Here is a 113,495-nt window from a genome sequence, read left to right as displayed (position 1 = left end):
CATGGACGATCTTGACGACCATCTGGCCGGGCTTGATCGACTTCAGGATTTCCGCACCGACGGCCTTTTCGCGGACGCGATCGGTGAAGGAGCGCACGACATCGAGCGCCACGTCTGCTTCAAGCAACGCACGGCGCACCTCGCGCAGCGCTGCGGAAACATCGCTTTCCGAAAGCGCGCCACGGCCTGTCAGTCCATTCAGAATGGATCCAAGACGGTCCTGGAGGTTTTCAAACATCGGCTCTTCCTTGTGATTTCCGGGATGGCGGAAACCTTGTGCTTTTCCTTGACGAAAACAAGACGCAAAGCCAAAAAGCACCCGAGGGCGCATCGCGCTGTCGGGTGTGGACCTCCGGGATCTTTTTATACCTTTGCGGGTCCCGGTCGGTGGCTCGAGTCTTGAAGCTCGTCGCAGATTGAGCGGCGGTAAACAGGAAAACGGGCCGGGAGTCAAGGGAAAGCCGAGAAAAGACGGCGTTTCAACCTTTCAAAAGCACACGCCCGATCCCAGATCTGTTTTTCCTTCAAACGGAATAGTTCTGTATGCCCACTGCCAAGCGACGCAATCCTTACTATGAAGGGCCTGTCTCCGACCATTTTGATGGCACGCATTTTTTCAATCCGGATGGTATCGAGCCTCTCGGTTTTCGAGATTTAATGCGATGGCAGTTTGGCGGCGGCCGCGATCGTTGGCCGAAGTCGGTTCCGAGCCCCTTCGTACCGGCCAAGCCGGATGCGCGCGTTGATGGCGACGATCTGCGGGTGACCATGGTCGGCCACGCGACGATGCTGGTGCAGGTTGCGGGGCTCAATATCCTGACCGATCCTGTATGGTCCGACCGCGCCAGCCCGTTCGCCTTCGCCGGACCCAAGCGCGTCGTGGCGCCCGGGATCGCGTTCGACGACCTGCCGCCGGTCGATCTCGTTCTCGTTTCGCATAACCATTACGATCACCTCGATATCGCGACACTTAAGCGGTTGCAGGCGAGACATCGGCCGCATGTCGTAACGCCGCTTGGCAACGATACGATCATTCGTCGCGCGGTTCCCACCATGCAGGTGACGGCGATGGATTGGGGCGAGTGTATCCCGTTTGCCGGCATCAGGATCGACGCCGAGCCGGCGCATCATTGGTCGGCGCGTGGCACCGGCGATCGTCGCATGGCGCTATGGGCGGCCTTCGTCCTGTCGACACCGGCAGGGAAGATCTACCATGTCGGCGACACGGGCTTTCATGGCGGCGTCAACTACAGGGCTGCCCAGCAGAAGCATGGTGCCTTTCGCCTCGCTGTCCTGCCGTTCGGAGCCTATGAACCGCGCTGGTTCATGAAGGGACAGCATCAGAACCCTAAGGAAGCGGTGACAGGCATGCAGTTGGCCAACGCGGCCTATGTGGCAGGGCATCACTTTGCCACCTTCCAACTCACCGACGAGGCGATTGATGCGCCGATCAAGGCGCTGGATGCAGCCATGACCGACCATGGGGTACCGCCAGAGCGGTTCCGGCCGCTTAGGGCAGGCGAGGTCTTTGACGTGCCGGTCGCATGAGAATCAGTGCGACTGAGCCCCTGAACCATGCGTATTGATGATGGTGTCGGCCTCCTTGCCGTAAAGCTCCTCGAAATGATCGAAGGTCTTGGAGAAATGGCCGATGCCTTGGGTCGCGGATTTCAGTGATCGTGCCAGCTCTTCCAGGACACCACCCGGTACTAATGCCCGGAATATGTCCCAGCCCTTCGCGTTCTCGTCTCGGTCGAAGCCGAGCACCTGTCCTTTGAGTGAGGAAACGAGCGTCACCATGCCGCCGGAATAGACCGAGGGGATATGGATATCGACCCGCACGACAGGCTGCATGAGCACGGCGGATGCCTGTGACAGCGCCTGCTTGACGCCCATCTTCCCGGCCGCACGGAAGGCGAAATCGGAGCTGTCGACCGAGTGATACTGGCCGTCGGTCAATGTCACATCGACGTCGATGACCTGGAAGCCGAGCGGCCCCTTTTCCATGGCTTCGCGTGCACCGGCCTCGACTGCCGGTATGTAGTTTCGCGGTACGGTACCACCCTTGACATTTTCGCCGAAGGTAAAGCCCTGGCCGCGCTCGTTCGGCCGCACGCTGAGCTGCACATCGGCGAACTGGCCGGCGCCCCCCGTTTGCTTGCGGTGCCGGTAGCGCACGTCCGAGGGCTTGGAGATTGTTTCCCGGTAGATCGGGTTCGGTGCGCGGTCCGAAACTTCGACCCGAAAAACCTCCGACAGCGTCTTGCGTAGATCGCGCAGATGGACCGGTCCCTGAGCGCAGATCAATGCTGCGCCCGTGCCTTCTTCCTGCATCACCTTCAGGCCGCGATCGGTTTCCACCAGTTTCGCCAGTGTTGCAGAGAGCTTGGTTTCGTCACGCTCACTGCCGGGAACGAGAATTCGTTCCAGCATCGGTGTCGGCGGTGTCGTCCAGTCGGGCGGTTCGACGCTGGCCGTCTGCGTTAGCAGGGCGGGCGCGGGCAGATGCTCCGACTTCAGGGCGGCAAAAACACTGCCTGCCTGCACTGTGCCGCTGATTGGCTTTCCGCTACCGGCTTCCTGCAAGGGACCCAGAGTAGCGCCACCCAAAGAGGCGCCCTGCTTCAAGCCGTCTGCCAGCGCCCGTACGAGGACCGTCTTGCCGACATTGGCCTTGTGATAGGCGTGGAAACTAATGGCGGAAAGTTCCGCCTCTTGCGCGCCGGAACTTCCAGAGAGCCTCGTTCGCAACGCTGCTGCCGGCGGCGCTTCGTGGCGAAGAGCCTTCATCAGGCGCATGATGCCGTTGCTGTGCGAGGCGGCGCCGAACAGCACGGGGATGACTCGATTCTCCTTAAGGATGCGCGAGGAGATCGCAAAAATTGTATCACTTGCCGGTTCCCGGTCCTCGATCAGCTCCTCGAGCAGCCAGTCGTCGAACTCCGAAAGCTGCTCGAGCATCTCTGCCCGCGCCTCGTGCTCGCGCTCGACAGCATCCTGCGGCAGTTCGATGAGTGCGGAGGGCTGCCCCTCCCGGTAGCGCCAGGCGCGCTCGGAAATGAGGTCGCAGCTGCCGACAATCGTATCACCCTCGCGGATCGGGACCTGCCGCAGGACGAGGGGGTGGTTGGAATAAGTCTGAAGCGAGGCAATGACATCGCGCAGTCGACCGCGCGGCTCGTCCATCCGGTTGATGAAGACGAGGCAGGGGGTGCCGGAGGCCTCGATGGCGCGCAGATAAGGTGCGGCAAGAACGGCGTCATCCGGCGTCGGCGATATGCAGAGAATGCAGGCGTCGCTGACGAGCAGCGCATCCTGCGCCAGGGCAAGCGCCTCATTTGCCCCGGGGGTGTCGATCGCACACCACGCTTCGTCCTTGAAATCGAACTCTGTAAGGCTTGATCCGTATGGAGAGGCTGACTTTCTGGGCATTCCCTCGAGCGAGGCCAGCTTTGCGACGAGTGTCGTTTTTCCCGTCTGCGAGGGCCCAAGTACCGTGAAGCAGCGCATCGGCGATCCTCCCTGCCAAAAGCACGCATCCGAGACCAAGAATGCCTCGAAGCGGTGAAAAGCGCTAGATATTTGCAGTCATTCTTAAATATGAGGTCTCGATATGGCTCTCCCATGAATGTGTCGCGGTGCTCGGGTCCGTCAAGCCACTGGTAATTCCTCGGCATTTCCGCCATATACAGCCCAAACAGAGACGGACATGACAGCTATGAGCGCAACGGTCGAATTCGCGAAGATGAACGGGCTTGGCAACAAGATCCTGGTCGTTGACATGCGCGGCCGCGCCGACAAGGTGACGCCCTCCGCAGCAATCGCGCTGAACGCAGCATCGGACACGCAGTTCGACCAGATCATGGCGATCCACGACCCGAAAGCAGCGGGCACGGATGCCTGGATCGATATCCTGAACTCCGACGGCACGAAGGCGCAGGCCTGCGGTAATGGCACGCGCTGCGTTGTGCAGGCGCTTGCTTCGGAAACCGGCAAGAGGGTGTTCACCTTCCAGACGGTGGCAGGCATTCTCAATGCTGTTGAGCACGAGGATGGGACGATCTCCGTCGATATGGGCAAGCCGGTCTTCGACTGGGACAAGATCCCGCTCGCGGAAGAATTTCACGATACCAGCCGCATCGAACTGCAGATCGGGCCGATCGACAATCCCGTGCTGCATTCGCCCTCCGTCGCTTCGATGGGCAATCCGCATGCGATCTTCTGGGTCGACCGCGATCCGATGTCGTTCGATCTCGGCCGTTTTGGACCGCTGCTTGAAAACCATCCGATGTTCCCCGAGCGCGCCAACATCACGCTGGCGCAAGTAACTTCTCCCAGCTCGATCACGACGCGCACCTGGGAGCGGGGCGCGGGACTGACGCTGGCCTGCGGTTCTGCCGCTTGTGCGACCGCCGTTTCCGCCGCTCGCACCGGACGGACCGGGCGCGAAGTCGCGGTGAAGGTTGCAAGCAGCCCCAATCAGGGCGTGCTGACGATCGAATGGCGCGAACGCGACGGTCACGTCATCATGACGGGTCCGGCCGAATGGGAATGGTCGGGCACGCTCGATCCGTCGACGGGTGCGTGGTCGCGCGATGCGGCGCCGGGAGCGGAAGCGCGGTGAGCGGCGTCGAGGTCATCACCTTCGGCTGTCGTCTCAACACCTACGAATCCGAAGTGATGCGGGCGGAGGCCGAGAAGGCCGGGCTCAACAATGCCATCCTCGTCAATACTTGTGCGGTTACCGGCGAAGCTGTGCGCCAGGCTCGCCAGGCGATCCGACGCGCCCGGCGCGACAATCCGCATGCCCGCATCATCGTGACCGGCTGCGCGGCCCAGACGGAAAAAGAGACCTTCGCCGACATGGCCGAGGTCGATGCCGTCCTCGGCAACGAGGAGAAACTGAAGAGCGCTTCCTATCGCGCCCTGCCGGATTTTGGCGTTTCGGCGGAAGAGAAGCTGCGCGTCAACGACATCATGAGCGTGCGCCGGACGGCGCCGCAGATGGTCAAGCACATCGATGGTCATGTGCGGGCCTTCATCCAAGTCCAGAACGGCTGCGACCACCGCTGCACTTTCTGCATCATCCCCTATGGTCGTGGCAATTCGCGTTCCGTGCCGATGGGGGCGGTTGTCGATCAGGCGCGCAAGCTCGTCGAAAGCGGTTACCGGGAGATCGTGCTGACCGGGGTCGACGCGACCAGCTATGGCGCCGACCTGCCCGGCGAGCCGACGCTCGGGCTGCTTGCGAAAACGCTTCTGAAACAGGTGCCCGATATTCGCCGCCTGAGGCTTTCATCGATCGATAGCATCGAGGCGGACAAACATCTGCTCGATCTGATCGCCGATGAGGCGCGGTTCATGCCGCATCTTCATCTTTCGCTTCAGCATGGCGACGACATGATCCTGAAGCGGATGAAGCGCCGCCATTCGAGCGCGGACGCCTTGGCTTTCGTCAACGACGTGCGCCACCTGCGCCCGGACATGAGCTTCGGTGCTGATATGATTGCCGGCTTTCCGACCGAGAGCGAAGAGATGTTCGCCAATGCCGTGCGGCTGGCGGAAGAGGCCAATATCGCGCATCTCCACGTCTTTCCCTATAGCCCACGGCCGGGGACGCCCGCCGCGCGAATGCCGCAGCTTGATCGCGCTCTGGTCAAGGAGCGGGCAGCGCGGCTTCGCGCTACTGGACATCGCCTGCATCAGTCCCATCTCGACGAGATGGTCGGAACGCAGCAATGGCTGCTGGTGGAAAACAACGGTTTGGCGCATACGGAGAACTTCACGCTTGTCGCAGCGGCGGGACTTGCGGCTCGCAGCTTCGTGCAGGCTGTCATCACCGGGCACAACGGCAAACACCTCGACATGCAATTGACGGCCGCCGACGCGGCCTGAGTTTACGGAATCCTCATGGCGTTCAGTTTCATTAAAAAGGTCTTCACCTTCGGCCCGAAGCCGGAGGAAGAGCAGGCGCCGGAGCCGGTCGAGACGAAGGCGCTCGAATCCGAACTGGAGCCGCATTCGCGCGAAGAGAACCTTCCTGTTGCCGCCGATCCTGTTCTGGCGGAGGAGATGGATACGGCCGGCGGTCCCGCCGATGATGCCCCGATCGAGGAGCTTGCCGAGCGGGCCGAAGCGCTCGCGGATGAGGACGACGTTTCCGAGGCCCTGCCGTCTGAGGTGCAGGCGAGCGATATAGGCGTTGTGCCGCTCTCGCTGCTTGAAGCCGAAGCCGAGGTCGATACTCCTGCTGAGAGCACGCTGGAACCGACGGTTCCTGTTGCGTCTTCCCTGCGGCCGGAAATCGGCGACCGGGCAGAGGAAGAAGTCGCGGAAGCAGCATCCGCTGGCGAAACCGAAGAGACGTCGGCTGCAGAGCTCGCAGCGGAAGCCGATGCGGCACAGCAGCCCGTGACCGATCGGGCCTCTCCTGCCGAGCAAGAAATATCTACGCCGGCGGAGTACGACGACGCTTCCAGCGATTCCCCCGCCGCTCCCGTCCTTCCGAAGGGATTCGCCACCGGTCCCGCGGCTTCCGAAGCCACACCTCTGGTGCCTGCGCCAAAACTTTCCTGGTTTCAGCGCCTGCGCGCTGGCCTCGCCCGCACCTCGTCTCAGCTCACCGGCCAGATCGCCGCCCTCTTCACCAAGCGCAAGCTCGATGACGATACGCTGCAGGATCTCGAGGATCTGCTGATCCAGGCCGATCTCGGTGTCGAGACGGCGATGCGCGTCACCGATACGCTCGCCTCCGAGCGCTACGGCAAGGACGTGACCGGCGAGGACGTCAGCCGCATCATGGCAAGCGAAATTGCCAAGGTGCTGAAGCCTGTCGCCAAGCCGCTGCAGCTCGATCTCAGCCACAAACCACACGTCATCCTCGTTGTCGGTGTCAACGGTACGGGCAAGACGACGACGATCGGCAAGCTGGCGGCAAAACTCTCGAGCGCCGGCCTCAAGGTAATGGTGGCTGCCGGCGACACGTTCCGCGCCGCTGCCATCGAGCAGCTGAAGATCTGGGCCGACCGCACCAAGTCGGAGTTCATCGGGACCAAGCTCGGCGCCGATGCGGCGGGTCTCGCCTATGATGCCTTCGAGCAGGCCAAGGCGAAGAAATGCGATGTGTTGATCATCGATACCGCCGGTCGCCTGCAGAACAAGGCGGAGCTGATGGCCGAGCTTGAGAAGATCGTTCGTGTTCTCGGCAAACTCGATCCGGATGCGCCGCATACGGTGCTGCAGACACTTGATGCAACGACAGGGCAAAACGCGCTTTCGCAGGTCGAAATCTTCCGCAACGTGGCTGGCGTCAACGGGCTGATTATGACGAAGCTCGATGGCACGGCCCGCGGCGGCATTCTCGTGGCGATCTCCGCCAAGCACAAGCTGCCGGTCTATTTCATCGGCGTTGGGGAAGGCGTCGACGATCTCGAACCTTTCGAGGCTGAGGATTTCGCGCACGCCATTGCCGGGCTCGGCCAATAATGCCACAGATATGCCGACAAACACGGGCAAGCGTCTCGTGTGGCACAAACGGATTTGAGATAGAATGACGACAGAGAGCGATATTACCCCAAGCGCGGCCGACCGGCATCACCCGATGCTGAAGCTGGCGCTGGAACTTGGCCCGCTGCTGATCTTCTTCTTCGCCAACCTGCGCGGCGCGTGGCTTGTCGAGCGGTTTCCGGCTCTCTCGGAGCTCGGCGGACCGCTGTTCGTGGCAACGGCCCTCTTCATGGGGGCGACGGTGATCTCGCTGATCGTATCGAAGGTCTTGCTCGGGCATCTGCCGATCATGCCGTTCGTGTCGGGCATCGTCGTCGTCATCTTCGGATCGTTGTCGATCTACCTGCAGAACGAGACCTTCATCAAGATGAAGCCGACCATCGTGAACGCGCTCTTCGGCGTTGCGCTGCTTGGCGGCCTGGCTTTCGGCAAGTCGTTGCTCGGCTACGTCTTCAATGCGGCCTTCCAGCTCGATGCCGAGGGATGGCGCAAGCTGACGATCCGCTGGGGCATCTTCTTCCTGTTCCTCGCGGTGCTGAACGAGGTCATTTGGCGCAATTTCTCCGATGATTTCTGGGTTGCCTTCAAGGTCTGGGGTACGATGCCAATCACCATCATCTTCACGATGGCGCAGATGCCGCTCATCATGAAGCACACGGTGACGCCGGCCGGAGAGGCTGAGAAGTGACAGTCGCAGAGGCGCAGACAAGGGTTCGCCATCAGACGTTCTGGTTTGCAGCCTGTCTGCTGGTTCTGCTGACGCAGGTGGTCGTTGAGTATCTGATGGGCCGTACGCCGATCTGCACCTGCGGCTATGTCAAACTGTGGGAAGGCGTCGTCAAATCAAGCGGCAATTCCCAGCACCTGTCGGACTGGTACACGCCGTCGCATATCATCCACGGGTTCATCTTCTACGGCGTTGCCCATCTCGTCCTGCGCGGAAAGCCGTTTGCGGCACGCCTGCTGTTGGCGTTGGTTATTGAGTCGGGCTGGGAGCTGCTGGAGAATTCGCCCATCATCATCGATCGCTACCGCTCGGCGACGATCTCGCTGGACTACTACGGCGACAGCATCATCAATTCGCTGATGGACACGGTGTTCATGATGGTCGGCTTCGTCTTCGCCTCGCGGGCTCCGGTGGCGTTGACGGTGGCGATAGCGATCCTCTTCGAGCTTTTGACCGGCTACCTTATTCGCGATAACCTGACGCTTAACGTGCTGATGCTGATCTGGCCTGTCGAGGCGATCAAGACCTGGCAAAGCGCGATCTGATCAGGAAACAGGCTTGCCCAGCGCCTTTTCCATGGCAGGGAAAAGGCCTTCCTTCAAACTGATATCGTCGAACGGGCCGACTCGCTTGTAGAGGATCGTGCCATCAGGGGCGACGAGATAGCTTTCGGGGATGCCGTAGACACCCCAATCGATGGCGGCCTGCCCCTTGGGATCGACCCCGATGGCCGCAAACGGATTGCCGAGTTCGCCGAGGAAGCGGAGCGCGTTGTCGTTCTTGTCCTTGTAGTTGATTGCAACCACGTTAAGGCGGCTGTCCTTTGCCAGTTCCATCAGGATCGGATGCTCTTCACGACAGGGGATACACCAGGAGGCGAAGACGTTGACGAGCGTCAGCTTGCCCTTGATGGCCCTGTCTGTCAGGGCCGGCCGGTTGGCGCCTTCGAGCGGCGGCAGGTTCAGCGCCGGCGCCTTCGTGCCGATCAGGGCCGAGGGTATTTCCGAGATATCCTTGCCATGGACGCCCTGATCGTAAAGCATCTTTGCCGCTGTGGCGGCGATCCCGGCAAAAACAACCAAGGGGATCAAGGCGACGGCATAGCGTCCAAATCCGCGCTTGGCGGGGCTCGTTTCAGGCGCGGGGCTCATTCGCCATCCTTTGCTCGTGCCGAACGGCGGCGGATCCCGGAAGCCTCAAGGGCTGCAAGTTCCTTGCGGCGAGCGCGGCCGTCGGCCCAGGTCCAAAGGATCACCGCTGTTGTAACAAGCGCAGCAAAACCGTAGGAGCCGTAGACATAGAAAGCGTGTGCCATGGCTATCCCTCGCGGCTCGCCAGGCGGGCAGCCATGCGGCGTTGCGCCGCAACGCGGCGACGCCAGATTTCGTTGCGCATGGCCATGATGTGCAGGGTGAAGAAGAGCGCGGTGAATGCGACGGCCATCACCAGCAGCGGCCGCAGGAATTCCGGATCGATGGCCGGGCCGTCGAGGCGCAGGACGCTTGCGGATTGATGTAGCGTGTTCCACCAGTCAACCGAGAACTTGATGATCGGGATGTTGACGAAGCCAACAAGGATCAGGACGGCGCTGACGCGGGCGGCCTTGGACGGGTCGTCGATGGCGCGATTGAGGGCGATAAGCCCGAGATACATCAGGAACAGGATGAAGACGGATGTGAGTCTGGCATCCCAGACCCACCAGGTGCCCCACATCGGCTTGCCCCAGAGGGAGCCGGTAACGAGGGCAATCAGCGTGAAGGCGGCGCCGAGCGGGGCTGCTGCCTTTGCCGATACATCCGCCAGCGGATGGCGCCAGACGAGTGTGCCGATCGCCGAGAGGCTCATGATCGTATAGCCCATCATGGACAGCCAGGCGGCCGGCACGTGGATATACATGATGCGAACTGTTTCGCCCTGCTGGTAGTCGCCTTCGGTCGTGAAGCTGAGATACAGCCCCACGATAAAACAGAGAGTCGTGAACCCGGCCATCCAGGGCAGGATGCGCGCGGCCAGCGCCAGAAACCGCGTCGGGTTGGCGAGATCGCTGAATTTCGTGATGGCAAGGCTCGTTTCGCTCATGCCGTTTCCTTACCTCGATATGCCTTATGCCGCAATCGAGCGCTCCATCAATCCGACGTGTTGCGGAGCGCCAGTGCCGCCGCCGCCGGGCCGATGACGGCGAAGAACAGCGTGAGCGCGATGAGGATCAGGAAGGGCGGCAGGAAGGGAGAGGGTCCTTCCACCGCCGCATAGGTGGCGCTGACGCCGAAGATCAGCACGGGGATGGTCAGCGGCAGCACTAGGATCGAGACCAGCAGTCCGCCGCGCGGCAGGGCGACGGCAACGGCTGCGCCGACAGCGCCAATGAAGGTAATCGCAGGCGAACCGACGAGCAGTGTCAGCATCGTCGCGCCGATCGCCGTCTCGCTCATGTTCATGAAGAGGCCAAGCAGCGGTGAGGCGATGACCAGCGGCAGGCTGGTGGCGACCCAGTGTGCCAGGCACTTGACCAGCACCGTCAGGACCAGTGGGGTTTCGTGCATCAGCATGAGGTCGAGCGAGCCATCGTCACGTTCGGCCTGAAACAGGCGGTCAAGGCCGAGGAGCGCTGCAAGCAGTGCGCCGATCCAAACGATGGCCGGGCCGATGCGGGACAGCAGTGCGAGATCGGGCCCAACGCCGAAGGGGATGACCGCGACGACGGTCAGGAAGAAGAGGACGCCGATCAGCGCGCCGCCGCCGGCGCGGATGGAGAGTCTGAGGTCGCGCAGCAGAAGTGCGGTCATGCCCATACTCCCCGTCCGGAATGGGCAAATCCCGCCATCCGCAATTCCTGCGCGCCTTCCAGGCCGAGTGGCTGGTGGGTTGCCGCAAGCACGATCCCGCCCTTGTGGCGATGGGTCTCGATCAGTTCGGCAAAGAGGCGGTCGCCGCTTGTGTCCAGCGCTGCGGTCGGTTCGTCAAGAATCCATACCGGCCGGTAGGCGATAAGCAGCTTGGCAAAGGCGAAGCGGCGTTGCTGCCCAGCGGAGAGGTAGCCGAACGGAAGGTGCGTGATCCCCTCAAGCCCTACCGCCTCGGCAGCCTCATCGATGGAAACGGTCGAAGCGTCGTGCGCTTCTCCAAGAAAACGGCGCCAGAAGTCAAGGTTTTCGGCGACTGTCAGCTCGCTTTTCATTGCATTGCGGTGGCCGAGGTAGTGGCTGATTTCGCCGACGCGTCCGTGAGTGTTGCCATGCGAATCGGTGAAGCTCACCGAGCCTCTTTCCTGACGCAGCAGACCGGCGACGACACGGAGCAAAGTTGACTTTCCGGATCCATTTTTGCCTGTCAAAACCAGCGCTTCGCCCGATTCCAGACGAAAGGACACGCCTTCGAAAATCAGGTCTTCCCCCCGGCGCGCGGCCAGATTGGCGATCTCGAGATGCATGACTTTTCCGTGGTTTAATTTTTCAGTCATCGCAATGCAAAAAAATCCGAAATGGGTCACGCACTCTCTGGCACCTTTCTTAGAAATTATCTATAAGACCCGCAACCACGCCAGCGGTCGGCGTGAATTTCATCCTTGCGCCGAACATGGGGCTTCGCTCCACGTGCGGACAGCGGAAATGGCCGTACCCGCATCCTGATGTGCATAAAGTGCATAGGCGTCCGCACGATTGTGTTCGCTATCAGAAACGGGGTCTCTCGTGTCTAAATCTCTTGACAGCTTCAATTGTCGTTCCACGCTCACCGTGAACGGTAAGGACTACGTCTATTACAGCCTTCCCAAGGCTGAGGCGAATGGCCTTCCGGGCGTTTCGAGGCTTCCCTATTCGATGAAGGTTCTGCTCGAGAACCTGCTGCGCTTCGAAGACGGCCAGTCGGTGACCAAGGAGCACATTCTGGCCGTTGCTGAATGGCTCAACAACAAGGGTGCTGTCGAAAACGAAATCGCTTACCGCCCGGCGCGCGTCCTGATGCAGGACTTCACCGGCGTTCCCGCCGTCGTCGACCTCGCCGCGATGCGCGATGCGATGGTTTCGCTCGGTGGCGACCCCGAGAAGATCAACCCGCTGGTTCCCGTCGATCTCGTCATCGACCACTCTGTTATCGTCGATGAATTCGGCACGCCGCAGGCCTTCGCCAAGAACGTTGAGTTGGAATATCAGCGCAACGGCGAGCGCTACCGCTTCCTGAAGTGGGGCCAGCAGGCATTCAAGAACTTCCGCGTCGTTCCTCCGGGCACCGGCATCTGTCACCAGGTCAACCTCGAATATCTCGGCCAGACCGTCTGGACGAAGGAAGAGGATGGCGAGACCATCGCTTATCCGGATACATGCGTTGGCACCGATTCGCACACCACGATGATCAACGGTCTCGGCGTTCTCGGCTGGGGTGTCGGCGGTATCGAAGCCGAAGCGGCCATGCTTGGTCAGCCGGTCTCGATGCTCCTGCCTGAAGTCATCGGCTTCAAGCTCACCGGCAAGCTCAAGGAAGGCGTCACGGCGACCGACCTCGTGCTGATGGTCGTGCAGATGTTGCGCAAGAAGGGCGTTGTTTCCAAGTTCGTCGAATTCTTCGGCCCCGGTCTGGACAACATGCCGCTCGCAGACCGTGCGACGATCGGCAACATGGGTCCGGAATATGGCGCGACCTGCGGCTTCTTCCCGGTTGACGGCGAAACCATCAACTACCTCAACATGTCGGGCCGCACCAAGGACCGCATTGCGCTAGTTGAAGCCTACTCCAAGGCGCAGGGCATGTGGCGCGAAGGCGACGGCTCCGATCTGGTCTTCACCGACACGCTGGAACTTGACCTCGGCGACGTCGTGCCCGCCATGGCCGGTCCGAAGCGTCCCGAAGGCCGCATCCCGCTGGAAAACATCGCCTCCGGTTTCGCCGGCTCGATGGATACCGACTACAGGAAGCCCGGCCAGCTCGCCAACCGTTACGAGGTCGAAGGCACCGACTTCGACCTCGGTCACGGCGACGTGGCGATTGCCGCGATCACGTCCTGCACCAACACCTCCAATCCGTCGGTGCTGATCGCCGCCGGCCTTCTCGCTCGCAACGCCGTCGCCAAGGGCCTGAAGTCCAAGCCGTGGGTCAAGACCTCGCTGGCGCCCGGATCGCAGGTCGTCGGCGAATACCTCACAAAGTCCGGCCTCCAGGCGGACCTCGACAAGCTCGGCTTCAACCTCGTCGGCTTCGGCTGCACCACCTGCATCGGCAACTCCGGCCCGCTGCCGGCGCCGATCTCGAAGACGATCAACGACAAGGGTCTCATCGTTTCAGGCGTTCTGTCCGGTAACCGTAACTTCGAAGGCCGCATCTCGCCTGATGTCCAGGCGAACTACCTGGCATCCCCGCCGCTCGTCGTCGCTTACGCGCTCGCAGGCTCTGTCCAGAAGGATCTGACCAAGGAACCGATCGGCGAAGACCAGAACGGCAACCCGGTCTACCTTAAGGACATCTGGCCGACCTCGCATGAGGTTCAGGACTTCATCCAGAAGTATGTCACTCGCGAGCTCTATGAGACCAAGTATGCCGACGTCTTCAAGGGCGACGAAAACTGGCAGGCCGTCAACGTGCCGGCCGGGCAGACCTACGCCTGGGACGACAAGTCGACCTACGTGCAGAACCCACCCTATTTCGTGGGCATGGGCAAGAAGGGCACGGGCATTTCCGACATCAAGGGCGCGCGCGTTCTCGGCCTCTTCGGCGACAAGATCACTACCGACCACATTTCCCCGGCCGGTTCGATCAAGGCTGCGTCTCCGGCCGGTTCTTACCTGCTCGAGAACAATGTCGGCGTCGCTGACTTCAACCAGTACGGCACGCGTCGCGGCAACCATGAAGTGATGATGCGCGGCACCTTTGCCAACATCCGCATCCGCAATCACATGCTCGGCCCGAACGGCAAGGAAGGTGGCTACACCATCCACTATCCGTCGAAGGAAGAGGAATCGATCTACGACGCGGCCATGCAGTACAAGGCCGAGGGCGTCCCGCTCGTCATCTTCGCTGGTGTCGAATACGGCAACGGTTCGTCCCGCGACTGGGCTGCGAAGGGCACCAATCTGCTCGGCGTGAAGGCGGTCATCGCACAGTCCTTCGAGCGTATTCACCGCTCGAACTTGGTCGGCATGGGCGTCATCCCCTTCGTCTTCGAAGAGGGCACAACCTGGGCAAGCCTCGGCCTGAAGGGCGACGAACTTGTCACCATTGAAGGTCTCGAAAACATCAAGCCGCGTGAAAAGAAGATCGCCAAGATCACCTACGGTGACGGCACGGTGAAGGAAGTTCCGCTGCTGTCGCGGGTCGATACGCTCGACGAAGTGATCTACCTCAACAACGGCGGCATCCTGCAGACGGTTCTGCGCGATCTCGCTGCCTGATTGTTAACAGACTTCCATGACAATGGCCGCCGGAAAGAGATTTCCGGCGGTTTTTGTTTGAACGCGAGGTATCGAATGCCTGCTCACGACGATGTGTTTCGGCTTGGCTTCCACGAAGCTTGGTCTCACCCCTTCGTGACTTTCCGTTTCGATTTAGAACCATTATCTCTACGTTCAGACATCGGAACCTGCGGCGAAGCGAGGCAGTAGGTGCTGAAGAAAAGGTGCATGAATGTCTCCGCGGTTTCTGATTTCTCTGGTTGCAAGTGTGGCGCTTGCCAGCCCACTTTTTGCCCAGGACGCGCCGAAAGGTGTGGTTGAACTCTTCACCTCACAGGGATGTTCTTCTTGTCCTCCAGCCGATGCAGCTTTCCGTAAGCTCGTCGAGGCGGGGGGCGTTATCGCTCTCGCCTATCACGTTGATTACTGGAACTACATGGGATGGGCCGACACGCTGAGTTCCAAGGAAAATACCGAGCGGCAGTATGGTTATGCGCAGTCGATGGGCCGTGCCAACGTCTATACGCCTCAGGTCATCATCAATGGCCGCGACCACGTTGCAGGCGCCGATCTCGGTGCGATCAATAAGAAGATCGATGGCTATGCAGCCGAAGGCATGGGCCTGACAGTGCCGGTGAAGGCTGAGGTGCGCGGCGACCAGCTCGAGATAAAGATCGGGGCAGGACAAGGCAAAGCCAATGTCGTCATGGTCTATTTCAACCGCGAGAAAACCATCGACGTGGAGAAGGGCGAAAACAGCGGCCAGAAGATTGCCTATCTCAACAGCGTTGCCGATGTGGAGACCGTCGGCATGTGGGAGGGCAAGGAAACGAGCTTGACGCTGCCGGCAAGCGTAATGCAGAAGCCGGATCTCGAGGGCTGTGCGATTCTACTTCAATCCTCCACCGCTGATGGTAATCCGTCAGCGATTCTCGGAGCGACGGTTGTCATGGCCGGGAAGAACATCTGACGTTTCATCCGCGTTAGCGGATGGAAAACGGGGCGGCCCGGCTGATCGTATTCGGGGCTGGGGTTAAGGTCGATACGGTCAGCCGGGCCCTTTGGCGCGCTGGCGCCAAACTCGCACACGACCCCTTTGGCAGACCGAATCTGGCAAAAAGATCATGCGTAATTCGTGTGCAACGCGGATCCGAACGGCCCCGCGGCGCAGTCGTGAGGGAATTTCCCTTGCAAATGAGGCGCTGTTTTGACTGAATTGAGGCACGCGGGAGATTGCACAGACTATGATTAATGTGACTGATCGCCTGCTTGCAATTTATATACGCTAAGGCAAACTGTCATTCACCTGTCACAAGCGGAGGCACAGGGAGACTGATGACAGATCAGCAGGATTTGCGGCACGGCGAGAGCCGGTTAGCCGACAGCAGTTCCTCAGTCGTCGTAGATCTCAAGGAATATAAGCAGAGTAGGGACCCAGCGCCGGTCACGTTCCACCGACGCGAGCTCGACGCGATTTTGTGGATTTATGGCCGGATGGTCGGCGAGGGTGACTGGCGTGACTATGCGATCGATCACCTGAAAGACCGTGCCGTCTTCTCGATTTTCAAACGATCGGGCGAACTGCCGCTCTTTCGTATCGAGAAGAATCCGAAGCTCGCCGCCAAGCAGGGTGCCTACTCCGTTATCAATACGCACGGCGTCATCCTGAAGCGCGGGCACGAGTTGCAGCAGGTCTTGAAGGTCTTCAACAAGGTTTTGAAGCTGGTCGAGAAGTAGCTCGGCTCAGGCCTTGAACAGGGTGCCTGGATAGGTCGAGGTGTCGGGGTCCGTCGCAGACCCATCACCCAAGGCGCGCTGCATGATCATCGTATCGAGCCAGCGGCCGTGCTTGTAGCCCGTTCCTTTCAGGCGGCCGGTTTCCTCGAAGCCGAGTGCCTGATGCAAGGCGATCGACGCCGGATGTGCGCCACCGATCACGGCCACCATCTGGCGAAAGCCAAGATCCGTGCAACGTCGGATCAGTTCGGCGAGCAGCAGCCTTCCAATTCCCCTGCCACGTGCTTCTGGCCCCAGGTAGATCGAATCCTCGACCATCCAACGATAGGCCGGCCTCGTGCGGAAGGCCGAGGCATAGGCGTAGCCAAGCAGGCTACCATCCTCATCGATCGCGGCGATATACGGATAGCCCTGGCCGGTGATTGCGGAAAATCGTGCCGCCATCTCGCCCTGTTCAGGCGGGACGATCTCATAGCTTGCGACACCATTCTGAACGGATTCTCGATAGATTGCGGTGATGGTGGGGAGGTCGAATGAAGAAGCGTCGCGGAGGGAGATGGGCATTCAGGCAGCCGGTCGGAAATGACAATGGACTCCTCCAGAAATCACTCTCCGCGTAACCAGGCAACAAAAAAGGCGGCCGAAGCCGCCTTTTTCGATGGCGTTCCTGTTCCTTACTTGCGGTCGCCCATGAACTGCAGGAGGAACATGAAGAGGTTGATGAAGTCGAGATACAGTGTCAGTGCACCCATGATAGCCTTGCGGCCGGCAACATCCGCACCATCGGCTTCGTAGTACAGTTCCTTGATGCGCTGCGTATCGTAGGCGGTAAGGCCCGCGAAGATCAGAACGCCGATCACCGAAACCGCGAACTGAAGCGCGGACGATGCCAGGAAGATGTTCACGATCGACGCGATGATCAGGCCGAAAAGACCCATGATCAGGAACGAGCCCATCGCAGAGAGATCGCGCTTGGTCGTGTAGCCGTACAGCGAGAGCGCGCCAAAGGAGGCCGCGGTCACGAAGAACGTCTGCGTGATGCTCGACTGCGTGTAGACCAGGAAGATGGACGCGAGCGATAGTCCCACCAGCGCGGCGTAGACCCAGAAGGTCGTTTGCGCGGCGGCAACGCTCATCCGGTTAATCCTGAAGCTCAGGAAGAACACGGCGGCCAGCGGTGCAAGAATCACCACCCAACGGAGCGGCGACTGGAAAAGCAATACGCCAAACTGCGTCAGTTGGCCGTCCTGAACGGCGAAATTGAAGCCCAGATAGGCGGCTACACCCGTGATCGCCAGACCCAGCGCCATCAGGTTGTAGACCTTGAGCATATAGCTGCGTAGGCCCTGGTCGATCATCTCGCCAGTCTGTACGCGGCCTTGGTAATTACGAAGGTCAGCCATAGTTTCCTCTTACAAGCTCCGGTGTGGACACGGTGTCGGGCGCAAAAACCCGGGCGCCGCTGCGGAGCCCAGCATGCCTGCAGACAATATGAGCCTTTCGGCTTTCGCAAACAAGGCCCTTGCAACCCGAGATCGGGTTAAATCGCCGTAAGGTGAAGGGAATTTCTCCGTTCGGTCCATCAGAGTTCGCGCAAAACGGGTGCCGCCTTCTGCCCCAGGATGCGCCAAGTGCCGATGAGTCCAATACCGACGGTCAGCACCAGGGCCGTCACGAGCGTCAGGCCGGCGACATCGGGCAGGAAGTGCGAGGAGATGCGCATGATCCGGGTGGTGATGAACCAGGCCGCGACGCCACCGGCAAAGAGCGCAAAGACCGCGGTCGCAGCGCCGAGGATGAGGTACTCGTAGCAGAAGGCACGGATCAGCATTCGCCGCGTCGCGCCCAGTGTCTTGAGGACGACCGCATCGTGGGTACGAGCGCGGTTGCCGGCCGCCAGAGCGCCAGCAAGGACGAGGACCGATGCGATGAGTGCGACCGAGGCGGCGGCGCGGATCGCCGTTGCCAACTGCGCCACCAGGGTATTGACGATGTCGATCGCATCCTTGACCCGCACGCTGGTGATCGTCGGATAGGTGTTTGTCACGGACTTGAGGATCGCGGCCTCCTGGCTGGAGGTCGCCGTCGGGTCGGTGAGCGTCGCCAACCAGGCATGGGGGGCGCCGCGGAACGTATTCGGCGAGAACACCATCACGAAGTTGATGGAAAGCGATTCCCACTCGACCTTGCGCAGGTTTGCGATCCTGGCGGTGATGTTCCGCCCTAGCACGTTGACGGTGACGGTATCGCCGATCTTCAGGCCGAGTTCCTTTGCCTCCTCGGCAGAGAAGGAGACGAGTGGTTCACCGCTGTAATCCTTCGGCCACCACGAACCATCGGTCAAAGATGCATTTTCTGGGATTGCTTCCGAATAGGTGATGCCTCGGTCGCCTCGCAGCACCCATTGGCCGGCCGGCGGCACCTTCCGCTTCGCTACATCCTCGCCGTTAAGCGCGAGGATTCGGCCGCGCAGCATCGGCACCTCGACCAGCTTGCCATCCGGCGAACTGGCTTTGACGACGCTGCGGAATTTCTCGAGTTCCGATCCCTGAATGTCGACGAAGAAGAAGTTCGGCGCCCCAGCAGACATGCGTCCAGTCAATTGTTGCCGCATATTGCCGTCGATCAAGGTAAGGGTCACGAGAAGGGCCAGGCCAAGGCCGAGAGACAGGACGACGGAGGGCGTCAGAGCGCCCGGCCTGTGGATGTTGCCGATTGCGAGCCGCAGGGCTGGCGAATTCACCCGTGGGCTGCGGCGCGCGAGCCAAGCAATGCCGGCTGCGACGAGCCGCAGGATCACGAAGGCAAAGACGATTGCCCCGACAAAGACGATTGCAATGAAGCGATCATAGGCAGTTGCGATCGCGAGCCCGGCGAGGGCAAGCAGAAAGACTGCGGCAAGAAGGATATACGGCCAGGAGGGTAGCCCCCGCGCTTCGAAACCCTGCTCGCGGAAGAGCGCTGTCGCCGGAACCTCGCGGGAGTGTCCGAGCGGCATGATGGCAAAGGCCAGCGTTGTCAAAATGCCAAACAGGACTGCGAGGGCCAAGGCCCCGGGGTAGAATGTCAGGGCGGTGGAAACAGGCAGAAATTGCGCCAGGAATTGTGATGCCACGATTGGTGCCAGCGCGCCGATGACCAAGCCTGCGACCATGCCGCCGAGAGCAATGATTGCGATCTGAAAGAGATAGATCAGCACGACGGTTGCTGCCGGTGCGCCGAGACATTTGAACGTCGCTATCGTTGTGCGCTTGGAATCGAGGAAGGCTCGCACGGCATTGGCGACGCCGACTCCACCGACGATCAGCGCTGTCAGTCCGACCAGAGTCAGGAACTGCGAAAACCGCTCAATGTTCTCGGTTAGCGACGGGGCTGCCCGGTCGCTGGTGCGGATTGACCAGCCGGCCGACGGAAATTCCTTCGCGGCCCGATCGCCGATCATAGATCTCTCGGCGGGGTCGTCCATGCGGATCTTGTAGGCGTGTTCGACCAGACTGCCGGTCTGGATGAGGCCGGACGCCTTCAGCGCCTCCCTGCTCACAAGAAGGCGCGGCGCGAAACCGAAGCCTTCCGAAACCGCGTCCGGTTCGGTCTTGATCGTTCCGGTGACGTTCAGAATGACGTTGCCGAGGAGGATTTCGTCACCAATGGAGAGGCCGAGCCGCTCCAAAAGAAGCGGCGCTGCAACTGCACCGTAGGTGCCGCTCTGCCCGGAAAGGAGCGTGTGCAAAGGATAGTTCGGTTGGGCTTGGAAGGTGCCGTATAGCGGATAGGCGCCATCGACCGCCTTGACTTCGACGAGAGCCTGGTCCGAGCCGTCCGGTTTGCGCGCCATCGAGCGCAGGCCTGTTGATACGGACACCTTTCCTAAGCCACGCAGGAAGTCCATCTCCGCTTCGGTGGCCTCGCGGTTGTTGAGCTCGAAGCGTGCATCGCCGGCCAGAATCTCCTGACCTTGCGTCGCGATCGTGTCGGTGATGGACTGCGAAACCGAATTGACTGCCGCAATGGCACCGGTCCCGAGAGCGATGCAGGCCAGAAAAATGTAGAAGCCGCCTAGCCCGCCGCGCAACTCGCGAAGCGCGAGACGGAAGGCGAGGGAGACGCGCGGGCTCAGCAATGTCATGCAATCGCCGCCTCAGGCTGCACTGGCGCGCTATCGCCCTCGATCTGGCCGGAACGAACTCTGATCTGCCTGGAGCAACGCTTAGCGAGTGCAGTGTCATGGGTAACGAGCAGCAGCGTCATGTCGCGCTCGGCCTGTTTGGAAAAAAGGAGATCGGCAATCTGACGGCCGGTGTCGGTGTCGAGATTGCCGGTCGGTTCGTCGGCAATCAGCAACGCCGGCGAGGGCGCAAGGGCGCGCGCAATTGCTACACGCTGCTGTTCGCCGCCGGACAACTGGCCGGGATAGTGGTTCAATCGATCGCCAAGGCCGACAGATTTTAGCTCGCGGCGCGCAATCTCAAAGGGATTGGGAAGGTTGGCGAGTTCCAACGGCACAGCGACGTTTTCCAGCGCCGTCATGTTGGCAATCAAGTGGAAGGATTGGAAAACGATGCCGATGTTGCGGCCACGGAAGTCGGCCACCTCGTCTTCGCTCAGGGCATGCAATGGGGTGCCGCTGACGTTGATTTCGCCACTATCGAGTTTTTCCAACCCGGCGAGCACCATAAGCAGGGTGGATTTTCCGGAGCCCGACGGTCCCACGATGCCGACCGACTCCCCGGCGGCAATCGTCAGGTCAATGCCTTTCAGCACATGGACGGACGCAGCGGCGTTGCCAAGCGTCAAATCGGCGCGCTTCAACTCGATGATGGTTTTTGCCAACAGTATTCGCCCTATATAGATGCCGATCGTCCTGCCAATCTAGGGAAAGCGGAATGAGTTTTAAAGTTGCCGGCCTTCACATCGCCGTCATTGTTGCTTCGCTGACCTTTGCGGTCGCGGCCAGTGCAAGGACAATCAGCCTGGTCGGTTTTGGAGACAGCCTGATGGCGGGCTATCAGCTTCCTCCCGGTGACGGCTTTCCGGAAAAACTGCAAGCAGCCCTGAAAGCCAAAGGGGTGGATATATCAATCGCCAATGCTGGCGTGTCGGGCGACACGACGACAGGCGGTCTTGCGCGAATCGACTGGTCGGTTCCAGACGGCACTGACGGCGTAATCCTCGAACTCGGCGCCAATGATGCGCTGCGTGGCATTCCTCCTGAAGAAAGCGAGAAGAATCTCGAGCAGATGATTGCCCGGCTAAAGGAACGCGGGATAGCCGTTCTCCTTGTCGGTATGCTGGCACCGCCCAACATGGGCGATGACTATGCCGCACGCTTCAACTCGATATACCAGAAACTCGCACAAAAACATGGTGTTGCGCTCTATCCATTCTTTCTGGACGGCGTCGCTCTTGAGGCTGGTTTAAAGCTCGAGGACGGGATGCATCCCAACAGCAAGGGTGTCGATGTGATGGTCGAAAAGATGGAGCCGGCTATCACGCAATTCTTGGGAACGATTTCTACTGTGAAGAATTAGGGGCTTGCACAGGTGCCCAATGCGTGATTCCGTGTGAGCACCTGCAAAAGATTCGGGGAGTGCTCGTTATGCCGAGACTGTTTACCGCCCTCGAAATTCCGCGCAATGCCGCGATGAGCCTTTCATTGCTGCGCGGTGGTCTCCCTGGTGCAAGATGGATCGATGTGGAGAATTACCACATCACTTTGCGGTTCATCGGCGATGTCGATGGACGGACGGCAGACGAAATTGTCGATCGGCTAGACCGCATCGACCGCCCGGAATTCCAGATTCGTCTTGATGGTATCGGCGCATTCGGATCCAAGAAGCCGCATTCGGTTTGGGCTGGTGTCTCGCCTTCACCCGAGATGTACGCCCTCCAGGCGGAAATTGAGCGGATCTGCCAGCGTATCGGATTGCCGCCGGATCCCCGCAAGTTCACGCCTCATGTCACGCTGGCGCGGTTGAAATCGTCGCGAGTCGACGATGTCGTGCACTATCTCGCCGGACGTGGAAATTTCCAGACTTCGGCCTTCACGGTTCCGCGCTTCGTTCTGCTGTCGTCGAGGGAATCGGTCGGCGGTGGGCCTTATCTGACGGAAGAGATCTTCCCGCTCCACGAGGCATTGTCGGTGCCCAGCGTCTCGAGCAGCTTCCTGCAGCCAGCAAAGAGCCTGGCGTAGACGAGTTCGAAGCCGTCGCTGCTGCCGAAATAGGGGTCGGGTATATCCTCGCCGCTTGCCAATGCGAAATCGCCGAACAGGCGGATGTTTGCGGCTCCGGGGCTCATCCGATGCAACTCGGCGATATTCGCGCGATCCATCGCGAGTATCAGGTCGAAGTCGCTGAAATCCTTCGTCCTGATCTGGCGGGCGCGTTGCTGAGAAATATCGATCCCGTGGCCTTTGGCTGTTGCGATCGAACGCCGATCCGGATGATCGCCCTCGTGCCAACCGCCCGTGCCGGCCGAGTCGATCTCGAAACGATCGGCAAAGCCGGACTCATCGACGAGATGCGAGAAGATCCCCTCGGCAAGAGGAGAACGGCAGATATTGCCCATGCAAACAAACAGGATGCTAATGCGTTTCATCTGTGGTCCATGACGGAAGAGAAGGGACAATCGCATGAAACGGGAAAAACTGGAACGGCAAGCCATCGCTACCGAACTCGCCAAGCTTGACGGCTGGTCGCTCGACGACACTGGCACGTCGATATCGCGAAGCTTCAAGTTTCGCAATTTCGTCGAGGCTTTCGGCTTCATGACGGAAGCGGCGCTCGCAGCAGAACGGCTCAATCATCATCCGGAATGGTTCAATGTCTATTCGCGCGTCGACGTGAAGCTCAATACCCATGATGCGGGCGGGCTTACCGAGCTTGACTTCAGACTGGCTGCGGCAATGGAGAAGGCGGCAGCGCCCCGGCTTGATTGAATCCGTTGCCACCATCACCATATGTGCGCATGAATGAGAGGACCGATCGGAATGGACGACGTCAAATTCGGTGAGATCCTGCTGCCGGGCGATGATGATACACAGAGCCGGCGCGAAGAGACCGTGCGCAAGAAATTCTGGCCGACCTTCAAGAAGGCGGTCCGCCAGATCCCGTTCTCACGCGACGTCGTCGCCGCTTTCTATTGCGCCATGGATCCGCAGACGCCGACAAGGGTCCGTGGCGTGCTCCTGGCCGCACTTGCCTATTTCGTCATGCCGGTCGACATGATTCCCGATGTTTTTGCCGTGATCGGGTTTTCGGACGACGTGGCAGTCCTTTCCGCCGCTTTTGCCATGGTCAGCCGGCACCTGCAGCCGAAGCACTATGAAGCTGCCGACCGCGCGCTCGCCGACAAGCCTGAAGGCATGAAGACAATCTAGCCCGGTCTCGGTCAGGCGCTTTCGGCCTCAAGAACCTTCCGGAGCTTTCCGAAGGCAAGCCGGATCCGCGACTTTACGGTGCCGAGCGGCAAGCCCGTTGCCTCGGCGATCTGCGAATGGGATTGGCCGAGAAAAAATGCGGCGCGGAGCATTTCCTGCTGCTCTTCCGGAAGTTGGCTGACAGCGGCGCGTACATGTGCGTCGCGATCGTCATTTGTGAGGATCTCGTCTGCGCCGTTTTCCGCGACCGGCTGCAATGCCGGGTCTGCCTCATCCAGGGTGCGCGTTCTGGCCCGGCGCTGAAGATCGATCCGGCGGTTGCGGGCTATGCGAAAAAGCCAGGTGGAAAGAGACGATCTCGCCGCATCGTAAAATTCAGCCTTGTGCCAGAGCACGATCAGTACTTCCTGGACCAGTTCCTCGGCTTCGCCACTCGACATTCTTTGGCGCAGAAGCCAGGATTTGAGGCGCGGCGCGAAGTAGTCGAACAGCACGGCGAATGCCTCTTGGTCGCGGCGTTCCGCAACGGCCTTGGCGAGGTCGGCGAAGCGCTGTTTCTCCTCGGCATTCATATCCCGTCCAAAGTCCCCTAGCTCGGCGAATTCTCCAACGGATTTCCAACGCTTATTGACGTACAACGGTTTCTAAAAACGTCAAACTCTTGCCTGAATCTTTATGTCTTAGATTCATCCGTGACGATGGTCTGTGTGCGCACGCAGTATCACGTCATCACGGGCGAGGCGCCAGCGCCCGACGTTGACACTTGGGCGAAAATGGCACAGGCAGGGACTTCTCGCAGTCCCTGTTGACGCTTTGGTAACCTGAATTAAGTCAAAATAAAGCAGATCGTGATTATGCGCCGCCCGTTCGCTTCGGGCTCGAATCGCAAGAACCGGCAGGATATCCATGTTTCTTAGAAGTACCGCAATCGCCCTTTCCCTCGTTCTCGCCGGCGCCGGCATTGCATCCGCTCAGTCCAAGAAGTCGCAGCCTGCAGCGCCCGCAGCGCAGCAGCAGGCCACCCCGGCTTCGACAGCGCCGACACGCATCCAGCAGTTCCAGGCCTGGGGCGCCTATTCCTACAAGTCCGGCGCGAACACCGTCTGCTACGTTCTGTCGGTGCCGACGGAGAAGAAGCCCGCCGGCATTGATCATGGTGATAACTTCTTCATCGTTTCGCAGCGCCCCGGTCAGAACATTTCCTACGAGCCGCAGGCAATGATGGGCTACACCGTCAAGGAGAACTCGAAGATCGACGTCGTCATCGACAACAAGACCTTCGTGATGTTCACCAAGGACAAGGCCGGCTGGGTCGAGAATGCAGCTCAGGAGCCGGCGCTCGTCGCGGCCATGAAGACCGGCCACTCGATGACCGTCAACGCGACATCGCGCAAGGGCACATCGACGTCGTACAGCTACTCGCTGTCTGGCATTTCCGCTGCACTGAAGCAGGTTGAAGGCTGCAAGTAAGCTTCCTGCTGCGGTGACGAAATTTCAGAAGGCCGGCCTTGTGCCGGCCTTCGCCGTTTCCATCCATAGTGACGCGGGGCTAAAATGATGCTAAAGGCCCGCGCAACAGCGGATAGATCGCGGTCCTTGCCGTATGCTCCGCATTCAATTTCTGCCACATGCCCTTCGTACCGCAAGTCATCCGGCTTTCCGGGGCGGTAGCATGTTGAATTCGGGATTAGAGCCTATGTCCGTCATGGATGAGATGACTGTTACCAAGCCCTTGGGCGCAGCGACCAGCGGTGTTGACGCTGGATTGAAGCCTTCGCTGATCGGCCTCAGCCGCGAAGAGATGGGCGCTGCGCTGCGTGAAAAAGGCGTGCCGGACAAGCAGATCAAGATGCGTGTCGCGCAGCTCTGGAACTGGATCTACGTGCGCGGCGTCTCCGATTTCGATCACATGACGAATGTCGCCAAGGACATGCGCGAGATGCTGAAGCAGCATTTCACGATTGCGCGCCCTGAAATCGTCGAGGAGCAGGTTTCCAACGATGGCACCCGCAAGTGGCTGCTGCGCTTTCCGGCGCGCGGTGCGGGCCGGCCAGTCGAGATCGAAGCAGTCTACATCCCGGAGGAGGGGCGCGGCACACTCTGCATCTCGAGCCAGGTCGGCTGCACGCTGACCTGTTCTTTCTGTCACACCGGCACGCAACGGCTGGTCCGCAACCTAACTGCGGAAGAAATCCTCTCGCAGCTTCTGCTCGCCCGCGATCGGCTGGGCGATTTCCCAGACCGTGAAGCGCCGCAGGGCACCATCATGCCGGCGGAAGGCCGCAAGGTCAGCAACATCGTCATGATGGGCATGGGCGAGCCGCTCTACAATTTCGATGCCGTGAAACAGGCGTTGCTGATCGCCACCGATGGCGACGGCCTGTCGCTCTCCAAGCGCCGCGTAACACTCTCCACCTCGGGCGTCGTGCCTGAAATCTTCCGCACTGGCGATGAAATCGGCGTGATGCTGGCAATCTCGCTGCACGCCGTGCGCGACGACCTGCGCGACATCCTCGTGCCGATCAACAAGAAGTACCCGCTGAAGGAACTGATCGACGCCTGCCGGAAGTATCCCGGTCTATCGAACGCCCGTCGCATCACCTTTGAATACGTGATGCTGAAGGACGTCAACGACAGCCTTGAGGACGCCAAGGGTCTCGTTCAGCTGCTGAAAGGCGTGCCGGCGAAGATCAACCTCATTCCGTTCAACCCGTGGCCGGGCACAAACTACCAGTGTTCCGACTGGGCACAGATCGAGAAGTTCGCCGATTTCATCAATTCGGCCGGCTATGCCTCGCCGATCCGAACGCCGCGCGGCCGCGACATCCTGGCTGCCTGCGGTCAGCTGAAGTCGGAATCGGAGCGGATGCGCAAGACTGAGCGGCTGGCCTTCGAGGCGATGATGATCGCCAACCATGGCGCCGACGACTGATCAGCAAGTTTGATCCGTTCAGTGTTTTCTAATGATTGATTTCATGGCCTGCTTTTCCTAGAAGCAGGCCAAAATCATGTCTGGAGGATACCCCAATGCGTTCAATTCTGCTTGCTGTCGCGGCCACGCTGGCCCTGACCCTGCCTGCAAAGGCCGAAGACGTAACCGTCGCGGTCACGGCGATCGTCGAGCATCCGGCGCTTGACGCCGCACGCAAGGGCGTCCTCGATGTGCTGACAGCCGCAGGCTATAAGGAAGGCGAGAACCTGAAGTTCATGTTCGAGTCTGCGCAAGGCAACCCGGCAACGGCTGCGCAGATCGCCCGACAGTTCGCAGGCGATGGCCCGAACGTTATCGTGCCGATCTCCACGCCATCAGCGCAAGCCGTCGTTTCCGCAACGCGCGACATTCCAGTCGTCTTCACGGCCGTTTCCGATCCGCTCGGCGCCCAGCTCGTGAAGAACATGGACAAGCCAGGCGGCAACGTCACCGGTCTGTCCGACATGTCACCGGTTGCCGAGCACGTTGCGCTCATCAAGGAAATCCTGCCGAACGCCAAGTCGATCGGCTACCTCTACAATTCCGGCGAAGCCAATTCGGTGTCTTTGCTCGCCGTCCTGAAGACGGAAGCCGAGAAGGCTGGCCTGAAGGTCGTTGAATCGGCGGCCACCAAGTCTGCGGAAGTGCAGGGTGCGGCCCGCGCGCTCGTCGGCCGTGCCGATGCCATTTACATCCCGACCGACAACACGATCATTTCCGCACTGGAAGGTGCGGTTGCCGTCGCCGAGGAAAGCAAGCTGCCGCTCTTCACGGCCGACACGGACTCTGTTTCGCGCGGTGCGCTTGCAGCGCTCGGCTTCAACTACTACGACGTCGGCAAGCAGACCGGCGAAATTGTCGTCCGTATCCTTAAGGGTGAAAACCCCGGCGATATTCCGGTGAAGGTTGCTGCCGGTAGCGATCTCGTCGTCAATAAGGGTGCGGCCACACGCATGGGCGTCACGCTACCCGAAAGCGTCTTGAAGCGCGCGACGAAGACCATCGACTGATCGAAGTAGATTTCAGAACCACCCGTTCAGCCGCTCCCGTTTTACGCGGGGGCGGCTGATGGTATTAGAAGCTTGGGTCCGCTAGAGGCGGGACAAGTCAGAAGAAAGGGCAGGAGCCTTGAGTCAGATCGCATTTTGGGGAGCTGTGGAACTGGGGCTGGTTTATGCCTTCGTTGCCATCGGCGTGTACCTCGCATTTCGTGTGCTGGATTTTCCGGATCTGACGGTTGACGGCTCCTTTCCGCTGGGTGCTGCGGTAACGGCGGTTCTCATCATCGCCGGGGTCAATGCCTGGCTTGCGGCGCTCGTCGCCATGGTTGCGGGTGCTGCGGCCGGCATCGTTACGGCGATGCTCAATGTACGGTTCAAGATCCTCAACCTGCTTGCCTCGATCCTGACGATGATCGCGCTCTTTTCGGTGAACCTGCGCGTCATGGGCAAGCCGAACGTCGCACTGATCAATGCGGATACGATGATCAGCCCGTTCTTTGGTCATGGCCTGCGCGACTTCTACGTTCGGCCACTCTTCGTCGGCGTCCTCGTCGGCGTCGCAGTCATCCTCGTCTGGCGCTTCCTCGAGAGCGACTCGGGTCTGGCAATGCGCGCGACGGGTGCGAATGCCCGCATGGCCCGCGCACAGGGCGTCGACACCAGCCGCCAGATTTATCTCGGCATGGCGATCTCCAACGCCTTGGTTGCCTTCGGTGGCGCGCTGTTTGCGCAGACGAACGGCTTTGCTGATGTCACCTCTGGCGTCGGTACGATCGTTGTCGGCCTCGCGGCCGTCATTATCGGTGAAACGCTGCTCGGTCGGCGCGGGCTGCTGATCGCGCTGATCGGCTGTGTGCTCGGCTCGATCCTCTATCGCATCGCCATCCAGCTCGCTCTCTCGACTGATGTCATCGGGCTGCAGGCGTCGGACCTCAATTTCGTGACGGCGGTGCTGGTGACGATCGCGCTCATCCTTCCCCGCCTTCGCCGCGGAGGCGCTGCATCGTGATTACGCTCAAGGATATCAAGGTCGTTTTCGGCAAGGGTACGCCGCTACAGAAGCAGGCGCTGAACGGCGTCAGCCTGACAATCGAGGAAGGTTCGTTCGTCACCGTCATCGGCTCGAACGGCGCCGGCAAGTCGACACTGCTCGGCGTTCTTGCCGGCGATGTGCTCGCCGGCGAAGGCCAGGTTCTGATCGGCCATACCGACGTCACACGCAAATCGACGGCCGCTCGCGCCGGACTGGTCGCCCGCGTCTTCCAGGATCCTCTGACGGGAAGCTGCGGCTCGCTGTCGATCGAGGAAAACCTTGCACTTGCGGCGCGTCGCGGTGAAATGCGGGGGCTGGTCTCGGCGCTTGGCCCGAAGCGGCGCGAGCATTTCCGCGAGCGGATCGCCGAGCTCAATCTCGGCCTTGAGAACCGCATGCGGGACCGTATGGACCTGCTTTCCGGCGGTCAGCGTCAGGCGGTTTCGCTTGTGATGGCGACGCTTGCCGGCTCCGAAGTGCTACTGCTCGACGAGCACACGGCGGCGCTCGATCCTGGGATGGCCGAGTTCGTCATGGGGCTCACGCAGAAGATCGTTTCGGAACGCAAGCTGACAACGCTGATGGTCACGCACTCCATGCGGCAGGCGCTCGATTATGGCCACCGTACGATCATGCTACACAGTGGCGAGATCGTTCTCGACGTCAGCGGCGACAGCCGCAAGACGCTGCAGGTCGAAGACCTGATCGCGATGTTCCGCAAGATGCGCGGCCAGACGCTGGACGATGACGCACTGCTGATCGGCTGAGGCTAGGCATTCCGGGAAGCCAGCTTCCCGGAGGTCGCTTAACGCGCCTGCGTCAGCAGGATCTTTGCCGCGAAGACGGAGAAGACGCCGGCAAAGGTAAAGTCCATGCCGCGCAAAACCTTTTTGTTGTTCTGCAGCCAGCCGGCCAGCCAGTCGGCCGCAAAGACCACAGCAGCGTTCACAGGCATGCCGATCAGGATGAAGCAGAAGCCGAGAAACAGCAGCTTCTGCGTCACCGTCGGGTCGCCAGCACTGACGAACTGCGGCAGGAAGGTCATGAAGAAGATGATGACCTTCGGGTTCAGTAGGTTGACCCAGAAGCCCGAGGAGACGTTGGCAAGCGGCGTGCCTGTTGCCGCTTCCACCTTGTTGACCGAAAACTTCGAGCCGTAGCGGATCGCCTGGACGGCAAGCCAAAGGAGATAGGCGGCACCGCCGGTCTTCAGGATCAGGAAGGCGGTCGGTGATGCGGTGATCAGCGCTGAGACACCGAAAGCAACCAGCATGGTATGAACGACAATCCCGAGACTGGTGCCGAGGACGACGAAGAGTGCAGCCTTCTTGCCTTGTGCCAGCGCACGGCTGATGGAAAGCGTCATGTCTGGGCCAGGCGTTGCCGCAAGCAGAAGAGTCGCAGCAGCAAAGGCAAGAAGCGTGGCAATGCTGGGCAGAAAATCCATGTTACACTCTGAAAGCCGGAAGAACGTTGGTTGCTTTTATCCGGCTCTCAGAAAATGTCTAATCAAACCTTCTAATACGACCTATTCCTTCTGTTCGAGATAGGCCTTGAACTTGTCGGCATAATCCTTGTGCCAGCGCGACAACGGCGGGCGGTTCTCGATGATGTCCCCCATTGCCCAGGCCAGGCGGCGTTCGTCCACCGGACGGGCGACGTCGTTGTCGGGGCAGAGGATGTAGAAGTCGCCGCGTTCCAGGCTTTCGATCATGAAATCGACGGTCTGTTCCGCAGTCCATGCGGCAGCCGGCTTCTCGGTGCGGTCGCCCTTCGTGAGGCCGGTGAAGACGAAGCCGGGGATCAGCAGGTGGGCGGAAATCTTCGAGCCCTCGGTGTTGCGCAGTTCGTGCTCGAGCGCTTCGGTAAACACCTTCACGCCGGCTTTCGAGACATTGTAGGCCGGATTGCCAGGGGGCGTAGTGATGCCCTGCTTGGAGCCGGTGTTGATGATCAGGCCCGGTTCGCCATGCGAGAGCATGTGCTGGCCGAAGGTCCGGGTGCCGTTGATGACGCCGAGCAAGTTGACGCCGAGGATGCTGTCCCAATTGGCCTGGGCGCTGAAGATCGACGTCTCGGGGCCGATGCCGGCGTTGTTCATGAGAATATGCACGCGACCGAAGCGTTGAATCACGGTCCGTTCAAGCGCTTCCAGGGACTCCTTCTGCCCAACGTCGGTTTCGACGGCGAGCACATACTCCTCTCCCGAGATCGCCTTCAGTTCGTCTGCAGAGGCTGCCAGCCGGTCGCCGCCGAGATCGGCGATAGCAACGCTCATGCCCGCACGAGCGAAATGTTTTGCCGCGGCAAGCCCGATGCCGGAAGCACCGCCGGTGATGACGGCGACATTGGATTTCTTGATGATGTCTTGAATTTTCGTCACGGCCAGCCTCTCCTCAGCATTGTCAGGACGCTGGCAGATATGGGTTGCGCTTTCGGCCTGTCAAACATTATCCGAGCCGCCTATGGTCGCCGTTGCCCTTGCGTCCTGCGCCGATCTCGCTAAAAGTGCCCAGCCATACCGGGCTTGGCGGGTTTGCCGCCGCCCTTTTGCAACGGACCTCATCATCATGGCATCGCACAAAGACGTAAAGAAAGTCGTCCTCGCCTATTCCGGCGGTCTCGACACCTCGATCATCCTGAAGTGGCTGCAGACCGAGCTCGGCGCAGAAGTCGTAACCTTCACGGCCGACCTCGGCCAGGGCGAAGAGCTGGAGCCGGCGCGCAAGAAGGCCGAAATGCTCGGCATCAAGGAGATCTACATCGAGGACGTCCGCGAAGAGTTCGTCAAGGACTTCGTTTTCCCGATGTTCCGCGCCAACGCCGTCTATGAGGGTGTCTATCTGCTGGGCACCTCGATCGCCCGTCCGCTGATCTCCAAGCACCTGATCGATATCGCCCGCAAGACCGGCGCCGATGCGATCGCGCATGGCGCCACCGGCAAGGGCAACGACCAGGTTCGTTTCGAGCTCTCCGCCTATGCCCTGAACCCCGATATCAAGATCATCGCGCCGTGGCGCGACTGGTCGTTCAAGAGCCGTACCGATCTGCTCGCGTTTGCCGAAGCCCACCAGATCCCGGTCGCCAAGGACAAGAAGGGCGAAGCGCCGTTCTCCGTCGACGCCAACCTGCTGCACTCCTCGTCCGAGGGCAAGGTTCTCGAAGATCCGGCACAGGAAGCACCTGAGTACGTGCATATGCGCACGATTTCTCCGGAAGCAGCTCCCGACAAGGCAACCATCATCAAGGTTGGCTTCGAGAAGGGTGATGCCGTTTCGATTAATGGCGTACGCATGAGCCCGGCAACGCTGCTCGCAGCCCTCAACAACTACGGTCGCGACAACGGCATCGGTCGCCTCGACCTCGTCGAAAACCGCTTCGTCGGCATGAAGTCGCGCGGCGTCTACGAGACGCCCGGCGGCACGATCCTGCTTGCCGCGCACCGCGCCATCGAATCCATCACCCTCGACCGCGGTGCCGCGCACCTCAAGGACGAGCTGATGCCGCGTTACGCCGAGTTGATCTACTACGGCTTCTGGTTCTCGCCGGAACGCGAAATGCTGCAGGCTCTGATCGACAAGAGCCAGGAGCATGTCGAAGGCGAAGTGACGCTGAAGCTCTACAAGGGCAACGTCATGGTCACCGGCCGCGAGAGCCCGAAGTCGCTCTATTCCGACAAGCTGGTTACCTTCGAAGACGACCAGGGCGCCTACGACCAGAAGGACGCCGCCGGCTTCATCAAGCTCAACGCGCTGCGTCTGCGCACACTCGCCAAGCGCAACCTCTCGAAGTAACCGAGAGCAGTCGCAAGAGATCGAAGGCCCGCCTCGTGCGGGCCTTTTTCATTCGCCCGCCGTGGCGTGGGAGAGTTCCGCTGCGCGTTGCGCGGCGCGCACGAACCAGACGTAGCTGGTGATCGAAATCAGCGCCATGATCGGGATCACCGTACCGAAGGCGAGCAGCGGCATACCGATCAGCGAACCCGCAACGCCGCCGGCAAAGCCGCCACCCATCTGAATAAAGCCCATCATCGCGGACGCCGAGCCGGCGATATGCGGGAAGGGGTAGAGGCCCGATGTCGTCATATGCGGCGTCAGGAACGCCAATCCGAAGGCCAGGAACGCGATCGGCCCCATGATCGAGAGATACGAGGGCGTGACGAAGTGGACTGACAGCGCGATCATGATGCCAGCGAGCCCGAGGAGGCCAAGCCCGACACGCACCGAGCCGTCACCGCCCAGGCGCGGCGCCGCATAGCGAAGGCAGACGGAGCCGAGGAAGTAGGACCCTGATTGCATCAGCATGCCCAAGCCGAAAGCGGTCGGTGAAAGGCCGACGACCTTGATGAGGATGAAGGGTAGCAGCGTCGCCTGCGCGTAAAGCGCGCCGATCGAACCGCCGAGGACGAGCGAGGCAGAGACGAAGCGGCTTTCCCGGGCAAGCTCCAGATAGGCGCGAAGCAGCGGAACCGGGAGCGCGCGGCGCGGATCCGGCACGCTTGTTTCGCGCATGAAGACGATCACCCCGAGACAGATCAGCAGCCCGAAGCCGATCAGCAGAAAGAAGACCGACTGCCAGCCGAAGGCCGCCAGCGCAAGTCCGCCGATCGTTGGTGCAGCGGCCGGTCCGATGGCGATCATGATGCCGATCAGGTTGATGATGCGGGAGGCTTCCGTCCCGGTGAACTGGTCACGCACGATGGCGCGCGCCACCGTAATCCCGACGGAGGCGCCGATGCCCTGGATCAGGCGGCCGGCGAGCAGCCACTCGATGCCGGGCGCAAAGGCGGCAAGCAGGCTGCCGACGACATAGATGCCGATGAAGAGGAGCGTCGCCGCGCGGCGGCCGAAGGCGTCCGAGAGCGGGCCGGCAAGCAATTGCGCAACCGAGAAGCCGGCGAAATAGACGGAAAGCGTCATCTTGATCGCGGAGTCGGAGGTCCGGAACGCGTGGACGAGTTCCGGCATTGCCGGCGTGTAGATCGACATCGAGATCGGGCCGATGGTTGCGAGAAGCGCTCCGAGCATGCTCGTTCGCCGTTGGCTCATCCGGAATGGGGGCATAGGGTACTCGGTCTTTGGTGACATGCGCGATCCGCGCGAGGGCGGCCGCTCCCCTTCTGTCGGAAGCCGCGTGATACGGCAATTCAAAAATCTGATGGATCGCCATGACAGCTTGACGCCTTTCGATTGGCGCATAAGCTGCGGCTGTCCTTTCCGGAGTTTGTCGATGACGCAATCCTTGCTCGCGGGCGCCTTTCTGGCAGCTCTTCTTTACGTGCTCATTCCAGGGCCTGCTTTCCTTGCGTTGCTTGGCATCGGCGCAGGGCAGGGCCGCCGTGCCGGCGCAATGTTCGTCAGCGGTCATCTGGTCGGCGATCTTCTGTGGGCATCGTTGGCGCTGATCGCGATCATCGGGGCGAAGACGATCGGGACCTTCGTGTTCGACGCGCTTGGTCTTCTCTGTGGCTTCTATCTTGCCTGGATCGGCTGGAATGCCGTGCGGGCAAAGCCGAAGGGTGAGGGGCAGGCGTTGATGGTGGTGGAGCGGCCGTTCCGTCGCGGTCTGATCTTCGGCGTCACCAATCCGAAGGGATATCCAGTCGCGCTTGCGACGTTCACCGCGCTTGTTGCGGGTTCGGCGAGCGCGTTGCAGTTTCACACGCTGCCGGTCCTGCTGGCGGTTTCGTTTTTGGGCTTTATCGTGGCGGACATGATCCTGATCACGATCATTGGCGCGGGAACGGTCCGACGTTTCTATCGTTCGCACGAACGGCTGATCGTGCGCTGCTCCGGTGTTCTCTTCATGGGCTTTGCAGCACAGGCGCTCTGGCATGCGACGCCCGGCCTGCTTGGATGGCGGAAAGCCTGAGATCAGACGTTAAGGAAGCTGACGACGGAATCGAGCCGTGCCACCGTTTGCGGGTCGCCGATCGATGTCGCGATCTGGAGCTGGCCCTTGTAGTAATCCCGGAAATTGAAGCTCGTCGCGTCGGCAATATCGGACAGATCGAGGATGTTGCCTGACGGATCGACCGTCCGCATCGGCAGCGGCTCGGAGATCGCGGCAAACGTATCCTGATCGATCGCGCCAGCATCGAAGCTCTGCCTCGCATATTGGCGCAGTTCGCTGGCGCTGATGGCGGAAAAATCAGGCGTATCCCCGTTCGTTTCATCGATGTGAAATGCCGTCGAGGCCTTCGTCGCCGTGCCGAATTGTGCTTCTAATTCGTTGTAATTGCTAGAATTATCGGAGTTTCTTCTGAAAAGAAAATTCGGCGAAGACCGCACAGAAAGGATTTCCATGACGCCTATCCCCTTGCAAAAGGATGATGCGTGAAGCTACCGCGCATGGCGAACGTACGTCAATCGTTAACGATTAGTTAATTCTTATGCATCATTTCTTGCCATGAACTTTTCGCGGTCCGGCCGGGAGATGAGCGTTTGATCGGCGATACCAATTGCGGATGCGCATCCCTATATTGCCTGTTCAGTTGCCTGCCACAAAGGATCCCCGCATGCCTTCCACACCAGAATTCAACCCGGCACTTATCGAATGGAATGGTCTCCACGGTCTGCCGCGTTTCGATGCCCTCAATGATGGCGACTTCGCTCCGGCCTTTGATGCAGCGCTCGCAGCGCACGAGAAAGAGATCGACGCGATCGCGGATAATCCCGAGGCGCCGACATTCGAAAATACCGTGGTTGCTCTCGAGATCGCGGGCGATGAGCTGTCGCGCGTTTCGGCATTGTTCTGGAACCGGGCGGGCGCGCATACCAATGATATGATCCAGGCGCTGGAGCGGGATATCTCGCCGAAGATGTCGCGCCACTATTCCAAGATCGGCATGAATGCGGCGCTGTTTGCGCGCATCGACGCCTTGTGGGAAGCGCGCGAAAGCCTCGGTTTGACGCTGGAGCAGACGCGGGTGCTGGAGCGGCACTGGAAGGGCTTCGTCAAATCGGGCGCGAAGCTGCCGAAGCCCGAGCAGGAGAAGCTTGCGGGGATCAACGAGAAGCTTGCTGGCCTTGGTACCCAGTTCGGTCAGAACGTGCTTGCCGACGAGAAGAGCTGGGCGATGATCCTTTCCGACGGTCCGGATCTCGACGGCATTCCGGAATTTCTGAAGGATGCGATGGCGGCGGCTGCGCGCGAGCGTGGCGAAGAGGGCAAGTTTGCCGTGACCCTGTCACGCTCGATCATCGAACCGTTCCTAACCTTCTCGGAGCGGCGGGACCTGCGGGAACAGGCCTTTAAGGCCTGGGTTGCGCGCGGCGAGAACGATGGCGCCACTGACAATCGCGGCATTATCAGGGATACGCTTGCGCTCCGCGACGAGGTGGCAAAGCTCCTCGGTTACGGCAACTTCGCTGAATTGAAGCTCGACAATACAATGGCAAAGACGCCTGAAGCCGTGAACCACCTGCTTCGGGAGGTATGGGCGAAGGCGGTCAAGCGTGCCGGCGAGGAAGAGGCGGATATCGCCAATTTGATCGCCGACGAAGGCAAGAACCACGACGTCATGCCCTGGGATTGGCGGCATTATGCCGAGAAGATCCGGGCGCAGCGGTTCAATTTCTCCGAGGCGGAGCTGAAGCCTTATCTGCAGCTTGAGAAGATCATCGATGCCTGCTTCGATGTCGCTGGCCGGCTATTCGGCATTCGCGCCGTCGAGAAGAAGGGCGTTCCAGCCTACCATCCCGATGTCCGCGTCTTCGAGATCCGCGATCGCGAAGACAGGCTGGTCGCGCTCTTCCTCGGCGATTATTTCGCCCGCAGCTCGAAGCGCTCGGGCGCCTGGATGAGCTCTTTCCAGTCGCAGCACAAGCTGCCGTTGAAGAACGGCCGCAATGGCGAATTGCCGATCATCTACAATGTCTGCAACTTCGCGAAGCCCGCCGAGGGCAAGCCGGCGCTACTGTCGCTCGATGACGCGCGCACGCTGTTCCACGAGTTCGGCCATGCGCTGCACGGGATGCTGTCAAACGTCACCTACCCCTCGGTTTCGGGCACGGGTGTCTCACGCGATTTCGTTGAGCTGCCGTCGCAGCTTTACGAGCACTGGCTGACGGTGCCTGCGATCCTGACGCAATATGCCGTGCACTTTGAAACCGGCGAGCCAATGCCGCAGGCCCTGCTCGACAAGGTTCTGGCGGCGCGGACGTTCAATTCCGGCTTCAATACGGTCGAGTTTACCTCGTCCGCGGTCGTCGACATGGCGTTCCACACTCGCGACAAGGTCGAGGATCCGATGGCGGTACAGGCCGAGGTGTTGTCGGAGCTCGGCATGCCGAAGTCGATCGTCATGCGTCATGCCTCGCCGCACTTCCAGCACATCTTCTCCGGCGGTTATTCAGCCGGCTACTATTCCTACATGTGGTCCGAGGTTCTCGATGCCGATGCCTTTGCCGCCTTTGAGGAAACTGGTGACGCGTTCCATCGCGAGATGGCCGGCAAGCTCAAGGATAACATCTATTCCGTCGGCGGCGCGGTCGATCCCGAGGACGCCTACAAGGCTTTCCGAGGCAAGCTGCCGAGCCCGGATGCCATGCTGGTGAAGAAGGGTCTAGCGACCTTCGAAGAACTGTCCGGCAGTGATGCTTGAGGCGATCGCAACAAAACTGTCGTCGAAGTTTCGAAAAACCGTCATGCCATCTTCAAGATGATGACATGACGGCCGCGGTAGGGTCGGTGCGGGAGAATCTCTTCCATTCCCGCAAGCCGGATACGCCATGGCATGAAATTGACCGAGACGACGACCCGCCGATGCTTTCTCTCATCAATGGGCGCGGTCGGCGGATTTGCGGTGGCAGGGCTGGCGATGCCCTATTATGCGCGGGGCTCTTCCGGCCGACCGCTCTTCACGTATGGTGTGCAATCCGGCGACGTCGATGCGAGTTCCGGCGTGATTTGGACGCAGGTGGACCGGCCGGCGCGACTCGCTGTCGAGTATTCAACGAGCGACAGGTTCGCCAATGCGGTGCGCATAGCGCCGATAGACGTCACGCCGCAAACCGGTCTTGCCGGAAAGCTGCTGCTTCGGGATCTCCCGCCCGATCAGGAGATATTTTACCGCTTCTGTGCGGCCAACCTGCAGGACATCAATGATTTGTCCGAGCCAATCCAAGGGCAGTTTCGCACGGCATCGGTGGGCAAGCGTAGCATCCGGTTCGCGTGGTCGGGCGATACGGCCGGGCAGGGATGGGGCATCGACGATGACGGCATGCGCACCTATGCGACGATCGCCTACCATCGCCCGGACTTCATGATCCATTCCGGTGACACGATCTATGCCGACAATCCCATGCCCGACGAGATCAGGTTGCGAGACGGGGGAGTTTGGAAGAACAGGATCGTCACCGACGCAAAGCGCGAGATCGCCCAGACGCTGGAGCAGTTTCGCGGGCAATGGTCCTATAACCTGCTCGATGAGCATGTGAAGGCGCTCAATGCCGTCTGTCCGGTCTTTTATCAATGGGATGACCACGAGGTCTTGAACAACTGGTCGCCCTCGACGGACCTGCGCGACGACGACCGCTACACCGAAAAGTCCGTTTCGGCGCTCGCTGGTCACGCCAGCCGGGCGTTTCACGAGATGACTCCCATCCGCTATGTCGCCGATGAGCCGGGCCGGATCTACCGCAAGGTTTCATACGGGCCGCTGCTCGACCTCTTCTTCGTCGACCTGCGCTCTTATCGCGGACCCAACGGCCATGGCGGTGATGCCACCGTCTCCGATGCCTCCCGTCTGTTGGGCGAGCGTCAAGTGGCGTGGCTGAAGCGCGAGCTGGTGCGCTCGACGGCGACCTGGAAGGTGATTGCCTGCGATTTGCCGATCGGGCTGGTGATCTGGGATGATTACGGCCACCGGACCGGCAGCGAGTCGATCTCCAACGGCGACAATGGCGCCCCGCTTGGCCGCGAATTGGAATTTGCCGATCTGCTACGCTTCATCCGCGATGCCGGCATCTTCAACATGATCTGGCTGACAGCTGATGTGCACTATACGGCCGCGCACTACTACGACCCCGAAAAGGCCAAATTCCACGAATTCCTGCCGTTCTGGGAATTCGTTGCCGGTCCCCTTCATTCCGGTACCTACGGTCCGCAGCAACTCGACATGACCTTCGGGCCACAGGTGAAGTTCATGGAAGCAGCGCCCGGTGGCGCGGAGCAGAACTTGCCGCCGTCGGCCGGCATGCAGTTCTTTGGGCTCGTCGACATCGATGGGCAGACCGAGCAACTGACCGTGAGGCTGATGGACCGGAACGATACTGAACTGTGGCGGATGACGCTTGACCCGCAGATATCGAGTTGACGTCATGCATGGCAGGCAATCCGGCTTTCCCCCTTTCGCAAACGCGAAAAACACTGTATGAGCCGCCCAAATGAAATTGGCGCCTTCTCCCAGCGCGGCGCCCCAGCCTCAGAGATACAGACATATGGCACTTCGCAATATCGCGATTATCGCGCACGTTGACCATGGCAAGACGACACTGGTTGACGAGCTCCTGAAACAGTCCGGCTCGTTCCGCGAGAACCAGCGCGTCGCAGAACGCGTCATGGACTCCAACGATCTGGAAAAGGAACGCGGCATCACGATTCTTGCCAAGGCGACCTCGGTCGAGTGGAAGGGTGTCCGCATCAACATCGTCGACACCCCTGGCCACGCCGATTTCGGTGGCGAAGTCGAGCGTATTCTCTCGATGGTGGACGGTGCGATCGTTCTGGTCGACTCGTCGGAAGGCCCGATGCCGCAGACGAAGTTCGTCGTGTCGAAGGCGCTGAAGGTCGGCCTCCGCCCGATCGTCGCGATCAACAAGATCGACCGTCCGGATGGTCGCCACGAAGAGGTCATTAACGAGGTCTTCGACCTCTTCGCGAACCTCGACGCAACAGACGAACAGCTCGATTTCCCGATCCTCTACGGTTCGGGCCGCGATGGTTGGATGAACGTCAATCCGGAGGGCCCGAAGGATCAGGGTCTTACGCCGCTTCTCGACCTCGTGCTCAAGCATGTTCCCGAGCCGACCGTCCACGAGGGCCCGTTCACGATGATCGGCACGATCCTCGAAGCCAACCCATTCCTCGGCCGCATTATCACCGGCCGCATTAATTCCGGCTCGATCAAGCCGAACCAGGCCGTTAAGGTTCTTGGCCAGGATGGCAAGTTGATCGAAAACGGCCGCATCTCGAAGATCCTCGCGTTCCGCGGCATCGAACGCACCTCGATCGACGAAGCGCATGCAGGTGATATCGTCGCGATCGCCGGCCTCTCCAAGGGCACGGTTGCCGACACCTTCTGTGATCCGGCCGTGACAGAGGCACTGACCGCGCAGCCGATCGACCCGCCGACCGTCACCATGTCCTTCATCGTCAACGACAGCCCGCTGGCCGGTACCGAAGGCGACAAGGTCACCTCGCGCGTCATCCGCGACCGTCTCTACAAGGAAGCCGAAGGCAACGTCGCTCTCAAGATCGAAGAAGCCGAAGGCAAGGATTCGTTCTACGTCTCCGGCCGCGGCGAATTGCAGCTTGCGGTTCTGATCGAAACCATGCGCCGCGAAGGCTTCGAACTGGCCGTGTCGCGTCCGCGCGTCGTCATGCACCGAGACGAGAACGACCAGCTGATGGAGCCGATCGAAGAAGTCGTCATCGACGTTGATGAAGAGCATTCCGGCGTCGTCGTGCAGAAGATGTCCGAGCGCAAGGCTGAGATGACCGAGCTGCGTCCTTCGGGCGGCAACCGCGTTCGCCTGGTGTTCAACGCACCGACCCGCGGCCTGATCGGCTACCAGTCGGAACTGCTGACCGATACGCGCGGCACCGCCGTGATGAACCGTCTGTTCAAGGACTACCAGCCCTACAAGGGTGAAATCGGCGGCCGTACGAACGGCGTTCTCTTGGCAAACGCTGCTGGCGAAGCCGTGGCCTATGCCATGTTCAACCTGGAAGATCGCGGCCCGATGATGATCGAGCCCGGCGAAAAGGTCTACATGGGCATGATCATCGGCATCCACTCCCGCGACAACGACCTCGAGGTCAACGTCTTGAAGGGCAAGCAGCTGACCAACATCCGCGCCGCCGGCAAGGACGAAGCCGTCAAGCTGACGCCGCCGATCCGCATGACGCTCGACCGCGCGCTCTCCTGGATCCAGGACGACGAGTTGATGGAAGTGACGCCGAAGTCGATCCGTCTGCGCAAGATGTATCTTGACGCGAATGACCGCAAGCGCTTCGCCAAGGCGAAAATGGCCTGAGCATCCAAGCGTCTTGAAGTCCCTTAACCCCGGCCATCGTGCCGGGGTTTTTTATTGTGTGCCGCGTCGAATCCGGCTTGTCGCAATAGTTAAATAAGCGTTAAATTTCAGCTGTCGTCCACATGTTAAGTCTGTGGGCAAAAGGCCTGAATGCGCCGTGCGTGTATGGTTAATTGCCGACAATGGGACCAGAGTAAGCGCTATGAAGACGTTGTCGATCGATGTTCGGCGGGCCGAACCGCACGATTCCCGAGCCATATCGGAAGTGCATCGGCTTGCGTGGCAGCACACCTATGCGGGGATCATTCCGCATCGTGCATTGCGGCAGATGATCGAGCGTCGCGGCGAGAATTGGTGGCGCAAGGCTACCCGCGGGCCCGCTACGCTGCTCGTTCTCGACGTCGCTGGTACGGTCGCAGGCTATGCAACGCTCGGCCTCAATCGCGCCCGTGCCCTGCCGCAGGAAGGCGAGATCTACGAGCTCTATCTTCGGCCGGAATACCAAGGGATTGGCCTCGGACACATGCTTTTTGGTGAGGCCAGACGGCTTTTGAAGTCGCTCGGCTGCAACGGACTGGTTGTCTGGTGCCTCGAGGAAAACGAGACTGGCGCGCAGTTCTATCGCAGCCACGGCGGCGTCGACTATTGCGAGGGCATGGAAACTTTCGACCAAAAGCAGCTGAAGAAAATCGGTTTCATCTGGGGTTGAAGCGCCGAGCTTTGAGCTAGGTTTTTTCACCGGAATTGGCTTGCCTGACAGCGTTTTGTCTGTCGCGAAAACTTGCAAATCATATTCAACTTATATAAGTCGCGCCTCATGCTTTTGATCCGCGTGGGGGAACAAGTATGTTGGACGGCTTTTGGACGCGTATCGACCGCATGGGCGATAGGCCGGCCCTGTTGCTGCCGTTTCGACCTGCAATCACGTACAGTGAACTCGCCGATCGTGTTGCGTCGCTAAGCGGTGCGTTGGGCACGAGCAAGAAACTCGTCGCGATCGAGGCCGCACAATCCGAGCATTCGATCATTGCCTATCTCGCAGCCTTTGCTGGCGGGCACGCCGTCGCGTTGCTGCCGCCCGAGGATGGCATGGCGTGGTCGTCCTTCATGGAGCGATTTGCGCCTGAGATCGTCTACCGCCGCGAAGGCAGGCGCTGGCGGTTGATGGAAGCAAACCACAGTTCCAGTGACGCGGCCGTGCATCCTGACCTCGCCCTGATGCTGGTAACATCAGGCAGCACGGGCAGCGGCAAGGCCGTGAGACTGTCGAAGACGGCCGTCGCCGCCAATGCAGAGCAGATCGCCGGCTATCTTGGCCTGCACGCGGGCGATATCGGCGCGCTGGTCCTGCCGCTTCATTACTCCTACGGATTGTCGGTGCTCAATTCCCACCTAGCGGTCGGTGCCGCCGTCTGGATGCCCGGGACATCGGTCCTCGAGCCGACATTCCTGGATGATTTCCGGGCGGCGCGATGCACGAATTTCGCAGGTGTTCCGCATTCCTACGAGCTTCTGGAGCAACGTGGATTTCGCGAACAGAGCTATCCTGATCTTCGCTTCATGACAGTTGCCGGAGGACGCATGGAGCCGGAGACCGTCCGACGCTATCATGGCTGGCTGCAGGGCGAAGGACAGCGCTTCTTTGCGATGTACGGGCAGACAGAGGCCACGGCGCGAATTGCCTATGTCCCCCCTGAGCACCTGCCAGGGAGTGCTGATCGGATCGGGGTTGCGGTGCCGGGCGGTGAACTGTGGTTGGTTGACGACGAGGGCATGAGGATCACGGGCTCGGATATTGCCGGTGAACTCGTCTATCGCGGACCAAACGTGATGCTCGGTTACGCCGAGACGCGCCAAGATCTGGCGGGGGGCGCTGATATCGAGGAGCTTCGGACCGGCGATCTGGCCACGCACGATAAGAACGGGCTGTTTCGAATCACGGGCCGCCTGCGACGGATGTCTAAGATTGGCGGTGTCCGTCTCGGTCACGATGCGTTGGAAACGGCGCTGGCTGTGAAGGGTATTACAGCCGCTGTCGTTGGCAATGACCAGCAACTGCTTGTGGCCTTTGCGGGTCCGCAAGCTGAGGAAGACGTTCGTGAGGCGCTGGCGGTGCTTGCGGGTATCGGCTTGCCGCAGGTGCGCGCAATCGCCACTAAGGAACTGCCACGGCTGACCAACGGCAAGATCGACTACGAACAACTCCGCTTGCGCATGGAAGAGGAGCCGGCGCGCGCGAAAGCAACGGTCATCAGCCTGTTTCGCGAGGTGTTTTTCCCCCAGCAAGTGTCGCCCCAGGACAGCTTTGCAGAGCTTGGCGGAGATTCGCTGCGTTATCTCGAGCTTACGGTCGGTCTCGAGCGGCTGCTCGGCACGGTACCGGATGGTTGGGAAAAGATGAGTGTCGGTGCTCTTTCGGCTCGATCGCATTCGACGAGCGCCCAGCGAACGATCGCCAGCGATATTCTCTTGAAATCGATCGCCATTCTATTGGTCGTGCTGCACCATGCGACGCCGTGGCCCATTCCGGGTGGTGCCGGAACAATGCTCGTGCTGTGCGGATACGGGCTCGCACGCTTTCAATCCCGTGCGCTTTTCGCCGGTGACCTCAGGCGCTTTTTGCGACCGCTTGGTCTCGTTCTCTGGCCCTACTACCTGGTCATTTTCGGTTTCAGTATTGCCTGGGGCGCAATGCCGTGGGCCTCCGTGTTTCTTGTTGGAAACCTCGGCTTCGCGCAGCCAGAGCGGCACGAGATGCTGCCTTATCTTTACTGGTTCGTGGAAGCCTTTGCGCAGTTGTTGCTGCTTTGGGGCGCTCTGTTTGTCGTGCCGCCCGTTCGGCGTTTCGCCGGGAAGGATCCGTTCCGCTTCGGCATGCTGCTGCTGGCTCTTGCAGTGCTCGCACACTTTGTTATCCCAGCGCTTTGGCCAGTTGGCCAAAGGCAGATATTCACTCTTGCCTGGGTGCTGCACCTTGCGGTTTTCGGATGGTGCACGGCTTTTGCGAATTCCGCGGGAAGACGGCTTGCCGTAATCGCCGCTGGATGCGTGGTCATGCCGCTCATGGCCTATACAGGCGGAAACTGGGCGGGTTCATGGATCCTTTACAGCATGCAGGTGCCGGTGCTTGCGGTACTTCTCTATCTGCCTCGGGTGAGGCTGCCGGCGCCGCTGGCTGCCGTCCTCGTTTCGATCGCAACCGCGAGCTATCACATCTACCTGCTGCATCGCATCCTGCCTGAAGCCTTGTTTGATACCGGTAATCCCGAGACCTTCACGGCGCCGCTGCCGGTCGCGATCTCGGTAGCATCCGGCTTGGTGACCGGCATACTTACCTACCGGCTGCAGCGTCGAATGATGCTTGGCCACCACTTGTGGAAAGGGCTGAGGCAACTCGGTCGTCACCTCCGCCACATTCCCTTGAGCCAACAAGTGACGCTGCTCGGGTCCGGCACGACCCTTGCTCACGACCAACACGGAAGTCGTGTGTCGTCTTGAGGGGTGGCTTGTCGACGCCCGCAGGCGGACCTGAAATCCGCACTGGCGTGTTGCGTTGCGGGATGATTCCCAGTATCTGGCAACCATCGACTTAACCTTAGAGGGAAGCTCTATGCGCATTGACGCGATTTCCATCGGCAAGAACCCGCCGGAAGATGTCAACGTAATCGTTGAGGTGCCCGTTGGCGGCCACCCGATCAAGTACGAGATGGACAAGGAAGCCGGTACGCTCGTTGTCGATCGTTTCCTCTATACGCCGATGACCTATCCGGGCAATTACGGCTTCGTGCCGCACACGCTTTCCGAAGACGGCGATCCGATCGACGTCCTGATCGCCAGCACGCGTCCGCTGGTTCCGGGCTGCGTTATCAACGTGCGCCCGATCGGCGTTCTCAAGATGGAAGACAATTCCGGCAAGGACGAGAAGATCATCGCCGTGCCGTCGCCAAAGCTGACGCTGCGCTATGAGAAGGTGAAGGACCACACCGATCTTCCGGAGATCACGCTGAAGCAGATCGAGCACTTCTTCGAACACTATAAGGATCTCGAGCCCGGCAAGTGGGTGAAGATCTACGGTTGGGGTGACTCAAAGGAAGCCGGACAGCTGATCCTTGAGGCGATCGAACGCTACAAGAAGGACAAGGCCTGATCAGTTCTCGATAAGGGCTTTCAGTTTCCTGATCAAATCCTCCGGGTCGCCATCGATCCGGAGGATTTTTTTACGCGAGGTTTCGCCTGAGGCGAGGCTGACCGACGACTTTGCGACGCCAAGCGACTTGGCCAGCAGTGTTACCAACGCCTTGTTCGCCTTGCCCTTCTCAGGAACGGCAGTCACTCTGACTTTGAGGTGGGGCTTGCCCTCGGCGTCCGTCTCCACGCTGTCGATTGCATCGCGTCCGCCATTTGGCGTCAAACGAACCGTCAGAGCTATATGGTCGGTGAATGCGGCCCAGGGCCAGTTCATGCCACCAGCGGGAAGATCGAATTCCACATCAGCGAGCGCACGAAGAAGATGATCAGCAGCAGGATGATTGGCGAGATATCGATGCCGCCGAGGTTCGGCAGCACGCGGCGGATCGGTCGCAGCAGCGGTTCGGTCACGTTGTAGAGGAACATGCCGACCGAATTGACGAACTGATTGCTGGAGTTGATTACGTTGAACGCGTACAGCCAAGAAAAGATGGCGCTGGCGATCAGCACCCAAGTGTAGAGATTCAACGCCAAATCAATGGTTTGAAAAAGCGCAAGCATTGCCGTCTCCAGTTCGTTGTTGACAGACATGTAGACATTGGCGACTAAACGGGCAAGTGCTCTCTCGAAACGCATTGTAAATCATGTTTAACAGCGGCGTCGTGCGTTGGCGTCTGGCTTGTTGTCCTGGAAAACTTCCATGTCCTTTTCGCCAACCGGAGATCGTTTTGCCGCGTTCCGGCATCCGTCTTACACCCGGTTCTTTTTCGCGCGATTTCTCCTATCCTTTTCGCAGCAGATCGTCAGTGTCGCGGTTGGCTGGCAGATGTACGACCAGACTGGCAGCGCGATCTATCTCGGCCTGATTGGCCTCGTGCAATTTCTGCCGTCGCTGGTCCTGATTCTTGTTACGGGGTCCGTTGCCGACCGGCATAACCGACGTGTGATCGCCGCCATCTGCTCGCTCGTCAGCGCCTTGTGTACGCTGGCCCTGCTGTTGATGACGATAACGGGCACGTTCTCGCCGTTACCTGTATTTGCCGTTCTGCTGGTTTTCGGCATCGAGCGCGCCTTCATGTCGCCCGCAGTGCAATCGCTGGCGCCGAACCTGGTGCCGCCGCAGGATTTGTCGAATGCCATCGCCTGGAATTCGTCTTCGTGGCAGCTCGCGGCGATCACAGGGCCCGTTCTTGGTGGTCTCCTCTATGGCGTCAGCCCGCATGCGGCTTACACCGTCGCTGTCGTCTTCGCCGCCCTTGGCGCCGCACTGCTCTATATGATCCCCAAGCCGCCGCAGAAGACGACCGGCGAAGCCAAGAGCTGGGATATGATCCTCGGTGGCTTCCGCTTCATCCGTGTCGAAAAAGTCGTGCTCGGCGCCATCTCGCTCGATCTCTTCGCGGTGCTGCTTGGTGGGGCGACGGCACTGATGCCGATCTTCGCGCGCGATATCCTGACGCTCGGCCCCTGGGGGCTCGGCCTACTACGCTCGGCGCCGGGCGTCGGCGCGATCGCCATGGCGATTTTTCTCGCTGCCTATCCCCTCAAGCATAGTGCGGGCATTGCGATGTTCATCGGCGTCGCCCTGTTCGGCATCGGCACGATCGTATTCGGGTTCTCGACCAGCACGGAACTGTCAATCGCAGCTCTGGCCATCATGGGTGCGGCCGATATGATATCCGTCTATGTGCGGGAGAGCCTGATCGCCCTTTGGACGCCGGACGAATTGCGTGGCCGGGTCAATGCCGTCAACATGGTCTTCGTGGGTGCTTCCAACGAACTCGGCGAATTTCGAGCGGGCACGATGGCTTCCATTTTCGGTGCCGTGCCTGCTGTTGTCATCGGCGGCATCGGAACACTTGCCGTGGCGGCGATCTGGGCAACGAGCTTCCCGAAGCTGCGCAGAATCGACACGCTTGCTGCGCCGGAGCGCCGAGAGCCGGTGTAACGGCCTTCAGGTAGAGACGATGAGCTCCGCTTCGATTTCGACTGGAAAGTTCAGCGGCAGACCGGCAACGCCGATCGCGGATCGGGAGTGACTGCCAACCTCCGGTCCGAACACCTCAATGATCAGTTCGGTGAAACCGTTGATTACGGCTGGCGGATTGGCAAAGCGCGGCGCGCAATTCACCATACCGAACACGCGGCACCAACCGGTAATGCGATCGAGACTGCCCAACTCCCGCTTCAGGCTGCCCAACATGGAAAGAGCTACTTTCCGAGCAGATGCCTTGGCCTCCTCAATGGAGATGTTCTCGCCGACGGCTCCAAACGGGCCGGCGGGCGTGCCATCGGTATTTTGCGGACCATGGCCGGACACGAATGCGCGATTGCCGCGCACATTCACCCAGGGAAATGGAAGGACCATGTTGGAAGGCAGTTTCAGGGGTTGCGGTAGAACCAATCCCATCGCGGCAAGTCTCTGCTCGTAGTTAGCCATGGAACTCCTCCGGAAATAGCTTTGGTCGTCACTGTTCGGGCACGGCAATTCCAAGATCTCATCTCGGATCGGAACGCATTCTTGCTGGTGAGTATCGCCAGAGTGGCAGTGCATGCGATTCTAGCACGACGCGGTGCAGGGCGCACGTTGCTAAGCGGGAAGGGCGGCTTTGGATGTTGCGAAGGATTTGGACGTCTTGCCCTCGAAAACAATATCGAGGAACTCGTTCAACCATGCTTTCAGCGGCGCGTCGAATAGCATGCGCCCTTCCAGATGTTCGCGACCCTGCTGCGCGTTCGGAAGGATGAAGCGATGCGCGCCATGAACCACCCAGCGGTGCATCATCGCGCGTGTCAGCTCGGCATGGAACTGCAGACCCCAGGCATGGCCGTCATAGCGAAAGGCCTGATTGGGATAGGTGTCGCCTTCCGCCAGCAACTCCGCGCCATGCGGCAGGTCAAAGCCTTCGCGGTGAAAATGATAAACCATCCTCGGCCAGTGCATCAGCAGACGGCCTTTCTCGGTCGGGCGTAGCGGATACCAACCGATCTCGGTGGAACCATCGGCATTCGCCTGAACCTTGCCGCCGAGTTGCCTGACCAGCATCTGTGCGCCAAGGCAGATGCCGAGCAGCGGGCGTTTTTCCCTTAGCGGCACATCGAGCCAATTGATCTCCGTCTTGACGAAATCATCCGTATCATTGGCGCTCATTGGTCCGCCGAAGACGACGGCGCCCGCATGTTCGGCAAGCGTCGAGGGAAGCTTATCGCCAAGAACCGGGCGCCGGATATCGAGCCGATACCCCTTCTCGACCAGCAGTTGACCGACCCGGCCAGGGCTCGAGTGCTCCTGATGCAGAACAATCAGGACCGGAGGTTGGCCGGGCTCTGGCAAGCGGTCAGTCGGCATCGTCCTGTACCACCTCGACGTCTGTGACTCGGCGGGCTGCTTCCTGCCGCTTCTGGATCCGCTCGCGCGCGGAAACACCGAGAAGTTCGGCGATGCGCCAGATCGCGTCATCCTCCATCTCGCTGCGCTCGCCATCGGCATACACGATGTCCCAGAGGATCCCGATCAGTTCGAGCCTCTGTTCCGTGTTGAGGTGGCGCTTGAGATCCGAGGTGAAGCGGTAGTAGTCGACAGCATCGCTTTCCGCCTCCTGGCCAGCGGCCATCAGTGCATCGAGTTGCTTGCGGTCGAGCCCGTACTGGTCTTTCAGCAGCTTGCGAAGCCGCTTTGTCTCGCTGTCCTTGACCTGCCCGTCCGCCTCCATGACCTGCATGCAGAGCGCGGCCACCGCGATGCGTGGATCGTCGGGCGCGAAACCTTTCTTTGCATTGTCGGAAGTCAGATTCTGAAAGAATTCCTGGAAGCGTTCGAACATTTAGATCCTGTTTGTCTAGAAAAGGCGAAGCCGTGTCTTGGGTTCTGGCTCTGCCGCTGGATTGCGAACACCGGGATCGTCCGGCAGGCCGCCAAAGAAGGGGCGCGGTTCGGGTGAAGTTGCTGCGTCCGCCGCTTGCTTGCTGGGCGCCGGCGGTTTCGAAGATGGACGCACTGCCTCGGCTATCGTGGCAGCTCGCTCCAGTTCGATGATGCGGTGATCGCTGGCCATGCGTTCGGTGCGACCATCGCGGACGGGCGGCAGTGTTTTCAATGCGCTGTCGATGGAGATCGTTGTGCTCTCATCGACCGTCTTATCGACATGGTCGAACGGTGCCTTCCAGACAAAGGCATCCAATCGACCGGTGACCGGCGAGAGCGGTAACCATTTGTCGGAAACGAAGCCATCCGCCACCCATGCCGGATCGCGCGGCGCCTTGAGCGCCTGCGCTAGCCAATGGCGAATGCGGCCCTGATCGCCGGTTTCGGCCTCCTCGATATCGGCCAGCAGCAGGAAGGCGGCTTCGCGTGGCTCGATACGGGCAGCGGCTTCCGCCTTGGCGCGGGCCTTGGCAAAATCCTGAGTGTCGAGAGCGGCCTGCGCCACGAGAAGCAGGGATTCGACGTTGTTTGGCCGCATTCCCTCCAGACGCTCGGCGCGCTTGAGGCGGTCGGCAGCAGAATCGCCGCTGCGGGCGCGAACATAGGTGCGGCCGATGTCCGGGTGCGGCGCGGACTTCCACGCCTGTTCAAGGACGGATGCCGCCTTGCGCAGCTTGTCTTCGCGGAACAGCGCCTTGGCGGCGATGATTGCGGCGGGTTCGAAGTCGGCGGCGAGCTTGAGGGCATACGTGGCATCATCGCGCGCGCCTGCCGGATCGCTCTCGAGTTTCTCGGTGGCGCGAGCCGTCAGCAAAACGGCACGAAGCCTGTCAGCCTCGGCCTTTTCGATGACACGACCCGCCTTTTGCTGCTCCAGCAGGCGGATCGCATCATCCCAGCGACCGGCCTGACTGCGATACTCGAGCGTTGCCTGGGCGGCCCACTGCAAATAGGGTGCGTTGTCCGCGGCCTTTTCCGCATATTGGCGCGCGGCCTCATTGGCGCCCAGCCGCTTGGCTTCGAGATACAGGCCGCGCAAACCCAGTTCACGAGTTTCCGGATCGTTGGTCATCTCTTCGAACTTGGCGCGGGCTTCGTCGTGACGGCCCTCGATCAACGCGGCCTGTGCCTCGAGGAGCGCGATCAGTGGCTCCTGGTCGGCGCGAATCAAGCCGCGCGAGCGGGCGGCCATCTTGCGGGCCAACAGTGCATTGCCGGCGCCTGCTGCAATCAGGCCGGTCGACAGCGCCTGATAGCCGCGATCGCGCTTGCGGGCACGAAAATAGCGGCTAACCGAATAGGGCGAATTCCAGATTGTCCGCAGCAGCCACCACAGGATCATCACGACCGCAATGAGTGCGATCAGGGCGCTTGCGGCCACGATCAGACGGGTTTGGTAGAGTTGCCCTTCCCAGATCAATGAAAGATCGCCCGGGCGATCGGCCAGCCAAGAAAATCCATAGCCAAGTACGAGGACGAGGACGGCGAATATGACGAGCCTGATCATGCCTCAGCCCTCCTTGCCGGCATTGGAAACGGCCTTGGATAGGGCACTGCCCACGAGATCCTCGACGCGGATGCGGGCTTCCAGCGATTGCTTGAAGGCGGCGGATGCCTGTTTCGCCTGAGCCGGCAGATCGGCCCATTCGGCTGCGGCGCCCGGCAAGTCGCCATTCTTCACCTTGTCTTCCATGCGTGCGGCGATCGCCTCGACGCTCTCACCCTCAATGTTACCAACGGGGCGGACCGTCACCAGCGACTTGGCGCTCGCCATCAACCGGTCGGACCAACTCTGGTTGGCATCGGTCTGATTGATGGAATCGACGATAGCCGTTGCGACGTCCGGCACCTGTCGGACAAGCTCGGCGCGCGAGGGAACGCCGGTCTCCGCGAAATTGCGCAGATCCGCGGTGGCAGGATCATCGGGCGAGACCCCCGCAAAGGTGTCGAGCTCGGCAACGAACGGCCCGCCGCGATCGATCGCCGCCTTCAACGCGGCGGCGGCGATGGCCTTGGCGACGGCGACGTCCTGCCGCGGTTCGTTGAGCTTCTTTTCCGCTTCAGCCAGACGTTGCTCGATATCCGCGTTATTGGAGGTTTTTTGCTCCGAGGCTTGCGTGACGGCGCCACGCAACTGATCGATCTGGGCGGTCAGGTCGGCAATCTTCTGATTGAGAGCGTCGACCGAGGTTGTGTCGGCGGGCACAGCGGGCGAGGTCTTTGCCGTCGCCTCCAACGCTGCAATGCGCTGTTCCAGCGCACCGTTATCGGACGTAGCGGGGGTAGCGGCGAGATTGGCGACCGATTGCTTGAGGCCGTCGATCTCGGCGGAGAAATTGGCGATCTCGGCGGATGGTGTCTCGGGCGTGGACGAACCCGGCAGGTAGCCCGCATATTGAATGGCGCCTGCACCGACAAGCGCGATCAAGCCGCCGACAATACCGGCGGCGATCAGGCCCGATGTGTTGCTGCGCTGCGGGGCGGGCGACGCTGGCAAAACCGACTCATTCGTCGCGAGCTCGGGTTCGGCAGCAGCCTTTGGCGTTTCGTTAGGCAACGGCTCGCTGGTCAATTCGGGTTGCGCCGGAGGCTCATCCGCAGGGCTCACATCCGATGCGCCAGTCGGCTCCTCGGCTTTCGTTTCGGTATCCTTGGCAGAAGCAAATTCCTGCGTATCCAGATCGATTGTGACCGGCTCTTCGGTGTTCTTCGAGTGGCGAGGCGGATTTCCTGGTGCCATGAGATCCTCTTACTTATGCATTGCAACGAAACTAGTCAGTGATGCCAGTCAAGAAAAGAGGTTAGATAAAATTTGGGCGCACAAGGCGTTCAAAGGAGCGACAAAAGGCTGCTCTCCTCCGGCATCACAGCGATGCTGACGGTGCCCCGCAGCGATGCCGGGACCCCTTCGGCAACCGATTTGCTGAGGCAGAGAAGACGTATTCCATCTGTCCGGCCTGACCGCATCCGCACTTCGGCCGCGCGGAAGAAATTTTCGGCTGTTTGGCGTGAATAAAAGAGGATTGCATCCGGCGGTTGCTGCTCAAAGATCGTGTCCAGCGTTTGTGGGGCGATCGGTGTCGGCTCCATCCGGTAGCATTCCGAGACGGTGATCTTCAGGCCGATTTCGTGCGCGCGCTTCTCGAAGGTCTCCGCTCTCGGCGAGCCGGCGAGATAGAGAACCGGGCCGCCTGCCTTTTTCGCGATCGTCTCGGCAAGCTCGGTGCCGCTGCCGCCCGATGCCGTGACGGAGATAAAACCGATCGCTCGCGCTTCTTCGGCCGTCGCATCCCCGACCGCAAAGACCGGGCGTTTGAGATGGGTAGCTAGCTCGACGTCAGGCTTTGCGAGTGCCCTGATCGCTTCGGCGCTGGTGATCGCGATAGTGCCCTTGGTCATACGCAAACCGCGCAACGCCGCATTTGCATCGTGAACCGGTCGTGACAGGGGCAGCAATATCGGTTCGTGTCCCAGGTCGCGAAGACGCCTGGCGGTGCGCTCGCCCGAATGTCGAGGACGGGTCACGAGCACGCGCATCGAGACATCAACTCCAGTCGTCGAAGAAGCTGCTGCCGGCGCGCGCGCGGATCTCCTGCCCGGCACGGGTTCCCAATGCCGCCGCATCGCGCCTGTGGCCATCGACGGTAACGGCATGCTGGTTACGGCCGTCCGGCGTGATGATCAAACCAGAGAAGCGCACCTGGTCACCTTCGCAGACGGCGTAACCGGCGATCGGCGTGCGGCAGGAGCCGTCCAAGGCGGCGAGGAAGGCCCGCTCGCAGGAAACGGCATCGAAGGTTGCGGTATCATTGATGGGAGCAAGGAGCGCGTCGATGCGGGCATCACCAATACGGCTTTCTATGCAGATCGCACCTTGAGCGGGTGCGGGCGGAAAGGTTTCCGCGGCGAGGATATCGGTTATCACCTCGACCTTGCCGAGCCGTTTCAATCCGGCGAGCGCAAGCAGCGTCGCATCGACCTGGCCTTCCTGCAGCTTTCTAAGCCGCGTATCGACGAGGCCACGGAAGGTAATGACGTTGATATCAGGACGCATCCGGCGGATCAGCGCCTGGCGGCGAAGCGACGAGGAGCCGACAGTCGCGCCATGAGGCAGGTCGATCAGCTTTGGCGCTGTGCGCCCGATCACCGCGTCGCGGACATCCTCGCGCGGCAGGTAGGCGGACAGACAGAGCCCCTCGGGAAGCTGTGTCGGCATGTCCTTGGCGGAATGCACGGCAATGTCGAGGTCGCCGCTCGCAAGCTGCTGCTCCAACTCTTCCGTGAAAAGTCCCTTGCCGCCGATCTCGGCCAGTGAGCGGTCGGTGATACGATCGCCCTTGGTGCTCAGCACGACGACTTCGAACATCTCTTCCGGCAGCCCATGCGCCGCCATCAGCCTGTCACGTGCTTCGTGAGCCTGAGCGAGCGCCAGCGGGCTGCCTCGAGTGCCGATCCGGAAAGGTTTTGTTTGCATCCGCATTGATCCGTTGTTACCGGAGTTCCTCGTAAACAGGTTTAAGACCCATCGCAATCAACGATCAGGTTTCATGGCGCCCTTTCTACGCATCCTCGGCATCGAAACAAGCTGCGACGAAACCGCAGCGGCAGTGGTCGAGCGAGCTGTCGACGGGCAGCCGACGGTGCGTTCGGACGTCGTCTTGAGCCAGCTCGAGGAGCACAGCGCTTATGGCGGTGTTGTACCCGAGATCGCCGCCCGCGCCCATGTCGAGGCTCTCGACACGCTGATCGATGAAGCCTTGAAACGCGCCAATGTGTCGCTCTCCGATATCGATGCCATCGCGGCAACCTCGGGGCCGGGCCTTATCGGTGGCCTGCTCGTCGGCCTGATGACCGGTAAGGCGATCGCCAAGGCGTCCGGAAAACCGCTCTATGCCGTCAACCACCTCGAAGGGCACGCGTTGACGGCGCGGCTGACGGATGGGCTTGCATTTCCCTACCTGATGCTACTCGTGTCCGGCGGCCACACCCAGCTTATTCTCGTGCGCGGCGTCGGGCAATACGAGCGTTGGGGTACGACGATCGACGATGCGCTCGGCGAAGCCTTCGACAAGACGGCGAAATTGCTGAGCTTGCCTTATCCTGGCGGGCCGGCGGTTGAGCGCGCGGCCAAGAGCGGTAACCCGGACCGCTTCAATTTTCCGCGACCTCTGGTCGGGGAGGCGAAGCTCAATTTCTCGTTTTCCGGTCTGAAGACAGCCGTGCGTCAGGCGGCAACCGAGATCGCGCCATTGACCGAGCAGGATGTCGCGGACATCTGCGCCTCCTTCCAGAAGGCGATCTCACGAACGCTGAAGGATCGCATCGGTCGCGGGCTCGCGCGCTTCAAGGCGGAGTTCCGAAATGTCGAAGGCGGACCGGCCCTGGTGGTTGCCGGTGGGGTCGCGGCCAATCTGGAGGTTCGCAGTACCTTGCAGTCGCTGTGCGACAAGCATGGCTTTCGTTTCGTAGCGCCGCCGCTGCATTTGTGCACGGATAACGCTGTGATGATTGCCTGGGCAGGTCTGGAGCGAATGGCAACCGACGTCGAGCCGGATGACCTCGATGTGCAGCCGCGCTCGCGCTGGCCACTGGATTCCAATGCCGAGACGTTGCTTGGCTTCGGCAAGCGTGGAGCGAAAGCATGAGCGAAAAGATTGCCGTCGTCGGAGCTGGAGCTTTCGGAACGGCGCTTGCCGCAGTGATTGCCCTGACGGAGAGCAATGCGGTAACGCTTATCGGCCGAGACCCGGAGCTGATCGCCGACCTGAAGGCCGAGCATCGGCATGGCGCCGCCTTGCCGGGCATTGCGTTGCCGGAGTCGCTAGACTTTTCCGCCGAACCGGACGCGATCGGTGATGCCGACATCGTGCTCTTCGCGATGCCCTCGCAGGCGCAAGCGGACGCAGCGAGGCAGTACCAGCCTTATCTCGCAAGCAATGCCATTGTTGTCACCTGTGCCAAGGGCATCGAGCGGGCAACCGGCAACCTGCTGACCGACATGCTGGAGCGCGAAATACCCGGCCACGCGATCGCTGTGTTGTCCGGACCCGGCTTTGCTGCCGATATCGCGAAGGGATTGCCGACGGCGATGGCAATCGCCGCGGCGGATATGGATGTCGCCGAAAGGCTGGCCCATGCGATTTCCGGGCGGACGTTCCGGCTCTATGCCTCGTCTGACCGGATCGGCGTCCAGCTCGGCGGAGCGCTGAAGAACGTTTTGGCGATTGCCTGCGGCATCGTCGAGGGGGCCGGTATCGGCGACTCTGCACGAGCGGCGCTGATTGCGCGCGGACTTGCCGAAATGTCGCGCTTTGTCGTCGCCAAAGGCGGGCAGGCGGATACGGTGCGAGGGCTCTCTGGCCTCGGCGACCTAGTGTTGACGGCGACCAGCCATCAGTCGCGCAACCTGCGCTTCGGCATTGCGCTCGGTCGCGGCGAGACCGTCAATCCCGCCCATGGCGACCTCGTCGAGGGCGCTTTTGCGGCAGCAGTGGCGTCACGTCTGGCGCAGTCGCTCAACGTCAGCATGCCGATTACCGATGCAGTTTCGGCTATCATCGAAGGTAAGCTCGGTATTGCCGAAGCCATCGATCAGCTCATGACGCGTCCGATTACGACTGAATAGGAGTTCCGATATGCTTTTTGCTCTCCTCTGCAAGGATAAGCCCGATCACCTCAATGTCCGCATGGAGGCACGGCCCGCCCACGTGGAACATCTCAACAAGCTCAATGCCGAGGGTGTGCTGAAGATGGCCGGACCGTTTCTCGATGGCGAGGGCAAGCCGTGCGGCAGCCTCGTCATCATTCATGCCGATACGATCGAAGCAGCCAAAGCGCTGGCGGACAACGATCCCTACACCAAGGCCGGGCTTTTCGAGAGCGTCGACATCAAGCCCTTCAATTGGGTCTTCAACAATCCGGAGGCATGAGCGTGGCGCATTGGCTCTACAAATCTGAACCGTCTGCCTGGTCCTGGGAGCAGCAAAAGGCGGCCGGCGAGAAGGGCACGGAATGGACCGGTGTCCGGAACTATCTTGCCCGCAACAACATGCGGGCGATGCAGCTGGGCGACAAGGGGTTTTTCTACCACTCCAATGAGGGTCTCGAGATCGTCGGTATCGTCGAGGTCTGCGCTCTGTCGCATCCGGACTCGACCGCCAAGGGCGACGACCGCTGGGACTGTGTCGATATACGTGCCGTCTGCGACGTGCCCAAGCCGGTTTCATTGAAGGACATCAAGGCCAACGAAAAGTTCGCCAAGATGTCGCTCGTCACCTCCATGCGCCTGTCGGTGCAGCCGGTAACGGATGAGGAGTATCTGGAGATCTGCCGCTTGGGCGGCCTCGACAATCCACCCCGCTGAGCAGTCGTTGAAAACCGATCCCGAAATCTTCATCCGCGCTAATACCAGCGTGATGACGCCGCCGCATGTGCCGGAAATTCGATTGCACTTGGCGGACGAAGCCCATGACCTGTGGCTGAAAACGGAAGAGGAGCTGGCGGAAATCGGCCTGCCGCCGCCCTTCTGGGCGTTCGCCTGGGCGGGCGGTCAGGGTTTGGCGCGGTACATACTCGACAATCCTGATATCGTTGCCGGCAAGCGCGTTCTTGATTTCGCCACAGGTTCCGGCCTCGTGGCGATTGCGGCAAAGATGGCGGGAGCGGCCAAAGTCGTTGCTGCCGATATCGATCCGTGGACCGAGACCGCTGTGCGGCTGAATGCTGGCCTGAACAAGGTCGAGGTGGACTTCACCGGTGCCGATTTGATCGGCGGCAAGGTCGAGACCGATATTCTGCTCGCCGGCGATGTCTTCTACGACAGCGATTTTGCCTCTTCCATCATTCCATGGTTCGAGACGCTCAGCCGCCAGGGCCTCGCCGTCCTGATCGGCGACCCGGGACGCAGTTACCTTCCCAAGGAGAACCTGGAATTCTGCGCGGTCTATCAGGTTCCGGTCACCCGGGCGCTTGAAGACAGCGAGGTGAAGAAAACGACCGTTTGGCGTTTCACGGCCTGATCACACAGACGCCGGCCTCGTAAGAGCAACTGCTGCTCTTTGTCGTGACGTCGATCACCTTGGCCATTGGCGCAAGCGCTACGCTTGGTCTGGAACCAGGGAAACTATAGCCACTAGCGGTCACATACGTCCCACCATTGGTATCGTAGGCGTACGACGAGCCCGCATAGGTGCCGCTGACGCCTCCGCCCTGCGGTGGTTGAACGAGGACGATGACATTGCGTCCGCCATAGCCATATCCATAGCCATTGCTGCCGCGATACGGAAATGAAGCGCGCTTGATCAGAGGCGTGTAACCGGGGCGATGGCCGGGCCCACCGTATCCATCCGAGAAACGGATGCGTCCATCGTTCCATCCACGAAAGGGACGCCCGACGATTGTAGGCGCATGGTGCCTCATGAATCCCTTGCCACCGTGGCGAAAGAACGAATTCCTGCCGAAATCGTCCGCCGAGGTCGGCAGCGCGATCAAAGCGGCAGCTGCGAGGGACACGAGCGTGGAGATGATTTTCAGCATCGCGCGAATCTCCGAAAATGAGATGGTTAACAAAGCGTTAACAGCAAAATGCGCCAAAAGTCGTCCGTTGTCCAGAAGACGTCGCAGCGTGCCGCCTGCATCGAGCACCAGCCGGGGCGTCAAGCACAGTTCGCGCCACCCAGAGACGCAAATCGATTAAATTAAATTGGGGGTGCAATTATACTTGTCGTTAGGGGCTTACGTGATTAAACGTCGCCATTGATGCGACGCACACAAACAAATTTGTCATTCGTGTGGTCGCCTTGAATGCTCCCGCATGTAGGAGCGCAGAGAAGACGCCGCGAGGTTCTGATGGCGAATGTGACAAATAATCGGCCCCTGTCGCCGCATTTGCAAATTTACAAACCAATCCCCACCATGATCATGTCGATCGTTCACCGTATCACCGGTGGCGCACTCTACGTGGGCACGCTGCTGGTCGCCTGGTGGCTGATCGCGGCTGCGACTGGCCAGGCCTACTATGATTGGGTCAATTGGATCCTCGGCAGTATCGTCGGCAAGCTCGTACTGCTCGGTTATACCTGGGCATTGCTGCACCATATGGTTGGTGGCTTCCGTCACTTCGTCTGGGATCTCGGCTACGGCTTCGACAAAGAAGTCTCGACCAAGATGGCCCAGGCTTCCATCGTCATATCGCTCTGTCTGACCGTGCTGGTCTGGGTGATCGGCTTCCTTATTCGTTTCTGAAGGTTGTTCTCATGGATATGCGCACCCCTCTGGGTAAGGTTCGCGGCCTTGGCTCGGCCAAGGAAGGAACCGATCATTTCTGGCGCCAGCGCGTCACGGCGGTTGCCAATGTGCCGCTTTTTCTCTTCTTCATCATCTTCATGATCGTTCACGCAGGCGAGCCATACGCCGACGTGGTTCACGCGCTGTCGAACCCGCTCGTTGCGGTTATCATGGGCTTGATGGTCGTTTCCGGCGTCATCCACATGCGGCTCGGCATGCAGGTCATCATCGAGGACTACGTTCACGGCGAATTCGCCAAGATCGGCCTGTTGATGCTGAACACCTTCTTTTCGATCCTGATGGCGGGGCTCTGTCTCTTCGCCATTCTGAAAATTGCATTCGTAGGATAACCGTATCATGGCACCGACTTCACCCGCTCAGAATGGGAAGGCCTACAAGTACGTTGATCACTCGTATGATGTGATCGTCGTTGGCGCTGGCGGCGCTGGCCTTCGCGCCACGCTTGGGATGGCCGAACAGGGTTTCCGCACCGCCTGCATCACCAAGGTATTCCCGACCCGCTCGCACACGGTCGCGGCCCAGGGAGGCATCGCCGCCTCGCTGCAGAACATGACGCCGGACAGCTGGCAGTGGCACCTCTACGACACCGTCAAGGGTTCCGACTGGCTCGGCGACGTCGACGCCATGCAGTATCTCACCATGGAAGCGCCGAAGGCGGTCTATGAGCTTGAGCACTACGGCGTTCCCTTCTCGCGTAACGAGGAAGGCAAGATCTACCAGCGCCCGTTCGGCGGCCACATGCAGAACTTCGGCGAAGGCCCGCCGGTCCAGCGCACCTGCGCCGTTGCCGACCGTACCGGCCACGCCATCCTGCACACGCTCTATGGCCAGTCGCTGCGCAACAACGCCGAGTTCTTCATCGAGTATTTCGCGCTCGACCTGATCATGTCGGATGACGGTAGCCGCTGCACCGGCGTCGTCGCCTGGTGCCTCGATGACGGCACGATCCATCGCTTCGCCGCCAAGATGGTAGTGCTGGCGACCGGTGGCTATGGCCGCGCCTACTTCTCGGCGACGTCGGCGCACACCTGCACCGGCGATGGTGGCGGCATGGTGGCACGTGCCGGGCTGCCCCTGCAGGACATGGAATTCGTGCAGTTCCACCCGACCGGCATCTACGGCTCCGGCTGTCTGATCACCGAAGGCGCGCGTGGCGAAGGTGGTTACCTCGTGAATTCCGAGGGCGAGCGCTTCATGGAACGCTACGCCCCTTCGGCCAAGGATCTTGCCTCGCGCGACGTCGTTTCGCGCTGCATGACGCTTGAGATCCGCGAAGGCCGCGGCGTTGGCAAGAACAAGGACCACATCTTCCTGCATCTCGACCATCTCGATCCGGCCGTTCTGCACGAGCGCCTGCCGGGGATTTCCGAGAGCGCGAAGATCTTCGCCGGCGTCGACGTGACGCGAGAGCCGATCCCGGTGCTGCCGACCGTTCACTACAACATGGGTGGCATTCCCACGAACTATTGGGGCGAAGTGCTGAACGCCGACAGCTCCAATCCGGAACGCATCATCCCCGGCCTGATGGCGGTCGGTGAAGCTGGTTGCGCCTCGGTGCACGGCGCCAACCGCCTCGGCTCCAACTCGCTGATCGACCTCGTGGTCTTCGGTCGGGCGGCCGCGATCCGCGCCGGCGAGGTCATCGACCGCGCGGCACCGGTGCCGCATCTGAACGTCGCTGCCTGCGACAAGATCATGGATCGCTTCGACAGCCTGCGTAACGCCAGCGGCGGCACGCCGACAGCCGTGCTACGCGAGAAAATGCAGCGCGCCATGCAGGAAGACGCCGCCGTGTTCCGTACGCAGGAATCGCTGGAATCGGGCTGCAAGCGCATTTCGGCCATCTGGCAGGAGATGCGTGACATCAAGGTCACCGACCGCTCGATGATCTGGAATTCCGACCTCGTCGAGACACTGGAACTGCAGAACCTGATGGCCAACGCCATCACCACGATCTACGGCGCCGAAGCCCGCAAGGAGAGCCGCGGTTCTCACGCCCGCGAAGACTACACGGAAGGCGCATTCGCTGGCCGCGACGACGTCAACTGGCGCAAGCACACGCTCGCCTGGGTCAACGAGTCAGGCGACGTCAAGCTCGACTACCGCCCGGTGCACACCGAGCTCATCGCAGAGGGTATCGATCCCAAGAAGATCGCGCCCAAGGCTCGCGTGTACTAAGAGGAACTGGACATGGTTGAACTCGCACTTCCCAAGAACTCCCAGATGCGCGAAGGCAAGGTGTGGCCGAAGCCGGCTGGCGCCAAGAATACCCGCGAATTCCGCGTTTACCGCTGGAGCCCGGATGACGGCCAGAACCCGTCGATCGACACCTTCTACATCGATGTCGACGATTGCGGCCCGATGGTGCTCGACGGCCTGCTCTACATCAAGAACAAGATCGACCCGACGCTGACGCTGCGCCGTTCCTGTCGTGAAGGCATTTGCGGTTCCTGCGCGATGAACATCGACGGCACGAACACGCTCGCCTGTACCAAGGGCATGGACGAGATCAAGGGCTCGGTGAAGATCTACCCGCTGCCGCATATGCCCGTGGTCAAGGATCTGGTTCCCGACCTCACCAACTTCTACGCCCAGCATCGCTCGATCGAGCCGTGGCTGAAGACGGTTTCGCCGACGCCGGCCAAGGAATGGAAGCAGAGCCACGAGGATCGCCAGAAGCTCGACGGCCTTTATGAGTGCATCCTGTGCGCCTGCTGCTCGACCTCCTGTCCGAGCTACTGGTGGAACGGCGACCGATATCTCGGTCCGGCCGTTCTCCTGCAGGCCTATCGTTGGCTGATCGACAGCCGCGACGAAGCAACCGGCGAGCGTCTCGACAATCTCGAGGATCCGTTCCGCCTCTATCGCTGCCACACGATCATGAACTGCGCGCAGACCTGCCCGAAGGGTCTGAACCCGGCCAAGGCGATCGCCGAAATCAAGAAGATGATGGTCGAGCGCCGCGTCTGATCGATCCAGCAAGAGGGCCGCAAATGCGGCCCTTTTCTTTATCCGATCACGAAGCCTTGATTTACCCGGGATTGCGCCAAATTTGTCTCGCGGCTACGGCGTTGCTCCCACATAGACACAATTTCTCCTCGCGCTGGCTTGATTCAATACAGCCTTTCAAGATAATTCCGCCGTGATTGCGCGGCAACTTCAGGACAATACTGGAAAAATCAGGAGTATCATGATGCAGTTCAGACATATGGCGACAGGTCTCGTGGTTATTCTGTCGTTAGCTGGCTGCCAGCGCACCGCATATAATGATGCAAGCTATTCTGCTCCGGCGCCGCTCACCGCCCAGCCGGTTCCCTCGGTTCAGGGTGGGCAGCTTCCGCCGCCTTCCGGCTCTTCGCAGTTTCCTGCCGCTCCGACGGCCTCGGCACCTGTCGCTGGCGGTCAGCCCGGCGCGATGGCGGCGAATGCGATGGACGTCACCAAGGAATCGATGGTCGGCAGCTGGCGCGTCAACGGCTCCTGCGACATGTTCCTGACGCTTACCAATCTCGGCAGCGGCTCGCGTGGCGGTACGCGCGGCTGCGTTGGCGAGCTGACGGCGATGGGCTCCTGGGAAGTTTCCGGCAAGCAGGTTCTCCTGAAGGACCGCAGCGGCAACCAGATCGGCAGTGTCTATAAGACAGCCGACAATGCCTTCAGCGGCCAGACCAATACCGGTCAACCGATCAGCCTCAGCCGTTAAAAAAGATTGGGCGGCGAAGGCCGCCGATCCTGCATAGGCGGACCTCCTTTATGCAACCCATGCCAGACTACTCCCTGAGCGTCAGCGAACAGTTGAAGTCGCTGACGGTTTCGGGCGCGCTTCAAATCGATTCGGCCCAGATGCATGTGGCGAAGTGCCTGGATCGGGTGCTGTCGGGATTGAAGCAGCGACGGCCGGCGGCAAAGGCGAGCGCTCTCGGCTGGCTTTTCGCCAACAAGAAGAAGCCATCGGAAACGGTTAAAGGGCTTTACATTCACGGCAGCGTCGGTCGCGGCAAGACGATGCTGATGGATATGTTCTTCGGGATGGCGCCCTGCGCGAAGAAACGGCGCGCGCATTTCCACGAATTCATGACCGACGTGCACAATCGCATTGCGGCGCATCGCCTGAAGCTCAAGCAGGGTGAAACCAAACAGGCCGATCCCATTCCGGTGGTCGCCGCTGCGCTCTATGATGAAGCCGAACTGCTTTGCTTCGATGAATTCACCGTGACTGATATCGCCGACGCGATGATCCTCTCGCGGCTTTTCTCCGAACTTTTCCGCCGTGGATGCCTGTTGGTCGCGACCTCGAATGTCGAGCCGGACAATCTCTACAGGGACGGCCTCAATCGAAGCCTGTTTCTCCCCTTTGTCGATCTTCTGAAGCAGTACGTGGAGATCGTCACTCTCGACTCGCCGACCGACTACCGGATGGAGAAGCTCGACAGTCAGCCGGTCTATCTGACGCCGCTTGATGCCCGGACCGAGATGGCCATGGATGCCTCCTGGATGCAGGCGCTGCATGGCCGCAGGGCGCACTCGCTGGAAATTCCGATGAAAGGGCGGACGATCCACGTGCCGCTGGCCGTCGACCGCCTGGCGCGGTTTTCCTTTGCTGATCTCTGCGAGAAACCCCTTGGTGCAGCTGATTTTCTCGCCATTGCCGAACGCTTTGATGCCATCTTCGTCGATCACGTACCGTTCCTTGGTCCCGAAAAGCGCAACCAGACGAAGCGCTTCATTATCCTGATCGATACGCTTTACGATCATGCAGTGCGGCTCTATCTGTCCGCTGCAGCGATGCCTGAAAATTTGCTGACACAAGCGCGTGGTACCGAGGGCTTCGAATTTGACCGCACTGTCTCGCGCCTTTTTGAAATGCGCAGCGATGAGTATCTGGCCTTGCATCAGGGATGTCGTGCCGCGGAGTAACGTTTCGGTGACAATTTATCTTACGTTTACGTAAGAATTTTATGATCTAAACGATTGAATTTCCTTGCTCAAAAATAATCGTTTGCCATTTTTTGGCTTTGGAGCTATGCGATTGCGGCATTGGGCGAGGCCCCTCCGCGCGTCGCCTGACGAATTTTGATCGCAAAGGAAACAGCGAAATGGCGCGTAACAAGATCGCACTCATTGGTTCTGGCATGATTGGTGGCACGCTGGCGCATCTCGCCGGCCTGAAGGAGCTGGGTGACATCGTTCTCTTCGATATCGCCGACGGCATTCCTCAGGGTAAGGGCCTCGACATTGCCCAGTCCTCTCCGGTCGAGGGCTTCGATGCCAATCTGACGGGCGCCAGTGACTATTCCGCGATCGAAGGGGCGGACGTCTGCATCGTCACCGCAGGCGTTGCTCGCAAGCCGGGCATGAGCCGCGACGATTTGCTCGGCATCAACCTCAAGGTCATGGAGCAGGTCGGCGCCGGCATCAAGAAGTATGCCCCGAACGCTTTCGTGATCTGCATCACCAACCCGCTCGATGCGATGGTCTGGGCTCTGCAGAAGTTCTCCGGCCTTCCGGCCAACAAGGTCGTCGGCATGGCCGGCGTTCTGGATAGTTCGCGTTTCCGCCTGTTCCTCTCCAAGGAATTCAACGTTTCCGTCCAGGATGTCACCGCGTTCGTTCTTGGCGGCCACGGCGACACGATGGTGCCGCTCGCTCGCTATTCGACCGTTGCCGGCATCCCGCTCACCGACCTCGTCACCATGGGCTGGGTCACCAAGGAGCGCCTCGAAGAAATCATCCAGCGCACCCGTGATGGTGGCGCTGAAATCGTTGGCCTGCTGAAGACCGGCTCGGCCTACTACGCGCCGGCTGCTTCCGCGATCGAGATGGCTGAATCCTACCTCAAGGACAAGAAGCGCGTTCTGCCTTGCGCAGCGCAGCTCTCCGGCCAGTACGGCGTCAAGGACATGTATGTCGGCGTTCCCACCGTCATCGGTGCCGGCGGCGTCGAGCGCATCATCGAGATCGACCTCAACAAGGCCGAAAAGGAAGCCTTCGACAAGTCCGTCGCTGCTGTCGCCGGCCTGTGCGAAGCCTGCATCAACATCGCGCCTGCGCTCAAGTAATCAGTCGGCGTGCTGACGCAATCCAAACAGGAATAGACCCATGAATATTCATGAATATCAGGCCAAGGCTCTGCTGAAGGGCTATGGCGCGCCGGTCGCGAAGGGCGTGCCGATCCTCAAGGTCGAGGAAGCCGAAGCTGCCGCCAAGTCGCTGCCGGGTCCGCTCTACGTGGTCAAGAGCCAGATCCATGCTGGCGGCCGTGGCAAGGGCAAGTTCAAGGAGCTCGGCCCCGACGCCAAGGGCGGCGTTCGCCTTGCCAAGTCGATCGACGAAGTCGTTGCTCACGCCAAGGAAATGCTTGGCAACACGCTGGTAACGGCGCAGACGGGCGAAGCCGGCAAGCAGGTCAACCGCCTCTACATCGAAGACGGCGCAGACATCGACCGCGAACTGTATTGCTCGCTGCTGGTCGACCGCTCGGTTGGCCGCGTTGCCTTCGTCGTATCGACGGAAGGCGGCATGGACATCGAAGCTGTTGCTCACGACACGCCTGAGAAGATCCACACGATCGCCATCGATCCGGAAACCGGTGTGACGGCTGCTGACGTTGCTGCGATCTCCAAGGCTCTCGAACTGACCGGCGTTGCTGCCGAAGATGCCAAGTCGCTGTTCCCGGCGCTCTACAAAGCCTTCGGCGAAAAGGACATGGCGCTGCTCGAGGTCAACCCGCTGATCGTCATGAAAGACGGTCACCTGCGCGTTCTCGACGCCAAGATGTCCTTCGACGGCAACGCGCTGTTCCGCCATGACGACGTCAAGGCGCTCCGCGACGAGACCGAGGAAGACGCCAAGGAAATTGAAGCTTCCAAGTGGGATCTCGCTTACGTCGCTCTCGACGGCAACATCGGTTGCATGGTCAACGGCGCCGGTCTCGCCATGGCGACGATGGACATCATCAAGCTTTACGGCAAGGAGCCGGCGAACTTCTGCGACGTCGGCGGTGGTGCTGGCAAGGAGAAGGTCGCTGCGGCCTTCAAGATCATCACTGCGGATCCGAAGGTAGAGGGCATCCTCGTCAACATCTTCGGCGGCATCATGCGTTGTGACGTCATTGCCGAAGGCGTTGTCGCGGCCGTGCAGGAAGTCGGTCTGAAGGTTCCGCTCGTCGTTCGCCTCGAAGGCACCAATGTCGAGCTCGGCAAGAAGATCCTCAACGAGTCAGGTCTGGCGATCACCGCGGCTGATGATCTTGACGATGCGGCGAAGAAGATCGTCGCGGCGATCAACGGCTGAGGACTGATCATGGCCTTCCAGTCCACGCCCTCTGCTGCTCATCTCCGTCTCAACGCCTTTGCCGGCGTTTGGGAAGGGGAAGAGCATGTGGCAGCGTCGGCGTGGACCACGGAGGGCAAAGCCTGTGCCGAACTCTCCGCTGAGGCGCTCTTCGGCGGGTTCTTCCTGGAACAGCGCTATCGCCAGACGCGCGAAGGCGCCGTTTCGTTCGAAGCTCGCAACCTCTTCGGTTTCGACGGGTCAGAGCAGGCCTACAAGCTCTACCAGTTCGATACCGTGGGTTTCGTGCCGCCTTCGCCCGCTTCTGGCGAGTGGAGCGACATCGAGCTCGTGCTGACGAAGACTTCGCCGCGCGGTACACAGCGCACCGTATTCACATTTGAAAATGAAGACCGCTACCGGATGGGCGTGAGCTTTTCGCCTGCAGGCAGCGACACCTGGCAGGAGGTCGTCAGCGGGATCTACCGTCGCACGTCCCCCACGTCTTCCAACCTCTCCTAAACAAAGGCCTCGCATGTCCATTCTCGTCAACAAAGACACCAAGGTTCTCGTTCAGGGCCTGACCGGCAAGACCGGCACCTTCCACACCGAACAGGCGCTCGCCTATTACGGCACCAAGATGGTCGGCGGCATTCACCCGAAGAAGGGTGGTGAATCGTGGTCGTCTGGCGTCGACGGCACCTCGCTGCCGATCTTCGCCTCTGTCGCCGAAGCCAGGGACAAGACCGGCGCCGATGCGACCGTCATCTACGTTCCGCCGGCAGGCGCCGCCGATGCGATCATCGAAGCGATCGACGCCGAGATCCCGTTCATCACCTGCATCACCGAGGGCATCCCGGTCATGGACATGGTGCGTGTGAAGGCCAAGCTCGACAAGTCGAAGTCGCGCCTGCTCGGCCCGAACTGCCCGGGCATCCTGACGCCGGAAGAGTGCAAGATCGGCATCATGCCGGGCTCGATCTTCCGCAAGGGTTCGGTCGGTATCGTCTCGCGTTCCGGCACGCTGACCTACGAAGCCGTGTTCCAGACCTCGAACGAAGGCCTCGGCCAGACGACGGCTGTCGGTATCGGCGGCGACCCGGTCAAGGGCACGGAGTTCATCGACGTGCTCGAAATGTTCCTCGCTGACGAAGCCACGACCTCGATCATCATGATCGGCGAAATCGGCGGCTCGGCTGAAGAAGACGCGGCACAGTTCCTGATCGATGAAGCCAAGAAGGGCCGCAAGAAGCCGATGGCCGGCTTCATCGCGGGCCGTACGGCGCCGAAGGGCCGCACGATGGGTCACGCAGGCGCCGTTGTTTCCGGCGGCAAGGGTGACGCAGAATCGAAGATCGCGGCGATGGAATCGGCCGGGATCAAGGTGTCGCCGTCCCCGGCTCGCCTCGGCAAGACGCTGGTTGAAGTCCTCAAGGGCTAATCCATCCATACCTCGGGCAGCGGCGTTCACCGCCTGCCCGGGGCTCGACTTCTAAAATGGAATGAGCCGCGGACAGGCGGCTAACGACAGATGCGGCAAGCCGGTCGAGTATCCGGCGGAATCACAAGTCAGGAGGCGGACGAAGGCGTCCGCGTGTAACCATGGCACGGCAAGAAGCCAACGAGCAGTTTCAGATTACCTCGTTCCTGGATGGCGCCAATGCTGCCTATATCGAGCAGCTTTATGCGCGTTATGAGGAAGACCCGAACTCGGTCGGCGAGGAATGGCGGTCCTTCTTCAAGGCGCTGGAAGACAATCCGGAAGATGTGAAGAAGGCGGCCAAGGGCGCGTCCTGGCGCAAGGCAAATTGGCCCCTGCAGCCGAAGAGCGACCTCGTTTCGGCGCTCGACGGGGATTGGGGCGCTGTAGAGAAAATCATCGAAACCAAGGTCAAGGGCAAGGCGGAAGCAGCCGGCAAGCCGACCGATGGCGCCGACATCCTGCAGGCGACGCGCGACTCCGTCCGCGCCATCATGATGATCCGCGCCTACCGCATGCGCGGTCACCTGCATGCCAAGCTCGACCCGCTCGGGATTGCGGCACCTGTCGAAGACTACAAGGAACTGTCGCCCGAAGCTTACGGTTTCACCGAGGCCGACTATTCCCGCAAGATCTTCATCGACAACGTTCTCGGCCTCGAATACGCCACCCTTCCCGAGATGATCGAGATCCTCGAGCGCACCTACTGTTCGACCCTCGGTGTCGAGTTCATGCACATCTCGAACCCGGAAGAGAAGGCTTGGATCCAGGAACGGATCGAAGGTCCGGACAAGGGCGTCGCTTTCAGCCCTGAGGGCAAGAAGGCCATCCTCGCCAAGCTCGTCGAAGCCGAAGGCTACGAGCAGTTCCTCGACGTCAAGTTCAAGGGCACCAAGCGTTTTGGTCTCGACGGTGGTGAATCGCTCGTCCCGGCACTCGAGCAGATCCTGAAGCGTGGCGGTCATCTCGGCCTTCGTGAAGCCGTGTTCGGTATGGCCCACCGCGGCCGTCTGAACGTGCTCTCGCAGGTCATGGGCAAGCCGCACCGCGCGATCTTCCACGAATTCAAGGGCGGCTCCTACGCGCCTGACGAAGTGGAAGGCTCGGGCGACGTGAAGTACCACCTCGGCGCCTCCTCCGACCGTGAGTTCGATGGCAACAAGGTTCACGTCTCGCTGACGGCCAACCCCTCGCACCTCGAAATCGTCGATCCCGTCGTCATGGGCAAGGCTCGCGCCAAGCAGGACATGGGCGCCACCGTGTGGGATGGCGACATCATCCCGCTGTCCGAGCGCGCCAAGGTTCTGCCGCTTCTGATCCATGGTGACGCGGCTTTCGCTGGCCAGGGCGTGATTGCCGAAATCCTCGGCCTCTCCGGCCTGCGCGGCCATCGCGTTGCCGGCACGATGCATGTCATCATCAACAACCAGATCGGTTTCACCACGAACCCGGCCTTCTCGCGCTCGTCGCCCTATCCGTCCGACGTTGCCAAAATGATCGAAGCGCCGATCTTCCACGTCAACGGCGACGATCCGGAAGCGGTCGTCTATGCGGCCAAGATCGCGACCGAATTCCGCATGAAGTTCCACAAGCCCGTTGTGGTCGACATGTTCTGCTACCGCCGCTACGGCCACAACGAAGGCGATGAGCCGTCCTTCACGCAGCCGAAGATGTACAAGGTCATCCGCGCTCACAAGACCGTGCTGCAGATCTATGCGGACCGTCTTGTTGCAGAGGGCCTCGTCAGCGACGGCGAAGTCGAGAAGATGAAGGCCGACTGGCGTGCCCACCTCGAGCAGGAGTTCGACGCCGGCCAGAGCTACAAGCCCAACAAGGCCGACTGGCTGGATGGCGAGTGGTCGGGCCTGCGCACGGCCGACAATGCCGACGAACAGCGCCGCGGCAAGACCGCCGTTGCGATGAAGACGCTCAAGGATATCGGCCGCAAGCTTTCGGAAATTCCGGAAGGCTTCCGCGCGCACCGCACGATCCAGCGCTTCATGGAAAACCGTGCCAACATGATCCAGACGGGCGAGAACCTCGACTGGGCGATGGCTGAGGCGCTTGCCTTCGGCTCGTTGGTCGTCGAAGGTCACAAGATCCGCCTGTCCGGCCAGGATTGCGAACGCGGCACCTTCTCGCAGCGTCATTCGGTTCTCTATGATCAAGAGACGGAAGAGCGCTACATTCCGCTCGCGAACCTGTCGTCCAACCAGGCTCGTTACGAAGTCATCAACTCGATGCTTTCGGAAGAAGCGGTCCTCGGCTTCGAGTATGGCTATTCGCTGGCTCGTCCGAACGCGCTAACGCTCTGGGAAGCCCAGTTCGGCGACTTCGCCAACGGTGCGCAGGTCGTCTTCGACCAGTTCGTTTCGTCGGGCGAACGCAAGTGGCTGCGTATGTCGGGTCTCGTCTGCCTGTTGCCGCATGGCTACGAGGGGCAGGGTCCGGAGCATTCCTCGGCCCGCCTCGAGCGCTTCCTGCAGCTTTGCGCAGAAGACAACATGCAGGTTGCCAACGTCACGACACCGGCGAACTACTTCCATATCCTGCGCCGGCAGCTGAAGCGTGACTTCCGCAAGCCGCTCGTTCTGATGACGCCGAAGTCGCTTCTGCGCCACAAGCGGGCCGTTTCCAGCCTTGCGGAACTGGCCGGTGAGTCCTCCTTCCATCGCCTGCTTTGGGACGATGCGGAGGTTATCAAGGACGGCCCGATCAAGCTGCAGAAGGATGCCAAGATCCGCCGCGTCGTCATGTGCACCGGCAAGGTCTACTACGACCTCCTGGAAGAGCGCGAAAAGCGCGGCATTGACGACATCTACCTGCTGCGCGTCGAACAGCTCTATCCGTTCCCGGCAAAGGCGCTCATCAACGAGCTTTCCCGCTTCCGGAACGCAGAGATGGTCTGGTGCCAGGAAGAGCCGAAGAACATGGGTGCATGGTCGTTCATCGACCCGTATCTGGAATGGGTGCTCGCCCATATCGATGCGAAGTACCAGCGCGTCCGTTACACCGGCCGCCCGGCTGCCGCTTCGCCGGCCACGGGTCTGATGTCCAAGCATCTGTCGCAGCTCGCCGCATTCCTCGAGGATGCGCTGGGCGGCTAAGGGATCGGGGCGATGGCATATTTCTTCCTCAGACTTGTGCCGCCTCGTCCTCGCTTCCCGCATGACGCGACCGGAGAGGAAATGGCTGCGATGAGCCGCCATGCCGCTTATTGGCACCGCAACGCAGAAGAGGGATTGGCGATTGCCGTCGGTCCCGTCTTCGAAGGCGAGGGAGCCTGGGGCATGGCAGTCGTTTCGGCAGCGGATCAGAAGGCGGCGCAAGCGCTTGCCGATGCCGATCCGATCATCCAGTCCGGTTACGGCTTTCGCTTTGACATATTGCCAATGCCCTCGATCATTCTCCGGCCATCTGCTGCCGGAAACGAATAAACGAACACAAGCAAATCAGGATTTGAACAATGGCCACAGAAATCCGCGTTCCAACTCTCGGTGAATCCGTCAGCGAGGCAACCGTCGGTACCTGGTTCAAGAAGGTCGGCGACGCCATCAAGGCTGACGAGCCGATTCTCGAGCTTGAAACCGACAAGGTGACCATCGAAGTGCCGGCACCGGCTTCCGGTACGCTGTCCGAAATCGTTGCCCAGGCTGGCGAGACGGTCGGTCTCGGCGCACTGCTCGGCCAGATCGCAGCAGGCGTCGGTGCCGCTGCTGCCCCGGCCGCTCCCGCCAAGGCTGCCGAGCCCGCTGCTGCGGCACCTGCACCAGTCGCCGCTGCTGCTGCGCCGGCTGCTTCAGTCTCCGCCATGCCGCCCGCACCGGCTGCCGCCAAGATGCTGGCCGAGAACAATCTGTCGGCCGATCAGATCGACGGTAGCGGCAAGCGCGGCCAGGTTCTGAAGGGCGACGTGATTGCTGCTGTTGCCAAGGGCATCTCCGCTCCGGCAGCCGCTGCCGCTCCCGCCGTTCCGGCTGCTGCCCGCGGCCCGTCGACGGTAGAGGACGCCGCTCGCGAAGAGCGTGTGAAGATGACGCGCCTGCGCCAGACGATTGCCAAGCGCCTGAAGGACGCCCAGAACACGGCCGCCATGCTGACCACTTACAACGAGGTGGACATGAAGGCGGTCATGGACCTGCGCGCCAAGTACAAGGACGTCTTCGAAAAGAAGCATGGCGTGAAGCTCGGCTTCATGGGCTTCTTCACCAAGGCGATCACCCATGCGCTGAAGGAACTGCCGGCTGTTAACGCTGAGATTGATGGTACCGACATCATCTACAAGAACTTCTGCCACATCGGCATGGCCGTCGGCACGGACAAGGGCCTCGTTGTTCCCGTCATCCGCGACGCTGACCAGATGTCGATCGCTGAAGTCGAGAAGGAACTGGCACGTCTGGCAAAGGCTGCCCGCGACGGTTCGCTTTCGATGGCCGACATGCAGGGCGGTACCTTCACGATCACCAATGGCGGCGTCTACGGCTCGCTGATGTCTTCGCCGATCCTGAATGCGCCGCAGTCCGGTATCCTCGGCATGCACAAGATCCAGGACCGTCCGGTTGTCGTCGGTGGCCAGATCGTCATCCGTCCGATGATGTATCTCGCGCTTTCCTACGATCACCGCATCGTCGACGGCAAGGAAGCCGTGACCTTCCTCGTTCGCGTGAAGGAAAGCCTGGAAGATCCGGAGCGTCTGGTTCTCGATCTCTAAGCATTCGACTGGGCCGCGCGAGCGGCCCTTTCCACCTCAGCGGGGCGCGCGATGTCGCTGGCAATCTCCACAGGGCGTAAGACCAAGATGCCTCCCCTTGCCAAAGGCAGGGTGGGGGCGTCGCTCGCGTTCTTGTTGGCGTTGCCTGCGATCGCTGTGGCGGCTCCCGACTGCAGCCAGGCAAGTGCTGTCTACGCAGATAGGGATGGCGCCTACGAGTTGCGCTTCACGCCGATCAATTCGGAAGCGGCGGCTGCCAGCAACCGGTTCAAGCTGAAGGTGCTGAAGACCTCGATCGAGCTCGACGGCTATGTGATGCCGTCAGACGATCCGGAACGCGCTGTCGGTATCCTGATGTTCAAATGCCCCGGTGGCGACGTGACGGGCGCCGATCTGGACGCTTGCACGATCTGGCGGGGCACGATCTACGGCGCGAATGCCAAGGGCGAGATCGAGAATCTGCAGTCCGAAGCCGCGGCAGCCGCCGAGAATATCTTTCTGCCGGGTCTCGGTCCGGCGATCCGCCAATCGCAGATCTGGGGCAACGACAAGGCGACGGTTGCGCCGTGGGATGTCCTGGCATTCACGGAGTGCGCGAAATGACAGAACGACCGGTCCTTCTTGTTACCGGCGGTAGTCGGGGTATCGGTGCTGCGGTCTGCCGGCTCGCTGCCCGCCAGGGTTGGAACGTTGCTGTGAACTACGCCGCCAACCGCGCGGCTGCCGACGCTATCGTCTCGGAGGTCAAGGCCGAGGGCGGTGACGCCATCGCAATCAAGGGCGATGTCGGCAGCGCGCAGGATATCGTTTCGATGTTCCAGACAGTCGAGAAGCACTTCGGGCGGCTGGATGGACTGGTCAACAATGCCGGCATCGTCGATGCCCAGCAGCGCGTCGACGAGATGAGCGTCGAGCGACTTGAGCGGATGATGCGGATCAACGTGACCGGCTCGATCCTATGCGCGGCCGAAGCCGTCCGCCGCATGTCGTCGAGGCATGGCGGCAATGGCGGGGCAATCGTCAACATCTCGTCGATGGCAGCCGTTCTGGGCTCGGCCTCGCAGTATGTCGACTACGCCGCATCGAAGGCCGCGATCGATACATTCACCGTGGGTCTGTCGCGCGAGGTGGCAAATGAGGGCGTGCGTGTGAACGCTATCCGCCCCGGTGTCATCGATACCGACATTCATGCATCCGGCGGCCTGCCGAACCGCGCACGCGACCTGGCGCCGAGCATTCCGATGCAGAGGCCCGGCACGGCAGAGGAGATCGCCGATGCGGTCCTCTACCTTCTCTCGCCGACGGCTTCCTATATAACGGGCGCCATACTCAATGTTAGCGGCGGCCGTTAGGACGCGGAGACCATATCGCCATGCAATACTTCCTTGAGTTTCTCGGCCTGATGGCCGTCTTTTCGATCTTCATCGTCGTACCGGGCGCCGACTTCGCCGTCATCCTGCGCCAGAGCATCGTGCATGGCCGCCGTGCCGCCATGATGACCGGCCTCGGCATGGGCTTCTCACTGCTCTTTCACATCAGCTACACGATCCTCGGCCTTGGCCTGATCGTCTCCAAGTCGCTGATGCTGTTTGCCATGATCAAATGGGCCGGCGTCGCCTATCTCGTCTACCTCGGCATCAAGTCCTTCCGCGAGCCGGGCTTCAAGGTGAATGAGATCGAGGTGACGGACGAAGATCGCAAGCCGATCTCGGCGCTCAAGTGCCTCGGGATGGGCTTCATCACCAACGCGCTCAATCCGAAGCCGGTCCTGTTTTTCCTGTCGCTGTTCTCGACGCTGGTGCACCACGATACCCCGGCGCTTATCCAGTTCAGCTACGGCATCGGCATGGCCACCGCACTCGTCGTCTGGTTCGCCGGCGTCGCCACTTTCTTCACCGTAAAGCCCATTCGCGACCGCTTCATAGCAAGCGGCAAATGGTTCAACCGCATCACCGGCGCCGCACTGGTCGGCTTCGGTTTCCGCCTCGCGCTCGCTCGCGCGGCTGACTAAGCAAATAACGAAAAAGGAAAAGAAACAATGTCCTACGATGTGATCGTTATCGGAACCGGCCCCGGCGGCTATGTCGCTGCCATCAAGGCAGCGCAGCTCGGCCTCAAGGTCGCCGTCGTTGAAAAGCGTGCAACGTTTGGCGGCACCTGCCTGAACGTCGGCTGCATCCCGTCCAAGGCGCTGCTGCATGCCTCCGAAATGTTCCATCAGGCTGGCCATGGCATGGATGCGCTCGGCATCGAGGTCGCGGCTCCGAAGCTGAACCTTGAAAAGATGCTGGCGCACAAGGATGCGACGGTAAAGGCCAACGTCGATGGCGTTGCCTTCCTCTTCAAGAAGAACAAGATCGATGCCTTCCAGGGTACCGGCAAGATCGCATCGGCCGGCAAGGTTTCCGTGACCGGCGAAGACGGTAAGGTCCAGGAAATCGAAGGCAAGAACATTGTCATCGCGACCGGCTCCGACGTGGCCGGCATTCCTGGCGTCAAGGTCGATCTCGACGAGAAGGTGATCATTTCCTCGACGGGTGCGATCGCTCTCGAGAAGGTGCCGGAAACGATGATCGTCGTCGGTGGTGGTGTCATCGGCCTCGAGCTCGGCTCTGTCTGGTCGCGCCTCGGTGCCAAGGTCACCGTCGTCGAATATCTCGACACGATTCTCGGTGGCATGGATGGCGAAGTTTCCAAGCAATTCCAGCGCATGCTCGCCAAGCAGGGTGTCACCATCAACCTGAGCTCCAAGGTGACGGGCGTTGAGAAGGGCGGCAAAGGTGCCAAGGTTACCTTCGAGCCGGTCAAGGGTGGCGATGCACAGACGCTCGAAGCCGAAGTCGTTCTGATCGCGACCGGCCGCACGCCCTATACCGCCGGCCTCGGTCTGGAAGAAGCAGGCGTCAAGCTCGACAATCGTGGTCGCGTCGAGATCGACGGACACTTCCGCACCAACGTTCCTGGCATCTACGCGATCGGCGACGTGGTGAAGGGTCCGATGCTGGCTCACAAGGCTGAAGACGAAGGCGTCGCGCTTGCCGAAATCCTCGCCGGTCAGCATGGCCATGTGAACTACGACGTCATTCCGAGCGTCGTCTACACGCAGCCGGAAGTCGCCTCCGTCGGCAAGACGGAAGAAGAGCTGAAGGCTGCTGGCATCGCCTACAAGGTCGGCAAGTTCCCGTTCACGGCGAACGGCCGTGCGCGTGCGATGCTCGCGACTGATGGCTTTGTGAAGATCCTGTCCGATAAGGAAACGGATCGCGTCCTCGGCGGCCATATCGTCGGCTTCGGCGCAGGAGAGATGATCCACGAGATCGCGGTTCTGATGGAATTCGGTGGTTCCGCGGAAGATCTCGGCCGCACGTGCCACGCGCACCCGACCATGTCGGAAGCGGTCAAGGAAGCGGCTCTCGCCGCCTTCTTCAAGCCGATCCATATGTAATATTAAATTTTGGCAATGCGGGGTGGGCTGCTTGCTTCACAGCAGGCGGTCCATTTACCTTAGAACGGTTCTAATTGCTGTTCTGAGGATAGATACATGCCTATCGACTCTCGTGATGCATATAGCCTTCCGCAGCGGCTGCTGCATTGGGTGATGGCGCTCATGATCTTTTTCAACCTGCTGTTCCCGGATGGTATGAACGCCTGGAACCGGACGGTCCGCCGGGGTGGTATCCCCTCGGCCGATCAGATTGCGTCTGCCAACGTGCATGCCTATGTCGGCATTGGCATTCTCGTTCTCGCAATCCTGCGTGTTTGCCTGCGCCTTATTCAGGGAGCGCCGGCTGAACCGGCAGCGGAACCGAAGATATTCCGGATTGGCGCCAAAGTCGCGCATATCGCGCTCTACCTGTTGATCTTCCTCCTGCCGCTGACCGGTATGGCGGCGTATTATCTGGGGGTCGATATTTCCGGCGAGCTTCATGGCGGTATCTTCAAGGCGGTGCTGTGGGCCGTAATCACCGCACATGTTGCTGGCGCGCTTGCCCATCAGTTCTACTGGAAGACCAATGTTCTCAGGCGAATGACGGTCGGGCGTTAGTTGACAGCCGTCAGCGTGAAGCCCTGCTTGCGCAGCAACTCGATGACGCCGCCTTCGCCGGGAAGATGGAGCGCGCCGACGGCCATGAAGACGTTGCCATTAGCAAGAATCGGGGCTGCTCGCTCGGCCATCACCTTGTTGCGGTCGAGAATGATGCGCTGTTCGAAGGCTGCATAGTCGCCGTCCTCATCCTCGCCATCGGGCGAAACGGTCTTCAGCATCGGAATGGTCATGCCGATATCGCCGGAGAGGTAGAGATCGGTCATGGTTTCCACCACGTCGTTCATCTTGGAACCCAAGGCCAGCGTCTCGATCAGTGACTTCATGTGGAATTCGGTCGGCAACTCGGCCATTGCCTGCAGCTGCTCAGCAAGTGTTTCCAGGCCTTTAACCTGCTTGCCCTCGGCAACCGCATCTGCAGCAATCTTCTGGTCAAGGAACTGTACGCCCTTGGCTTTGCGGGCCATTTCGCAGCTGGGAAGGGCAACGACACTCGAGATCATCCATGGCCGCATGCGCGAGACCGCGGCAAGCGGGATGCCACGTTGCTTCAGGCCGTCTTCCAGACGAACGTAGTCATCGTGAGACAGAAGCTTCTCAATCGTCGTCCCATCGGTGAACATCATCAGTTCAGGCTTCATCAGCAGAGCGGCGGAAGCCTTTTTCTCGTCGAGGATCTCGTCGGATTCGATGACGATAGCGTCGGCAGCGTCGTGGGCGGCCTGCGTGCGCGGCGGGAGCGTCAGCACCCGCGGATCGGTGACATGCATGCTGCCAAGCAGCCAGGACGGTTTCACGCCTGGCTTTTCGATCTTCCAGAAGATGCCCTTGCCGTTCGGCACGGCATCCGCTTCCTTGACCACCTCGGCATAGCGCGCGGGGTCGCTCTGCTTCAGATCGGTCAGGATATTGTGGCCGGTGCAGCTGGCGTCGTCTGCGGCGGCAGCCGGGGAGACGGAAAACAGGACGGCGATCAGCGTTGCCGCAAGCAGCATGTGAAATGCGGCGATCAGCCAGAGCAGGAGATTGCCCAGCGATGCGATGTGCAGGCTGCGGTGGCCGATGGAGATCGTCATGATGGTGTTCCGGTCACTGTGATCGCTAAGCTCTACGCTCAGCGTGCGGATATTCCTTTAAGAGAAGCCGTTAACAAAAGATTACGCCCGAGGATGGGCACGGTCGTAAACTTCGAGCAGACGGGATGAATCCACACCCGTGTAGACCTGGGTGGTGGAAAGGCTGGCGTGGCCGAGCAGTTCCTGAATGCTGCGGAGATCGCCGCCGCCCGCGAGAAGATGGGTCGCGAAGGAGTGCCGTAGCGCGTGTGGCGTCGCTGTCTCGGGCAGCCCAAAGGCACTGCGCATCTTTTGCATGGTGCGCTGAATGATGGCGGCCTGCAGCTTTCCGCCGCGCGCTCCGCGGAAAAGAGGCTGCTCGCCGTCGAGATGGTACGGGCACAGCGATCGGTATTTCCCAACCGCTTCGGCGACGACGGTGAGCAGCGGCACGAGGCGGGTCTTGTTGCCTTTACCGGTGATGCGCAACGTGGCCGCGCCACGGTTGAAATCGTCGGGTGTCAGGTCGAGCGCTTCGGAGATGCGCAGACCGCAGCCGTAAAGAAGGGTGAAGACGGCGGCGTCGCGCGCTGCGATCCAGGGTTCCTCGTGCAGTTGCGCCTCATCACTGACGACTGTGATCGCCTGCCTGTCGGACAGGGGTTTCGGCAGCGACTTCGGCTGCTTCGGCGAGCGGATCGCGCCGGCGCCGGCGGCATTCACCAGCCCCTTCTTTTCGAGGTAACGCAGCAGCGATCGCAGCCCGGCAAGATTGCGGCCAAGCGAACGCGCGCCCGATCCCTCCTTGCGGCGTGCGGCGAGGAATGCGCGGAAATCGGCAGGCCGCAGCGCGTGGATATCTTTCAGCGTCGCGGGGCCTGCGAGATGACCGGTGAGGAAGGTCAGGAACTGGCGGGTGTCGCGCTCATAGGCGTCGAGCGTGTGCTCGGATAGACGCCTTTCGTTGGCAAGGTTACCGAGCCAAGCTGTTCGTTCCGCCATCAGTTGTGGGTCGGCGATGATCAGGAGTTCGTTCACGTCTCACGCCCTTGAATTTGCCAATTCGGCTGCCAATTCTGAAGGGACGATAGTTATGGAATTGCTAATACCGACCAAGTGGCTGTCACGTTTCCATCATAATAATCGACCTAACTGGTTTCCCAACGACTCAGGATCTTGCATGCCACGGCGCCACCCCACGACCGCTTTCGGACAATTCGCGGAAGCGATCGCCCTCGTCTCCCATGGCAAACCGGGACATATCGTTGATACGCTGATCGCCGAGCGCGGACAAAGGATCGTGAAGCATCCACTTTGGCCGGTCATGCGCCCCTTCCTCTACACTCTCTTGCGCTACAACAGGGCGGTCAGCTTCGCCAATGACGTTGCAAACATGCCGGGCTTCCAATGTTTCGAATACATGAGCAAGCTGTTGAAGCTCGATATCAATGTCAGGCATGGCGAACGCATTCCTGATGCCGGCGGCTTCATCCTGGTCAGCAACCATCCGACCGGCATCGCCGATGGTGTCGCTGTGTTCGATCTACTGAAACACAAGCGGCCCGACGTGATGGTGTTTGCGAACCGTGATGCTGTGCGTGTCAACCCGCGCTTTGCCGAGGTCATCATCCCGGTCGAGTGGCGTGAGGAGCACAAGAGCAAGCTGAAGACCCGCGAGACATTGCAGATCACCAATCACGCCGTCAGGGAAGGCAAGGCAACGGTGCTTTTTCCCTCGGGACGTATCGCCTATTGGGCAAACGGGCGCCTGAATGAGCGTCCGTGGAAAACCTCCGCCGTCGGCCTTGCGCGCAAGTACAATCTGCCGATCCTGCCGGTGCACATGACGGCGCGTAACTCTGGCCTGTTCTACTGGTTCGCGAAGTGGTCGACCGAGCTTCGGGACATGACGGTGTTTCACGAGCTTCTGAACAAGCGGGGCGACCGTTTCGACTTCGTGGTTGGCAATCTGATTCCGGTGGAGCATCTCGACGGCGATATCAACGAGGTGACCAAGGCGTTGGAGGACCATACCGTGCATGTGCTCGACGCTGACGGCGATGCGCAATTCGTGCCGTTGGTCCCGCCGGCAGAGGCGGAACCGGCGAGCGCCCGTTCAATTCCCTGATCGGATCGGCTAAGGCAAGGCATGCTGCTCCGCTCGATGTTTGCCCAGAATTACCGGTCCCTGCGCTCGGTCCGCCTGGATCTTTCGAATTGGTGTTGATGACCTTACAGGTTTTCTTTTTGCGCCGATCCGGGCATGGTCTCGCCCGATGAGCACAGATTCGTCCGATCTCTTTGGAGCGCTGTTTGAGACGCCGCCGGCAAACCGCACGGTTCCGGTGCTCGTTCCCATGCCTGCGCCGAAGCCATACTCCTATGCCGTGCCGGAGGGTATGGCGGCCGAGCCGGGATCGGTCGTACAGGTGCCGCTTGGCCCAAGGCAGGTGATCGGCGTCGTCTGGGACGGCGGCGAGGATGGGGTCGATCCCAAGAAGTTGAGGCCGATCAGCCATGTCTTCGATTGCCCGCCTCTGACCAAGGAGATGCGCGACTTCATCGATTGGGTTGCGAGCTATACGCTGTCGCCGCCTGGGCTCGTGGCGCGAATGGCGTTGCGCGCGCCAAATGCCTTCGAGCCGGAGCCGATGGTGGAGGGACTGCGATTCGTCGGCGGCGCACCGGAGCGGATGACGCCAGCGCGCGCCCGTGTGCTCGATATTGCCGGCGATGGCCTATCCTGGACGCGAAGCGGGCTTGCCCATGCCGCCGGTGTGTCGACCAGCGTCGTCGACGGCCTGGTCGGCCAGGGGGTTTTCGAGACGGTGTTCCTGCCGCCGCCGCCAGTGGTGGCAAAGCCCGATCCCGATTTCGTGACCTCGCGCCTTGAAGGCCCGCAAAGGGAGGCGGCGGACGAGATTCTTGCCGAAGTTCGAAAGGGTGAATTCGCCGTTTCGCTGATCGACGGCGTGACCGGCTCGGGCAAGACGGAGGTATATTTCGAGGCCATTGCGGAAACACTGAAGCGTGGCAAGCAGGTGCTGATCCTGTTGCCGGAGATCGCGCTGACAGCGAGCTTTCTGGAGCGTTTTCAGGATCGCTTCGGCGCCAAGCCCGCCGAATGGCATTCCGATCTGGCGCCACGCACCCGCGAGAAAGTCTGGCGCCAGGCCGTCACGGGCGAGGTTCGTGTCGTGGCCGGCGCGCGCTCGGCGCTGTTCCTGCCGTTCGAGGATCTTGGTCTGATCATCGTCGATGAAGAGCATGATCCGGCTTACAAGCAGGAAGACCGTGTCTATTACAATGCGCGCGACATGGCAGTTGTGCGCGCCCGCATTGGCGATTTCCCCGTGGTTCTGGTTTCCGCCACGCCCTCGGTCGAGAGCCAGGTCAACGGCCAGAGCGGCCGCTACAACATCGTTCATATGCCGACCCGCTTCGGTGACGCGGCGTTGCCGGATCTGCATCTCATCGACATGCGCCGCCACGCGCCCGAGCGCGGCGGTTTCCTCTCGCCCGTTCTCATCCGTGCGATCGGCAAGACGGTCGAGAAGCAGCAGCAGGCGCTTCTCTTCCTCAATCGGCGCGGCTATGCGCCGCTGACACTTTGCCGGGTTTGCGGTCACCGCTTTCAGTGCCCACAGTGCTCCAGCTGGCTCGTCGAGCATCGCTTCAAGAAACAGTTGCAGTGCCATCAGTGCGGCCATGCCGAGCGCACGCCGGAAGCCTGCCCCGAATGCGGAACCCTCGATCACCTTGTTGCCTGTGGCCCCGGCGTCGAGCGTATCGCTGAAGAGGTGGAGCGTCACTTTCCCGAGGCACGGACGATCGTGCTCTCGTCCGACATGATGGGCGGCGTCAAGCGGTTGCGCCTCGAGCTCGAGGCCATCGCCAAGGGCGAAGCCGATATCGTTATCGGCACACAGCTCGTCGCCAAGGGGCATAACTTCCCGCTGATGACGCTGGTCGGCATCGTCGATGCTGATCTCGGCTTAGCCAACGGTGACCCGCGCGCTGCCGAACGCACGTTCCAGCTCCTGTCGCAGGTGACGGGCCGCGCTGGCCGTACCGGCTTGAAGAGCCACGGCCTCCTTCAGACATACCAACCGCAACATCCCGTCATGCAGGCGATCGTGTCGGGTGATGCGAGCGCCTTCTACGAGCGCGAGATCGCCGAGCGGGAGCGTGCCATCCTGCCGCCGTTCGGACGGCTGGCGTCGGTCATCGTCTCGGCGGACACGCGCCACGACGCGGAAAACCATGCTCGTGGAATCAGGAACGCCGCGCCCAACGTTTCCGGCATCTCCGTGCTGGGTCCTGCGGAAGCGCCGCTTGCGCTGGTGCGAGGTCGCTATCGCTTCCGCCTCCTCGTGCATGGACGGCGAAACTCCGACATGCAGGCGTTCCTCAGGGCGATGCTTGCGCAGGCGCCCAAGGAGCGCGGCTCGGTACATGTGCAGCTCGACGTGGACCCGCAAAGCTTCCTGTAGATCGTTTCCTGGTGGGCTTTTGCGTCGCACCACAATCATGCCATAAGGACGGCGAAGCAGGGGATTCGGGGCGGTCGAATGGACTTTTATTTTCCAACGGAACTGGGTGAACAGCTCGCCTTCGCGGCAGCCGCTTTCACGGCACTGGCGGGCTTTGTCATCATGTTCGCGCCGGGCTATGCGATGCGGTTGTTTGGCTCGATGCCGCGTGAGGGCCGGCGCGACGGCTATGCCGAGCAGCGCTCCGTCGGTGGCTTCTATCTCGGCTTCGGTCTCTCGGCCATCATGTTGGCACAGAACTGGATCTACATGGCGCTCGGCGCCTCGTTCGCCATGGCTGCATTTGCGCGCATCATCTCGCTCCTGTCAGATAAGGGGAGCACTATTCTCAACTACTTACTTCTGGTTGCGCAGATCGTTCTGGCGGCGCTTCCGCTCGCCTATGTTTTCGGTTTCTTTTCCGCTTGAGTTGAGCTGATATCACTCGGTTCAGGCTCTTTGTTTCTGGGCTTTGAGCATTTTTGCGTTAGAAATCGATGCGAAAGCCGTATTCGGGCGTTACGCGTGTTGCGAGTCCGAACATCCTATGTTAGACGGACCCCGAATTTCGGAAGAAGCAAGAGGCTTCTCTTGCGATTTCTGGGGGAAATCATAACGAATTCAAGATCCTAGGTCAGGCGCCCGCCGGGGACCGGATTCTTGAGTTGAAATCAGGGAAATTTGGGCCAGTGGCAGACACATCCCAGCTTACTTCTGGTGTTGCAGAGCGCTATGCCTCGTCGCTGTTCGAGCTTGCGCTCGAGCAGGGCGCCGTTGAAAGCGTCACCAAGGACCTCGATCGGTTCCAGGCGATGCTCGACGAGAGCGACGACCTGAAGCGTTTCGTTTCGAGCCCTGTTTTTTCGGCCGACGACCAGCTCAAGGCGATTGTCGCCATTAGCGAGAAGGCTGGAATCAGCGGCTTCTTCGCAAATTTCCTGAAGGTCGTGGCGCGCAACCGTCGCCTCTTTGCCCTCCCGGGCATGATCAAGGCCTTCCGCATCATTGCCGCAAACCAGCGTGGCGAAATTACCGCCGAGGTCACCTCGGCCCATGCGCTGACTGCGGCGCAGGAAACCGAATTGAAGGCGGCGCTCAAGGGCGTCACCGGCAAAGACGTGGCGATTGCCGTCACGGTTGATCCGTCAATTCTTGGTGGTCTGATCGTGAAGGTCGGGTCCCGTCAGATTGATACGTCTCTTCGTACGAAACTCTCTACCCTTAAGCTTGCATTGAAAGAGGTCGGCTGATGGATATCCGCGCGGCGGAAATTTCCGCAATTCTCAAAGACCAGATCAAAAACTTCGGCAAAGAGGCAGAAGTCTCGGAAGTCGGTCAGGTTCTCTCCGTCGGTGACGGTATCGCTCGCGTTTACGGTCTGGACAATGTTCAGGCAGGTGAAATGGTCGAGTTCCCCGGTGGCATCCGCGGTATGGCGTTGAACCTGGAATCGGACAACGTCGGTGTTGTTATTTTCGGTTCGGACCGCGACATCAAGGAAGGCGACACCGTCAAGCGGACCGGCGCCATCGTTGACGTTCCGGTCGGTCCGGAGCTGCTTGGCCGCGTTGTTGACGCTCTCGGAAATCCGATCGACGGCAAGGGCCCGATCAACTCGACCCGCCGCGCGCGCGTCGACGTGAAGGCTCCGGGCATCATTCCGCGCAAGTCGGTTCATGAGCCGATGTCGACCGGCCTCAAGGCTATCGACGCGCTCATCCCGGTCGGTCGTGGCCAGCGCGAGCTCGTCATCGGTGACCGCCAGACCGGCAAGACCGCGATCATTCTCGACACGATCCTGAACCAGAAGGCTATCCACGACAACGGCCCGGACGGCGACAAGCTGTACTGCGTCTATGTCGCTATCGGCCAGAAGCGTTCGACCGTTGCTCAGTTCGTCAAGGTTCTCGAAGAACGCGGCGCAATGAAGTACTCGATCGTTGTTGCCGCAACGGCTTCCGATCCTGCTCCGATGCAGTACCTGGCACCGTTCGCCGGCTGCACGATGGGCGAATACTTCCGTGACAACGGTCAGCACGCGCTGATCGGTTACGACGACCTGTCCAAGCAGGCGGTTGCCTACCGTCAGATGTCGCTGCTGCTGCGCCGCCCGCCGGGCCGCGAAGCTTATCCGGGCGACGTTTTCTATCTGCATTCGCGTCTCCTCGAGCGCGCTGCAAAGCTCTCCGATGAAAAGGGCGCTGGCTCTCTGACGGCGCTGCCGGTCATCGAAACCCAGGGCAACGACGTTTCGGCCTTCATTCCGACTAACGTGATCTCGATCACCGACGGCCAGATCTTCCTCGAAACCGACCTGTTCTATCAGGGTATCCGTCCGGCCGTAAACGTCGGTCTGTCGGTTTCGCGCGTCGGCTCCGCCGCGCAGGTCAAGGCGATGAAGCAGGTTGCCGGCTCGATCAAGGGTGAGCTCGCCCAGTATCGCGAAATGGCCGCCTTCGCTCAGTTCGGCTCGGACCTCGATGCCTCGACGCAGCGCCTCTTGAACCGCGGTGCACGCCTGACCGAACTCCTGAAGCAGCCGCAATTCTCGCCGCTGAAGACGGAAGAACAGGTTGCGGTGATCTTCGCTGGCGTCAACGGCTACCTGGACAAGATTCCGGTCGCACAGGTCGGCAAGTTCGAACAGGGCCTTTTGTCGTACCTTCGCTCGGAAGGCTCGGCCATCCTCGACACGATCCGCACGGACAAGGCAATCAGCGATGATACGAAGGGCAAGCTCACGGCTGCCATCGATGGCTTCGCGAAGTCCTTCGCCTAATCGGACCTAAAGGACGGATAACGGATGCCTTCACTTAAGGATCTGAAAAACCGGATCGCCTCCGTCAAGGCGACGCAGAAGATCACCAAGGCGATGAAAATGGTCGCCGCGGCGAAGCTTCGGCGTGCCCAGGAGGCGGCCGAGGCCGCGCGTCCGTACTCGCAGCGCATGGGTGCCGTTCTGGCAAACATCGCCGGTGCGATGACGGAGGCTGACGGTGCGCCGGCGCTGATGACCGGCAACGGCAAGGACCAGGTTCACTTGCTGGTCGTCTGCACCGCCGAACGCGGTCTGTGCGGCGGCTTTAACTCGCAGATTTCGCGTTTTGCGCGCGATCACGCTCGCAGGCTTCTCGCTGAAGGCAAGACCGTCAAGATCTTTACGGTCGGCAAGAAGGGCTACGACGTTCTGCGCCGCGAATTCGCTTCGCTCATCGTCGAGCGCAAGGAATTGCGTGATGTGAAGAAGGTCGGGTTCGAAAATGCTGACCAGATCGGCAAGCGCATCATCGACATGTTCGAAGCCGACGAGTTCGACGTCTGCACGTTGTTCTATTCAGAATTCAAGTCGGTCATTTCGCAGGTTCCGACGGCTCAGCAGCTCATCCCGGCATCGGCCCCAACGGCTGTTGTCGAGGACGCGGCACACGCCGGCGCAGTCTACGAATACGAGCCGGATCCGGCATCGATCCTCGAGGATCTGATCCCGCGCAACATCTCCGTTCAGATCTTCCGCGCGCTCCTTGAGAACGTTGCCGGTGAGATGGGCGCCAAGATGAGCGCGATGGACAATGCAACGCGCAACGCTGGTGAAATGATCAACAAGCTGACGCTCAACTATAACCGTCAGCGTCAGGCTCAAATCACCAAGGAACTCATTGAAATCATTTCGGGCGCGGAAGCGCTCTGAGGTTAGGGAAAAGAGGGTAAGATAATGGCTAAGGCAGCTACCCCCAAGACTGCGGCAGGCTCTGCCGGCAAGGTCACGCAGGTTATCGGCGCCGTCGTGGACGTTGCTTTCGAAGGCGAACTGCCGGCGATTTTGAATGCGCTTGAGACGAGCAACGGCGGCAACCGACTGGTGCTCGAAGTTGCGCAGCACCTCGGCGAGAACGAAGTTCGCACGATCGCCATGGACTCGACCGAAGGTCTGGTTCGCGGTCAGGCGGTTTCCGACACCGGCGCTCCGATTGCCGTTCCGGTTGGTCCGGAAACGCTCGGCCGTATCATGAACGTCATCGGCGAGCCGGTCGACGAAGCTGGTCCGCTGGTTACCGCCTCCAAGCGCGCCATCCACCAGGACGCGCCGGCCTATGTCGATCAGTCCACGGAAGCACAGATCCTCGTTACCGGCATCAAGGTCGTCGACCTTCTCGCTCCTTACGCAAAGGGCGGCAAGATCGGCCTGTTCGGCGGCGCAGGCGTCGGCAAGACCGTTCTGATCATGGAACTGATCAACAACGTCGCCAAGGCGCACGGTGGTTACTCGGTCTTCGCCGGCGTGGGTGAGCGTACCCGCGAAGGCAACGACCTCTACCACGAAATGATCGAATCCGGCGTTAACAAGCATGGCGGCGGCGAAGGCTCCAAGGCTGCTCTGGTTTACGGCCAGATGAACGAACCGCCGGGCGCACGTGCACGTGTTGCTCTGACCGGTCTGACGGTTGCTGAAAACTTCCGTGACCAGGGCCAGGACGTTCTGTTCTTCGTCGACAACATTTTCCGCTTCACGCAGGCAGGTTCCGAAGTCTCGGCTCTGCTCGGTCGCATTCCTTCGGCCGTTGGTTATCAGCCGACGCTTGCCACGGACATGGGCCAGATGCAGGAACGCATCACGACGACGACGACCGGCTCGATCACCTCGGTTCAGGCCATTTACGTTCCGGCCGACGACTTGACCGACCCGGCTCCGGCAACCTCGTTCGCCCACCTGGACGCAACGACCGTTCTGTCGCGCTCGATCGCTGAAAAGGGTATCTACCCGGCCGTTGACCCGCTCGACTCCACGTCGCGCATGCTCGACCCGATCGTTGTCGGCGAAGAGCACTACGAAGTGGCTCGTAAGGTTCAGTCGACGCTGCAGCGTTACAAGGCTCTGCAGGACATCATCGCGATCCTGGGCATGGACGAACTGTCCGAAGAGGACAAGCTGGCCGTTGCCCGCGCACGTAAGATCGAGCGCTTCCTGTCGCAGCCGTTCTTCGTTGCTGAAGTCTTCACCGGTTCGCCGGGCAAGCTCGTCGCTCTCGAAGATACGATCAAGGGCTTCAAGGGTCTGGTCAACGGCGAATATGACCACCTGCCGGAAGCTGCCTTCTACATGGTCGGCTCGATCGACGAAGCTATCGAGAAGGCCAAGAAGCTGTCCGCAGCTGCCTGATGAGCGACGCTCTTAACGAGATCTTCTGCTGCGACAGCCTTCGGGAAGTCGCAGCAGAGCTTCCCGCACCGGCCGCTCCGACGATCTACAGATCGGACGATGGCAAGGTGATGATGGTGGTGGGACTGATCCAGACCGAGGAAGGTCTTGGATATCTCGATCAAGCGATAGCGCACTGCCCGTTCTGCGGGACCAAATTGCAAGATACAGAAGCCGCCGAGAAGGTAAGTCACTGATGGCTGACAATTTCAATTTTGAACTCGTGTCTCCCGAGCGCCTGCTCCTTTCGGAGATGGTGACCGAAGTTGTCATTCCGGCAACCGACGGCGAGATGACCGTTATGGCAAACCATGCCCCGACGATGACGACCATCAAGCCGGGCATCGTCAGCGTTCGTTCCGCCAACGGCTCGAAGCAGGACTACGTGGTTTTCGGCGGTTTCGCCGATATTCTGCCGACCGGCTGCACGCTGTTGGCTGAATCCGCGGTCATTGTTCAGGATCTCTCGAAGGATGAATTGACGCTTCGCATCGAAGCGGCGAAGAGAGAAATCGAGGATGCTGTGCATCACGAGCACAAGTCGCGTCTGGAACACTACATCATGGAACTGACGCACCTGCAGGGTGTGATCGATCAGGATTGATCCGCACGAACTCCAGCATCGAAGCGGCCTTCGGGCCCCTTCGGGCCGCTTTTTTGTTTTCTAGTGGTTGCCGGCGTCGTGGACGGTTCGCAGCTTCCCGCAAGCGAAGCGCTCGTTTATAACACCTCAAGTATACTTGAGGTCGAGCTATGGAAGAAAACTCCAACAATCCGTTCAGGAAGCTGCTGACGGTTGGCGAAGTCGCCGAACGGAGCGGTCTTGCCGTCTCTGCCTTGCACTTCTACGAAGCCAAGGGCCTCATCTCCAGTATTCGCTCGCGTGGAAACCAACGCCGCTTCGGTCGCGATGTGCTCCGCCGTCTCGGCATCATCAAGGTGGCGCAGCGTGTGGGCGTTCCCTTGGCGGAGATTCAGGCTGCTTTCGATACTCTGCCGCAGGGCCGCACGCCGACCGCTACGGACTGGCAGCGCTTGTCTGCCCTCTGGAAGGAGGATCTCGACACACGTATCGGTCGCCTCATTGCCCTGCGGGACCGGTTGACGGATTGCATTGGCTGTGGTTGCCTCTCGGTTGAAAGCTGCCCGCTGCGCAATCCCTATGACCGGCTGGCAAAAGATGGGCCGGGTCCGCGTCTGCTGGAAGCCGACGACTAGGCAACGTTTCCCGCTGCATCATAACAAGCAGAGCCGCAAACGGCTCGATCACGCCGTGGAGGACTCGATGTTTCACCCCAAACTGTTCGAAAGCCGCAACGTGGTTGTGACTGGTGGGGGGAGGGGTATCGGCCTGGAAGTGGCGCGGCAATTTCTCGATTGCGGGGCGAGGGTGCTGGTGCACCTCGGCCGCGGCGCTGAGCGTGATCTGCCTGATTTCCTACTAACGGCGGAAGAAGACCGCCGGGCCTTTCTCGTAACAGCCGATTTTTCCACGCCGGGCGGCACCAGCGGATTTGCCGAGAAGGCCCTTGCAACCTTCGACCGTGTCCATGTGCTTATCAATAATGCCGGAACCATGGTCGGCCGCTTTCCGGCAGGGGATCTGAGCGACGAGCAGTACCAGACGATTGTGCGGCTGAATCAGACCTCGGTCGTTGAGATAACACGCGCGCTTATCCCAGCATTGAGAGCATCGCAGGAGGCGGCAATCGTCAACACGGTCTCCATTTCCGCGCTGACGGGCGGCAGTCCCGGCTCGGCAATCTATTCGGCGTCGAAGGCATTTGTCGCAACCTATTCGAAGGCGCTCGCAAGGGAGCTCGCGCCCGATGGCATTCGCGTCAACTGCGTCTCGCCGGGAACGATCGAAACCGACTTCCACCAGCGATATTCGTCGCCGGAGAAGCTGGAGCAGACCCGCAAGGCCATTCCCCTGCAGCGATTGGGCACCTCCGAGGATTGCGCGCCGGCATACCTCTTCCTTTCGGCGCCGTCTCTTTCCGGGTACATCACCGGGCAAGTGCTCGAGATCAACGGCGGTCAGCTCATCTGCTGAGTTGCGGGACTTTTTTTGGTATTTTGGCAGATCCAAACAGCTGGCTGCTGCGAATATGTTATGATTTAGCTTCCTACATATTGTTTTTGCAACCAGAGATGAAGAATGCACTTGCCTACACCAAGACCGGGTATGCCTGGTCGGGATCTGCAGAAGCTTTCTGCAAGAGCGCGAGAAGCGGGCGACTTTCTCAAGGCACTCTCCCACCACACACGGCTAGTTATTCTTTGCCTCCTGACCGAGGGAGAAAAGACGGTGGGCCAGCTTGAGGAAAGCCTCGGCATTCAGCAGGCAATGGTGTCGCAGCAGTTGGCGCGCCTCAGACTGGACGGGCTCGTCGCCAGCCGTCGTGACGGTCGCATGATTTATTACAGCGTCGCCCATCCAGACACGACCACGCTGCTGCATTTTCTGTTCGGGATGTTTCCCGAAACACAGGACAATTGACAATCGGCCTTGCCGACTGCTCTCTCTGACCTGAAGGCGGCAACGTGCCGCAGCTCGGCAGAGAGACCGAATGATCGATAAGCTGGAATTCTTTATCGCGCTCGCCAATGAGAAGCACTTCGGCCGTGCCGCAGAAGAGTGCGGCATTTCACAGCCGACGTTGTCCGCTGCCATCCGCCAGCTTGAGGATCAGCTTGGCGTGATCCTCGTGCAGCGTGGCTCGCGTTTCCAGGGGCTGACACCCGAGGGTCAGCGCGTGCTCGAATGGGCGCGGCGCATCGTCGGCGATGCCCGCACGATGCGCGAAGAAATGCGGGCCGCCCGCAAGGGGCTGTCGGGACATATCAAGATCGCCGTCATCCCGACAGCGCTCGCTATGTTGCCGCGCATCACAACGCCGTTTCAGGAGCGGCATCCGGATGTGACCTTTTCCATCGTGTCCCGCAATTCTCTGCAGGTGCTCAGCATGCTGGAGAATCTCGAGATCGACGCCGGCATTACTTATCTCGAAAACGAGCCGCTTGGGCGCGTGACGAGCGTGCCGCTCTATGCCGAGCACTACAATTTGATAACCGCCGCCGGCAGCCCTCTATCCGATCGTGACAGCGTCACCTGGAAGGAAGTGGGCGGTCTTCGGCTTTGTCTATTGACGGCGGACATGCAGAATCGCCGTATCATCAATCATCACCTGGCCGAAGCTGGCGTTACTGCGCATCCGACACTCGAGTCCAATTCGATGATCGTGTTGTTCTCGCATGTCCGTACCGGACGCTGGGCCAGCATCATGCCGCGCAATGTCGCGAAATCATTTGGCTTTCCCGCCGAAATACGCATGATTCCGATTGTCGAGCCGCGTGCGCACCATCTTGTCGGTCTGGTTGCGACGCATCGTGAGCCGTTCACGCCCTTGGTTTCCGCCTTGCTGCATGAGGCTCGGATTCTCGCCGAAGAGCTGGAATCTTGATAGGAATTTTCTATCGTTTGACGGAACATCATTATTGATCGCTTCGTCCATCCCTGAGAAGGTTCTATAATGAACGGACGCGAGCGGTTCTGTCGGCCATAGGGTTCTGAGGAAAGCCCGCCTGCCCAGGCCCGCGACGTGTAACTTGCAGGCCGTGGGAGGGCTGCTGATGAATATTCATGTCGCCAAGGGCGATATCGCAACGCGCACCACAGCGATCATCGATCAACTCAAGCATCTCGAAGGCCCGCTGCTGCCGATCCTCCACGAGATCCAGGGTGAATTCGGCTACGTGCCGCAGGAGGCCCTCCCTATCATTGCGGAGGAACTCAATCTTTCGCGGGCTGAGGTGCATGGCGTCGTCACCTTCTACCATGACTATCGCGATCACCCTGCTGGCCGGCATGTGTTGAAACTCTGCCGCGCCGAAGCCTGCCAATCGATGGGCGGCGATGCGCTGGCCGAGCGCGTGAAGGCGCTGCTCGGCATCGACTGGCACGGCACGACGCCTGACGGAGCGATCACCCTCGAACCCGTCTTCTGTCTTGGGCTCTGTTCGTGCTCGCCGTCCGCGATGATGGACGGCGAGGTTCATGGCCGGGTGGATACTGCCGATCTCGAGGCGCTGATTTTGGAGGCCCGCCGATGACCATCAGGATCTATGTTCCCTGTGATGCCGCGGCCTTGGCATTGGGTGCCGAACGGGTGACGAAGGCAATCTCGGAGCAGATTGCGGCGCGCGGGCTTGACGCCAAGATCGTGCGCAACGGCTCGCGCGGCATGCATTGGCTGGAGCCGCTGGTCGAGGTTGAAGTCTCGGGCAAGCGCATCGGCTACGGGCCGGTAAAGGCAAAGGACGTTGTTTCGCTGTTCGATGCCGGATTGGTCACCGGCGGGGATCATCCCCTCTGTCTTGGTGAGGTCGAGGAACTGCCGTTCCTCAAGCGTCAGACGCGCTTGACCTTTGCCCGCTGCGGCATCACCGATCCGCTATCGCTCGATGATTATGAAGCCCATGGTGGGCTCGCCGGCTTGCGTCGTGCTGTTTCGATGCGGCCTGCCGATGTCGTCAAGGAGGTCACCGATTCCGGCCTGCGTGGCCGTGGTGGCGCGGGTTTCCCGACAGGGATCAAGTGGAAGACGGTGCTTGATGCGCCGGGCGAGCGCAAATACATCGTCTGCAATGCCGACGAAGGCGACAGCGGCACCTTCGCCGACCGGATGATCATGGAGGGCGATCCCTTCGTGCTGATCGAAGGTATGGCGATCGCTGGCCTTGCGACCGGCGCGACCAAGGGCTTCGTCTACACACGCTCGGAATATCCGCATGCGATCGCGGCGATGAGCCGGGCGATCGATATTGCCCGCATCGCCGGAATACTCGGCACGTCGGTTCTCGGCTCGGGCAAGACCTTCGATATGGAGGTTCGTACCGGTGCGGGCGCCTATGTCTGCGGTGAGGAGACGGCGCTTTTGAACAGCCTCGAAGGCAAGCGCGGCATCGTGCGCGCCAAGCCACCGCTACCGGCCCACAAGGGTCTCTTCGACTGTCCGACCGTTATCAACAATGTCATTTCGCTCGCCTCCGTGCCGGTGATCATGGACAAGGGAGCGGCCTATTATCGCGACTTCGGCCTTGGCCGGTCGCGCGGCACCATTCCGATTCAGATCGCCGGCAATGTGAAGCATGGCGGTCTGTTCGAGACGGCATTCGGCATTTCGCTTGGCGACCTGGTTGATGACATTGCCGGTGGAACCGCATCCGGGCGACCGGTGAAGGCGGTTCAAGTCGGCGGACCGCTCGGTGCGTACTTCCCGCGCGCTCTGTTTGACACGCCATTCGACTACGAGGCTTTCGCGGCCAAGGACGGGTTGATCGGTCACGCCGGCATCGTCGTTTTCGACGATACGGCTGACATGCTAAAGCAGGCCCGGTTTGCGATGGAGTTTTGTGCCGTCGAAAGCTGTGGCAAGTGCACGCCCTGTCGCATCGGCTCGACGCGTGGCGTCGAGACGGCTGACAAGATCGCGCGCGGCATCGAGCCGGAGAAAAACCGCGAGTTGCTTGCCGATCTCTGCAACACAATGAAATTCGGGTCGCTCTGCGCCCTCGGGGGCTTCACACCCTATCCTGTGATGAGCGCCATGACGCATTTCCCGGAAGATTTCGTTCCCATACCTCTTATCGAAGCGGCGGAGTAAGACCTATGCCTCTCGTCCACGAAACCGATTACGGCACGCCAGCCTCGACCTCTGAAACCATGGTAACGCTCACCATCGACGGCAACCAGGTGACGGTGCCGGAGGGAACATCCGTCATGCGCGCATCGATGGATGCGGGCATCGAGATCCCGAAGCTCTGCGCCACCGATATGATGGATGCCTTCGGCTCCTGCCGGCTGTGTCTCGTCGAAATCGAGGGCAGGGCCGGTCTGCCGGCCTCGTGCACAACGCCGGTTGCACCTGGCATGGTGGTCTCGACGCAGACGAACCGGCTGAAAGATGTCCGTCGCGGGGTGATGGAACTCTATATCTCCGACCACCCGCTCGACTGTCTGACCTGCGCTGCCAACGGTGATTGCGAGCTGCAGGATATGGCGGGCGCCGTCGGTCTGCGCGACGTGCGCTATGGCTATGATGGCGACAATCACGTCAAGGCGCGCAACAACGGCGATCTCAATCTCAAATGGGCGCCGAAGGACGAATCCAACCCTTATTTCACCTTCGATCCGGCAAAGTGCATCGTCTGCTCGCGCTGCGTGCGCGCCTGCGAGGAAGTGCAGGGCACGTTTGCGCTGACCATCGAGGGGCGTGGTTTCGATTCGCGTGTTTCGGCCGGCATGCATGAAGATTTCGTCTCGTCGGAATGTGTTTCCTGCGGCGCCTGTGTCCAGGCCTGCCCTACGGCGACGCTGATCGAAAAGTCGGTGATCGAGATCGGTCAGCCAGAGCATTCGGTGGTTACGACCTGCGCCTATTGCGGCGTCGGCTGCTCCTTCAAGGCGGAGATGCGGGGCGAAGAACTGGTGCGCATGGTGCCCTGGAAGGATGGGCAGGCGAACCGTGGGCACTCCTGCGTCAAAGGCCGCTTTGCTTATGGTTATTCCAGCCATAAGGACCGCATTCTCAATCCGATGATCCGCGAGAAGATCACCGATCCCTGGCGCGAAGTGACCTGGGACGAGGCGTTCGCGCATGTGGCGTCGGAATTCCGCCGCATCCAGTATCAATATGGGCGCGACTCCGTCGGCGGCATCACATCGTCGCGCTGCACCAACGAAGAAACCTATCTGGTGCAGAAGCTGGTGCGCGCCGGTTTCCGCAACAACAACGTCGACACCTGCGCTCGCGTTTGTCATTCGCCGACCGGCTATGGCCTCGGCCAGGCCTTCGGCACTTCGGCCGGCACACAGAACTTCGACAGCGTCGAGAAGAGCGATGTCGTCGTCATCATCGGCGCCAATCCGACCGATGGCCACCCGGTCTTCGCCTCGCGCCTGAAGAAACGGTTGCGGCAGGGCGCCAAGCTGATCGTCATCGATCCGCGCCGCACCGACATCGTGCGCTCGCCGCATGTTGAAGCGTCCTATCACCTCCCACTGAAACCCGGCACGAACGTCGCGATCCTGACGTCGCTCGCGCATGTCATTGTGACGGAAGGACTGTTCAACGAGGCCTTCATCCGCGAACGTTGCGACTGGTCGGAGTTCGAGGACTGGGCAAGCTTCGTTGCCGAGCCGTATCACAGCCCTGAAGCGTCGGAGAAGTTCACCGGCGTTCCGGCCGATCTGGTGCGCGGTGCCGCGCGTCTCTATGCCACGGGCGGCAATGGTGCGATCTACTACGGCCTCGGCGTCACCGAGCACAGCCAGGGCTCGACCACTGTCATGGCGATCGCCAACCTCGCCATGGTGACCGGCAATATCGGCCGCCCGGGCGTCGGCGTGAACCCGCTGCGCGGCCAAAACAACGTTCAGGGCTCCTGCGACATGGGCTCCTTCCCGCACGAGCTGCCCGGCTATCGCCATATCTCCGATGACGCGACGCGCGACATCTTCGAGAAGCTCTGGGGCGTCAAGATCAGCAACGAGCCGGGCCTGCGCATTCCGAATATGCTGGATGCGGCGGTCGACGGAACGTTCAAGGGCCTCTACGTCCAGGGTGAGGATATCCTGCAGTCCGATCCTGATACGAAGCACGTCGCGGCCGGCCTTGCCGCCATGGAATGCGTCGTCGTTCACGACCTCTTCCTGAACGAGACGGCGAACTACGCGCATGTCTTCCTGCCGGGCTCCAGTTTCCTTGAGAAGGATGGGACCTTCACCAACGCCGAGCGCCGCATCAACCGCGTTCGCAAGGTCATGAGTCCCCGCAACGGCTATGCCGACTGGGAGGTCACGCAGAAGATGGCGCAGGCCATGGGCCTTGCCTGGAACTACACGCACCCTTCCGAGATCATGGATGAGATCGCCGCGACGACGCCGAGCTTCGCGCTTGTCTCCTACGACTACCTGGACAATGTGGGCTCGGTGCAGTGGCCCTGCAATGAGGCACATCCACTGGGCTCGCCGATCATGCATGTCGACGGGTTCGTCCGCGGCAAGGGCAAGTTCATCCGCACCGAATATGTCGCGACCGATGAGCGGACGGGACCGCGCTTCCCGCTGCTGCTGACGACCGGGCGCATCCTCAGCCAGTACAATGTCGGGGCGCAAACGCGTCGCACGGAAAACGTTGTCTGGCATCCCGAGGACCGCCTTGAGATCCATGCGCACGACGCCGAACAACGCGGGATCCGTGATGGCGACTGGATAAAGCTGATGAGCCGCTCGGGTGATACGACGCTGCGCGCGCTGATCACCGACCGGGTTGCGCCCGGTGTCGTCTACACGACCTTCCATCATCCGGATACGCAGGCGAACGTCATCACGACCGACTTCTCCGACTGGGCGACGAACTGCCCGGAATACAAGGTGACGGCCGTGCAGGTTTCGCCTTCCAACGGTCCGACCGACTGGCAGCGCGACTACGACGAGCAGGCCCGCCAGAGCCGCCGGATCGTGAGCAAGCTGGAGCCCGCGGAGTGATGATTGACCGCCCGACCCGCATTGCTGTCAGACGCACCGCCCGCAGCGGCGGTCTGGTCATGCCGGGCGAGCGGCTCGTTCCCGAGGAGGTCCCGATCGCTTTCTCCTATGGCGGCGGCACGCATGCCGTGATGATGGGAACGCCCGGCGATCTCGAGGATTTTGCCATCGGCTTCAGCCTCACCGAAGGGATCATTTCCGATATCGGGCAGGTCGCGGGGATCGAGATCGTTGAAAGCGAGAAGGGCATCGACATCCAGATCTCTCTGGTCGACGAGGCTGCTGCTGCGTTGACAGCCCGGAGACGCAGCATGGCCGGACCCGTCGGCTGCGGGCTCTGCGGGATCGAATCGATCGAGCAGGCCGTCCGCAAGGTTCCTGATGTTGGCGCTGTGTCGCTTCAGGTGACTCACCGCGATATCGTCCAGGCCGTTTCGTTGCTGAACGGGGCGCAGCCCCTACATCGCGAGACGCGCGCCGTACACGGCGCCGGCTTCTACCTGCCTGGCAGGGGGCTGCTGGCGGTGCGCGAAGATGTCGGCCGGCATAACGCGCTCGACAAGCTTTGCGGCGCGATCGTTCGTCAACGGCAATCCGGAACGGAAGGCATGGTTGCAGTTACCAGTCGCCTGTCCGTCGAGATGGTGCAGAAGGCTGCAATCCTCGGCAGCTCCGTACTCGCGGCCATTTCCGCGCCGACCGCACTTGCTATTCGAACGGCCGATGAAGCCGGCATGACCCTCGTTGCGCTCGTGCGTGGCGAGGACTTCGAGATTTTCACGCATCCGCACCGCATCCAGCCAGGAAGCATCTCCGATGTCGCATGATACCCAGTCGAAACTAGTCTACATGGCCAATCAGATCGCGACCTTCTTCAAGAGTCAGCCGGAGAGCGAAGCTGCGCAGGGCGTGGCGACGCACATCAACAAATTCTGGGAGCCGCGCATGCGGCGGCAACTGTTCGAGATCCTGGAGGGTGATGCCCATGGCCTCAGCCCACTCGTTATCCAGGCTGCACCGTTGATCAAACGGCCTGAACCGGCCGCGAGCGCACTTAACTGACCTCGCTGGCGAAGGCGGGCTGTAGCCGCCTCTGGCCAGTCCACCATCACCGCTTTCCCGTATTGCATTGTCGACAAAAAAGCCGCCTCGAAGGCGACTTCTTTCATTTGGATAAGGGGCTAAATCAGGCGGCGAGATCGTCTGTCTCGCTTTCCTTGAACATCTTGGCGAGGTTGAGGAAGCAGATCATGCCGTTCTCCGAGGCGATGATGCCCTCGCAGAAAGCCCGATCGAAGGAGGCCGTGACTTCAGGAACGGGCTGAACCTGGCTGGAGGAGATAGTGAGGATGTCCGAGACGCGATCGACCAGCATGCCGATGACCATGTTGTGGACTTCGGCCACGACAATGGCGCTGCGCTCATTGGCGACCGTGCTCTTCATGCCGAGCTTGAAGGCAAGATCGATGATCGGGATTACCGAGCCGCGCAGGTTCATGACGCCGATGACGTCGGCCGGCGCATGCGGGATCGGCGTTGACGGTGCCCAGCCGCGAATTTCGCGGATTGTCGTCGTCTTCACGCAGAATTCCTGATCGTGCAGTCTGAAGGCAATGATCTCCAGCGTATCGCCGCTGAAGTTCGTGGAATTGATCGTAGCCATTAGTATTGTCCCAACCGTCAAAAGCCAGGGCAGAAGCAACCGGGCCACCATTGGCGCGGATGGACTTTGCCTTCAAACCGCGCGTGCTCTCCTGAGGAGCAGTATCGATACGGTTACTCCGGACCTTAACGGAAGAGTGTTGCCCAAATCTAAATTGAGGCAGCTGATTTTTGGTCAGGTGGAAACGGTAGGCGCCGCGTCATCATTCGTGGATCGTCAAGGAGAATTGCGTCCGGTTTGATGGCGAGGATGCGCTCAAGGCCATGCTGGTCGACCTGGCCCACCGGAAAGGGCGGATATTCCCGCAGCGCGATCGAACGAGGTTGCCCAACCATGACAGCAACGCGCATCCCTGCCTCACGAACCGTGTCAGATAGTGCCGGTGTCGCCGACGCTTGCCACAATCTGAACCAGTCGGCTCCGGCTGCGCGGGCCGCATCAGCACAGGCAGGATCCTCGAGAAATGCCAGGATTGCGATGTCCTTCGACAGACGGCGGATGCTGTCGATCAATGCAATACTGCGCAGTCCAATGAGCGTGCGTCGCATTGCATCATGTTGCGCAACGTCGTCAATGATTTGCGCAATCTGGTCCTCGTGGCTCAGCTTGATGTCCAACAGGATGCCCAAAGGATCAGAGGCTTCCAACGCTTCCCCAAGGGTCATTACGCTTGGCAGCAGGCTGCGCAGTGTCGCAAGATCGAGATCCGATACGGCCCGTGGGTCGTTGCAGAGTCGATGGAGGTCCGGATCGTGGACGCAAACGAGGGCGCCATCCCGCGTCAACCGGATGTCAGTTTCTATCGCGTCAGCTCCAGCTGCCACGGCAGCCTTGAAGGCAAAGATGCTGTTTTCTGCAGCCAGCGCTGCACCCCCGCGATGGGCTACCGCAAGCGGTCCGCGGTCCGGCGCGCCTTTCCACAGGTCTATGGCCATATGTTCCCTTGCAGCGACCTCGACTCATTCGATCGGGCTCACCTTAGGTTTGAAATAGCCGCCGTACCACTTGTCTTTTCGCGGCGCTCCGGCGCTAGGCGAGCGTCTTTTCGATCTGCTCCACCGCCCAGTCGACCTGGCTCTTGGTGATAACAAGCGGCGGGGCGAGGCGGATGGTGTTCTCGTGTGTGTCCTTGGCAAGCAGGCCGCGATCCTTGAGCGTGTAGCAATACTGGCGGGCGCCGCCGGCTTCCGGCACGAGTTCGACCGCCATCATCAGTCCGCGACCGCGCACGTCCTTGACGATGTTGGAGCGAATGGAACGCAGCCCTTCCAGGAAGTAGTCGCCCATCTTTTCGGCGTTTTCGATCATGCCTTCTTCGGTCAGAACCTTGAGTGCAGCGCGCGCGACGGCGCAGGCAAGCGGATTGCCGCCGAAGGTCGAGCCGTGCTGCCCGGGCTTCAGGACACCGAGCACTTCGGAATTGGAAAGCACGGCCGAGACCGGATAGAAGCCACCGGAGAGGGCCTTGCCGATCAGCGTCACGTCGGCCTCGATCCCCTCGTGCTCTTCGGCCAGCAGCTTGCCGGTGCGCCCGAGGCCAGTCTGGATCTCGTCAAGGATCAGCGTCACCTTGTTCTCGGTGCAGAGTTCGCGCACGCGCTTGAAGTAGCCGGTCGGCGGGATGATAACGCCGGCCTCGCCCTGGATCGGCTCGATCAGGGCAGCGACGGTGTTCTCGTTGATGGCGGCGGCGAATGCTTCGGCATCGCCGAACGGAACTGTCCGGAAACCAGGCGTATAGGGACCGAAGCCGGTGCGCGCATCGGGATCCGTCGAGAAGCTGATGATGCTTAGCGTGCGGCCATGGAAGTTGTCCGCGCAGACGATGATTTCGGCCTTGCCATCCGGTACGCCCTTGACCTCGTAGCCCCACTTGCGCACTGCCTTGATGGCGGTTTCGACGGCTTCGGCGCCCGAGTTCATCGGCAGGATTTTGTGCGAGCCGGTCAGCGCCGCGAGTTCTTCGTAGAGATGCGCGAGCTGGTCGTTGCGGAAAGCGCGTGAGGTCAGCGTCAGCTTGCCGGCCTGCTCGACCATGGCGGCCAGGATCTTCGGATGGCAATGTCCCTGGTTCACAGCCGAATAGGCCGACAGGCAGTCGAGATACCGCTTGCCGTCGGTATCCCAGACGTAGACGCCTTCGCCCCGTGTGAGGACGACATCGAGCGGCTTGTAATTGTGGGCGCCGAGGCGCTGTTCGGTATCGATCAGGTTCTTGGAATTGCTCATGTCTGTTCTCCTCAGGCGGCGCGAGTCGGACGGTCGAAGATGCGGCGGCCAAAGAGGCTTGCGGTCAGCTCCACCAGAATCCGGGCACTTTTGCCGCGGTCGTCGAGGAACGGGTTGAGCTCGACGAGGTCGAGCGAGGAGACGAGGCCGCTATCGCAGAGCATTTCCATGATGAGATGCGCTTCACGGAAGGTCGCGCCGCCGGGAACCGTCGTGCCGACGCCGGGTGCGATCTCCGGATCGAGGAAATCAACGTCGAGGCTTACATGCAGCAGGCCGTTTGTATCGGACACGACGCCAAGGATCTGGCGGATCGCCGCAGCGACGCCTTGTTCGTCAAGCCAGCGCATGTCGAAGACGTTGACCCCATGCTCCTTGATGAGTTCCCGTTCAGACGCATCGACCGAACGGATGCCGACCTGAAAGACGTTGCGTGGATCAACAAACGGGCGATCCTTCGGCAGGATCTCGGCAAGTTCGGCCTGGCCGCAGAAATAGGCGACTGGCATGCCGTGAATGTTGCCGGAGGGAGAGGAATCGGGCGTGTTGAAGTCGGAGTGGGCGTCAAGCCAAAGGACGAAGAGCGGCCGGCCCTGTTGGGCGGCGTAGCGCGCCATTCCGGACACAGTGCCCATCGAGAGGCTGTGATCGCCACCAAGGATCAGCGGAAAGCGTCCGGCTGCGGCGGCCTCATAGACGCCGGCTTCGAGTGCGCGGGTGAATGCGCCGACGACACGCAGATTGTGGGCTTTCGGATGGTTCGGCAGATCACGTGCAGGAACGACATGCACGTCGCCGGCATCGACCACGTCATGGCCAAGATCGATCAGCGTCTGATCGACGCCTGCGATGCGAAGTGCCGCTGGACCCATGCCGGCGCCTCGGCGTCCGGAACCTTCTTCCAGCGGGGCTCCAATAAGCGTAACCGATCTTGCTTGTGGCTGCATGCGTTCTCTCCAACTCGTGTTTTCCGAAGGCATATTGAGATATCGGCGCGGCGACAAATAGATGAAAAAGTGCCGATAATGCGCTATGATTGATCAGTTTGATAAGTGCTTTTTGACAAAGTGACGGCCATGGACGATCTCGATCAAGAACTTCTCAGCGCTTTGCGACATAATGCGCGCACACCGGTTTCATCGCTGGCGGCAATGACCGGTGCATCGCGTGCGACGGTCGCGGCGCGCATCGACCGGCTGGTTGCCAAGGGCACCATAACCGCCTTCACGGTCCGCACGGGCCATGAAACCCGCGCGGCGGGTGTGCGCGCGATCGTCATGATCGAAGTGCTCGGCAAGCTCGCGGACAAGGTCGCCGATCAGCTTCGCGGTCTGCCGCAGGTGCGTGCGCTGCACAGCACCAACGGGAAATGGGATTTCATTGCCGAACTCGAGGACCGCGATCTCGTCTCCTTCGACGAAACGCTGCGCCGGATCCGGCTGATCAATGGCATCAATACCACGGAAACCAACATCCTGCTGAAGACCAGCAAGACCAGCTTCTAATACTCGTGCTCGTAGACGACGCCGGCCTCCCCTTCGCCGTCGCCGCCCGCCCCGGCACGCAGCTTCACACCCCGACCGACGTCGAAATTGATGATCGCCTTGGCGCCGCCCTTGCCGGTGGTCTGCTGCAGTTCGAAATAGGTCCGGTCGTTGAGATAGCGGCCGACGCTGACGCTGGTTCGGCCCTTTGCATCGGTACTGACGTCGAAATCGTCGACGCCAAGCTGGTTGCGCAGACCCTGGAACAGAGATCCTGAACGACCGCCGGCCAATTGGGCGACAGCATCGGCGAGCTGGGCGATCTGAACCGGAGACAGTCGCGACATCGACTGCCCGAAGATCAACTGCGCCAGAACCTCGTCCTGTGGCAAGGCTGGCGACGAAGAGAAGGTGATCGAGGGATCGGTTGCCAGTCCGGTTACATCGACCGTCAGCGTCGTGGAGCCGGAGGTCGAGCTCGCTTCCATATCAAGCGCAGGGGTCAGATCGCCGGCAAAAGTGATGCGGCTTCGGCTGGTGAAATCGAGGCGCCGATTCAGGATCGTCAAGCGACCGCGGCGCATGGTGAAGCCGCCCGAGACGATCGGCTCTGCCGCCGTTCCCCTGATCGTGACGCTGCCACCGAGTTCAGCATCGATGCCGCGGCCACGCACGAAGATCTGTGAGGGAGCGTCCAGCTGAAGATCGAGATTGATGGTGTTGGATTTTGTGCGCGCGCCCTGTTGCGTCTCGTCACGCAACTGCGCGAGAACCGCTTTCGGGGCGTTTACGTGCCGGATGTCGATTTCGCGCAACGACGTCGGCAGTCTCTCGGGGACCGTGATCGAGGCTCTTTCAAGCCGCAGCCTGCCATTCAAGGTGGGGTTGGCGAGCAGCGGACCACGAAGACCGAGCGTGCCGTCAACGGTTGCCACCACGAGTGTTCCGTCGACATAGACGGCCCTGTCGAGCTTGACGTCGATGTTGGCAGGGAAGTTGGAGGCCGGCTGTATCCCGACGCTGCCCGACACCGAGACGCTGCCACCGCTGGCAAGCTGACCTGTGAGCCGCGAGATCACCGCCTCATTGCCGTTGAACCGGATATCCGCAGTCAGATTGTTGATCGCAAGGTTGCGGCGGACATCGACGAACCTTGCGCCGCTCGTCGTCACAGTGCCGTTGATGGACGGAGCGGCGGCAGTTCCGCTGATCTGCAGATTGAGATTGGCCGTGCCGTCGGCAACGAATCCCTGGGCTGCAAGCTGCGTGCTGAGCACGGCGAATGGTAGATTACCGGAAAAGCGCATATCGAGCGCACGATTGCCGGTAATGGTAACACTGCCGCCGCCCCGCAGGGAGAGGCCGCTGTCGCCGGCCAGATTCGTATCAATCGTCAGCCGGTCGTCTTTCAGCCTTCCATTTGCAGCGACACTCAGGGGCGAAAGTCCGGCGCTTCTGGTCTGGCTGGTGGCAGCGCCCCTCCAATCGAGGTCGAAGTCCACAGCCGGCAAAGGCAGCTTGCCTGATGCCTTGACCGAGCCCGAAATGTTGCCTTCGGCAGCCAGCCCCGGCACGAATGCGTTGGCAAGGCCGGCAGGTAGGTTGGAAATGTCTGCATCCACCGCGAGCGATTGGGCATCCTGTCCAGCGATGACGAAGTTGCCGCCGGCCTTCATGGACACGCCGTTGCCGCTCAAATTCGTCGTGAATTCGAGCATGCCGTCTGCAAGCTTTCCGTTGGCGCTTGCCGAGAGTGGCCGGATGCCGGATGCCCTCGTCTGCGTGGTCGCAGCGTCCTTCCAATCCAGCTTGTAATCGATGATCGGATTGACGGGCGTCCCCGACGTTTTCGCCGTTCCTGATATTGTTCCTTCCGCGCCGAGGTTCGGGACGAAGCCATTGGCGAGGCTTGCAGGCAGATCCGCGATGTCAGCGTCGACCGAGAGGCCCTGGACGCTGGCGCCTTGCAGGTTTGCCGTTCCCTTTGCCTTTAGCAGGGTACTGCGACTGCTGTTCAACGTGGCGTCAAAGGAGATCTTGTTGTCGGCGAGGTTGCCGGCCGCATTCAGCCGAAGACCGGAAAGGCCGGCAGCCCTCGTCTGACGGGTCCCGGCATTGTTCCAATCGAGCTTGAAGTCGACCGCAGGAATGGGGAGCGAGCCGGAGGCGGTCGCCGTGCCGGAGATCGTTCCTTCAGCCCCGAGATCAGGCATGAAGTTGTTCGCCAGCGCGGCGGGAAGGTTGCTTAGCGTCGCATCCGCCTGCAGGCCCTTCACGACCGTTCCCTCAACCGTAACCTTGCCCTTCGCCTTCAGAGCAGAGCCGCCATCGCCGTCGAGATTTGTCTCGAAATCGAGGGTGTTGTTGGCGAAAGTGCCCTTGGCACCGAGCGCAAGGGCGGAGAGGCGTGCCGCCTTGGTCTGGGTGGTCGCGAGATCCTTCCAGCTGAGGTCGAAGTTTGCCGTTGGCTGTTGCAACGTTCCGGAGGCGGACGCCGTGCCGGAGATCGTGCCGCTGGCGCCGAGGTTCGGAACGAAGGCGTTTGCGAGGCCTGCGGGAACGTTGCGTATCGTCGCGTCCGCTGTCAGGCTCTCGATTTTTGTTCCCGCCAGCGAAACGTTGCCGGAGGCGCTCAATGCCACGCCGCCATTCGCCGACAGCTCGCTCTGCACGGTCAATTTTTCATCCGCGAAGTTGCCTTTTGCCGTCAGAGTGATGCCGGCCAGGCGGGCTGCCTTCGTGTGGCTCGTCGCGGCGTCCTTCCAGGCGAGATCGAAGGTCGCTGTCGGTGTCGGCAACTTGCCAGAGGCCGACACCGTACCCGATATCATGCCCTCAGCGGCAAGATTCGGGACGAAACCGTTGGCCAGAGCAGCGGGAATGTTGGCGAGTTGCCCGTCAATTTTCAGCGTCTGGGCGTCGGCGCCGGCAACGACGAAATTGCCGTTCGCCTGTATAGACATGCCGCCGCTAGCGCGCGCATCAGCGTCGAAGTTGAGAATATTGTCCTTGAGGTTGCCACTTGCCGTCAGCCCGAGCGATGAGAGCTTGGCACTTCTGGTCTGGCTCGTTGCGGCGTTCTTCCAATTCAGCTTGAAGTCGACCGCAGGGGCGGGCAGCTTTCCGGCTGCAGTGACGGTGCCGGAGATCGAACCTTCGGCGGCAAGCGCGGGAACAAGTGCATTCGCCAATCCGGCCGGTATGTTGACGATATCGGCATCGACCTTCAGCGATTGCGCATTCGGGCCGCCCGTCACGACGTTGCCGCCCGCTTTCAGCGATACGCCACCTTTGCCCGCGAGGTTCGTTTCGAAATTGAGCGTGTTGTCGGCGAATGTCCCGTTTGCAACGATCGCCAGTGGCGAAAGACCGGCGCCCTTCGTCTGGCTGGTGGCCGCGTCCTTCCAATCCAGATCAAAGTTGGCAATCGGCGCTGCCGGCGTGCCGGTCACGGTAACCTTGCCCGAGATCGTGCCTGCGGCATCGAGTTGCGGGACGAAGCTATTGGCAAGGCTTGCCGGCAGATCCCGTATGTCAGCCTTGATATCCAGAGTTTCGCCGACCGTACCGCTGACGTGAACCGAGCCGTCGCCGGTCTTCAGTTCCACGGCGCTCAGCGTCACGGTGCCGCCACTGATCGAAACCTCCGACGGTGCTGCAAGCTCTACCGGAATGTTGCGGGGTTTCGCCAAGAAGCGGTCGAGGCGAAGCAGCGTCGTGCCGGCGTTCACCTCGACGCTGCCGGATGCGACCAACGGATTGGCGTCATAAGTGGCGCCGAGATCGAAGTTTGTCCGGTTTTGCTGCTGCGTGAAATTGAGCGCCAGGCTTTCCGCCTTGTTGGGCCCGGAGGAAAGCTCTTGCGCCGTGATTGTGCCCGTCGCGGCAAAGGCCTTGAGGTCGGTAACCGCGACGTTGATATCAGGTCCGACGACGGCAAACGTATCGCGCTTCAGGCCGCTGCCGGACGCGACAACTTTGAGGGCGATCTTACCGTTGTCGTTGGCGATATCGACCGATCCCTTCAGGTCACCCTGCGCCTTCTGTCCGCCCAGTGCCGCGAGAAGACCGATATCAGGGAAGTCAAACGTCGCCTGTCCGGTCGGCGCGAAAGCAGGAGATAGTTCGATATGGCCCGTCAGGCGATTGTTGCCGACGTCGGCGGCGATCGACGGAAGTTGCACTTTCCCGTCCACCACTTGAACAGCCGTGGCGATATTGATTGGCTGCTCGTCGATCGTGCCCTTGGCGGTGATGTCAGCCTGTGGCGCCTTCGGGTCCGCGCTTCCGGAAACGTTGATGTCAAGCTGCTTGACCTGCCGGCCCGCCATCATCAGTGACGGCCCTTTGATATTGGCTGCCACTGCGAGTGCGGAGATATTGCCTTTTGCGCTCAGCTGATAATTCAATTCGCCCGCTGCGCCTTGCAGCAGGGTCTGAATATCTGGAACGCGGCCTGAGAGATTGGCATCGAGCATGTCTTCGTCGAGCACGACCCCGCCGGTGGCCTCGAGAGCGTTCGACTTGATGGAAAGGTTCGAGATGTTGAACTTCGAGGGAACCGTTCCCGCGACCTGGCCCTCAATCACGATCGGTGCGTTGAAACGCGTGGCGACGGCAGGCGGCAGAGCCGCCGGCTGGACGGTCAGCTTGACGTTACCGGTCATCGAGCTGGCGCTTAATTTGTAGGAACCGTTGACGCTTGCGTTCGCAGCCGCGCTTTCGATCGTCGCGCCATTGAAGCCAAGCGCATCGGCCGAGATTTGCAGTGGCAACGTTATCGTGACTGGGGCTTGAATTGCCCGGTTGATGTCGGGATTGACGAATGAGGCGTCACCGGCGGCGAGGGTAATCTGAACACTTCCCGAGCGACCGGCGAGATTGAAGTTGTCGCTCTTTGCCGTGAGCTTCACATTGCCGATCGTTGCCTGCGGCAAGGCCGCGGAATCGAGGGAAGCGCTCGCATTCAAGCGCGAGGCCTTGGCGTCGCCGGTCAATGAAAGATTGATACCGGAGATGAGGAAACGCGCTTCGCCGTCTGCGAGCGGCCAACGGAAATCGACCGGTCCCGACGTTCCCAGGAGATTGGCGTTCAGGCTGTTGTTGTGCTTTGGATCCAGAGTGCCGGATGCGGCGATGACAACGGCTCCGGTGGCGAGATTGCCGGTTTGGATGTCGATCTTGCCCCTGTTGTCGAAGTTCGCGGCGACATCGATGTTCGTCTGCCCGGCAAACAGCGGCCGGAAGGCGGCCGGGAGCAGAGAGCTGAGATCGCCGCCACCCTTAAGGTCAAGGTGGTGCAGGTTCTCAGGCGTCAGCGTATGGTGTGCTTCGATCGAGGCGCGCTGCTGTCCGTCCAGCGCGGCCTGGAGTTGGCCTCGCCAATCCGAAATCGGTCCGTCTCCGGTAAGCCCGATTTCCAGGGCAGGGTTATCAGGGAGTGCCAGCAGGCCTGCGAGCAGTCCACCCTTCGGTTCGGTCAGCTTTGCCTTCAGTCGCAACTGATTGCGATCCGGCATGAAGGCGGCATCGGCGATCAGCTTTGCATCCGGAACATCGTGACGATGAACGTTGATCGATGCGTTCGCACCTTCGTTGTCGGCGCGCACGCTGCCGTCCGCTGCCAGCGAGAAGGCTCGCCCGATCAGAGACTGGGCAAGGCTGATTTCGGGCAAGGCAATTTTGTCGATGTCGATCTTGATCGGCAGCGAAAAGCCGCTGTCGCCTTCGCCTGCCGCGGCTGGACGCGACGGGAGCGTCCGGACGGGTTGCCGCAGGATATGGATTGCCGACGCTTCGACACTTCTGGCGTGGAATCTGCCAGTCAGCAGCGCCAGGGGATTCCAGTCTATGGCAAGCCCGTCGATCTGCGCGAAGACGCCCTTCGTGTCAGAGAGCACGATCTGGCTCGCGCGCAGTCCGCCGGTCAGCAGCCCCTCCGGTTCTTGAACCTTGATGGTCATATCCCGGTTCGAGAGGCTTGAGGCGACCCTGTCGGTGACGATGCGCGCCCCAAAGGATGTGAAGCCCAAGACACCGATGGCGATGGCAAGCAGGACCAGGGCGGCACCAGCGGAGTACCCGAGCAGCCGCACGATCCAGTTCAAGATTTTCGCCAGTGTCTGCATGGTCGCGGACATTACTCCGTTTCTATGACGGCTCAAGGCGAACGAAGTGCCACGAGCCGCGAGTGCGTTTAGAATGACTGACCGATGCCGGCATAGATGCCGTAATCCGTGCCACCCTCGTACTTGTTGAGCGGTACCGCGAAATCAAGCCGCAGCGGACCAAACGGCGTCGCGTAGCGAATGCCGATGCCCGCACCGGCCCGAACGTCGGAAAAGTCGGGCGCAATGTCGGCCGAAACCGTCCCAACGTCGATGAAGGGCACGATGCCGATCGTATCGGTGATCTTCACCCGCGTCTCGAACGAGGCAGTGACATAGGAGGCGCCACCGGTCTCTTCGTTGTCATCGTTTCGCGGCGAGATTTCCTGGTAGCCGTAGCCGCGCACCGAGCCACCGCCGCCGGCAAAGAATCGACGTGTGGCGGGAATGTTCTGGAGGTCATCCGCCCCCAGAAGAAAGCCCGCGGAGAGCTTGCCGGCGAGAACGATACGGTCTTCCGCCCCCAGGCCATGATAACCTGAGATCGAGCCCTCGAATCCGGAGAAGAAAGTCCCGTTATAAGCCTCGTAGCTTGGCGTTGCCTTCAGTGTCGCCCGATAGCCTTCGGTCGGGTCGAACTTGTTGTCGCGGGCATCGCGCTCGTACAGGAAGGGCAGTGAGAAGGTCAGGTAGCTGTTGTTGCCGAAGGCATCGTCGTCGCGTTCCCAGCTCACCTCGCCGGAACCAGTGATCGTATCCAGATCGGATAGCTCATAGGAGAGCCCGAGAGAGGCGGTAACGAGCCTTGCCGTGTAGGCGTCGGGATTCTCGGTCTTGGCCAGGATACTGGCCCGTAGGGTCGCGGCCGGAGAAAACGCGCCAGGTTTGGTGAAGCCAACGCCGGCTGAGTAGTCGAGATCGCCAATGTTGGTCGTTTCGCCCAGTCGGCCTACGGATCCTTCGATGCGTAGCGATTCGGCTTCTCCGAAAAGATTGCGATGGCCCCAGTAGCCGTTGATGCCGAAGCCGTCCGTTGTCGAATATTGAGCGCCGACGCCGAGGTAGCGCTGCTTGCCTTCCGACACCTCGATGGTCATCGGCAATGTCCCGTCCGGTGCCAAAGCGTCTGCCTCATGAATGGTGACGCTGGAGAACACCCCCAGCGCGCGCAGTCGGTCACCGGCCTTTTTCAACGCCTCGGGTGAGTACTGTTCGCCCCTGTTCAGCCGCGAATAGCGCTGGATGAAGCCAGGGCGAACGGCCTTCTCGCCGGTAACGCCGACATCGCCGACTGGCGCGACCGGGCCGCCCTCGGCGGCGAGAACGACATCGACGGTATCCGTCCTGTGGTCGGCTACGACTTTGCGGGTCGTCAGCTTCGCCAGGGGTCGGCCTTCGCTTTTCAGCTGTTCGACGATCCTGTCCCCGGCCTTGATGATCGTCAATGAACCGGCTGTGTCGCCCGGAGCAAGATCGTAGTCTGCCGGATTGCGGCCGGCAGCGTCGCCGCCGAACTGCACTTCGCGGACCTTGAAGACCGGGCCTGCTGCGACATTGATTGTCACCGGAACCGGGCGCGAGCGATTGAAGGTCGGATTAGGCGGAAGGGCGTCTATATCGCGGCCATCGACCCTGATCGTCACCACGCCGCCGTAGCGAGCCTTCTCGAAGAGGGCGGCGAGCAGCCGTTCACGGTCGTCCCTGGCCTTGATCACGACTCCGAGGTCGCCTGAGACGGGCCGGTCCTTGTCGCCTACCAGACGGGAACTGTTTTCCAGCGCTTCCTTGAGATCGGGATCGTTCGCGTCGGTTGTCAGCGTTACGTCGTAGCGAACCGGATCAGGCACTTGATCGCTGGCGGAGTCGTCATCCTTGCCCCATAAAGTGATACCGAAAAGTTTGAAGGCGAAAGCGTCCGAGACGACAGCCGGCGAAAATGCGAACGCAGCCGCGACGACCAACATGGTGCCTACGCGCCGATACGCTATACCCGGTTTCGGTGCCGTCCCTCTGATTTGCATCCGCCGCTTTTGGTTACACAAGAATTAGGCTTCGCGCCCCCCGGCCGGCGGCAACCTTAGCGGCAAAATTCCTCGACGTGTACCGTTTTGAATCGCTTAGCCGCTGAAATGGTGGAAAAAATGAAAAATCCCGGGCTGTAAACCCGGGATGTCGACATGATTTTGCGTTGGCTCAATAGCCGCCGCGGCAATCGTCGATGTAACGTCGACCATATTGGTCGCGATAATAGCACTGTCCCGGCTGCTCAGCGACGCGCCCGATAAGGGCACCGGAAACGCCGCCGATCGCCGCGCCGACGGCGGCTCCGCGTACATTTCCCGTCACTGCGCCCCCGATGATCGCGCCAGACGCAGCACCGATGCCAGCGCCCTGCTGGGTTGGTGTACAGCTTGCGATCGAAAGTCCAATCAAAGCGAATGCAACAATCTTCTTAATCAATTTCTTCTCCTGATGGTCGCCCTCAAAGAGCGGTGGCCGTCCCTGATTCTTGTTTTTGTCATGCTAGTCGTCAAACTGTGGCGCAAAAAGAGCAAGCTGCGTTCGGCGCTTATTTTTTCGCAGAATTGCTGTTGCAACTTCGGCCTCAATTCGGTGCAACCGAACACGGCGAATTTAACTAGCCTCCCTAAAGTAGTGGTTGATCCCAAAGCGAAAACGTCAAATGATACCGTTCGTGCCTGGAGGAGGCGCGAGGAGGAAATCATGGCGAAAGTGAAACTGACGGTGAACGGCCGGGCAGTCGGTGGTGACTGTGAAGAGCGTACGCTTCTTGTCCATTTTATTCGCGAAAAACTCGGTCTGACGGGAACGCACGTCGGCTGCGATACCAACCAATGCGGTGCCTGCGTCGTTCACATGGATGGCAAATCCGTGAAGAGCTGCTCGATCCTTGCCGTCCAGGCGTCGGGTTCGACGATCACGACTATCGAGGGCCTTGCCAACAACGGTGAATTGCATCCTGTTCAAGCCGCTTTCAAGGAGCATCACGGTCTGCAATGCGGTTTCTGCACGCCGGGCATGGTGATGACGGCTGTCGACATGATTTCGCGCCACGGCGGCGATCTGGACGAAAAGACGGTCCGTCATGAACTCGACGGCAATATCTGTCGATGCACCGGCTACCACAACATCGTCAAAGCCGTTCTGTCTGCCAACGAGCAGATGCGCGGCACTGCCAAGCAGGCGGCCGAATAGCTCTCAGGAATTGTCTGGCTGACTGCCGAACAGGATTCACTTTGGCGGAATGCCGGGCCCGAAACCCCATTGGGAGGACATTATGGGTGTTGAAGGAATTGGTGCACGCGTCGCGCGAAAGGAAGACAAACGGTTCTTGACCGGCAAGGGCCGCTATACCGACGACATGGTCGTGCCAGGAATGAAATTCGCCTATTTCATCCGCAGTCCGCATGCGCACGCCAAGATCAAAGGGATTGATGCGGCATCGGCAAAGGCCATGCCCGGCGTCATCGACGTGCTCGACGGCAAGCAGTTGCTCGCTGACGGGATCGGCAACCTCATCTGCGGCTGGATGATCCATTCGAAGGATGGTTCGCCGATGAAGATGGGCGCCTGGCGCCCGCTTGCGGTGGAGACCGTCCGCTACGTCGGCGATGCCGTCGCGGTGATCGTCGCTGATTCGCTTGCGGAGGCACGGGACGCTGCAGAAGCCGTCGTCGTCGATTATGAGGAATTGCCGGTTGTCGTCGAGGCGGTCGAGGCGCTGAAATCAGGGGCGCCGCAGCTCCATCCCGAAGCTCAGAACAACCTGATCTTCGACTGGGAACTTGGCGACGGCGCTGCGACCGACAAGGCTATTTCCGAAGCGGCACACGTCACGGAAATCGAGATTCACAACAATCGCCTCTCTCCGAATGCGATGGAGCCGCGGGCTGCGCTCGGGATCTACGATGCTGCCGAGGATCACTACACCTGCTATACGACGAGCCAGAACCCGCACGTCGCCCGTCTGGTGATGAGCGCCTTCTACAACGTCGCGCCGGAGAACAAGCTGCGGTTGATTGCTCCGGACGTCGGCGGCGGCTTTGGATCGAAGATCTACATCTACCCCGAAGAAATCGTCTGCCTCTGGGCCTCCAAGAAGACAGGCGTGCCGGTGAAATGGAATTCCGACCGCACCGAAGCCTTCCTGACCGATGCGCATGGCCGCGACCACGTCTCCAAGGTGAAGATGGCCTTTGACAGCGAGCACCGCATCATCGGGCTGAAGGTCGACACCATCTGCAATCTCGGCGCCTATATGTCGCTGTTCTCGTCGGCGGTCCCGACCTACCTCTATGCAACTCTCCTATCCGGCCAATACGACATTCCGGCCATCCATGCCAATGTGCGCACGGTCTATACCAATACTGCACCCGTCGATGCCTATCGAGGCGCCGGCCGGCCGGAGGCAACCTTCCTGCTCGAGCGGACGATGGAAACGGCAGCCCGCGAGCTCGGCATCTCGCCGGCCGAGCTGCGGCGGAAGAATTTCATCCGCTCCTTCCCGCATCAGACACCTGTTATCATGAACTATGACGCGGGTGATTACGAAGCATCCCTCAATGCTGCCATGCAGGCCGCCGACTGGAGCGGGTTCGCGGCGCGCAAGGCCGAGGCGGCGAGCCGCGGCCTGAAGCGCGGTCTCGGCATGAGTTGCTACATCGAGGCTTGTGGAATTGCTCCCTCGCAGGCGGTCGGCTCGCTTGGCGCCGGCGTCGGCTTGTGGGAATCGGCGGAGGTACGCGTCAATGCGGTAGGCACGATAGAAGTGCTCACTGGATCCCACAGCCACGGGCAGGGCCACGAGACGACCTTCGCCCAGCTGGTTTCGGATCGCCTCGGCGTTCCGCTGGAAAGCGTGTCGATCGTTCATGGCGACACCGACAAGGTGCAGATGGGGATGGGTACCTACGGCTCACGCTCGGGCGCCGTCGGGATGTCTGCCGTGGTCAAGGCGCTCGACAAGGTCGAAGCCAAGGCCAAAAAGATTGCCGCCCATTTGATGGAGGCCGACGAGGGCGATATCGTCATCGAGAACGGCGAGGTGAAGGTCGCCGGGACCGACAAGAGCCTTCCGTGGTTCCAGGTGGCGCTCGCCGCCTACACCGCGCACAATCTGCCGGGCGGCATGGAGCCGGGGCTGAAGGAGACCGCCTTCTACGACCCCTCCAATTTCACCTTCCCGGCCGGCTGCTACATCTGCGAGGTCGAGGTCGATCCGGAAACCGGCAAGACAGAGATCATCCAGTTCGTCGCGGCGGACGATTTCGGCAACATCATCAACCCGATGATCGTTGAAGGTCAGGTACATGGCGGTATCGCACAGGGTATCGGTCAGGCCCTGCTCGAGGCCGTGCATTATGACGAGAACGGTCAGCTGTTGACGGCAAGTTTCATGGACTATGCCATGCCGCGCGCCGACGACCTACCGTCGTTCAAGGTCTCGCATCAGGTAACGCCGTCCCCGAGCAATCCGCTCGGCATCAAGGGGTGCGGCGAGGCCGGTGCGATCGGGTCTCCCCCGGCACTCATCAATGCCATCACCGATGCCATCGGCAACAACATGCTGACGATGCCCGCCACCCCGCAGAAGGTGTGGATGGCAGCGCGCGCGGTTCATTGAGGAGAAACGACGATGTATCAGACCAACTATCACCGCGCGTCCTCGGTCGATGAAGCCGTCAGGATGATTTCGGGAACGTCGGAAGGCAAATATGTCTCCGGCGGCATGACATTGATCCCGACGATGAAGCAACGCCTCGCCGCGCCGAGCGACCTTGTCGATCTCAGGCACATCCCGGCGATGCAGGGCATCAAGATCGACGGCCGCAAGGTAACGATCGGGGCGGCGACGCCGCACGCCGAAGTCGCCGCGTCGGCGGCATTGCGGGCGGTCTGCCCCGCGATCTGCGACCTCGCCGGCATGATCGGCGATCCGCATGTCCGCCACATGGGCACGATCGGCGGCTCGATCGCCAACAACGACCCTGCGGCGGACTATCCCTCGGCGATGCTGGCGTTGAATGCCCGCATCATCACCAACAAGCGTGAGATCCGAGCTGACGATTTTTTCACCGGTCTGTTCGAGACGGCATTGGAGGATGGCGAGCTGGTCACGGCGATAAGCTTCGGGGTGCCTGAAAAAGCAGGCTACTCGAAGTTTCCAAATCCGGCATCGCGCTATGCAATGACGGGGGTCTTCGTTGCCAAAGGTGCCGATGGCGTGCGGGTTGCCGTTACCGGGGCAGGATCCAACGGCGTCTTTCGTGAGACGGCCATGGAGGCCGCGCTCAACGCGAACTGGTCTTCCGGCTCCGTCGCTGGTGTCGATGTCAATCCGGCCGGGCTGATGTCGGACCTGCATGCCAGTGCGGAATATCGCGCCAACCTGATCAAAGTGATGGCCAAACGCGCCGTCGCCGAGGCGGGCTAATGAAACGAGCATGATCGCGAGGTGGCGTTGCTGCCTCGCTGCGTCTGGCCAAAACGAGTTTTTTCGAATTAATATAATTCAAGACTATGGGCCTTTTGCCGCAGTTGATGGTAAAGCGGGGGCAAAGGGTTGACGTACGTGCGACCGTTGGCAAAAAACGGTCGCACGATACTGGAGCAGATGATGGATTTCGAAGCATTTTTCAAAAGCGAGTTGGACGGGCTTCACGCTGAAGGCCGCTATCGCGTTTTTGCTGATCTTGAGCGTCACCGCGGCAGCTTTCCGCGCGCCACGCGGCAC

At 60.7% G+C, this 113,495-nt stretch carries 108 protein-coding genes (1 of these 108 running past the window's edge); 72 read left to right on the top strand and 36 right to left on the bottom strand.

The features are described from left to right. Positions 1–238, bottom strand: partial view of a signal recognition particle protein gene (gene ffh, locus ATY79_RS18230; RefSeq protein WP_088704549.1) — the 5' portion only. The gene continues 1,337 nt to the left of window position 1, outside the view; 238 of the gene's 1,575 nt are visible here — the first part of the coding sequence; it begins with the start codon at positions 236–238; its stop codon lies beyond the left edge, outside the window. Positions 239–543: 305 nt separating this feature from the next. Here ffh and ATY79_RS18225 point away from each other — a divergent pair, with 305 nt between their 5' ends. Next, the gene (locus ATY79_RS18225; protein ID WP_088693004.1) at positions 544–1,548 is read left to right on the top strand and encodes an MBL fold metallo-hydrolase; all 1,005 of its coding nucleotides are present in this window, start codon (positions 544–546) and stop codon (positions 1,546–1,548) included. A 3-nt stretch (positions 1,549–1,551) separates the two neighbouring features. Here the strand turns inward: ATY79_RS18225 and ATY79_RS18220 are convergent, their stop codons facing one another. Next, a complete protein-coding gene (locus tag ATY79_RS18220; protein ID WP_088693003.1) occupies positions 1,552–3,510 on the bottom strand; it encodes an elongation factor G in 1,959 nt (652 codons plus the stop codon). Positions 3,511–3,718: 208 nt separating this feature from the next. Here ATY79_RS18220 and dapF point away from each other — a divergent pair, with 208 nt between their 5' ends. The 5 genes from dapF to ATY79_RS18195 all read left to right on the top strand — a co-directional run bounded on the left by dapF (position 3,719) and on the right by ATY79_RS18195 (position 8,778). Further along, positions 3,719–4,624 (top strand): diaminopimelate epimerase, encoded by a 906-nt coding sequence (gene dapF, locus ATY79_RS18215; protein ID WP_088704635.1) that lies wholly within the window; start codon positions 3,719–3,721, stop codon positions 4,622–4,624. Continuing rightward, complete coding sequence (gene mtaB / locus ATY79_RS18210; RefSeq protein WP_088693001.1) at positions 4,621–5,895, top strand: tRNA (N(6)-L-threonylcarbamoyladenosine(37)-C(2))-methylthiotransferase MtaB; 1,275 nt, start codon at positions 4,621–4,623, stop codon at positions 5,893–5,895. Before dapF ends, mtaB begins: the two co-directional genes overlap by 4 nt. Positions 5,896–5,910: 15 nt before the next feature. Continuing rightward, positions 5,911–7,485: a signal recognition particle-docking protein FtsY gene (gene ftsY / locus ATY79_RS18205; RefSeq protein WP_088693000.1), complete on the top strand. Its 1,575-nt coding sequence runs from the start codon at positions 5,911–5,913 to the stop codon at positions 7,483–7,485. 64 nt (positions 7,486–7,549) lie between these two features. Beyond that, positions 7,550–8,194, top strand: a complete 645-nt coding sequence (locus tag ATY79_RS18200) for a septation protein A (protein WP_088704548.1) — start codon at positions 7,550–7,552, stop codon at positions 8,192–8,194. Further along, a complete protein-coding gene (locus tag ATY79_RS18195; protein ID WP_088692998.1) occupies positions 8,191–8,778 on the top strand; it encodes a DUF2585 domain-containing protein in 588 nt (195 codons plus the stop codon). The genes ATY79_RS18200 and ATY79_RS18195 overlap by 4 nt, the downstream gene beginning before the upstream one ends. Here ATY79_RS18195 and ATY79_RS18190 read toward each other — a convergent pair whose 3' ends face one another. Genes ATY79_RS18190 through ccmA form a run of 5 tightly spaced genes read right to left on the bottom strand, consistent with a single transcriptional unit; the run spans position 8,779 to position 11,663 of the window. Beyond that, a complete protein-coding gene (locus ATY79_RS18190) occupies positions 8,779–9,384 on the bottom strand; it encodes a DsbE family thiol:disulfide interchange protein (RefSeq protein WP_088692997.1) in 606 nt (201 codons plus the stop codon). Continuing rightward, on the bottom strand, positions 9,381–9,548 hold the full coding sequence (gene ccmD, locus ATY79_RS18185; RefSeq protein ID WP_088704547.1) for a heme exporter protein CcmD: 168 nt from the start codon (positions 9,546–9,548) through the stop codon (positions 9,381–9,383). Before ccmD ends, ATY79_RS18190 begins: the two co-directional genes overlap by 4 nt. Positions 9,549–9,550: 2 nt before the next feature. Next, on the bottom strand, positions 9,551–10,312 hold the full coding sequence (locus ATY79_RS18180) for a heme ABC transporter permease (RefSeq protein ID WP_088692995.1): 762 nt from the start codon (positions 10,310–10,312) through the stop codon (positions 9,551–9,553). A gap of 47 nt (positions 10,313–10,359) precedes the next feature. Continuing rightward, positions 10,360–11,019, bottom strand: a complete 660-nt coding sequence (gene ccmB, locus ATY79_RS18175) for a heme exporter protein CcmB (RefSeq protein WP_088704546.1) — start codon at positions 11,017–11,019, stop codon at positions 10,360–10,362. After that, a complete protein-coding gene (gene ccmA / locus ATY79_RS18170) occupies positions 11,016–11,663 on the bottom strand; it encodes a heme ABC exporter ATP-binding protein CcmA (protein ID WP_088704545.1) in 648 nt (215 codons plus the stop codon). The genes ccmB and ccmA overlap by 4 nt, the downstream gene beginning before the upstream one ends. Positions 11,664–11,922: 259 nt before the next feature. Here ccmA and acnA point away from each other — a divergent pair, with 259 nt between their 5' ends. The 3 genes from acnA to ATY79_RS18155 all read left to right on the top strand — a co-directional run bounded on the left by acnA (position 11,923) and on the right by ATY79_RS18155 (position 16,350). Beyond that, positions 11,923–14,613: an aconitate hydratase AcnA gene (acnA, locus tag ATY79_RS18165; protein ID WP_088704544.1), complete on the top strand. Its 2,691-nt coding sequence runs from the start codon at positions 11,923–11,925 to the stop codon at positions 14,611–14,613. 232 nt (positions 14,614–14,845) lie between these two features. After that, entirely contained in the window at positions 14,846–15,583 is a 738-nt protein-coding gene (locus ATY79_RS18160) for a thioredoxin family protein (RefSeq protein ID WP_088692991.1), read from the top strand. A 365-nt stretch (positions 15,584–15,948) separates the two neighbouring features. Beyond that, a complete protein-coding gene (locus tag ATY79_RS18155) occupies positions 15,949–16,350 on the top strand; it encodes a DUF2794 domain-containing protein (protein WP_088692990.1) in 402 nt (133 codons plus the stop codon). Between the two features lie 6 nt (positions 16,351–16,356). On the opposite strand, the gene ATY79_RS18150 is transcribed toward ATY79_RS18155, so the two are convergent. From ATY79_RS18150 to ATY79_RS18135, 4 genes are all read right to left on the bottom strand, one after another. After that, positions 16,357–16,914: a GNAT family N-acetyltransferase gene (locus ATY79_RS18150; RefSeq protein ID WP_088692989.1), complete on the bottom strand. Its 558-nt coding sequence runs from the start codon at positions 16,912–16,914 to the stop codon at positions 16,357–16,359. Positions 16,915–17,024: 110 nt separating this feature from the next. Further along, positions 17,025–17,753: a Bax inhibitor-1/YccA family protein gene (locus tag ATY79_RS18145; RefSeq protein WP_088692988.1), complete on the bottom strand. Its 729-nt coding sequence runs from the start codon at positions 17,751–17,753 to the stop codon at positions 17,025–17,027. A 179-nt stretch (positions 17,754–17,932) separates the two neighbouring features. Next, positions 17,933–20,476, bottom strand: coding sequence for an ABC transporter permease (locus ATY79_RS18140; protein ID WP_088692987.1), 2,544 nt, complete (start codon positions 20,474–20,476; stop codon positions 17,933–17,935). Beyond that, complete coding sequence (locus tag ATY79_RS18135) at positions 20,473–21,180, bottom strand: ABC transporter ATP-binding protein (protein ID WP_088692986.1); 708 nt, start codon at positions 21,178–21,180, stop codon at positions 20,473–20,475. The genes ATY79_RS18140 and ATY79_RS18135 overlap by 4 nt, the downstream gene beginning before the upstream one ends. A 53-nt stretch (positions 21,181–21,233) precedes the next feature. Between ATY79_RS18135 and ATY79_RS18130 the strand changes: the two genes are divergently transcribed. Continuing rightward, complete coding sequence (locus ATY79_RS18130; protein ID WP_088692985.1) at positions 21,234–21,878, top strand: arylesterase; 645 nt, start codon at positions 21,234–21,236, stop codon at positions 21,876–21,878. A gap of 68 nt (positions 21,879–21,946) precedes the next feature. Continuing rightward, positions 21,947–22,540 carry an RNA 2',3'-cyclic phosphodiesterase gene (gene thpR / locus ATY79_RS18125; RefSeq protein WP_083929825.1) on the top strand — a complete coding sequence of 198 codons (594 nt, stop codon included), beginning with the start codon at positions 21,947–21,949 and terminating at the stop codon, positions 22,538–22,540. Here thpR and ATY79_RS18120 read toward each other — a convergent pair. Further along, complete coding sequence (locus ATY79_RS18120) at positions 22,447–22,947, bottom strand: low molecular weight protein-tyrosine-phosphatase (protein ID WP_088704543.1); 501 nt, start codon at positions 22,945–22,947, stop codon at positions 22,447–22,449. The two genes, thpR and ATY79_RS18120, sit on opposite strands and share 94 nt — an antisense overlap. 34 nt (positions 22,948–22,981) lie before the next feature. Between ATY79_RS18120 and ATY79_RS18115 the strand changes: the two genes are divergently transcribed. Next, positions 22,982–23,287 carry a 4a-hydroxytetrahydrobiopterin dehydratase gene (locus ATY79_RS18115; protein ID WP_088692983.1) on the top strand — a complete coding sequence of 102 codons (306 nt, stop codon included), beginning with the start codon at positions 22,982–22,984 and terminating at the stop codon, positions 23,285–23,287. A gap of 51 nt (positions 23,288–23,338) precedes the next feature. Beyond that, on the top strand, positions 23,339–23,728 hold the full coding sequence (locus ATY79_RS18110; protein WP_088692982.1) for a YkvA family protein: 390 nt from the start codon (positions 23,339–23,341) through the stop codon (positions 23,726–23,728). A gap of 11 nt (positions 23,729–23,739) precedes the next feature. Here the strand turns inward: ATY79_RS18110 and ATY79_RS18105 are convergent, their stop codons facing one another. Beyond that, on the bottom strand, positions 23,740–24,300 hold the full coding sequence (locus ATY79_RS18105; RefSeq protein WP_088704542.1) for a sigma-70 family RNA polymerase sigma factor: 561 nt from the start codon (positions 24,298–24,300) through the stop codon (positions 23,740–23,742). Positions 24,301–24,634: 334 nt separating this feature from the next. On the opposite strand from ATY79_RS18105, the gene ATY79_RS18100 reads away from it, so the two are divergent. The 5 genes from ATY79_RS18100 to ATY79_RS18080 all read left to right on the top strand — a co-directional run bounded on the left by ATY79_RS18100 (position 24,635) and on the right by ATY79_RS18080 (position 29,500). Further along, positions 24,635–25,198: an invasion associated locus B family protein gene (locus ATY79_RS18100; RefSeq protein WP_088692980.1), complete on the top strand. Its 564-nt coding sequence runs from the start codon at positions 24,635–24,637 to the stop codon at positions 25,196–25,198. Positions 25,199–25,424: 226 nt separating this feature from the next. Further along, complete coding sequence (gene rlmN / locus ATY79_RS18095) at positions 25,425–26,660, top strand: 23S rRNA (adenine(2503)-C(2))-methyltransferase RlmN (protein WP_088692979.1); 1,236 nt, start codon at positions 25,425–25,427, stop codon at positions 26,658–26,660. A gap of 95 nt (positions 26,661–26,755) precedes the next feature. Beyond that, positions 26,756–27,709 (top strand): ABC transporter substrate-binding protein, encoded by a 954-nt coding sequence (locus ATY79_RS18090; RefSeq protein WP_088692978.1) that lies wholly within the window; start codon positions 26,756–26,758, stop codon positions 27,707–27,709. Positions 27,710–27,827: 118 nt separating this feature from the next. After that, positions 27,828–28,709 carry an ABC transporter permease gene (locus tag ATY79_RS18085; RefSeq protein WP_088692977.1) on the top strand — a complete coding sequence of 294 codons (882 nt, stop codon included), beginning with the start codon at positions 27,828–27,830 and terminating at the stop codon, positions 28,707–28,709. After that, complete coding sequence (locus tag ATY79_RS18080; protein ID WP_088692976.1) at positions 28,706–29,500, top strand: ABC transporter ATP-binding protein; 795 nt, start codon at positions 28,706–28,708, stop codon at positions 29,498–29,500. Before ATY79_RS18085 ends, ATY79_RS18080 begins: the two co-directional genes overlap by 4 nt. A 38-nt stretch (positions 29,501–29,538) precedes the next feature. Here ATY79_RS18080 and ATY79_RS18075 read toward each other — a convergent pair whose 3' ends face one another. Next, positions 29,539–30,180, bottom strand: a complete 642-nt coding sequence (locus tag ATY79_RS18075) for a LysE family translocator (RefSeq protein WP_088692975.1) — start codon at positions 30,178–30,180, stop codon at positions 29,539–29,541. Between the two features lie 81 nt (positions 30,181–30,261). Continuing rightward, complete coding sequence (locus tag ATY79_RS18070; RefSeq protein ID WP_088692974.1) at positions 30,262–31,116, bottom strand: SDR family NAD(P)-dependent oxidoreductase; 855 nt, start codon at positions 31,114–31,116, stop codon at positions 30,262–30,264. A 187-nt stretch (positions 31,117–31,303) separates the two neighbouring features. Between ATY79_RS18070 and ATY79_RS18065 the strand changes: the two genes are divergently transcribed. Continuing rightward, complete coding sequence (locus ATY79_RS18065; protein ID WP_088693232.1) at positions 31,304–32,527, top strand: argininosuccinate synthase; 1,224 nt, start codon at positions 31,304–31,306, stop codon at positions 32,525–32,527. A 48-nt stretch (positions 32,528–32,575) separates the two neighbouring features. On the opposite strand, the gene ATY79_RS18060 is transcribed toward ATY79_RS18065, so the two are convergent. Continuing rightward, a complete protein-coding gene (locus ATY79_RS18060) occupies positions 32,576–33,760 on the bottom strand; it encodes a multidrug effflux MFS transporter (protein ID WP_088704541.1) in 1,185 nt (394 codons plus the stop codon). Positions 33,761–33,962: 202 nt separating this feature from the next. Here ATY79_RS18060 and ATY79_RS18055 point away from each other — a divergent pair, with 202 nt between their 5' ends. Continuing rightward, positions 33,963–34,604 carry a LysE family translocator gene (locus ATY79_RS18055; protein WP_088693231.1) on the top strand — a complete coding sequence of 214 codons (642 nt, stop codon included), beginning with the start codon at positions 33,963–33,965 and terminating at the stop codon, positions 34,602–34,604. 2 nt (positions 34,605–34,606) lie between these two features. Here ATY79_RS18055 and ATY79_RS18050 read toward each other — a convergent pair whose 3' ends face one another. Further along, positions 34,607–35,038: a hypothetical protein gene (locus ATY79_RS18050; protein WP_088692972.1), complete on the bottom strand. Its 432-nt coding sequence runs from the start codon at positions 35,036–35,038 to the stop codon at positions 34,607–34,609. 212 nt (positions 35,039–35,250) lie between these two features. On the opposite strand from ATY79_RS18050, the gene ATY79_RS18045 reads away from it, so the two are divergent. The 6 genes from ATY79_RS18045 (at position 35,251) to ppa (ending at position 45,140) form a co-directional block, all read left to right on the top strand. Beyond that, positions 35,251–37,338, top strand: coding sequence for a M3 family metallopeptidase (locus ATY79_RS18045; protein ID WP_088704540.1), 2,088 nt, complete (start codon positions 35,251–35,253; stop codon positions 37,336–37,338). Between the two features lie 132 nt (positions 37,339–37,470). Further along, positions 37,471–39,051, top strand: coding sequence for an alkaline phosphatase D family protein (locus ATY79_RS18040; RefSeq protein ID WP_088692971.1), 1,581 nt, complete (start codon positions 37,471–37,473; stop codon positions 39,049–39,051). Positions 39,052–39,175: 124 nt separating this feature from the next. Then, entirely contained in the window at positions 39,176–40,993 is a 1,818-nt protein-coding gene (gene typA, locus ATY79_RS18035; RefSeq protein ID WP_088692970.1) for a translational GTPase TypA, read from the top strand. Between the two features lie 202 nt (positions 40,994–41,195). Further along, positions 41,196–41,702: a GNAT family N-acetyltransferase gene (locus tag ATY79_RS18030; protein ID WP_088692969.1), complete on the top strand. Its 507-nt coding sequence runs from the start codon at positions 41,196–41,198 to the stop codon at positions 41,700–41,702. Between the two features lie 137 nt (positions 41,703–41,839). Beyond that, entirely contained in the window at positions 41,840–44,491 is a 2,652-nt protein-coding gene (locus ATY79_RS18025) for an AMP-binding protein (protein ID WP_088704539.1), read from the top strand. Positions 44,492–44,603: 112 nt separating this feature from the next. Then, positions 44,604–45,140 carry an inorganic diphosphatase gene (gene ppa / locus ATY79_RS18020; protein WP_088692967.1) on the top strand — a complete coding sequence of 179 codons (537 nt, stop codon included), beginning with the start codon at positions 44,604–44,606 and terminating at the stop codon, positions 45,138–45,140. On the opposite strand, the gene ATY79_RS18015 is transcribed toward ppa, so the two are convergent. Continuing rightward, a complete protein-coding gene (locus tag ATY79_RS18015) occupies positions 45,141–45,455 on the bottom strand; it encodes a DUF167 domain-containing protein (RefSeq protein WP_088692966.1) in 315 nt (104 codons plus the stop codon). It abuts the gene before it with no gap. Continuing rightward, a complete protein-coding gene (locus tag ATY79_RS18010) occupies positions 45,452–45,742 on the bottom strand; it encodes a YggT family protein (protein WP_016556606.1) in 291 nt (96 codons plus the stop codon). Before ATY79_RS18010 ends, ATY79_RS18015 begins: the two co-directional genes overlap by 4 nt. A 139-nt stretch (positions 45,743–45,881) precedes the next feature. On the opposite strand from ATY79_RS18010, the gene ATY79_RS18005 reads away from it, so the two are divergent. Continuing rightward, the gene (locus tag ATY79_RS18005; protein ID WP_088692965.1) at positions 45,882–47,129 is read left to right on the top strand and encodes an MFS transporter; all 1,248 of its coding nucleotides are present in this window, start codon (positions 45,882–45,884) and stop codon (positions 47,127–47,129) included. Between the two features lie 6 nt (positions 47,130–47,135). Here the strand turns inward: ATY79_RS18005 and ATY79_RS18000 are convergent, their stop codons facing one another. The 7 genes from ATY79_RS18000 to hemC form a co-directional block, all read right to left on the bottom strand. Further along, positions 47,136–47,621, bottom strand: a complete 486-nt coding sequence (locus ATY79_RS18000) for a RidA family protein (RefSeq protein ID WP_088692964.1) — start codon at positions 47,619–47,621, stop codon at positions 47,136–47,138. A 150-nt stretch (positions 47,622–47,771) separates the two neighbouring features. After that, entirely contained in the window at positions 47,772–48,530 is a 759-nt protein-coding gene (locus tag ATY79_RS17995) for a glutamine amidotransferase (RefSeq protein WP_088692963.1), read from the bottom strand. Continuing rightward, on the bottom strand, positions 48,520–49,005 hold the full coding sequence (locus ATY79_RS17990; RefSeq protein WP_088692962.1) for a TerB family tellurite resistance protein: 486 nt from the start codon (positions 49,003–49,005) through the stop codon (positions 48,520–48,522). The genes ATY79_RS17995 and ATY79_RS17990 overlap by 11 nt, the downstream gene beginning before the upstream one ends. 15 nt (positions 49,006–49,020) lie before the next feature. Continuing rightward, positions 49,021–50,613 carry a heme biosynthesis protein HemY gene (locus tag ATY79_RS17985; protein WP_088704538.1) on the bottom strand — a complete coding sequence of 531 codons (1,593 nt, stop codon included), beginning with the start codon at positions 50,611–50,613 and terminating at the stop codon, positions 49,021–49,023. Between the two features lie 3 nt (positions 50,614–50,616). Then, on the bottom strand, positions 50,617–51,846 hold the full coding sequence (locus ATY79_RS17980) for a COG4223 family protein (protein ID WP_088692960.1): 1,230 nt from the start codon (positions 51,844–51,846) through the stop codon (positions 50,617–50,619). A gap of 89 nt (positions 51,847–51,935) precedes the next feature. Next, on the bottom strand, positions 51,936–52,643 hold the full coding sequence (locus tag ATY79_RS17975; protein WP_088692959.1) for a uroporphyrinogen-III synthase: 708 nt from the start codon (positions 52,641–52,643) through the stop codon (positions 51,936–51,938). Between the two features lie 7 nt (positions 52,644–52,650). Further along, entirely contained in the window at positions 52,651–53,580 is a 930-nt protein-coding gene (gene hemC, locus ATY79_RS17970; RefSeq protein WP_088692958.1) for a hydroxymethylbilane synthase, read from the bottom strand. A gap of 73 nt (positions 53,581–53,653) precedes the next feature. Between hemC and tsaD the strand changes: the two genes are divergently transcribed. Genes tsaD through ATY79_RS17945 form a run of 5 tightly spaced genes read left to right on the top strand, consistent with a single transcriptional unit; the run spans position 53,654 to position 57,124 of the window. Continuing rightward, positions 53,654–54,751 carry a tRNA (adenosine(37)-N6)-threonylcarbamoyltransferase complex transferase subunit TsaD gene (tsaD, locus tag ATY79_RS17965; protein ID WP_088692957.1) on the top strand — a complete coding sequence of 366 codons (1,098 nt, stop codon included), beginning with the start codon at positions 53,654–53,656 and terminating at the stop codon, positions 54,749–54,751. Further along, positions 54,748–55,731 (top strand): NAD(P)H-dependent glycerol-3-phosphate dehydrogenase, encoded by a 984-nt coding sequence (locus tag ATY79_RS17960; RefSeq protein ID WP_088692956.1) that lies wholly within the window; start codon positions 54,748–54,750, stop codon positions 55,729–55,731. The genes tsaD and ATY79_RS17960 overlap by 4 nt, the downstream gene beginning before the upstream one ends. Before the next feature lie 10 nt (positions 55,732–55,741). Then, positions 55,742–56,035: a YciI-like protein gene (locus tag ATY79_RS17955; RefSeq protein ID WP_088692955.1), complete on the top strand. Its 294-nt coding sequence runs from the start codon at positions 55,742–55,744 to the stop codon at positions 56,033–56,035. A gap of 2 nt (positions 56,036–56,037) precedes the next feature. Further along, positions 56,038–56,469: an EVE domain-containing protein gene (locus tag ATY79_RS17950; protein WP_088693229.1), complete on the top strand. Its 432-nt coding sequence runs from the start codon at positions 56,038–56,040 to the stop codon at positions 56,467–56,469. 7 nt (positions 56,470–56,476) lie between these two features. Continuing rightward, a complete protein-coding gene (locus tag ATY79_RS17945) occupies positions 56,477–57,124 on the top strand; it encodes a methyltransferase (RefSeq protein WP_088704537.1) in 648 nt (215 codons plus the stop codon). On the opposite strand, the gene ATY79_RS17940 is transcribed toward ATY79_RS17945, so the two are convergent. After that, the gene (locus tag ATY79_RS17940) at positions 57,114–57,641 is read right to left on the bottom strand and encodes a hypothetical protein (RefSeq protein WP_088692953.1); all 528 of its coding nucleotides are present in this window, start codon (positions 57,639–57,641) and stop codon (positions 57,114–57,116) included. The genes ATY79_RS17945 and ATY79_RS17940 overlap by 11 nt on opposite strands. 312 nt (positions 57,642–57,953) lie before the next feature. Between ATY79_RS17940 and sdhC the strand changes: the two genes are divergently transcribed. From sdhC to ATY79_RS17850, 18 genes are all read left to right on the top strand, one after another. Next, entirely contained in the window at positions 57,954–58,349 is a 396-nt protein-coding gene (sdhC, locus tag ATY79_RS17935) for a succinate dehydrogenase, cytochrome b556 subunit (protein ID WP_088692952.1), read from the top strand. Between the two features lie 11 nt (positions 58,350–58,360). Then, positions 58,361–58,741 (top strand): succinate dehydrogenase, hydrophobic membrane anchor protein, encoded by a 381-nt coding sequence (sdhD, locus tag ATY79_RS17930; RefSeq protein WP_088692951.1) that lies wholly within the window; start codon positions 58,361–58,363, stop codon positions 58,739–58,741. A 7-nt stretch (positions 58,742–58,748) separates the two neighbouring features. Then, positions 58,749–60,590, top strand: a complete 1,842-nt coding sequence (gene sdhA / locus ATY79_RS17925; protein ID WP_088692950.1) for a succinate dehydrogenase flavoprotein subunit — start codon at positions 58,749–58,751, stop codon at positions 60,588–60,590. Between the two features lie 12 nt (positions 60,591–60,602). Further along, positions 60,603–61,382: a succinate dehydrogenase iron-sulfur subunit gene (locus ATY79_RS17920; RefSeq protein ID WP_088692949.1), complete on the top strand. Its 780-nt coding sequence runs from the start codon at positions 60,603–60,605 to the stop codon at positions 61,380–61,382. A gap of 223 nt (positions 61,383–61,605) precedes the next feature. Further along, positions 61,606–62,115, top strand: a complete 510-nt coding sequence (locus ATY79_RS17915) for a protease inhibitor Inh/omp19 family protein (protein ID WP_088693228.1) — start codon at positions 61,606–61,608, stop codon at positions 62,113–62,115. Positions 62,116–62,165: 50 nt separating this feature from the next. Then, a complete protein-coding gene (gene zapE, locus ATY79_RS17910) occupies positions 62,166–63,329 on the top strand; it encodes a cell division protein ZapE (RefSeq protein ID WP_088704536.1) in 1,164 nt (387 codons plus the stop codon). 179 nt (positions 63,330–63,508) lie between these two features. Further along, positions 63,509–64,471: a malate dehydrogenase gene (mdh, locus tag ATY79_RS17905; protein WP_088692947.1), complete on the top strand. Its 963-nt coding sequence runs from the start codon at positions 63,509–63,511 to the stop codon at positions 64,469–64,471. Positions 64,472–64,511: 40 nt separating this feature from the next. After that, positions 64,512–65,705, top strand: a complete 1,194-nt coding sequence (gene sucC, locus ATY79_RS17900) for an ADP-forming succinate--CoA ligase subunit beta (RefSeq protein ID WP_088692946.1) — start codon at positions 64,512–64,514, stop codon at positions 65,703–65,705. Between the two features lie 9 nt (positions 65,706–65,714). Beyond that, complete coding sequence (locus ATY79_RS17895; RefSeq protein ID WP_088692945.1) at positions 65,715–66,206, top strand: DUF1579 family protein; 492 nt, start codon at positions 65,715–65,717, stop codon at positions 66,204–66,206. A 13-nt stretch (positions 66,207–66,219) separates the two neighbouring features. Continuing rightward, positions 66,220–67,125, top strand: a complete 906-nt coding sequence (gene sucD / locus ATY79_RS17890) for a succinate--CoA ligase subunit alpha (RefSeq protein WP_088692944.1) — start codon at positions 66,220–66,222, stop codon at positions 67,123–67,125. Positions 67,126–67,286: 161 nt separating this feature from the next. After that, positions 67,287–70,271 (top strand): 2-oxoglutarate dehydrogenase E1 component, encoded by a 2,985-nt coding sequence (locus ATY79_RS17885; RefSeq protein ID WP_088692943.1) that lies wholly within the window; start codon positions 67,287–67,289, stop codon positions 70,269–70,271. Positions 70,272–70,283: 12 nt separating this feature from the next. Continuing rightward, entirely contained in the window at positions 70,284–70,601 is a 318-nt protein-coding gene (locus ATY79_RS17880; RefSeq protein WP_088692942.1) for a YciI family protein, read from the top strand. 29 nt (positions 70,602–70,630) lie between these two features. After that, positions 70,631–71,875, top strand: a complete 1,245-nt coding sequence (odhB, locus tag ATY79_RS17875; protein WP_088692941.1) for a 2-oxoglutarate dehydrogenase complex dihydrolipoyllysine-residue succinyltransferase — start codon at positions 70,631–70,633, stop codon at positions 71,873–71,875. Positions 71,876–71,926: 51 nt separating this feature from the next. Next, entirely contained in the window at positions 71,927–72,478 is a 552-nt protein-coding gene (locus ATY79_RS17870) for a hypothetical protein (RefSeq protein ID WP_088692940.1), read from the top strand. After that, positions 72,475–73,227: an SDR family oxidoreductase gene (locus ATY79_RS17865; RefSeq protein ID WP_088692939.1), complete on the top strand. Its 753-nt coding sequence runs from the start codon at positions 72,475–72,477 to the stop codon at positions 73,225–73,227. The genes ATY79_RS17870 and ATY79_RS17865 overlap by 4 nt, the downstream gene beginning before the upstream one ends. Positions 73,228–73,247: 20 nt before the next feature. Further along, the gene (locus ATY79_RS17860; RefSeq protein WP_088704535.1) at positions 73,248–73,886 is read left to right on the top strand and encodes a LysE family transporter; all 639 of its coding nucleotides are present in this window, start codon (positions 73,248–73,250) and stop codon (positions 73,884–73,886) included. Positions 73,887–73,913: 27 nt separating this feature from the next. Continuing rightward, a complete protein-coding gene (lpdA, locus tag ATY79_RS17855) occupies positions 73,914–75,320 on the top strand; it encodes a dihydrolipoyl dehydrogenase (RefSeq protein ID WP_088692937.1) in 1,407 nt (468 codons plus the stop codon). A gap of 96 nt (positions 75,321–75,416) precedes the next feature. Then, entirely contained in the window at positions 75,417–75,920 is a 504-nt protein-coding gene (locus tag ATY79_RS17850) for a cytochrome b/b6 domain-containing protein (protein ID WP_088704534.1), read from the top strand. Here ATY79_RS17850 and ATY79_RS17845 read toward each other — a convergent pair. Beyond that, a complete protein-coding gene (locus ATY79_RS17845) occupies positions 75,917–76,996 on the bottom strand; it encodes a TraB/GumN family protein (RefSeq protein WP_088704533.1) in 1,080 nt (359 codons plus the stop codon). The two genes, ATY79_RS17850 and ATY79_RS17845, sit on opposite strands and share 4 nt — an antisense overlap. Positions 76,997–77,077: 81 nt before the next feature. Then, positions 77,078–78,013, bottom strand: coding sequence for a tyrosine recombinase XerC (locus ATY79_RS17840; RefSeq protein ID WP_088692934.1), 936 nt, complete (start codon positions 78,011–78,013; stop codon positions 77,078–77,080). A 142-nt stretch (positions 78,014–78,155) separates the two neighbouring features. On the opposite strand from ATY79_RS17840, the gene ATY79_RS17835 reads away from it, so the two are divergent. The 18 genes from ATY79_RS17835 (at position 78,156) to ATY79_RS17750 (ending at position 96,320) form a co-directional block, all read left to right on the top strand. Continuing rightward, on the top strand, positions 78,156–79,103 hold the full coding sequence (locus ATY79_RS17835) for a 1-acyl-sn-glycerol-3-phosphate acyltransferase (RefSeq protein ID WP_088704532.1): 948 nt from the start codon (positions 78,156–78,158) through the stop codon (positions 79,101–79,103). Positions 79,104–79,251: 148 nt separating this feature from the next. After that, positions 79,252–81,468: a primosomal protein N' gene (locus ATY79_RS17830; RefSeq protein ID WP_088692932.1), complete on the top strand. Its 2,217-nt coding sequence runs from the start codon at positions 79,252–79,254 to the stop codon at positions 81,466–81,468. 78 nt (positions 81,469–81,546) lie between these two features. After that, positions 81,547–81,936 (top strand): DUF4345 domain-containing protein, encoded by a 390-nt coding sequence (locus ATY79_RS17825; RefSeq protein WP_088692931.1) that lies wholly within the window; start codon positions 81,547–81,549, stop codon positions 81,934–81,936. Positions 81,937–82,196: 260 nt separating this feature from the next. Beyond that, entirely contained in the window at positions 82,197–82,757 is a 561-nt protein-coding gene (locus ATY79_RS17820) for a F0F1 ATP synthase subunit delta (RefSeq protein WP_088692930.1), read from the top strand. After that, a complete protein-coding gene (gene atpA, locus ATY79_RS17815; RefSeq protein WP_088692929.1) occupies positions 82,757–84,286 on the top strand; it encodes a F0F1 ATP synthase subunit alpha in 1,530 nt (509 codons plus the stop codon). The genes ATY79_RS17820 and atpA overlap by 1 nt, the downstream gene beginning before the upstream one ends. 24 nt (positions 84,287–84,310) lie before the next feature. Then, positions 84,311–85,195, top strand: a complete 885-nt coding sequence (locus ATY79_RS17810) for a F0F1 ATP synthase subunit gamma (protein ID WP_088692928.1) — start codon at positions 84,311–84,313, stop codon at positions 85,193–85,195. A gap of 24 nt (positions 85,196–85,219) precedes the next feature. Then, complete coding sequence (gene atpD, locus ATY79_RS17805; protein WP_018855732.1) at positions 85,220–86,665, top strand: F0F1 ATP synthase subunit beta; 1,446 nt, start codon at positions 85,220–85,222, stop codon at positions 86,663–86,665. Then, positions 86,665–86,901 carry a hypothetical protein gene (locus ATY79_RS17800; protein WP_088692927.1) on the top strand — a complete coding sequence of 79 codons (237 nt, stop codon included), beginning with the start codon at positions 86,665–86,667 and terminating at the stop codon, positions 86,899–86,901. The genes atpD and ATY79_RS17800 overlap by 1 nt, the downstream gene beginning before the upstream one ends. Beyond that, positions 86,901–87,308 (top strand): F0F1 ATP synthase subunit epsilon, encoded by a 408-nt coding sequence (locus tag ATY79_RS17795; RefSeq protein WP_088692926.1) that lies wholly within the window; start codon positions 86,901–86,903, stop codon positions 87,306–87,308. The genes ATY79_RS17800 and ATY79_RS17795 overlap by 1 nt, the downstream gene beginning before the upstream one ends. Before the next feature lie 149 nt (positions 87,309–87,457). Beyond that, complete coding sequence (gene soxR, locus ATY79_RS17790) at positions 87,458–87,922, top strand: redox-sensitive transcriptional activator SoxR (protein WP_088692925.1); 465 nt, start codon at positions 87,458–87,460, stop codon at positions 87,920–87,922. A 67-nt stretch (positions 87,923–87,989) separates the two neighbouring features. Then, positions 87,990–88,760, top strand: a complete 771-nt coding sequence (locus ATY79_RS17785) for an SDR family oxidoreductase (RefSeq protein WP_088692924.1) — start codon at positions 87,990–87,992, stop codon at positions 88,758–88,760. A gap of 105 nt (positions 88,761–88,865) precedes the next feature. Continuing rightward, a complete protein-coding gene (locus ATY79_RS17780) occupies positions 88,866–89,207 on the top strand; it encodes a metalloregulator ArsR/SmtB family transcription factor (protein WP_088692923.1) in 342 nt (113 codons plus the stop codon). A 70-nt stretch (positions 89,208–89,277) separates the two neighbouring features. Continuing rightward, positions 89,278–90,171 carry a LysR family transcriptional regulator gene (locus ATY79_RS17775; RefSeq protein WP_088692922.1) on the top strand — a complete coding sequence of 298 codons (894 nt, stop codon included), beginning with the start codon at positions 89,278–89,280 and terminating at the stop codon, positions 90,169–90,171. A 169-nt stretch (positions 90,172–90,340) separates the two neighbouring features. Continuing rightward, the gene (locus ATY79_RS17770) at positions 90,341–90,820 is read left to right on the top strand and encodes a formate dehydrogenase subunit gamma (RefSeq protein ID WP_088692921.1); all 480 of its coding nucleotides are present in this window, start codon (positions 90,341–90,343) and stop codon (positions 90,818–90,820) included. Then, positions 90,817–92,373, top strand: coding sequence for an NADH-quinone oxidoreductase subunit NuoF (locus ATY79_RS17765; RefSeq protein ID WP_088692920.1), 1,557 nt, complete (start codon positions 90,817–90,819; stop codon positions 92,371–92,373). Before ATY79_RS17770 ends, ATY79_RS17765 begins: the two co-directional genes overlap by 4 nt. Before the next feature lie 5 nt (positions 92,374–92,378). Next, positions 92,379–95,258 (top strand): formate dehydrogenase subunit alpha, encoded by a 2,880-nt coding sequence (gene fdhF, locus ATY79_RS17760; protein WP_088692919.1) that lies wholly within the window; start codon positions 92,379–92,381, stop codon positions 95,256–95,258. Beyond that, positions 95,258–96,085, top strand: coding sequence for a formate dehydrogenase accessory sulfurtransferase FdhD (gene fdhD / locus ATY79_RS17755; RefSeq protein ID WP_088692918.1), 828 nt, complete (start codon positions 95,258–95,260; stop codon positions 96,083–96,085). Before fdhF ends, fdhD begins: the two co-directional genes overlap by 1 nt. Continuing rightward, positions 96,075–96,320, top strand: a complete 246-nt coding sequence (locus ATY79_RS17750) for a formate dehydrogenase subunit delta (protein ID WP_088692917.1) — start codon at positions 96,075–96,077, stop codon at positions 96,318–96,320. Before fdhD ends, ATY79_RS17750 begins: the two co-directional genes overlap by 11 nt. 124 nt (positions 96,321–96,444) lie before the next feature. On the opposite strand, the gene ATY79_RS17745 is transcribed toward ATY79_RS17750, so the two are convergent. The 4 genes from ATY79_RS17745 to rocF form a co-directional block, all read right to left on the bottom strand. Further along, positions 96,445–96,921: a chemotaxis protein CheW gene (locus ATY79_RS17745; RefSeq protein WP_007796914.1), complete on the bottom strand. Its 477-nt coding sequence runs from the start codon at positions 96,919–96,921 to the stop codon at positions 96,445–96,447. Positions 96,922–97,070: 149 nt separating this feature from the next. Beyond that, entirely contained in the window at positions 97,071–97,856 is a 786-nt protein-coding gene (locus tag ATY79_RS17740) for a glycerophosphodiester phosphodiesterase family protein (RefSeq protein WP_088692916.1), read from the bottom strand. A 94-nt stretch (positions 97,857–97,950) separates the two neighbouring features. After that, a complete protein-coding gene (rocD, locus tag ATY79_RS17735) occupies positions 97,951–99,150 on the bottom strand; it encodes an ornithine--oxo-acid transaminase (RefSeq protein ID WP_088692915.1) in 1,200 nt (399 codons plus the stop codon). Positions 99,151–99,161: 11 nt separating this feature from the next. After that, positions 99,162–100,097, bottom strand: a complete 936-nt coding sequence (gene rocF, locus ATY79_RS17730) for an arginase (protein WP_088692914.1) — start codon at positions 100,095–100,097, stop codon at positions 99,162–99,164. A gap of 129 nt (positions 100,098–100,226) precedes the next feature. On the opposite strand from rocF, the gene ATY79_RS17725 reads away from it, so the two are divergent. Beyond that, positions 100,227–100,655, top strand: a complete 429-nt coding sequence (locus ATY79_RS17725; protein ID WP_088692913.1) for an Lrp/AsnC family transcriptional regulator — start codon at positions 100,227–100,229, stop codon at positions 100,653–100,655. On the opposite strand, the gene ATY79_RS17720 is transcribed toward ATY79_RS17725, so the two are convergent. From ATY79_RS17720 to ATY79_RS17710, 3 genes are all read right to left on the bottom strand, one after another. Next, on the bottom strand, positions 100,652–106,762 hold the full coding sequence (locus ATY79_RS17720; RefSeq protein WP_189637164.1) for a translocation/assembly module TamB domain-containing protein: 6,111 nt from the start codon (positions 106,760–106,762) through the stop codon (positions 100,652–100,654). The genes ATY79_RS17725 and ATY79_RS17720 overlap by 4 nt on opposite strands. A 68-nt stretch (positions 106,763–106,830) precedes the next feature. Further along, positions 106,831–108,762 (bottom strand): autotransporter assembly complex family protein, encoded by a 1,932-nt coding sequence (locus ATY79_RS17715; protein WP_189637149.1) that lies wholly within the window; start codon positions 108,760–108,762, stop codon positions 106,831–106,833. A 172-nt stretch (positions 108,763–108,934) separates the two neighbouring features. Beyond that, a complete protein-coding gene (locus ATY79_RS17710; RefSeq protein WP_088693227.1) occupies positions 108,935–109,198 on the bottom strand; it encodes a glycine zipper domain-containing protein in 264 nt (87 codons plus the stop codon). 267 nt (positions 109,199–109,465) lie between these two features. On the opposite strand from ATY79_RS17710, the gene ATY79_RS17705 reads away from it, so the two are divergent. From ATY79_RS17705 to ATY79_RS17695, 3 genes are all read left to right on the top strand, one after another. Next, entirely contained in the window at positions 109,466–109,957 is a 492-nt protein-coding gene (locus tag ATY79_RS17705; RefSeq protein ID WP_088704531.1) for a (2Fe-2S)-binding protein, read from the top strand. Between the two features lie 82 nt (positions 109,958–110,039). Further along, entirely contained in the window at positions 110,040–112,385 is a 2,346-nt protein-coding gene (locus tag ATY79_RS17700) for a xanthine dehydrogenase family protein molybdopterin-binding subunit (protein ID WP_088704530.1), read from the top strand. Between the two features lie 12 nt (positions 112,386–112,397). Further along, positions 112,398–113,195: a xanthine dehydrogenase family protein subunit M gene (locus tag ATY79_RS17695; RefSeq protein WP_088704529.1), complete on the top strand. Its 798-nt coding sequence runs from the start codon at positions 112,398–112,400 to the stop codon at positions 113,193–113,195. The last annotated feature ends 300 nt before the right edge of the window (positions 113,196–113,495 follow it).

This window comes from Rhizobium sp. R693 (assembly GCF_002211315.1).
GTDB lineage: Bacteria > Pseudomonadota > Alphaproteobacteria > Rhizobiales > Rhizobiaceae > Rhizobium.
This window is presented reverse-complemented; position numbering and strand designations above follow the sequence as displayed.

What these genes read in the sequence shown, in the direction of transcription:
- ATY79_RS18225 (WP_088693004.1), top strand. Translation starts at nt 544, where the DNA reads ATGCCCACTGCCAAGCGACGCAATCCTTACTATGAAGGGCCTGTCTCC.
- ATY79_RS18220 (WP_088693003.1), bottom strand. Translation starts at nt 3,510, where the DNA reads ATGCGCTGCTTCACGGTACTTGGGCCCTCGCAGACGGGAAAAACGACA.
- dapF (WP_088704635.1), top strand. Translation starts at nt 3,719, where the DNA reads ATGAGCGCAACGGTCGAATTCGCGAAGATGAACGGGCTTGGCAACAAG.
- ftsY (WP_088693000.1), top strand. Translation starts at nt 5,911, where the DNA reads ATGGCGTTCAGTTTCATTAAAAAGGTCTTCACCTTCGGCCCGAAGCCG.
- ATY79_RS18200 (WP_088704548.1), top strand. Translation starts at nt 7,550, where the DNA reads ATGACGACAGAGAGCGATATTACCCCAAGCGCGGCCGACCGGCATCAC.
- ATY79_RS18190 (WP_088692997.1), bottom strand. Translation starts at nt 9,384, where the DNA reads ATGAGCCCCGCGCCTGAAACGAGCCCCGCCAAGCGCGGATTTGGACGC.
- ccmD (WP_088704547.1), bottom strand. Translation starts at nt 9,548, where the DNA reads ATGGCACACGCTTTCTATGTCTACGGCTCCTACGGTTTTGCTGCGCTT.
- ATY79_RS18180 (WP_088692995.1), bottom strand. Translation starts at nt 10,312, where the DNA reads ATGAGCGAAACGAGCCTTGCCATCACGAAATTCAGCGATCTCGCCAAC.
- ccmB (WP_088704546.1), bottom strand. Translation starts at nt 11,019, where the DNA reads ATGACCGCACTTCTGCTGCGCGACCTCAGACTCTCCATCCGCGCCGGC.
- ccmA (WP_088704545.1), bottom strand. Translation starts at nt 11,663, where the DNA reads ATGCATCTCGAGATCGCCAATCTGGCCGCGCGCCGGGGGGAAGACCTG.
- ATY79_RS18160 (WP_088692991.1), top strand. Translation starts at nt 14,846, where the DNA reads ATGTCTCCGCGGTTTCTGATTTCTCTGGTTGCAAGTGTGGCGCTTGCC.
- ATY79_RS18155 (WP_088692990.1), top strand. Translation starts at nt 15,949, where the DNA reads ATGACAGATCAGCAGGATTTGCGGCACGGCGAGAGCCGGTTAGCCGAC.
- ATY79_RS18150 (WP_088692989.1), bottom strand. Translation starts at nt 16,914, where the DNA reads ATGCCCATCTCCCTCCGCGACGCTTCTTCATTCGACCTCCCCACCATC.
- ATY79_RS18145 (WP_088692988.1), bottom strand. Translation starts at nt 17,753, where the DNA reads ATGGCTGACCTTCGTAATTACCAAGGCCGCGTACAGACTGGCGAGATG.
- ATY79_RS18140 (WP_088692987.1), bottom strand. Translation starts at nt 20,476, where the DNA reads ATGACATTGCTGAGCCCGCGCGTCTCCCTCGCCTTCCGTCTCGCGCTT.
- ATY79_RS18130 (WP_088692985.1), top strand. Translation starts at nt 21,234, where the DNA reads ATGAGTTTTAAAGTTGCCGGCCTTCACATCGCCGTCATTGTTGCTTCG.
- thpR (WP_083929825.1), top strand. Translation starts at nt 21,947, where the DNA reads ATGCCGAGACTGTTTACCGCCCTCGAAATTCCGCGCAATGCCGCGATG.
- ATY79_RS18120 (WP_088704543.1), bottom strand. Translation starts at nt 22,947, where the DNA reads ATGAAACGCATTAGCATCCTGTTTGTTTGCATGGGCAATATCTGCCGT.
- ATY79_RS18115 (WP_088692983.1), top strand. Translation starts at nt 22,982, where the DNA reads ATGAAACGGGAAAAACTGGAACGGCAAGCCATCGCTACCGAACTCGCC.
- ATY79_RS18110 (WP_088692982.1), top strand. Translation starts at nt 23,339, where the DNA reads ATGGACGACGTCAAATTCGGTGAGATCCTGCTGCCGGGCGATGATGAT.
- ATY79_RS18105 (WP_088704542.1), bottom strand. Translation starts at nt 24,300, where the DNA reads ATGAATGCCGAGGAGAAACAGCGCTTCGCCGACCTCGCCAAGGCCGTT.
- ATY79_RS18100 (WP_088692980.1), top strand. Translation starts at nt 24,635, where the DNA reads ATGTTTCTTAGAAGTACCGCAATCGCCCTTTCCCTCGTTCTCGCCGGC.
- rlmN (WP_088692979.1), top strand. Translation starts at nt 25,425, where the DNA reads ATGTCCGTCATGGATGAGATGACTGTTACCAAGCCCTTGGGCGCAGCG.
- ATY79_RS18090 (WP_088692978.1), top strand. Translation starts at nt 26,756, where the DNA reads ATGCGTTCAATTCTGCTTGCTGTCGCGGCCACGCTGGCCCTGACCCTG.
- ATY79_RS18075 (WP_088692975.1), bottom strand. Translation starts at nt 30,180, where the DNA reads ATGGATTTTCTGCCCAGCATTGCCACGCTTCTTGCCTTTGCTGCTGCG.
- ATY79_RS18065 (WP_088693232.1), top strand. Translation starts at nt 31,304, where the DNA reads ATGGCATCGCACAAAGACGTAAAGAAAGTCGTCCTCGCCTATTCCGGC.
- ATY79_RS18060 (WP_088704541.1), bottom strand. Translation starts at nt 33,760, where the DNA reads ATGCTCGGAGCGCTTCTCGCAACCATCGGCCCGATCTCGATGTCGATC.
- ATY79_RS18055 (WP_088693231.1), top strand. Translation starts at nt 33,963, where the DNA reads ATGACGCAATCCTTGCTCGCGGGCGCCTTTCTGGCAGCTCTTCTTTAC.
- ATY79_RS18050 (WP_088692972.1), bottom strand. Translation starts at nt 35,038, where the DNA reads ATGGAAATCCTTTCTGTGCGGTCTTCGCCGAATTTTCTTTTCAGAAGA.
- ATY79_RS18045 (WP_088704540.1), top strand. Translation starts at nt 35,251, where the DNA reads ATGCCTTCCACACCAGAATTCAACCCGGCACTTATCGAATGGAATGGT.
- ATY79_RS18040 (WP_088692971.1), top strand. Translation starts at nt 37,471, where the DNA reads ATGAAATTGACCGAGACGACGACCCGCCGATGCTTTCTCTCATCAATG.
- typA (WP_088692970.1), top strand. Translation starts at nt 39,176, where the DNA reads ATGGCACTTCGCAATATCGCGATTATCGCGCACGTTGACCATGGCAAG.
- ATY79_RS18030 (WP_088692969.1), top strand. Translation starts at nt 41,196, where the DNA reads ATGAAGACGTTGTCGATCGATGTTCGGCGGGCCGAACCGCACGATTCC.
- ATY79_RS18025 (WP_088704539.1), top strand. Translation starts at nt 41,840, where the DNA reads ATGTTGGACGGCTTTTGGACGCGTATCGACCGCATGGGCGATAGGCCG.
- ppa (WP_088692967.1), top strand. Translation starts at nt 44,604, where the DNA reads ATGCGCATTGACGCGATTTCCATCGGCAAGAACCCGCCGGAAGATGTC.
- ATY79_RS18015 (WP_088692966.1), bottom strand. Translation starts at nt 45,455, where the DNA reads ATGAACTGGCCCTGGGCCGCATTCACCGACCATATAGCTCTGACGGTT.
- ATY79_RS18010 (WP_016556606.1), bottom strand. Translation starts at nt 45,742, where the DNA reads ATGCTTGCGCTTTTTCAAACCATTGATTTGGCGTTGAATCTCTACACT.
- ATY79_RS18005 (WP_088692965.1), top strand. Translation starts at nt 45,882, where the DNA reads ATGTCCTTTTCGCCAACCGGAGATCGTTTTGCCGCGTTCCGGCATCCG.
- ATY79_RS18000 (WP_088692964.1), bottom strand. Translation starts at nt 47,621, where the DNA reads ATGGCTAACTACGAGCAGAGACTTGCCGCGATGGGATTGGTTCTACCG.
- ATY79_RS17995 (WP_088692963.1), bottom strand. Translation starts at nt 48,530, where the DNA reads ATGCCGACTGACCGCTTGCCAGAGCCCGGCCAACCTCCGGTCCTGATT.
- ATY79_RS17990 (WP_088692962.1), bottom strand. Translation starts at nt 49,005, where the DNA reads ATGTTCGAACGCTTCCAGGAATTCTTTCAGAATCTGACTTCCGACAAT.
- ATY79_RS17985 (WP_088704538.1), bottom strand. Translation starts at nt 50,613, where the DNA reads ATGATCAGGCTCGTCATATTCGCCGTCCTCGTCCTCGTACTTGGCTAT.
- ATY79_RS17980 (WP_088692960.1), bottom strand. Translation starts at nt 51,846, where the DNA reads ATGGCACCAGGAAATCCGCCTCGCCACTCGAAGAACACCGAAGAGCCG.
- ATY79_RS17975 (WP_088692959.1), bottom strand. Translation starts at nt 52,643, where the DNA reads ATGCGCGTGCTCGTGACCCGTCCTCGACATTCGGGCGAGCGCACCGCC.
- hemC (WP_088692958.1), bottom strand. Translation starts at nt 53,580, where the DNA reads ATGCAAACAAAACCTTTCCGGATCGGCACTCGAGGCAGCCCGCTGGCG.
- tsaD (WP_088692957.1), top strand. Translation starts at nt 53,654, where the DNA reads ATGGCGCCCTTTCTACGCATCCTCGGCATCGAAACAAGCTGCGACGAA.
- ATY79_RS17960 (WP_088692956.1), top strand. Translation starts at nt 54,748, where the DNA reads ATGAGCGAAAAGATTGCCGTCGTCGGAGCTGGAGCTTTCGGAACGGCG.
- ATY79_RS17955 (WP_088692955.1), top strand. Translation starts at nt 55,742, where the DNA reads ATGCTTTTTGCTCTCCTCTGCAAGGATAAGCCCGATCACCTCAATGTC.
- ATY79_RS17940 (WP_088692953.1), bottom strand. Translation starts at nt 57,641, where the DNA reads ATGCTGAAAATCATCTCCACGCTCGTGTCCCTCGCAGCTGCCGCTTTG.
- sdhC (WP_088692952.1), top strand. Translation starts at nt 57,954, where the DNA reads ATGGCGAATGTGACAAATAATCGGCCCCTGTCGCCGCATTTGCAAATT.
- sdhD (WP_088692951.1), top strand. Translation starts at nt 58,361, where the DNA reads ATGGATATGCGCACCCCTCTGGGTAAGGTTCGCGGCCTTGGCTCGGCC.
- sdhA (WP_088692950.1), top strand. Translation starts at nt 58,749, where the DNA reads ATGGCACCGACTTCACCCGCTCAGAATGGGAAGGCCTACAAGTACGTT.
- ATY79_RS17920 (WP_088692949.1), top strand. Translation starts at nt 60,603, where the DNA reads ATGGTTGAACTCGCACTTCCCAAGAACTCCCAGATGCGCGAAGGCAAG.
- ATY79_RS17915 (WP_088693228.1), top strand. Translation starts at nt 61,606, where the DNA reads ATGCAGTTCAGACATATGGCGACAGGTCTCGTGGTTATTCTGTCGTTA.
- zapE (WP_088704536.1), top strand. Translation starts at nt 62,166, where the DNA reads ATGCAACCCATGCCAGACTACTCCCTGAGCGTCAGCGAACAGTTGAAG.
- mdh (WP_088692947.1), top strand. Translation starts at nt 63,509, where the DNA reads ATGGCGCGTAACAAGATCGCACTCATTGGTTCTGGCATGATTGGTGGC.
- sucC (WP_088692946.1), top strand. Translation starts at nt 64,512, where the DNA reads ATGAATATTCATGAATATCAGGCCAAGGCTCTGCTGAAGGGCTATGGC.
- ATY79_RS17895 (WP_088692945.1), top strand. Translation starts at nt 65,715, where the DNA reads ATGGCCTTCCAGTCCACGCCCTCTGCTGCTCATCTCCGTCTCAACGCC.
- sucD (WP_088692944.1), top strand. Translation starts at nt 66,220, where the DNA reads ATGTCCATTCTCGTCAACAAAGACACCAAGGTTCTCGTTCAGGGCCTG.
- ATY79_RS17885 (WP_088692943.1), top strand. Translation starts at nt 67,287, where the DNA reads ATGGCACGGCAAGAAGCCAACGAGCAGTTTCAGATTACCTCGTTCCTG.
- ATY79_RS17880 (WP_088692942.1), top strand. Translation starts at nt 70,284, where the DNA reads ATGGCATATTTCTTCCTCAGACTTGTGCCGCCTCGTCCTCGCTTCCCG.
- odhB (WP_088692941.1), top strand. Translation starts at nt 70,631, where the DNA reads ATGGCCACAGAAATCCGCGTTCCAACTCTCGGTGAATCCGTCAGCGAG.
- ATY79_RS17870 (WP_088692940.1), top strand. Translation starts at nt 71,927, where the DNA reads ATGTCGCTGGCAATCTCCACAGGGCGTAAGACCAAGATGCCTCCCCTT.
- ATY79_RS17865 (WP_088692939.1), top strand. Translation starts at nt 72,475, where the DNA reads ATGACAGAACGACCGGTCCTTCTTGTTACCGGCGGTAGTCGGGGTATC.
- ATY79_RS17860 (WP_088704535.1), top strand. Translation starts at nt 73,248, where the DNA reads ATGCAATACTTCCTTGAGTTTCTCGGCCTGATGGCCGTCTTTTCGATC.
- lpdA (WP_088692937.1), top strand. Translation starts at nt 73,914, where the DNA reads ATGTCCTACGATGTGATCGTTATCGGAACCGGCCCCGGCGGCTATGTC.
- ATY79_RS17850 (WP_088704534.1), top strand. Translation starts at nt 75,417, where the DNA reads ATGCCTATCGACTCTCGTGATGCATATAGCCTTCCGCAGCGGCTGCTG.
- ATY79_RS17845 (WP_088704533.1), bottom strand. Translation starts at nt 76,996, where the DNA reads ATGACGATCTCCATCGGCCACCGCAGCCTGCACATCGCATCGCTGGGC.
- ATY79_RS17835 (WP_088704532.1), top strand. Translation starts at nt 78,156, where the DNA reads ATGCCACGGCGCCACCCCACGACCGCTTTCGGACAATTCGCGGAAGCG.
- ATY79_RS17830 (WP_088692932.1), top strand. Translation starts at nt 79,252, where the DNA reads ATGAGCACAGATTCGTCCGATCTCTTTGGAGCGCTGTTTGAGACGCCG.
- ATY79_RS17825 (WP_088692931.1), top strand. Translation starts at nt 81,547, where the DNA reads ATGGACTTTTATTTTCCAACGGAACTGGGTGAACAGCTCGCCTTCGCG.
- atpA (WP_088692929.1), top strand. Translation starts at nt 82,757, where the DNA reads ATGGATATCCGCGCGGCGGAAATTTCCGCAATTCTCAAAGACCAGATC.
- ATY79_RS17810 (WP_088692928.1), top strand. Translation starts at nt 84,311, where the DNA reads ATGCCTTCACTTAAGGATCTGAAAAACCGGATCGCCTCCGTCAAGGCG.
- atpD (WP_018855732.1), top strand. Translation starts at nt 85,220, where the DNA reads ATGGCTAAGGCAGCTACCCCCAAGACTGCGGCAGGCTCTGCCGGCAAG.
- ATY79_RS17800 (WP_088692927.1), top strand. Translation starts at nt 86,665, where the DNA reads ATGAGCGACGCTCTTAACGAGATCTTCTGCTGCGACAGCCTTCGGGAA.
- ATY79_RS17795 (WP_088692926.1), top strand. Translation starts at nt 86,901, where the DNA reads ATGGCTGACAATTTCAATTTTGAACTCGTGTCTCCCGAGCGCCTGCTC.
- soxR (WP_088692925.1), top strand. Translation starts at nt 87,458, where the DNA reads ATGGAAGAAAACTCCAACAATCCGTTCAGGAAGCTGCTGACGGTTGGC.
- ATY79_RS17785 (WP_088692924.1), top strand. Translation starts at nt 87,990, where the DNA reads ATGTTTCACCCCAAACTGTTCGAAAGCCGCAACGTGGTTGTGACTGGT.
- ATY79_RS17780 (WP_088692923.1), top strand. Translation starts at nt 88,866, where the DNA reads ATGCACTTGCCTACACCAAGACCGGGTATGCCTGGTCGGGATCTGCAG.
- ATY79_RS17775 (WP_088692922.1), top strand. Translation starts at nt 89,278, where the DNA reads ATGATCGATAAGCTGGAATTCTTTATCGCGCTCGCCAATGAGAAGCAC.
- ATY79_RS17770 (WP_088692921.1), top strand. Translation starts at nt 90,341, where the DNA reads ATGAATATTCATGTCGCCAAGGGCGATATCGCAACGCGCACCACAGCG.
- ATY79_RS17765 (WP_088692920.1), top strand. Translation starts at nt 90,817, where the DNA reads ATGACCATCAGGATCTATGTTCCCTGTGATGCCGCGGCCTTGGCATTG.
- fdhF (WP_088692919.1), top strand. Translation starts at nt 92,379, where the DNA reads ATGCCTCTCGTCCACGAAACCGATTACGGCACGCCAGCCTCGACCTCT.
- fdhD (WP_088692918.1), top strand. Translation starts at nt 95,258, where the DNA reads ATGATTGACCGCCCGACCCGCATTGCTGTCAGACGCACCGCCCGCAGC.
- ATY79_RS17750 (WP_088692917.1), top strand. Translation starts at nt 96,075, where the DNA reads ATGTCGCATGATACCCAGTCGAAACTAGTCTACATGGCCAATCAGATC.
- ATY79_RS17745 (WP_007796914.1), bottom strand. Translation starts at nt 96,921, where the DNA reads ATGGCTACGATCAATTCCACGAACTTCAGCGGCGATACGCTGGAGATC.
- ATY79_RS17740 (WP_088692916.1), bottom strand. Translation starts at nt 97,856, where the DNA reads ATGGCCATAGACCTGTGGAAAGGCGCGCCGGACCGCGGACCGCTTGCG.
- rocD (WP_088692915.1), bottom strand. Translation starts at nt 99,150, where the DNA reads ATGAGCAATTCCAAGAACCTGATCGATACCGAACAGCGCCTCGGCGCC.
- rocF (WP_088692914.1), bottom strand. Translation starts at nt 100,097, where the DNA reads ATGCAGCCACAAGCAAGATCGGTTACGCTTATTGGAGCCCCGCTGGAA.
- ATY79_RS17725 (WP_088692913.1), top strand. Translation starts at nt 100,227, where the DNA reads ATGGACGATCTCGATCAAGAACTTCTCAGCGCTTTGCGACATAATGCG.
- ATY79_RS17720 (WP_189637164.1), bottom strand. Translation starts at nt 106,762, where the DNA reads ATGCAGACACTGGCGAAAATCTTGAACTGGATCGTGCGGCTGCTCGGG.
- ATY79_RS17715 (WP_189637149.1), bottom strand. Translation starts at nt 108,762, where the DNA reads ATGCAAATCAGAGGGACGGCACCGAAACCGGGTATAGCGTATCGGCGC.
- ATY79_RS17705 (WP_088704531.1), top strand. Translation starts at nt 109,466, where the DNA reads ATGGCGAAAGTGAAACTGACGGTGAACGGCCGGGCAGTCGGTGGTGAC.
- ATY79_RS17700 (WP_088704530.1), top strand. Translation starts at nt 110,040, where the DNA reads ATGGGTGTTGAAGGAATTGGTGCACGCGTCGCGCGAAAGGAAGACAAA.
- ATY79_RS17695 (WP_088704529.1), top strand. Translation starts at nt 112,398, where the DNA reads ATGTATCAGACCAACTATCACCGCGCGTCCTCGGTCGATGAAGCCGTC.